This window comes from Streptomyces specialis (assembly GCF_001493375.1).
GTDB classification, from domain to species: Bacteria; Actinomycetota; Actinomycetes; order Streptomycetales; family Streptomycetaceae; genus Streptomyces; species Streptomyces specialis.
The window spans coordinates 312,416-397,798 of record NZ_LN929896.1 but is presented as its reverse complement, the minus strand read 5'-3'; the positions used below and the strand labels follow the sequence as shown (position 1 = coordinate 397,798).

The following is an 85,383-nucleotide window of genomic DNA, read 5'->3' as shown; positions in this document are numbered from 1 at the left end:
GTTGAGAATTGCACAGTGGACGCGAGCATCTGTGGCCAAGTTGTTAAGGGCGCACGGTGGATGCCTTGGCACCAGGAACCGATGAAGGACGTGGGAGGCCGCGATAGGCCCCGGGGAGCTGTCAACCGAGCTGTGATCCGGGGGTGTCCGAATGGGGAAACCCGGCAGTCGTTATGGGCTGTCACCCGCTGCTGAATATATAGGCGGTGTGGAGGGAACGCGGGGAAGTGAAACATCTCAGTACCCGCAGGAAGAGAAAACAACCGTGATTCCGGGAGTAGTGGTGAGCGAAACCGGATGAGGCTAAACCGTTTGTGTGTGATACCCGGCAGGGGTTGCGCAGGCGGGGTTGTGGGAGCGCACTTCAGTTGTCTGCCGGCGGCTGGGGGAGTCAGAAACCATTGCGGTAGTCGAAGGGCATGCGAAAGGCCTGGCGTAGAGGGTAAGACCCCCGTAGACGAAATCGTGGTGGCTTCCTTGTGTGTTTCCCAAGTAGCACAGGGCCCGAGAAATCCTGTGTGAATCTGGCGGGACCACCCGTTAAGCCTAAATATTCCCTGGTGACCGATAGCGGATAGTACCGTGAGGGAATGGTGAAAAGTACCGCGGGAGCGGAGTGAAATAGTACCTGAAACCGTGTGCCTACAAGCCGTGGGAGCGTCGCAGTGGGCACTTGTTGTCTGCTGTCGTGACTGCGTGCCTTTTGAAGAATGAGCCTGCGAGTTTGCGGTGTGTTGCGAGGTTAACCTGTTGGTGGGTAGCCGTAGCGAAAGCGAGTCCGAAGAGGGCGGTTGAGTAGCATGCCCAAGACCCGAAGCGGAGTGATCTAGCCATGGGCAGGGTGAAGCGTGGGTAAGACCGCGTGGAGGCCCGAACCCACCAGAGTTGAAAATCTGGGGGATGACCTGTGGTTAGGGGTGAAAGGCCAATCAAACTCCGTGATAGCTGGTTCTCCCCGAAATGCATTTAGGTGCAGCGTCGTGTGTTTCTTGCCGGAGGTAGAGCACTGGGTAGGTGATGGGCCTTACCGGGTTACTGACCTTAGCCAAACTCCGAATGCCGGTAAGTGTGAGCGCGGCAGTGAGACTGTGGGGGATAAGCTCCATGGTCGAGAGGGAAACAGCCCAGAGCATCGACTAAGGCCCCTAAGCGTGTGCTAAGTGGGAAAGGATGTGGAGTCGCAGAGACAGCCAGGAGGTTGGCTTAGAAGCAGCCACCCTTGAAAGAGTGCGTAATAGCTCACTGGTCGAGTGATTCTGCGCCGATAATGTAGCGGGGCTCAAGTACACCGCCGAAGTCGTGTCACCGCATCTTTTGGTGTGGTGGGTAGGGGAGCGTCGTGTGCTGGGTGAAGCAGCCGTGGGAACGTGTTGTGGACGGTTCACGAGTGAGAATGCAGGCATGAGTAGCGATTCACACGTGGGAAACGTGTGCGCCGATTGACTAAGGGTTCCTGGGTCAAGCTGATCTGCCCAGGGTAAGTCGGGGCCTAAGGCGAGGCCGACAGGCGTAGTCGATGGATAACCGGTTGATATTCCGGTACCCGCCGTGAAGCGCCAGCGCTGAATCTCTTGATGCTAAGCCCGTGAAGCCGCTGGTGATCCCTTCGGGGTGATCCAGAGTGGTGGAGCCGGTGGCCCGATGGGGTAGTAGGTGAGTGATGGGGTGACGCAGGAAGGTAGTCCATCCCGGGCGGTGGTTGTCCCGGGGTAAGGGTGTGGCCCGTCGTGCAGGTAAATCCGTGCGACATTAAGGGTGAGGCCTGATGCCGAGCCGATTGTGGTGAAGTGGATGATCCTATGCTGTCGAGAAAAGCCTCTAGCGATGTTTCATGGTGGCCCGTACCCTAAACCGACTCAGGTGGTCAGGTAGAGTATACCGAGGCGTTCGGGTGAACTATGGTTAAGGAACTCGGCAAATTGCCCCCGTAACTTCGGGAGAAGGGGGGCCGTTCCCGGTGAAGGCATTTTCTGCTGGAGCTGGGGGTGGCCGCAGAGACCAGCGAGAAGCGACTGTTTACTAAAAACACAGGTCCGTGCGAAGCTGTAAGGCGATGTATACGGACTGACGCCTGCCCGGTGCTGGAACGTTAAGGGGACCGGTTAGCCTTTCGGGGCGAGGCTGGGAACTTAAGCGCCAGTAAACGGCGGTGGTAACTATAACCATCCTAAGGTAGCGAAATTCCTTGTCGGGTAAGTTCCGACCTGCACGAATGGCGTAACGACTTCTCGGCTGTCTCAACCATAGGCCCGGTGAAATTGCAGTACGAGTAAAGATGCTCGTTTCGCGCAGCAGGACGGAAAGACCCCGGGACCTTTACTATAGCTTGATATTGGTGTTCGGTTCGGTTTGTGTAGGATAGGTGGGAGACTGTGAAGCGTCGGCGCCAGCCGGTGTGGAGTCGTTGTTGAAATACCACTCTGGTCGTGCTGGATGTCTAACCTGGGTCCGGGCTCCGGATCGGGGACCGTGTCTGGTGGGTAGTTTAACTGGGGCGGTTGCCTCCTAAAGGGGAACGGCGGCGCCCAAAGGTTCCCCCAGCCTGGTTGGTTATCAGGTGGTGAGTGTAAGTGCACAAGGGAGCTTGACTGTGAGACTGGCGGGTCGAGCAGGTGCGAAAGCAGGGACTAGTGATCCGGCGGTGGCTTGTGGGAGCGCCGTCGCTCAACGGATAAAAGGTACCCCGGGGATAACAGGCTGATCTTCCCCAAGAGTCCGTATCGACGGGATGGTTTGGCACCTCGATGTCGGCTCGTCGCATCCTGGGGCTGGAGTTGGTCCCAAGGGTTGGGCTGTTCGCCCATTAAAGCGGTACGCGAGCTGGGTTTAGAACGTCGTGAGACAGTTCGGTCCCTATCCGCTGTGCGCGTTGGAGTCTTGAGAAGGGCTGTCCCTAGTACGAGAGGACCGGGACGGACGAACCTCTGGTGTGCCAGTTGTTCTGCCAAGGGCATGGCTGGTTGGCTACGTTCGGGAGGGATAACCGCTGAAAGCATCTAAGCGGGAAGCCTGCTTCGAGATGAGGACTCCCACCCACTTTGATGGGGTAAGGCCCCCGTGAGACCAGCGGGTTGATAGGCCGGAGATGGAAGCCTTGTGAGGGGTGGAGTTGACCGGTACTAATAGGCCGAGGGCTTGTCCTCAGATGCTCGCGTCCACTGTGAATTCTTCAGCCGGGGAACTGTTGGAATTGCCTTCGTGGTGTTCCGGTGGTCATGGCGGAGGGGAAACGCCCGGTTACATTCCGAACCCGGAAGCTAAGCCCTCCAGCGCCGATGGTACTGCATGGGGGACCGTGTGGGAGAGTAGGACACCGCCGGACTTCCGCCCCAATAGCTCAGTCGGCAGAGCGTCTCCATGGTAAGGAGAAGGTCAACGGTTCGATTCCGTTTTGGGGCTCTCAGCAGGAATTCTTGTCAGTAATCGATTCAGGCCCTCGCCTTCCGGCGGGGGCCTTTTCGTTTTCATTCCCCGGCAAGCTCGGGCCGCCTCCGTTCCGCGCTATTCCGGGATGCGCAGCGTCAGGATCGCCATGTCGTCGGACGGGGCGTCGGAGGCGAAACGCTCCACGGCACGCAGCACGCGCGCGGCGACCGCGCCCGCCGTCAGCCCGGTGCAGTGGCTGAGCACGTCCGCCAGGCCGTCGTCCCCCAACATCCTTGTCCCCTCGCGGCGTTCGGTCACGCCGTCCGTGACGCACAGCAGCACGTCGCCCGGGTTCAGCGTCGCGCTCTGCTCGAACAGCTCCAGGTCGTCCATCACCCCGAGCAGCGGCTGCGGGTCGGCGGCCGGCGAGACCGTGCCGTCCGGGGTGAGGAGCAGCGGCAGCGGATGCCCCGCGCAGACCATCTTCAGCAGCGCGCCGCCCTGTGGCTGCGGCCACAACTCGCCGTACAGCAGCGTCAGGAACCGGGCCCGGGGGCCTTCCTCCAGGATCGCCGCGTTCAGCCGCTCCAGCACCGCCGGGCCGCCGAGGCCCTCCCGGGCGAGCAGCCGCAGCGCGTGCCGCGCCAGGCCCGTCACCGCCGCGGCCAGCGGGCCCGTGCCGCACACGTCGCCGATGGCGAAGCCGTACGCGCCCTCGCGGATGGGGAACACGTCGTAGAAGTCGCCGCCGACCTCGTTGCCCTCTCCGGCCGCGCGGTAGATGACCTCCACGTCCACGCCGTCGATGTCGGGCAGCTCCGGCGGCAGCAGGCTGCGCTGCAACGACTGGCTGATGGCGGTGCGTTCGCTGTACAGGCGCGCGTTGTCCAGAGCCAGGGCGGCCCGGCGCGACAGGTCCTCGGCCAGTTCGAGGATGTCCTGGCGGAAGCGCTCGCCCGAGGGCTTGCCCAGCACGAGCAGCCCGATGACACGGTTCCGCGCGACCAGCGGCAGAACGACCGTTTCTCCACCCACCGCCGACGCGGTCGCGGACCTGGACAAGGGCGGCAGGCCCAGCTCCAGGTTCCGCAGCGAGCTGCGCAGCGTCGTGTCGCTCGCCGCGTCGGCCGGCGCCGGCCAGGGGCGGACGCCGAGCGCGATGTCCGGGTCCGGCGGATCGAGCCGTTCCAGCAGGGCCTTGATCCCGTCGATACGGTCCTCGTCCTCGTGCAGGACGTACGACAGCACGGGCTCCGAGCCCGGGTCGTGGCCGGTGTAGACGGCACACCACGTCGCCAGCGTCGGCACGGTCATCTGCGCCATCAGCGCGAGCGTCTGGTTGCGGTCCAGCGTCCCTGCGAGCAGCTCCGACGCCTCGACAAGGAAGGCGAGCGAGCCGCGCCGGAGCCTTTCCAGCTCGGTCAGCCGGGCCGACTCCACGGCCAGGGCGATCCGGTCGGCGGCGAACTGGAGGCGCAGCGCCTCCTCGTTGCTGTACCGGCCGGGAGTCTCCGACGCGACGCCGAGCGAGCCGGTGAGCCGGCCCTCGACCTTCAGCGGCACGGTCACCACGGCGTGCATCCCGGTGCCGGACAGCAGGGGAACGGCGCCCGGCGAGGTGGCCAGGTCCTCGTGGACGGCCGGCATGCGGGCCGACCCGTACCGCCCGCTGCCCGTCTCGACGGGGACGCGGGCGAAGCGCTGCCGTGCCGACGGCAGCCCGGTCGTGGCACGGACCTCCAGCTCGGTCTCGTCGTCCGTCGCCAGCAGCAGGAAGGCGGCGTCGCCGTCGAGCATGTCGCGGGCCCGCTCGACGGTCCGCTGGAGCAGGCCGTCCAGGTCGTCCGGCGGGGGCGTCCCGATCAGCGCGTCCAGCGGGTCGCCACCCGCCCGGTCCAGACCGTCGCCGCCCGAGCCGTGGACGGGGCCTCGAGACGGGCTCTGGAGGATCGCGCGCTCCTGCTCGGGGACGATCAGGCAGACCGTGGAGGGCTCGCCATGGGCGTCGCGGACGCGCAGGTGGCAGGCGTACACCGGGACGGTGCGGCCCTCCGCGTCGCGCAGGCCGTAGCTCCCCTCCCAGCGGGACAGGGCGAGCGCCTCCGCGATGCCGGTCCCGGTGCCGGGGGTCTGCGGCCAGGCCGCCAGGTCGGCGAGCGGCTTGCCGATGACCTGCTCCGCCTTGTAGCCGAAGAGGTCTCTCGCGTCGTCGTTCCAGACGGTGATCGTGTCGGTCCGGTCCACCTGGACCACGGCGACCCGGGCGCGGGTCTCGCTGACCGGCAGCAGTTCGTCGGGCAGGACGGGCCCGGCTGACCGGGTGCCGACGGGCAGCACCTGCTGGTCGAGGCGGAACCAGACGCACTTCTCGCTGGCGGTGTAGTCCACGCCCCAGCGCGTGGCGAGCGCCGCGCACAGCAGCAGGCCGCGCCCGCCCTCGCTGTTCAGGTCGAGACGGCCGCGGGAGACCTCGGCCATGGGCAGCTCACGCTCCGGGTGCCGGTCGACGACCTCGACGCGGACGCCCTGCGCGTCGCGGAGGCAGCGGACCTCGGCGGCCGTGCCCGCGTGGACGACGGCGTTGGTGACCAGCTCGCTCGTGAGCACGACGGCGTCCTCGATGAGGTCGGCCAGGCCCCAGCCCTGAAGGGTGTCCCGGACGAAACCCCGCGCGGTGGCGACCGAGCGTCCAACCGGCTCGAAGGTGGCCGCAGCTCGCGCGGTGATCACGTCACTCCCCCAAAGGTCGTCTGGTCGCCGCCCCGCGTCGCCGTGGACGGCCGGATGCCAGGTTACTGACGTCGGCGGCTCCGGCGGGCCTCGCATCGGATGATTTCCCCCTGACCGGGAGATCAGTGGTATGCGATGCTGCCGAACTGTTATCGCCCGGTCGGTGGGGAGTGAAACACTGGGGGTGCTCGATGAACGCCTGGGCGGAATGGTCGATCCTGCGGGAGGGACACAGTGGTGTCTGAGGGAGCAGCGGCGCTCGCTGGTACGCGTGCGCGAACGAGGAGGTCTCGCGGCAGCGGCACCGTCGAGGTGGACGCCGCGGCGCTGAACCGTCTGCTCTCGGCCCTGGAATCCATGCGCGACGGCAATCTGCGCAAGCGGCTGACCGTCGCGGGCGACGGGCCGATGGCCGAGATCGCCGCCGTGTACAACGAGGTGGCCGACCGCAATCTGCACCTGACCGGGCAGATCGCGCGGGTGCGCCGGGTCGTGGGGCGCGAGGGGAAGCTCACCGAGCGCATGGAGACCGGGCTGTGCGAAGGTGCCTGGGCTAAGGCGATCGACGACGCCAACGAGCTGGTCGAGGACCTGGTGCGCCCGGTCGCCGAGGTCGGGCGGGTGCTCTCCGCGGTCGCCGAGGGCGACCTGCGGCAGCGGATGGACCACCGCGCGGACGGCGGGAGCGGCGCGGGCCGGCCGTTGCGCGGGGAGTTCCTGCGGGTGGGGCGGACGGTGAACGGGCTGGTCGACCAGCTCTCCGAGTTCACCGACGAGGTGACCCGGGTCGCCAGCGAGGTCGGCACCGAGGGCAAGCTCGGCGGCCAGGCCAAGGTGCGCGGCATGTCGGGCTCGTGGAAGGACCTGACGGACTCCGTCAACACGATGGCCGCGCGGCTGACGGCGCAGGTCCGGGACATCTCCGTGGTGACCGCGGCGGTCGCGGGCGGCGACCTGTCGCGGAAGGTCACGGTGCACGTGGCCGGGGAGATGCTGGAGCTGAAGAACACCGTCAACACGATGGTGGACCAGCTCTCGTCCTTCCAGTCGGAGGTCACCCGCGTCGCGCGGGAGGTCGGCACCGACGGTGTGCTCGGCGGCCAGGCGAAGGTGCCGGACGTGGCCGGCGTGTGGAAGGACCTGACCGACTCGGTCAACCTGATGGCCGGGAACCTGACCAAGCAGGTCCGGGAGATCGCGCAGGTCACGACGGCCGTGGCCAACGGTGACCTGTCGCAGAAGATCACGGTGAGCGCGCGGGGCGAGATCGCCAGGCTCGCCGACACGATCAACGCGATGACGGAGACGCTGTCCTCGTTCGCCAACGAGGTCACCAGGACGGCCACCGAGATCGGCACCGAGGGAACGCTCGGCGGGCAGGCGCGGGTGCAGGGCGTGGCCGGGGTCTGGAAGGAGCTGACGGACTCCGTCAACACGGCGTTCCGCAACCTCTCCGACCAGGTGCGGGACATCGCGCAGGTGACGACGGCCGTGGCGAACGGCGATCTGTCCCAGAAAGTCACCGTGGACGTCTCCGGCGAGATGCTGGAGCTGAAGAACACCGTCAACAGGACCGTCGATCAGTTGTCATCCTTTCAGTCGGAAGTGACGCGGGTCGCGCGGGAGATCGGCGACGAGGGCGCGCTGGGCGGTCAGGCGTCGGTGTTCGGGGTCGCCGGGGCCTGGAAGGACCTGACCGACTCGGTGAACACCGCCTTCCGGAACCTGACCGGCCAGGTGCGGAACATCGCGCAGGTGACGACGGCGGTCGCGAACGGCGATCTGTCCCAGAAGGTCACGGTCGACGTCTCCGGCGAGATGCTGGAACTGAAGAACACCGTCAACCGCATGGTCGACCAGCTCTCCTCCTTCGCGGACCAGGTGACCCGGGTCGCCACGGAGGTCGGCATCGAGGGGCGGCTGGGCGGCCAGGCACGGGTGGACGGCGTCAGCGGCACATGGAAGGCGCTGACCGACTCCGTGAACCGGATGGCGTTCAACCTGACGGATCAGGTGCGGAACATCGCGCAGGTCACGACGGCGGTGGCGCGCGGCGACCTGTCGCAGAAGATCGAGGTCGACGCCCGGGGCGAGATCCTGGAGCTCAAGAACACCGTGAACACCATGGTGGACCAGCTCTCGTCGTTCGCCGAGCAGGTGACCCGGGTGGCCCGCGAGGTGGGCACCGAGGGCAGGCTCGGCGGTCAGGCGCAGGTGTCGGACGTGGCCGGTGTCTGGCGGGACCTGACCGACTCCGTCAACGGCATGGCGTCCAACCTGACGGACCAGGTGCGGAACATCGCGCAGGTGGCGACCGCGGTGGCGCGCGGCGACCTGTCGCAGAAGATCACCGTGGACGCGCGCGGCGAGTTCCTGGAGCTGAAGGAAACCCTCAACACGATGGTGGACCAGCTCTCGTCGTTCGCCGAGCAGGTCACGCGGGTGGCGCGCGAGGTGGGTACGGAGGGCAGGCTCGGCGGTCAGGCCGAGGTCGAGGGGGTGGCGGGCACCTGGAAGGACCTCACCCAGTCCGTCAACGGGATGGCCAACAACCTCACCTCCCAGGTGCGCAACATCTCGGAGGTCACCACCGCGGTCGCCGAGGGCGACCTCACCAAGAAGATCACGGTGGACGCCCGGGGCGAGATCCTCCAGCTCATGACCACGGTGAACACCATGGTCGATCAGCTCTCCTCGTTCGCGGAGCAGGTGACGAGGGTCGCCCGCGAGGTCGGCACCGAGGGCCAGCTGGGCGGGCAGGCGGAGGTGCGCGGCGTGTCCGGCACCTGGAAGAACCTGACCGACAACGTCAACCTGATGGCCAGGAACCTGACCACGCAGGTGCGGAACATCTCCGAGGTCGCCACGGGCGTCGCCAACGGCGACCTGTCGCGCAAGGTGACCGTCGAAGCGAGCGGCGAGGTCGCCCAGCTCGCGGACACGGTGAACCGGATGGTCACCACGCTGTCGTCGTTCGCCGCCGAGGTGACGCGGGTGGCGCGCGAGGTGGGCACGGAGGGCAGGCTCGGCGGTCAGGCCAAGGTGCCGGGCGTCTCGGGGACGTGGAAGGACCTGACCGAGTCGGTGAACTCGATGGCGTCCAACCTGACCGGGCAGGTCCGCAACATCACCATGGTCACGACCGCCATCGCCAAGGGCGACCTGACCAAGAAGATGGACATCGACGCGCGCGGCGAGATCCAGGAGCTGAAGGAGACCCTCAACACGATGGTCGACCAGCTCTCGCTCTTCGCGGAGCAGGTCACCAAGGTGGCAAGGGAGGTGGGCACCGAGGGGCAGTTGGGCGGCCAGGCCCGGGTGCCGGGCGTCGCGGGCACCTGGAAGGACCTGACGGACTCCGTCAACGAGATGGCGGTCAACCTCACCCGCCACGTGCGCGACATCGCGCGCGTCGCCGCCTTCGTGACCCGCGGCGACCACAACGTGCGCATCGACACCGACGCCGCCGGCGAGATCCTGGTCGTGCAGGAGAACGTCAACGCGATGATCAGGAACCTGCGCGAGGCCACCCTGGCCAACAAGGAACAGGACTGGCTGAAGGGCAACCTGGCGCGGATCTCGGCGCTGATGCAGGGCAGGCGCGACCTGAAGGACGTCGCCGGCCTGATCATGAGCGAGCTGTGCCCGGCGGTCACCGCGCAGCACGGCGCGTTCTACCTGGCGGTACCCGCGGACGGGGACATCGACGTGGTCGCCGGGCCCGGCGAGGGCGACGACTACGAGCTGCGGATGCTCGCCTCGTACGGGTACGCGGCCGGCGCGCACGCCATGTCGTTCCGGCCGGGGGAGTCGCTGATCGGGACGGCGGCGGCCGAGCGGCGCACGCTGCTGTTCGGGCCGACGCCGGAGGGGTACCTGAAGATCTCCTCGGGGCTGGGCGAGGCTCCGCCGGTCACGGTGATCATCGTGCCGGTGCTGTTCGAGGAGCGGGTGCTCGGCGTGCTGGAGCTGGCGTCGTTCAAGCCGTTCACGCAGATCGAGCGGGACTTCCTGTCGCAGATGGCGGAGATGATCGCCACCAGCGTCAACACGATCAGTGTCAGCACCCGTACGGAGATGCTGCTCGCGCAGTCGCGGGCGCTCGCCGACGAGTTGCAGGACCGTTCGGGGGAGCTGGAGCGGCAGCAGCTCGCGCTCCAGGAGTCGAACGCGGAGCTGAAGGACAAGGCGGACCTGCTCGCCAAGACCAACCGGAACATCGAGGTCAAGAACTCGGAGATCGAGGAGGCCAGGCGCGGGCTCCAGGAGCGTGCCGAGCAGCTCGCGGTCTCGATGCGCTACAAGTCCGAGTTCCTGGCGAACATGTCGCACGAGCTGCGCACCCCGCTCAACTCGCTGCTGATCCTCGCCAAGCTGCTCGCCGACAACGCGGACGGCAATCTGTCGCCCAAGCAGGTCGAGTTCGCCGAGACGATCCACGGCGCGGGCACCGACCTGCTCCAGCTCATCAACGACATCCTCGACCTGTCCAAGGTCGAGGCGGGCAAGATGGAGATCAGCCCGGCCAGGATCGCGCTGGTGCAGCTCGTCGACTACATCGAGGCGTCGTTCCGCCCGCTGACGGCGGAGAAGAACCTGGAGTTCTCGGTGCGGGTCTCGCCCGAGCTGCCCGCCACGCTGCACACCGACGAGCAGCGGCTGTTGCAGGTGCTGCGGAACCTGCTGTCGAACGCGGTGAAGTTCACCGAGACCGGGTCGGTCGAGCTGGTGATCAGGCCGGCCGGTTCCGAGGTGCCGGACGACATCCGGGAACAGATGCTGGAGAGCGGCTCGATCCAGAGCGCCGACGCGCCGCTGGTGGCGTTCGCCGTCTCCGACACGGGCATCGGGATCGCGGCGAGCAAGATGCGGGTGATCTTCGAGGCGTTCAAGCAGGCGGACGGCACGACCAGCCGCAAGTACGGCGGCACCGGGCTCGGCCTGTCGATCAGCCGGGAGATCGCGCGGCTGCTGGGCGGGGAGATCCACGCGGCGAGCGAGCCGGGACGCGGCTCCACGTTCACGCTGTTCCTGCCGCTCCAGCCGACGGAGCTGCCGCCGCCCGGCTACACGCAGCTCGCCAACGGGACGCTGACCGGTGCCGAGGAGCGGGCCGCGCTGCCGCCGGCCGAGGGCGACGAGGAGCCGGCCGACGAGCAGGCCGGCGGCTCCGCGGACGCCGCGTCGCAGTCGGGGCCGCCCGCCCTGGCGGGGGGCCGCCAGGCGTCGATCGCGGCGGAGCGGGCGGCGGAGTCGCTGACGCGGCGTCACCGGGAGCGGTTCCTGGACAACGGCCAGGCGCGCGGCCGGCAGCCGGAGCGGGCCGGGGAGCAGTCCGCCGACGAGGCGGAGGCGGCGCGGCAGCGGCAGGTGTACCGGGACTTCAAGGGCCGGAAGGTGCTGATCGTCGACGACGACGTGCGCAACGTGTTCGCGCTCACCAGCGTGCTCGAACAGCACGGGCTGCGCGTCCTCTACGCCGAGAACGGGCGGGAGGGCATCGAGGTGCTGGAGTCCAACGAGGACGTGGCGCTGGTTCTGATGGACATCATGATGCCGGAGATGGACGGGTATTCGACCACCTCGGCGATCCGGCGCATGCCGCAGTTCTCGGGTCTGCCGATCATCGCGCTGACGGCGAAGGCGATGAAGGGCGACCGCGAGAAGAGCATCGAGTCCGGCGCTTCCGACTATGTGACCAAGCCGGTCGACACCGACCACCTGCTGAGCCTGATGACCCAGTGGATGGAGGGCGGGGCGGAGTGATCTGCGGCACGAGCCGCCCGGGGAACGGAACTTCCGGGCCGTCCAAGTCGTTCTCCCCGTGCGTACAACGTAGTTCGCCGGGGCCTGGGGTGCGTGGTATCGTGACGCAGCGCGATGCGATGATCACCGTTCGCGCCGCGCTGCCGACCGCTGGACGAGCGGGCGGAATGTTTTACGGCGTGGCGGGGGTCAGGCCGGAGAGTCTTCGGTTTCTCGCGATGAGGCGAGGGCCCGTCGGAGGCCATCGGGCACGGTCGCGTGAGCGGCCCGGGCTCGCTGGCCATGGTGCCGGGGTTGATGCCAACATGTCCGGCACAGGACCGGACGGCGTGCAGACGCCGTCCACGACGGCGGCGCCGAGCCGCGCCGCAGGGGCAAGGAGGACCGGCCATGGTGCAGAAGGCCAAGATCCTCCTGGTCGATGACCGGCCCGAGAATCTGCTGGCGCTCGAAGCGATTCTCTCGGCGCTCGATCAGACGCTGGTCCGGGCATCGTCAGGGGAGGAAGCGCTCAAGGCGCTGCTCACAGAAGACTTCGCGGTGATCCTGCTCGACGTCCAGATGCCGGGGATGGACGGCTTCGAGACGGCTGCCCACATCAAGCGGCGCGAGCGGACGCGGGACATTCCCATCATCTTCCTCACGGCCATCAACCACGGCCCGCACCACACTTTCCGGGGCTACGCGGCCGGGGCCGTGGACTACATCTCGAAGCCCTTCGACCCGTGGGTGCTGCGGGCCAAGGTCTCGGTGTTCGTCGAGTTGCACATGAAGAACATGCAACTGCGCGAGCAGGCCGCCCTGCTGCGCCGTGAGCTGGAGGGCGGCCAGGCCACCGCCGACTCCGAGCGGGGCGCCGGCGGGCTGCTGCCCGAGCTGTCCGCGCGGCTGGCCGCCGTCGAGGAGCAGGCCGAGGTTCTGACCAAGGAGCTGGCCGAGTCCGGTGGCGGACCCGCGGTCTCCACCGCCGCCCACCTGGAGCGGAAGCTGTCCGGGCTGCGCAGGGCGCTCGACGCGCTCCAGCCGGGCGCGGCCGAGCCCAAGTCCGTGGAGTCGCAGCCGGGCTGACGGCCGGACGCGAGGGGCGGGGGCATGGACGTGGGAGCCGTCGGACGGCACACGATCCGTGCCCGGGCCCAGCAGCACCGGTAACCTCACCTCATGGCCTCAGGTACGTCCGGCAAGGGTTCCCCGAGCGCGCGCGCCGGGGGCGGCGGGGGAGCACGGAAGGCGCCCGCCAAGAAGGCGCCCGCGAAGAAGGCCGCGGCCAGGAAGGCCCCGGCTCCGGCGAAGAAGCCCGCGCCGCCGCCCAACGTGGTGTTTCGCCTCGTCCGGGGCCTGTGGCTGGGCATCGCGCACCCGCTGGGGGCGCTGCTGCGGGGCATAGGGCGCGGTGCGAAGGGGCTCGACCCCGCGCACCGCAAGGACGGGCAGGCGCTGCTGCTGTTCGGCCTCGCCCTGGTGGCCGCCGCCGGCACCTGGTCCAACCTCCAGGGCCCGGTGGGGGAACTCGTCACCATGCTGGTCACCGGCGTCCTGGGCCGTCTCGACATCGTCTTCCCGCTGGTCATCGGCTTCATCGCGGTCCGGCTCGTCCGGCACCCGGAGCAGCAGGACGCCAACGGCCGCATCGTCATCGGGCTCAGCGCGCTGCTGGTGGGCGTGCTCGGGCTCGTCCACATCGCCACGGGCGCCCCGGGGCGCAGCGAGGGCGCGCAGGCGTTGCGCGACACCGGCGGGCTGCTGGGCTGGGCCGCTTCGCGCCCCCTGATCCTGTTGGTGGGGGAGCCGCTCGCCGTCGCCCTGCTGACGCTGCTGACCCTCTTCGGGTTCCTGGTCGTCACCGCCACCCCGGTGGCCAGCATTCCGCGCCGGCTGCGCCAGGGAGCCATCCGGCTCGGGCTGCTGGCCGGTGCCGAGCTGGGCGACGAGACCGAGCTGCTGCCCCGGCACCGCCACGACATGCCCCCGGACCACGGGGACCCGGACGGGTACGACGGCGGGGACGACGGGGCGTACGGACCGCCCCTGGCCCGCCCGGTCGAGCGTGCGGCCCCGGGCGCCCGCCGCCCCGCCCGCCGCACGTCCCGGCGCGGCGGGCCGCGTGGCGACGACCCGGTCGACGTGGCCGCCGCCGCGGCGGCGGCGCTGGCCGGCGCCGTGCTGCACGGCGTCGAGCCCTCGCCGCTGGTCGCCGACCTCACCAGCCGCGTGGTCACCGGCCGCGGCGCCGGCCCCCCACCGGTGCCCGAGCCGGACGACGAGCCGCCGGCGCCGGACGCCCCGGCCGCGGTGCCCGCGCCCGCCCCGGCCCGTCGCGGGACCGGGAGCGGTGTGCCGGACCTGACCAAGTCCGCTCCCGAGCCGGCCGATCCGCTGCCCCCGCGCGCCGAGCAGCTCCAGTTGTCCGGCGACATCACGTACGCGCTGCCCGGCCTCGACCTGCTGAACCGCGGCGGCCCCGGCCGTTCCCGCAGTCCCGCCAACGACGCGGTCGTCGAGTCGCTGACCAATGTGTTCTCCGAGTTCAAGGTGGACGCCCGGGTCACCGGCTTCACTCGCGGCCCGACCGTCACCCGGTACGAGGTGGAACTCGGCCCGGCCGTGAAGGTCGAGAAGATCACCGCTCTGGCCAAGAACATCGCCTACGCGGTGGCCAGCCCCGACATCCGCATCATCAGCCCCATCCCGGGGAAGTCCGCGGTCGGCATCGAGATCCCCAACAGCGACCGCGAGATGGTCAACCTCGGGGACGTGCTGCGCATGGCCGACGCGGTGGGCGACGACCATCCGCTGATGGTCGGCCTCGGCAAGGACGTCGAGGGCGGCTTCGTGATGGCCAACCTGGCGCGCATGCCGCACATGCTGGTGGCCGGAGCCACCGGGTCCGGCAAGTCGAGCTGCGTCAACTGCCTGATCACCTCGGTGATGATGCGCGCCACGCCGGAGGACGTCCGGCTGGTGCTCGTCGACCCCAAACGGGTGGAGCTGACGGCGTACGAGGGCATCCCGCACCTCATCACTCCCATCATCACCAACCCCAAGCGCGCGGCCGAGGCCCTCCAGTGGGTGGTGCGGGAGATGGATCTGCGGTACGACGATCTGGCGGCCTACGGGTACCGGCACATCGACGACTTCAACGCCGCCGTGCGGTCCGGCAAGGCCAGTCCGCCGCCGGGCAGCGAGCGGGAGCTGGTGCCCTACCCGTATCTGCTGGTGATCGTGGACGAGCTGGCCGACCTGATGATGGTCGCGCCGCGCGACGTCGAGGACGCCATCGTGCGCATCACCCAGTTGGCGCGGGCCGCGGGCATCCATCTGGTGCTCGCCACCCAGCGGCCGAGCGTGGACGTCGTCACCGGCCTGATCAAGGCGAACGTGCCCTCCCGTCTCGCCTTCGCCACCTCCTCCCTCGCCGACAGCCGGGTGATCCTCGATCAGCAGGGCGCCGAGAAGCTCATCGGCAAGGGCGACGGGCTGTTCCTCCCGATGGGCGCCAACAAGCCGGTCCGTATGCAGGGCGCGTTCGTCACCGAGGAGGAGGTGGCGGCCGTCGTGGAGCACTGCAAGGCACAGATGGCCCCCGTCTTCCGCGACGACGTCACCGTCTCGTCCGGGAAGAAGAAGGAGATCGACGAGGAGATCGGGGACGATCTCGATCTGCTGTGCCAGGCGGCGGAGCTGGTGGTGTCCACCCAGTTCGGCTCCACGTCCATGCTCCAGCGCAAACTGCGGGTCGGCTTCGCGAAGGCCGGACGGCTGATGGATCTGATGGAGTCGCGGGGCGTGGTCGGGCCGAGTGAGGGCTCCAAGGCGAGGGATGTGCTGGTCAAGCCCGACGAATTGGATGGAGTGCTGGCACTGATCCGGGGGGAGACTCTCCCGTAGGTCACCCGAAGGACGGCCATCCCGTTGGCGGACAAACGCCCTCGGCCCGGTTGCCCGTTCTCTTCGCCGCACCCCTAGACTTATAAGCACAGCACGCGGCTTCACGCTCGAAAGGCGCCCCCGTGTCCATCGGCAACTTCTCCGCCAAGGACCGGCCTTCCGTCGGTCGAATCCTCCAGCAGGCGCGCCTCGACGCAAAGCTCACCGTGGACGAGGTCAGTTCGTCCACGCGCGTGCGCGTTCCCATCGTCCATGCCATCGAGCAGGACGACTTCTCGCGCTGCGGCGGCGACGTGTACGCACGCGGGCATATTCGCACGCTTGCGCGAGCGGTGGGTGCGGACGCGAACGAGCTGATCGACATCTTCAACGCCCAGCAGGGCACCGAGCCGCCGCCCCTGTCGTCCGGGCCGCTCTTCGAGGCCGAGCGGATCCGGCCCGAGCCGCGCCGGCCGAACTGGACGGCGGCCATGGTGGCCGCGATCGTCGCCGTGATCGGCTTCGTCGGGTTCACCTTCTTCAGCGGTGGCGGCGGCGAGGGCGGCTCCGGCACGGTCGCCGAGGGCGGCCAGACGGACGAGCCCGCGCCGGAGCGCACGGGCAACGCCGACGAGCCCCGCGACGAGCCGACCTCCGAGCCGTCGGAGAGCGCGGTCGCCGCCGTCCCGGCCGACAAGGTGACCGTCAAGGTCACGGCCGGGGAGGGGTCGAGCTGGATCTCGGCCAAGGACAGCAACGGCCGGGTGCTCTTCGAGGATGTCCTCCAGGAGGGTGACTCCGAGACGTTCACCGACGACGAGCAGATCGATCTGGTGCTCGGCAACGCTGGGGCCGTCCAGCTCCACGTCAACGGCAGGCAGATCGAGGACGTCTTCGAGATGGGTCAGGTGCAGCGGCTGACCTACACCCCGGGCGACCCCGAGCAGGGCTGACGGAGGTTCCGGCCGCCCGCCCGCCGGGGCCCCTCCGGCCCGGGCGGGCGGGCCTCGCCGGACGAAGTAGGCTGAGGTCATGTCCGAACGCCGTACCGTTGCCCTGGTCACCCTTGGTTGCGCCCGTAATGAAGTGGACTCCGAGGAGCTCGCCGGGCGGCTGGCCGCGGACGGCTGGGAGCTGGTGGACGACGCCTCGGACGCCGAGGTGGCCGTCGTCAACACGTGCGGCTTCGTGGACGCCGCCAAGAAGGACTCGGTCGACGCCCTGCTGGAGGCCGGCGCGCTGAAGAGCGCGGCGGCCGGGAGCGACGGCGGGCGGACCCGCGCCGTGGTGGCCGTCGGCTGCATGGCGGAGCGGTACGGCAAGGAGCTGGCCGACGCGCTCCCCGAGGCGGACGCCGTCCTCGGCTTCGACGACTACGCGGACATCTCCACCCGGCTGCGGACCATCCTGTCCGGGGGCGTCCACGCCCCTCACATACCGCGCGACCGGCGCAAGCTGCTGCCCCTCAGCCCGGCCGACCGGCAGAACGCGGACGTCGCCCTGCCCGGCCACGGCACGATCACCGACCTGCCCGCCGGGGTGGCGCCCGCCTCCGGGCCGCGCGCCCCCCTGCGGCGACGGCTGGGCGGCGGACCGGTCGCCTCGGTCAAGCTGGCCTCCGGTTGCGACCGGCGGTGCACCTTCTGCGCCATCCCGTCCTTCCGGGGCTCGTTCGTCTCCCGGCGCCCGGCCGATGTCCTGGCGGAGGCGCGCTGGCTGGCCGGGGAGGGCGTCAAGGAGATCATGCTGGTCTCCGAGAACAACACCTCGTACGGCAAGGACCTCGGCGACATCCGCCTGCTGGAGACCCTCCTGCCCGAACTGGCCGCCGTGGACGGGCTGGAGCGGATCCGGGTGAGCTACCTCCAGCCGGCCGAGATGCGGCCCGGGCTGATCGACGTGCTCACCGGCACCGAGAAGGTCGCGCCCTACTTCGACCTGTCCTTCCAGCACTCCGCGCCGGCCGTGCTGCGCGCGATGCGGCGTTTCGGTGACACCGACCGGTTCCTGGACCTGCTCGCCACCATCCGCGGCAAGGCGCCGCTGGCCGGGGTCCGGTCGAACTTCATCGTCGGCTTCCCCGGCGAGACCGAGGCCGATCTCGCCGAGCTGGAGCGCTTCCTCACCGAGGCGCGGCTGGACGCCATCGGCGTCTTCGGCTACTCGGACGAGGAGGGCACCGAGGCCGCCGGGTACGGGGACAAGCACGACCCCGAGCTGATCGCGGAGCGGCTGGCCCGCGTCTCCGGGCTCGCCGAGGAGCTGATCACGCAGCGCGCCGAGGAGCGTGTGGGCGAGCACGCGCGGGTACTGATCGAATCGGTCGATCCGGACGAGGAAGCCGAGGGAGAGGTGCTCGCCGTGGGCCGTGGGCCGCACCAGGCGCCCGAGACGGACGGGCACGTCATCGTCGTCGAGCCCCCGGCCGGGCACGGCCGGGACGGCGGCGCGGAACCGCGGGTCGGGCAGTTCCTCGACGTGGAGATCATCGCCGCCCGGGGCGTGGACCTGGTCGCCGTGGTGCGGCCCCCTGCCGGCGGCGGGCCCGCGGCAGAGGCCGGAAGATGACGGACATGCCGGCTCGGGCCACCGGGAAGGGGCCGCTGGCCGGGAGGACAGCTCCCCGGGCGGCGGCCCCCGGCTTGTGGAACATCGCGAACATTCTCACGATGGTGCGGCTGCTCCTGGTGCCGGGCTTCGTGCTGCTGATGTTCGCGGACGGAGGGCACGATCCGGGCTGGCGTTCTCTGGCGTGGGCCGCGTTCACCGTCGCCATGATCACCGACCTGTTCGACGGGGAGCTGGCCCGGCGGCGCAATCTGGTCACGGATTTCGGCAAGATCGCCGACCCGATCGCCGACAAGGCGATCATGGGCGCCGCGCTGATCTGTCTGTCGGCGCTGTCGGACCTGCCGTGGTGGGTGGCCGTCGTGATCCTCGCCCGGGAGCTGGGGATCACGCTGATGCGGTTCTGGGTGATCCGGCACGGCGTGATTGCGGCCAGCCGCGGCGGGAAGATGAAGACGCTGACCCAGGGCATCGCCGTGGGCATGTACATCCTGTCGCTCACCGGGCCCCTGGCCACGCTGCGCTGGTGGGTGATGGCGGCGGCCGTGGTGCTCACGGTGGCGACGGGTCTCGACTACGTACGACAGGCCGTCGTGCTCCGCCGGGCCGGGCTGGCCAGGGAGCGGACGGCCGGGAGGGACACCCGATGAGTGGCAAGGGCGAACCGGACGAGCCGGCGCTGGCGGCGCAGGTGATGGAGCTGCTGGTGGCCCGCGGACAGTCGGTGGCCGTGGCGGAGTCGCTGACCGGCGGCCTGGTGGCGGCGGAGCTCACGGAGGCACCGGGCGCCTCCCGGATGTTCCGCGGCTCGGTCACCGCCTACGCGACGGAGATCAAACGGGACGTGCTGGGCGTGGACGGGGTCCTGCTCAAGGAGCGGGGAGCGGTGGACGCGGAGGTCGCCCGGCAGCTCGCCGTGGGCGTCCGTGACCTGCTGGGCGCCGACTGGGGAGCGGCCACGACGGGGGTCGCCGGGCCGGAGCCGCAGGACGGCAAAGAGCCCGGGACCGTGCACATCGCGGTTTCGGCGCCCGGAACCGGGAAAGTCGTGGCTCAACGGCTGATGCTTCGAGGTGACCGGGCTGCGATCCGGGCCGGCACCGTTCGGGCCGTGCTGGCCCTGCTGCGCGACGAGCTGATCCTCCCCCGAGTGGAGGACGCACCCTGAAGGCCGCGGCGGCGGGCAGGATACGGAACAGAACGGAGAGGATGGATGTTTGCAGCCCTGAGTGAACAAGACATCGCTCCCCGCCCGGTGGGAGTCCGAGGCGGTACGGTGGGGCATGAAGCAAGCGAGGCCAACGGTCCGAGGAGGGAGCCACCGATGATCCTGCTCCGTCGCCTGCTGGGTGACGTGCTGCGTCGGCAGCGCCAACGTCAGGGCCGCACCCTGCGCGAAGTGTCCTCCTCCGCCCGGGTCTCCCTCGGATACCTCTCCGAGGTCGAACGCGGGCAGAAGGAAGCCTCCTCCGAACTGCTGGCCGCCATCTGCGACGCACTCGATCTGCGGATGTCGGAGCTGCTGCGGGAGGTCAGCGACGAGCTGGCTCTCGCGGAGCTGGCCCAGTCCGCCGCGAGCGACACGGTGCCGTCCCTGGGCGTCCCGCCCGGCCGGACGCTGGGGGAGCGCCCCATCGAGCGTGCCATGCTGAATCCGGTGCGGGTGACGTCCGTCGCGCACCGTCCCGACGACCACGTGACGATCAAGGCTTCGGCCGAGGCCGTCGACGTCGTCGCCGCCTGATCCGTTCTCTTCCGTCCCGGCCTCCGGGCACCGCTGCCCGGCGGTCCGCTGTTTTCTCCGTCGTCCGTGTCGCTCCCCGCCCCGGTCAGGGGCGGAGCCGGAGCCCGCGCGGTGTCGCGTGGAATCCGGCGGCCTCCAGCAGCCCGCTCCAGAACGGGTCGGTGAGGACCGGGGCGCCGTTCACCCGTTCCACCGTCAGCGTGCCCAGCGCGCCGTCCCTGGCGGCCCGCGCCAGGGCCTCGGCGGCTGCCCGCAGGGCCGCGTCGGGCCGGGCGCCCTCCGCGGGGGCGTCGTCGGCGGGCCAGGCCAGAAGGGTTCGGCCGCCGCGCTCCAGGTAGAGCGTGAGGCGACCGTTCACCAAGGTGACCAGAGCGCCCGCCTTGCGGCCCGGCTTGTGGCCCGCGCCCCCCGTCTCCGCGGCCGGGGGGGCGTCCGGCCACGGCAGGGCGGCGCCGAACGCGTTGGCCGGGTCCGTGGCGGCGAGCACGAGGGCCTGCGGGCCGGTGCCCGCGCCGGGCCCGGCTCCGACGGCCCCGCGCTCCGCCGCCGTGCTGATCGCCCGCAGCCGGTCCACCGCGCCGTCCATCGCGAACTGGGCCGCGCCCAGCCCTTCCACCACATAGCCACGCCGTGCCTGGCCGCTCTCCTCGAAGGCCGACAGCACCCGGTACGCCGCGGCGAAACCGCCCTCGACGCCCTCCGCCGCCACGGCACCGCGCGTGACCACACCGTGCCGGTCCAGCAGCGTCCGGGCCAGCGCGTGCGCGCGCAGCGTGGGGTCCGCCTCCCGGTCCGGCAGCAGCGACCAGCGGCCGGCCACGGTCGGCGGCCCGCCCCGCGAGACGGCGGGCCGGGCGGTGGAGCCCGCCCACCGTCCACGCGGCGCCGTGCGCCGGGCCCGGTGGGCGGTGGCGCCCGCCGTGCGCCCGGAGCCGAGCAGGGCGCGCAGCGGGCCGAGTGTGTCGTTCGTCAGGCGCCCCGACCAGGCCAGGTCCCACACCGCCTCGGCGAGCGCGGCGTCGGCGACCTCGTGCCCGGCCGCCCTGACCTGCTCGGCGATCTGCCGGAAGAACAGCCCGTAGCCCCCGGAGAGCGCGTCCAGCACCGCGCGGTGCACCGGCGTCAGCTCCAGCGGGTGCGGCGGGGGCAGCAGCAGCGGCGCGGCGTCGGCCGGGTGGAGCGCGATCCAGCCGTCTTTGCCCGGCAGCGCTCCCGCGCCCGCCCAGACGACCTCGCCGGACGCCGTCAGCTCGTCCAGCATCGGCGGCGCGTACCCCGCGACGCGGGACGGCAGCACCAGCCGCTCCAGCGCCGAGGCGGGGACGGGCGCGCCCTGCAACTGCTCGACGGCCCGCATCAGCCCGTCCACGCCCCGCAGCCCGTCTCTTTTTCACATCTCCGCGACCAAGAGACAGGCAGAAATATTGTATGTCGGCTCTCCCTTGTAAAAAAAAAAATATTATTCCTAATAACGATAAGTAACCGCCCCCGGCCCGCCCCCCCCCCCCACCCCGCCCGGCCCGCCGCCCCCGCCGACGTGCTGCCGCTGCGGCGGGACCGCGGCCAGCGCGGCGGGCTGCCGGGCCTCACGCCCCTGCCGCAGCGCGGCCAGCGAGCGCCGCCGCAGCCGCCGCAGCACGGCCGGATCGCACCACTCGTGGCCGACGCCGCCCGGCCTGAACTCGCCCTGCACGAGCCGCCCCCCGGCGGCCAGCCGGTGCAGCGCGCCGTCCGCGACGGCGGTGCCGAGGCCGAAGTGGGCGGCGGCCTGTGCGGAGGTGAACGGGCCGTGGGTCCGCGCGAACCGGGCCAGCAGGTCGCCCAGCGGGTCCGCGACCGGCTCGGTGAACGCCTCGGGCACCCCGACCGGCAGGGCGGCGCCGAGTGCGTCGCGCAGCCGCCCGGCGTCCTCGATCGCGGCCCAGCGCTCCTCGCCCGCGACACGCACCCGGATGGCGCGCCGGGCCGCCGCCAGCTCGGCGGCCCCGCCGGGCTCCGCGCCGCGCTCGGCCAGCTCGGCGTCGGTGACGGGCCCGAGGACGCGCAGCAGGTCCGCCCCGCCCTCGGCGTCCTTCCCCCGGCGGTCCTCGCTCAGCCACCGCAGCTCCCGCTCCAGCTCGTCCAGGACGGCCGGGTCGAGCAGCTCCCGCAGCTCCGCGCGGCCGAGCAGCTCGGACAGCAGCCGCGAATCCAGCGACAGGGCGGCGGCGCGCCGTTCGGCCAGGGGCGAGTCGCCCTCGTACAGGAACTGGGCGACATAGCCGAAGAGAAGGGACCGGGCGAACGGCGAGGGCTCGCGGGTGGTGACCTCGATCAGCCGGACGCGCCTGGCCTCGATGTCGGCCATCAGCTCGGTGAGCCCGGGCACGTCGAAAACATCCCGCAGACACTCGCGGACGGCCTCAAGGACGATCGGGAACGATCAGAACTCGGCGGCCACCGAGAGCAGTTGATGCGCCCGCTGCCGCTGCTGCCACAGCGGGGTGCGCTTGCCGGGACTGCGCCGGGGCAGCAGCAGGGCCCGCGCGGCGCACTCCCGGAACCGGCTCGCGAACAGCGCCGAGCCGCCCACCTGATCGGTGACGAGCTGGTCGACCTCGCTCTTGTCGAACAGCACGTCGCTCGCGCCGACCGGCGCCCGGTCGTCGTCGAACGCCGCGTCGCCCGGTCCTGGGCCGAAGCCCGCCGCGCTCCCGCCGCCGTCCGACGGGTCCGTGCCGAAGTCCGTGCCGAAGTCGGTGCCGAGCAGATCGGCGTCGGGCAGCCGCAGCACGATGCCGTCGTCCGCGTGCAGCACCTGCGCGTCCATGCCGAAGCGCTCGCTGAGCCGGGCGCCCAGCGCCAGCGCCCAGGGGGCGTGCACCTGCGCGCCGAACGGCGAGTGCACCACGATCCGCCAGTCGCCCAGCTCGTCGCGGAACCGCTCGACCACGATCGTGCGGTCGTCCGGGACATGCCCGCACGCCTGGCGCTGCTCGTCCAGATACGCCAGCACGTTGTCGACGGCCCAGGCATCCAGGCCCGCCGCCGCCAGCCGCGCACGGGCCGCCGCCGGGTCGAGGCCGCCGACCTCGCGGAGGAACGCGCCCAGCGCCCGGCCGAGCTCCAGCGGGCGGCCGAGCTGGTCGCCCTTCCAGAACGGCAGCCGCGCCGGGACGCCGGGGGCGGGGGAGACCAGGACCCGGTCGCGGGTGATGTCCACGATCCGCCAGGACGTCGTGCCCAGCGTGAAGACGTCGCCGACCCGCGACTCGTACACCATCTCCTCGTCCAGCTCCCCGACCCGGCCGCCGCCCTTCTTCGGGTCGGCGCCGGCCAGGAAGACACCGAACAGGCCCCGGTCGGGGATGGTGCCGCCCGAGGTGACCGCCAGCCGCTGCGCGCCCGGCCGCCCGGTCACGGTGCCCGCGACCCGGTCCCAGACCAGCCGGGGCCGCAACTCGGCGAAGGCGTCGGACGGATAGCGCCCGGCGAGCATGTCGAGCACCGCGTGGTACGCCGACTCGGGCAGCGCGGCGAACGGCGCGGCGCCGCGCACCAGGGCCAGCAGCTCGTCCACGTCCCAGGTGTCCATCGCCGTCATGGCCACGATCTGCTGGGCGAGGACGTCCAGCGGGTTGGCCGGGACGCGCAGCGACTCGATGGCGCCGGCCCGCATCCGCTCGGTGACCACCGCGGACTGGACCAGATCCCCCCGGTACTTGGGGAAGATCACACCGGACGAGACCGCGCCCACCTGGTGGCCCGCTCGGCCGACCCGCTGGAGGCCGGAGGCGACCGAGGGCGGGGACTCGACCTGGATCACCAGATCCACCGCGCCCATGTCGATGCCCAGCTCCAGGCTGGAGGTGGCGACCACGGCGGGCAGCCGCCCGGCTTTGAGGTCCTCCTCGATGTGCGCCCGCTGCTCCTTGGAGACCGAGCCGTGATGGGCCCGCGCCAGGACCGGGGCGGCGCCCGCTGCCGCGCCGGAACCGCCCATGAGCTGCGCCGGGGCGTGCTCCTCCGGCAGCGGCTCGCCCGTGGCCCGCTCGTGCGCGATCTCGTTCATCCGGTTGCACAGCCGCTCGGCCAGGCGCCGCGAGTTGGCGAAGACGATCGTGGAGCGGTGCGCCTGCACCAGATCGACGACGCGCTCCTCCACCGAGGGCCAGATCGACGGCGTGCCGCCCGGGCCGGTGGCGGCGTCGCCGTCCTGAACCGGCGAGCCGCCCAGCTCGCCCATGTCCTCCACCGGCACCACCACCGACAGCGCGAACTCCTTGCCCGCGGGCGGCTGGACGATCGTCGTCCGGCGCCTCGGCGACAGGAAGCGGGCCACCTCGTCCACCGGGCGCACGGTCGCCGACAGGCCGATCCGGCGGGCGGGCCGGCTCAGCAGCGCGTCGAGGCGCTCCAGGGAGAGGGCGAGATGGGCGCCGCGCTTGGTGCCGGCCACCGCGTGCACCTCGTCGAGGATCACCGTCTCGATCCCGGCGAGCGCCTCCCTGGCCGCCGAGGTGAGCATCAGGAACAGCGACTCGGGGGTGGTGATCAGGATGTCCGGCGGTCGCCGGGCCAGCGACCGCCGGTCGGCGGGAGAGGTGTCCCCGGTCCTGATGCCGACCCTGATGTCGGGCTCGGGCAGGCCGAGCCGGACGGCCTCCTGCCGGATACCGGTGAGCGGGCTGCGCAGATTCCGCTCGACGTCCACGGCGAGGGCCTTGAGCGGCGACACGTACAGCACCCGGCACCGCCGCAGCGCGTCGGCGGGCGGGGCGGTGGCGGCCAGCCGGTCGAGCGAGGCGAGGAACGCGGCCAGGGTCTTCCCCGACCCGGTCGGCGCCACGACCAGCGCGTCGGACTCCTCGGCGATCGCCCGCCACGCCCCCTCCTGCGCGGCCGTGGGCGCGCGGAAGGCCCGGGAGAACCACGCCCGCGTGGCCGGGGAGAACCCGTCGAGTGCCGTGTGACCGTCCATGGGCCCATCGTGCACCCGACCACCGACAACGACGCACAATGAGCGGCATGGGACGGCCGGAGCGGGACGCCGGACAGGACGCGGGGCAGGACGGTGGGCACGACGCCGGACGTGACGGGGCGGAGGGGCCGCGGGAGCGGGCGCGGCTCTGGCGGCACCCCGAACTGCCCGATGTGGACCTGCTGCGGGCGCGGTACGTGCGGCGCACGTTCATCCGGCACACCCACCGGACGTTCGTGATCGCGGGTATCACGGAGGGCGTGGAGGCGTTCCACCACCGCGGCACCGTGGAACGCGTCGGGGCGGGCGGGCTGGCGCTGGTCAATCCGGACACCCCGCACACGGGGCAGGCGGCTGTCCCGGAGGGCTGGACCTACAGCGCGGTCTACCCGGAGCCGGGGCTGGTGGACGCCATCGCGGCCGAGACGCTGGCGGTGCGCGGGTCGGCCGCGTTCCGGACGCCGGTCCTGGACGATCCGGAGGCGGTGCGGATGGTCGCCCGGGCGGTGCGCGCGGCGGACGAGGGCGACACGCTCGCCGCCGACAGCCTGCTGCGGCTGGCCGTGGCCCGCCTGCTGCGCCGGGCGGGCGGCGCGCTCCCGGAGCGCTCGGTGCGCGGGGCGGGCGCGCGGGTCGCCGAACGCGCCCGCGAGGTGCTGGAGGCGCGGATGGCCGATCCGCCGACCCTGGAACGGCTCGCCGCCGGGCTGGGCGTGGGCCCGTTCGCGCTGCTGCGCGCCTTCCGGGCCAGGTACGGCATGCCGCCGCACGCCTGGCTCACCGACGCCCGGGTGCGCCGGGCCCGCGACCTGCTCGACGCCGGGGTCCGGCCGGCCGGGGCGGCGATGGCGGTGGGATTCACCGACCAGTCGCACCTGCACCGGCACTTCGTCCGCGCGGTCGGGGTCGCGCCCGGTGCGTACCAGCGGGAACGGGACGGCGGGCGCGCAAGAACGTACAAGACCCGTCGTGGACGGTCCTCGTAGCGTTCGAGAGTGACCGATGAAGCCATAGAAAACGATCAGTCCCGGGAGCCGACCGGACAGGAGCGGGCCCGTACGGTCCGCGACGCGTTCGGCGTCGGATGCGCCGTCGGGCTCTCCGGGTTCGCCTTCGGGGTGACCGCCGTCGCGAACGGCCTGAGCGTGCCGCAGACCTGCGCGCTCAGCCTCCTGGTCTTCACCGGCGCCTCGCAGTTCGCGCTGGTCGGTGCCCTGGCGGGCGGCGGCAATCCGTTCACGGCCGCGGCGGGCGCGTTCTTCCTCGGGGTGCGCAACTGCTTCTACGGGCTGCGCCTGTCCACGCTGCTGCGGCTGCCGGGCCGGGTGCGTCCGCTGGCCGCCCACTGGGTCATCGACGAGACCGCCGTGGTGGCGCTCGCCCAGCCCGGCCGCCGCCTGGCCCGCCTGGGCTTCGCGGTCACCGGGCTCACGCTCTACCTCGGCTGGAACCTGACCACCCTGCTCGGCGCGCTCGGCGCCGGTTCGCTGGGCGATCCCGGCGCCTGGGGGCTGGACGCCGCGGGCCCGGCCGTCTTCCTCGCCCTGCTCGCGCCCATGCTGCGCACCGGGACGGAACGGGCCACCGCCGCGCTGGCGGTGGTGCTGGCCCTCGGCTGCCTGCCGCTGCTGCCCTCGGGGGTGCCGGTGCTGGTCGCCGCGCTCGCCGCGCCCCTGGTGCTGGCGGTCCCCGCCGGGCGTCCCGCGGCCGGGGAGGCGGCGCGATGACGGTCTGGACCGCGATAGGCGTCACGGCGGCCGGCTGTTATCTGGTGAAGCTCCTGGGCCTGTCCGTGCCGGCCGCCGCCCTGGAGCGTCCGGTCGTCCGGCGGCTCGCGGCGCTGCTGCCGGTCGCCCTGCTGGCCGCCCTGACCGCGTTGCAGACGGTGGACGACGGCGGCACGCCGGTTCTGGACGCGCGGGCCGCCGGGGTCGGGGCGGCGGTGGCCGCGTTGGTGCTGCGGGCGCCGTTCCTGGTCGTGGTGGCCGTGGCGGTGGCCGTCACGGCGGGGGGCAGGGCCGTCGGCGGGTGACCGGGGCCCGGCGCGGGATACTGGGGGCATGCGGCTGACGGACTTCTGGGAGCGGATGACGGAGCGGTTCGGTGCCGTGTACGCGGACTCCTTCGCCCGGGACCACGTGATGGCGGAGCTCGGCGGAAGGACGGTGTACGAGGCGCTGGACGCCGGCTGGGACGCCAAGGACGTCTGGCGGGCGGTGTGCGCCGCGGTCGACGTGCCCCCGCACCTGCGCTGACCGCGCCGCTGTCCCGCCGTCCCCCTGACCCGCGCTTCTGACCTGGGCCTCTGACCTGGGCTTTTTCCGGCGTTCCACGAATGGCGGAAGGCGCTTGACACCAAAATCGAACAGGCATTCTCATGGGAACGCGGAACGGCGCTCCCGGCCCTGGGGGCCGATTGTCAGTGGCAGGCGCTAGCGTCCGTGCTTGTGAAGCGATCGAATCAGACGGACCGGGTGGCACCGATGGCAGGTACGGACCGCGAGAAGGCGCTCGACGCCGCTCTCGCGCAGATTGAGCGACAGTTCGGAAAGGGCGCGGTGATGCGCCTGGGGGAGCGGCCGAACGAGCCGATCGAGATCATCCCCACCGGCTCCACGGCTCTCGATGTGGCCCTGGGCGTCGGCGGGTTGCCGCGCGGGCGCGTGGTGGAGGTGTTCGGGCCCGAGTCCTCCGGCAAGACGACACTGACGCTGCACGCCGTGGCGAACGCTCAGCGGGCGGGCGGCACGGTCGCGTTCGTGGACGCGGAGCACGCGCTCGACCCCGAGTACGCCAAGAAGCTCGGTGTGGACGTGGACCAGCTCATCCTCTCCCAGCCGGACAACGGTGAGCAGGCTCTCGAAATCACGGACATGCTCATCCGCTCCGGCGCGCTCGACCTCATCGTCATCGACTCCGTGGCGGCGCTCGTGCCGCGCGCGGAGATCGAGGGCGAGATGGGCGACTCCCACGTCGGCCTCCAGGCCCGGCTGATGAGCCAGGCCCTGCGGAAGATCACCGGCGCGCTCAACCAGTCGAAGACCACGGCCATCTTCATCAACCAGCTCCGGGAGAAGGTCGGCGTGATGTTCGGCTCCCCGGAGACGACGACCGGCGGCCGGGCGCTGAAGTTCTACGCCTCGGTTCGGCTCGACATCCGCCGCATCGAGACCCTGAAGGACGGCACCGACGCGGTGGGCAACCGCACGCGCGTCAAGGTGGTCAAGAACAAGGTGGCCCCGCCCTTCAAGCAGGCCGAGTTCGACATCCTCTACGGCATCGGCATCAGCCGTGAGGGCGGCCTGATCGACATGGGCGTCGAGCACGGGTTCATCAGGAAGTCCGGCGCCTGGTACACGTACGAGGGCGACCAGCTCGGCCAGGGCAAGGAGAACGCGCGGAACTTCCTGCGGGACAACCCCGATCTGGCCAACGAGATCGAGAAGAAGATCAAGGAGAAGCTGGGGATCGGGCCGAAGCCCGCGGCGCCCGCAGCCGAGCCGGACAAGGACGCGGCGGTCAAGGACGCGGCGGTCAAGGACGCGGCGGCCAAGGAGCCGGTCAAGGACCCGGTGGGCGCGGCCCCGGCCGTGGCGGCGGTGACCGCTCCGGTCAAGGCGGCCAAGGCGGCCAAGCCCGTGGCGGCCAAGAGCTGACGGTGACCCGGCGCAGTGAGTGGCCGGAGCGCCCGGCGCGCGAAGACTGCGGTGGCCCCGCGCCGTCGAGGGCCGGTGAGGGGCCACCGCGTGACACCCCGAGGGACCCGGTGGAGCGGGCGCGGGCGATCTGCCTGCGCCTGCTCACCGGGACGCCCCGCACCCGGCGGCAGTTGACCGACGCCCTGCGCGAGCGGGACGTCCCCGAGCAGGCGATCACGGCGGTGCTGGACCGGTTCGAGGAGGTGGGACTGATCGACGACGCGGCCTTCGCGGACGCCTGGGTGGAGTCCCGGCACCACGGTCGCGGTCTGGCCCGGCGGGCGCTCGCCCGCGAGTTGCGCACCAAGGGGGTGGCGCCGTCCCTCATCGAGGAGGCGATCGGGCAGCTCGACCCGGAGCGGGAGGAGGCGACCGCGCGGGCGCTGGTCAAGCGCAGACTCAGGGCGACCCGGGGCGTCCCGCGCGAGAAGCGGCTGCGGCGGCTGGTCGGCATGCTGGCCCGCAAGGGCTATCCCGAGGAGCTGGCCCTGCGGGTGGTCCGGCGGGCCCTGGAGACGGAGGGCGTGGAGGACGACGCGGACGAGCCGTCCGGGGCGTTCTGACTCAGCGGCCGGTGGCCCGGCGCCGGGCCACCCGGGGGGCTTCCCGGTCCTCCGGGGCACCGGAGGCGTCGGTGTCGTCGGATTCTCCGGTCGCGCCGCGCAGCGTCTCCACGCACTCCCGCAGGGACTGGTGGTCCGTGCCCGTCAGGGCGGCGGCGAGATAACCGTCGGGACGGACGATCACCAGGGTGTGCGCCCCCGCCCCGGGATACTCCTCGGTGACCAGCACCTCGGCGGGCAGCGGCAGAGTGGCGGCCGTGGCGGCCAGTTCGGGCATGAGACCGGCCGAGAGCCAGTGCTTGGCGTCCCACACGCCCGCGCCCGGAGCGGTCAGCACCAGCAGCAGCGGACCGCCGAGCCGGTCCCGCAGCGGCCCCGCCGATCCGTCCAGGGCGATGACCGGGACGTCCGCGGCCGGCGCGCCGACCGGGGTGTCGGTGACCTGCGCGCCGCGGGGCACGCGGGTGATCGCGGAGGCGCCGTACCGCGCGGGCGCGCCCAGCGTGCCCCGGCCGAGGTGCCCGTCGGACAGCCACGCCAGCCGCCCCCGGCCCCGGCCGGTGAGGCGCGACGGCAGGCCGTCCCGGGCGCGCGCCAGCGGCAGCGCCTGGTCCACCGCGCGGAGCCGGACCCCGACGGCGGTGCGGCGTTCGTCCTGGTAGCTGTCGAGCAGGGTCTCGGCCCGGCCCTCGTGGCAGGCGACGGCCAGCTTCCAGGCGAGGTTCTCGGCGTCCCGCAGCCCCTCGGCGACCTGCTGGGTGCCGAGCGCGCCGAGCAGGTGAGCGGCGTCACCGGCGAGGAAGACCCGCCCGGCGCGCCAGCTCCGGGCCAGCCGCTGGTGGCAGATGTGGACGCCGGTGTCCAGCAGGTCGTAGGCCGGGAGGTCCCCGCCGTGCCAGGCGGCGAGGGTCGCGTGGATCCGTTCGAGGAGGGCCTCGGGGGTGACGAGGCCGTCGTCCGCGGGCAGCGGCCAGTCCAGCCGCCACCGGCCCCCGGTCAGCGGCCGGACGGTGACCTCGCCGACCGGCAGGCTGCGGTGCAGCCCGGCCTCGCCCGGCCAGGGCAGCTCGGCCCGCAGCGCCGCGACCGCGTAGCGGGCCACGCCGGTGCGTCCGTGGAAGGCTATGCCGAGCAGTTTCCGCACGGTGGAGCGGGCGCCGTCGCACCCCACGAGATGGCTGCCGCGCCACTGCCGGTTCTGCTCGCGCCGCCCGTCCGGGCCGTGGGAGACGGTGTGCGCGACCACCTCGGTGCCGCGCTGCTCGATGTCCGTCAGCCGGTGCCCCCGGGCCAGGCGCACCAGCTCCTGCCGGACCGCCGCGTCCCGCAGGGCGCGGTGCAGGACGTGCTGCGGCACGTGGCGCGGGCCCCGCTCCGGGTCGAGTTCCTCCCGCAGCACCGTCCGGCCCCGGAGCGTGGTCCGCCAGGCGTGCCACCGCGCCGCCTCCTCGGCGACGCCCGGCAGGGCGGCCCAGCGCGCGACGTCGTGCGGCAGCACGCAGGTGCGCGCGAGACGCGGAGGGGGCGGCCCGTCGGCGCCGTCCAGGACGACAGTGGGAACGCCGTGCCCGGCCAGGGCAAGCGCCAGCGCGAGCCCTACCGGGCCCGAGCCGGCGATGATCACGGGCAGCACAGCACGTATGGAACCGAGCGCGTGATCAGGCGTCAAGTCGGCCCCCGTTCGGGCCGATTGGCCTAGGTCCTGGTGTCCGGCCCCTTCCCGAGGCGAGGCGGTCCGGGCACGTCCCCGGCGACGTCCATCTCATCGGTGGTGGTGGTCGACAGTACCGCACCGGTTCCGCGCTTGCCGCGCCGGATCCGCCCTTCCAGCCAGCCCGCGAAGCTGGTCAGCAGGAAGTTGAGCACCACGTAGATGACGGTGATGAGGGTGAAGGCGGCGAGCAGGCTGACGAAGTTGTTGTCGATGTCGCCGATGGTGCTGCGCAGTTCCGTGTACTGGACGAGCTGCCCGCCCAGCGCGGTGTCCTTCACGATCACCACGAGCTGGCTGACGATCGCGGGCAGCATCGAGGTCACCGCCTGCGGCAGCAGCACATTGCTCATGATCTGGCCCTTGCGCATGCCGATCGCCCGCCCCGCGTCCGCCTGGCCGCGAGGCAGCGCGAGCACACCGGCGCGCACGACCTCGGCCAGCACCGAGGCGTTGTACATCACCAGGCCGGTCACCACCGCGTAGAGCGGTCGCAGGTCGGACGTCACGCTGGACCACTGGAAGTACGCCTCGTTGGCGAAGAGCATCAGCAGCAGCACCGGGATGGCGCGGAAGAACTCCACGACCGCGCCCGCCGGGACCCGGATCCACCGGTGGTCCGACAGCCGCCCGATGCCGAGCAGAGCGCCGAGCGGCAGCGCGATGGCCATGGACAGACCGGCCGCCACCAGCGTGTCCTTCAGGCCGGGCAGCACGAAGTTGGTCCATAGCCGGGAGTCCGTGAAGATCGGCTCCCACAGCCGCCACTCCAGCTCCCCCCGGTCGGTGAGCCTGCCGTAGATCCACCAGGCGGCCCCGGCCAAGACGGCCAGGAAGAGCACGGCGTACAGGGCGTTGCGCCGCCGGGCCCGCGGCCCCGGCGCGTCGTACAGGACGGACAGGTCGCTCATCGCTTCACCGCCAGCTTCCGGGCGAGCCGTCCGAGCAGCAGCCCCGAGGGCAGCGTCAGCAGGATGAAGCCGGCGGCGAAGAGCACGCCGATCTCCAGCGGCCTGGCTTCGTTCTCGATCATCTCGTTCATCAGGAACGCGGCCTCCGCGACTCCGATGGCCATGGCCACCGTGGTGTTCTTGGTGAGGGCGATGAGCACGTTGGCCAGCGGCGCCACCACGGACCGGTACGCCTGGGGCAGCACGACCAGCCGCAGCACCTGGGTGAAGTTCAGCCCCAGGGCGCGGGCCGCCTCGGCCTGGCCCACCGGCACGGTGTTGATGCCGGAGCGCAACGCCTCGCAGACGAAGGTCGAGGTGTAGGCGACCAGGCCCAGGACGGCCAGCCGGAAGTTCCTGTCGTCGATGTCGGGCCCGGCGCCCAGGGTGATCTCCAGCCGGAAGGCCAGCACCTGGGCGCAGGCCACGATGACGATGGTGAGGGGGATGTTCCGGACGATGTTGATGTACAGCGTGCCGAACGCGCGCATCACCGGGACGGGGCTGACCCGCATCGCGGCCAGCACCGTTCCCCAGATCAGCGAGCCGATCGCGGAGGCGACGGTGAGCTGCACTGTCATCCAGAACGCCCCGAAGAGGTCGTACTCGTCGAGGTCGAGGAAAGAGAAGTCCAACACGGAGCCTCACACGTCCCGGTCGAAGGTGTGGTCGAAGGGGAGCGGCGCCCCGGCCCGGCGGCGCGCCGCCGGGCCGGGGACGGGCTCACTCGGTCGTCGGCGCGGAACCGATCGCGGGCGCGGGCTCGGGCTCGTACCCGGAGGAGCCGAAGTTCTCCTCCACGAAGCGGTCCCAGGAACCGTCGTCCACCATCCGCGTGATGGCCTCGTTGACGGCGTCGACCCGGTCGGAGTCCAGGGGCAGCCCGACGCCGTAGTACTCGTCGCTCAGGTTCAGCCCCGCCAGCGTCAGCTCGCCGGCGTACTCGTCCTGCGCCGCGTACCCGGCGAGGATCGCGTCGTCGGTGGTGAGGGCGTCCAGCGAGCCGCCCACGATGCCGTCCAGGCACTCGGAGTAGGTCTGGAAGTTCTGCAGATTGGCGCCGTACTCGTCCTCCATCCGCTGGGCGGAGGTGGAGCCGCCGACGGAGCACAGGGTGAGGTCGCCGATGCTCTCCTCGGTCGGCGTCTCGGCGTCCGAGCTGATCAGCAGGTCCTGGTGGGCCAGGAAGTACGGGCCGGCGAAGGCGACCTGCTCGGCACGCTCGGGGGTGATCGAGTAGCTGGCGACGATCATGTCCACATCGCCACGGCGCAGCATGTTCTCCCGGTCGGCGCTGGGAGCCTCCTCCCAGGTGATCTGGCCGGGCTCGTAGCCGAGTTCCCCCGCGATGTAGGTGGCCACGTCCACGTCGAAGCCGCTGAACTCGCTGTTCGCGTCCCGCAGACCGATGCCCGGCTGGTCGAACTTGATGCCGATGGTGATGCCGTCGCCGTCCCCCTCGTCCCCGCCCCCGCCGCCACAGGCGGTCGCGGTCAGCGCGAGGGCGAGGAGGGGGGCGGCCAGAACGCTTGCCTTGCGGAGTCTCATCGTGGGAAATCCCTTGCCTGGAGGTCGGATCGGTGGATGCGGGGGGTGTGTCCGCGGTCAGTGCTGGAGGATCTTGGACAGGAAGTCCTTGGCCCGGTCGCTGCGCGGGTTGTCGAAGAACTGGTGGGGCTCGGCCTCCTCGACGATCCGGCCGTCGGCCATGAAGACCACGCGGTTCGCGGCGGAGCGGGCGAAGCCCATCTCGTGGGTGACCACGACCATGGTCATGCCCTCGCGGGCGAGCTGCCGCATGACCTCCAGCACTTCGTTGATCATCTCCGGGTCCAGCGCCGAGGTCGGCTCGTCGAAGAGCATCACCTTCGGCTCCATCGCCAGCGCGCGGGCGATCGCCACCCGCTGCTGCTGGCCGCCGGAGAGCTGCGCGGGGTACTTGTCCGCCTGGTTGCCCACGCCCACCCGGTCCAGCAGCGTCCGGGCCCGCGCCTCGACCTCGGCCTTGTTCTGGCGCCGCACCTTGAGCGGGCCAAGCGTCACGTTCTGGAGCACCGTCTTGTGCGCGAAGAGGTTGAAGGACTGGAAGACCATGCCGACATCGGACCGGAGCCGCGCCAGCTCCCGGCCCTCCGCCGGGAGGGGGGCGCCGTCGATCGTGATCGTTCCGGAGTCGATCGTCTCCAGGCGGTTGATCGCGCGGCACAGGGTGGACTTGCCCGAACCGGAGGGCCCGATCACGACGACGACTTCCCCGCGGGTGATCGTCAGGTTGATGTCCCGCAGCACGTGGAGGGCACCGAAGTGCTTGTTCACGCTGTCCAGGACGACAAGGGCGTCCGCCGGCGGCGGGTTCGCGGCGGAGTCCTTGGTCAGCGGCGCATCGCTCATCGTGGAGTTGCTCCATCCTCGTCGGTTGCAGGGACCCTAGCCAGCACGTCGACACAGCGTCAGCAGATCTGAGCGGAAATTGAGCATAACGATCCAGACGCTCGCCCGGGTGCGCCGCGTCACCACGGGTGACCCCGCGTGCGCGGCACGGCCCGGGGGGCGCCCGCCCTCGGCCCGGCTCTTGACGCCACCCGGCATCATCGGGGTGGACGCGTGGACGCGCACGAACGGAGGGTGCGAATGAGACTGCTCCTGGTCGAGGACGACGAGCACGTCGCCGCCGCCCTGGTGGCCGTGCTCGGCAAGCACGGATTCGACGTGGTCCGCGCGCGGGGCGGCGAGGAAGCGCTGAGCCTCCTGCACGACCGCTCGTCCCACCGCTCCGCCCCCGGTACCTTCCCCGGTTCGTTCCAGGTGATCCTTCTCGACCTCGGCCTTCCCGATCTGGACGGCTTCGAGGTCTGCGGGCGCATCCGGCGCGTCACCTCCGTGCCGGTGATCATGGTGACGGCCCGCTCCGACGTCCGCTCCCGCATCCACGGTCTGAACCTCGGCGCCGACGACTACATCGTCAAGCCCTACGACACCGGCGAGCTGCTGGCCCGCATCCACGCCGTCAGCCGCCGCACCCCCGGCCCCGAGGAGACCGCGGGCGCCGCCGGGGAGACGGCCGCGCCGGCCCTCGGCCCCCTCACGCTGGAACCGGCCACCCGCCAGGTCTCCGTGGACGGCCGGCGGGTGACGCTCACCCGCAAGGAGTTCGACCTGCTGGCGCTGCTCGCCCAGCGGCCCGGCGTCGTCTTCCGCCGGGAACAGATCATCAGCGACGTCTGGCAGACGAGCTGGGAGGGCACCGGACGCACCCTCGAAGTGCACGTCGCCTCGCTCCGCTCCAAGCTCCGCCGCCCCGAGCTGGTCGAGACGGTCCGCGGCGTCGGCTACCGGCTCGCGCTCCCGGCCGCCTGACCGGGACACCCGCCGACGACGATGCGCTCCCGCCTGCTCCCCCTTCTCATCGTGCTGCTGGCCGGCGTGCTGCTCGCGCTGGGTGTGCCGCTGGCCACCAGCCAGGCCCGCAGCGAGCAGCAGCAGGTCATCGTGGACCGCATCGACGACACGTCGCGCTTCGCCTCCCTCGCCCAGTACGTGGGCGACGCCGCGGCCGGCGCCGCCGGCGCCGAGGCGCGGGACACGCTCCGCGCCGACCTGACCCGGTACTACGAGGTGTACGGCATCAGGGCCGGTGTCTTCCTGCGCGACGCCGAGCCCATGGCCGTCGCCCCGGCCGACTGGGCGGCGCCCGGCGGGGCCACCGGCGAGGAGTTCGCGGAGGCCCTCGCCGGGCGCCGCAGCCAGGGCCCGGCACAGGTGTGGCCGTGGGACACCGACCGCCGGCTGATCGTCGCCTCGCCGGTGATCAGGGACGGTGACGTGGTCGCCGTCGTCCTCACCGACTCGCCCACCGGCCCGCTGCGTTCCCGCATCCTGCGTGGCTGGCTGGCCATCGCCGCCGGGGAGGCCGCGGCGATGCTGCTCGCGGTGGGCGCCGCGTTCCGGCTCGCGGGCTGGGTGCTGCGCCCGGTGCGCGTGCTGGACAAGGCCACGCACGAGATCGCCACCGGACGGCTCACCGCCCGCGTCGCCCCCGCCGGAGGCCCGCCGGAGCTGCGGCGGCTGGCCCGTTCCTTCAACGAGATGGCCGACAACGTCGAGGAGGTCCTGCGCCGGCAGCGCGCCTTCGTCGCCGACGCCTCCCACCAACTGCGCAACCCCCTGTCCGCGCTGCTGCTCCGCATCGACCTGCTCGGCCTCGAACTTCCCGAGGACAGCGAGGAGGTCGCCTCCGTCCGCGCCGAGGGCAAGCGTCTGGCCCGGGTCCTGGAGAGCCTCCTCGACCTCGCGGTCGCCGAGCACGCCACCGCCGACCTGCGGGTGACCGACGTGGCCGCGCTGGTCGCGGAACGGGTCTCCGCCTGGCGCCCGGTCGCCGACCGGCGCGGCGTCGCCCTCCGGCTGACCGGCCCCGCCGCCGCCACCGGCTGGGCCGACCCACTGGGGCTCTCCAGCGCCCTGGACGCGATCGTCGACAACGCCCTGAAGTTCACGCCGGGCGGCGGCGAGGTCCGCGTCGCCGTGTCCGCGGGCCGCGACGCCGTCACCGTCGAGACCGCCGACGACGGACCCGGCCTGGAGGACGCCGAACTCGAACGCATCGGCGACCGCTTCTGGCGCAGCGGCCGGCACCAGAACGTCTCCGGCTCGGGCCTCGGCCTGTCGATCGTCGCCGCCCTGCTGGCCGCCGGGGGCGCGGGCATCTCCTACGCCCGCAACGAGCCGCACGGCCTGCGCGTGACCGTCACCGTGCCCCGGGACGCCCCCGACGGCCCCGCGCTACCCCCGGCCCCGCCCGGTGACGGTCACGCGCAGGCCGTGCGGCTCGTTGCGGGCGTAGGAGATGCCCGCGCCCCCGGCGGAGCCTGAACGGTCCGGCGCGCGGGCGGTGAGGCGTCAGGTCTTCGCGGAACGGTAGTAGGCGGCGGCACCGGGATGGAGCGGGAGCGGCTCGGTGTAGATCGCGGTCCGCAGATCGACCCGCTGGGCCGCGTGCACCTCCTGCCCGATGCGGTCACGGCCGTTGATGACGGACTCGGTGATCTGCTCGGCGAGCGCGTCGTCCATGCCGTCCGTCGTCACCAGCAGGTTGGCCACGGCGATCGTGTCCACCGTGTCCGTGCCCGCTATGCCGGGGTAGGCGTCCGGCGGCATCGCCGCCGCCCGGTAGTGCGCGGCCTGCTCCCCCTGGGCGGCCAGCGCGGGCAGCAGGTCGCCCAGCGGCACCAGCCGGATCTCCATGCGGTCGGCCAGCCGCTCGACGGCGGCGGTGGGCAGCCCGCCGGACCAGAAGAACGCGTCGATGTCGCGCGCCTCCAGCATCGTCGGCATCGCGTTGATGCCTTCCCGGACCGCCTCGATGTCGGTGTCCATGTCGAGCCCGGCCGCCGTGAGCAGCGACCGCGTCACCAACTGCACGCCCGAGTCGTCCTGTCCCACGCCCACCCGCAGCCCCGCGAGGTCGGCGGTCCGCAGGACCGGGGAGTCCTCGCGGACGACGAGCTGCATGTAGTCGTCGTACAGCCGGGCGCACGCCCGCAGCCGGTCGGCGCCCTCGCCGCCGGCGGCCTGGTAGGCGGCGAGGGAGTCGGCGGTGGCGATGGCGAAGTCGGCCTCGCCGGACACCAGCCGCTCGATGTTCTGCACCGAACCGGCGCTGGGGCTCAGCGTGAGGTCGAGATCGGGGGCGTCCCGCGCCAACTGCCCGCTCAGAAGCTGCCCGTACCGGGCGTACACGCCACTGATGACGCCGGTGCTCATGGTCACCTCGCCCGCCGGGCTGCTGTCGCCCCCGGCCACGGGCCGCCACAGCAGCGCCGCCAGCACGGCCAGGACGGCGGCGAGGCCCAGCACCACCGGCCACGGGCGCCGCCGCGGGGTACGCACGGAGAGCACACGGGCAAGCTACCAGCGGACCGTAGACTTGGGGACCGGCCCTCACTGGTCACCGAGTCGGATGGGATCGAGTCCTCGCATGCCCGAAGTCGCGCGCACCTACCAAGTCAGGACGTTTGGCTGTCAGATGAACGTCCACGACTCGGAACGGATGGCCGGGCTGCTGGAGCGCGCCGGGTATGTCCCGGCGGATCCCGGCGCCGACGGCGCGGACGTCGTGGTCTTCAACACCTGCGCCGTCCGGGAGAACGCGGACAACCGGCTCTACGGCAACCTCGGCCAGCTCGCCCCCAGGAAGGCCGCCCGCCCCGGGATGCAGATCGCCGTCGGCGGCTGCCTCGCGCAGAAGGACCGCGACACGATCGTGCGCCGCGCGCCCTGGGTGGACGTCGTCTTCGGCACCCACAACGTGGGCAGCCTGCCGGTGCTGCTGGAGCGCGCCAGGATCGAGCGCGAGGCGCAGGTCGAGATCGCCGAGTCGCTGGAGGCGTTCCCCTCCACGCTGCCCACCCGCCGCGAGAGCGCCTACGCCGCGTGGGTCGCCATCTCCGTGGGCTGCAACAACACCTGCACCTTCTGCATCGTCCCGGCCCTGCGCGGCAAGGAGAAGGACCGCCGCCCCGGCGACATCCTCGCCGAGGTCGAGGCGCTGGTCGCCGAGGGCGTCAGCGAGATCACGCTGCTCGGCCAGAACGTCAACGCCTACGGCTCGGACATCGGCGACCGCCAGGCGTTCTCCAAGCTGCTGCGGGCCTGTGGCCGCGTCGAGGGGCTGGAGCGCGTCCGCTTCACCTCGCCGCACCCCCGCGACTTCACCGACGACGTCATCGAGGCGATGGCCGCGACGCCGAACGTGATGCCGCAGCTCCACATGCCGTTGCAGTCCGGCTCCTCCCGCGTGCTGCGCGCGATGCGCCGCTCCTACCGGCAGGACCGCTACCTCGGGATCATCGAGAAGGTGCGGGCCGCGATCCCGGACGCCGCGATCACCACCGACATCATCGTGGGCTTCCCCGGCGAGACCGAGGAGGACTTCGAGGAGACCCTGCACGTGGTCCGCGAGGCCCGCTTCGCCCAGGCGTTCACCTTCCAGTACTCCAAGCGCCCGGGCACCCCGGCCGCCGACATGCCGGGACAGGTGCCCAAGGAGACCGTCCAGGCGCGGTACGAGCGGCTGGTCGCGCTCCAGGAGGACATCTCCTGGGCGGAGAACAAGAAGCAGGTCGGCCGCACCCTGCCGGTGCTGGTCGCCGAGGGCGAGGGACGCAAGGACGACGCCACCCGGCGGCTGTCCGGCCGCGCCCCCGACAACCGGCTGGTCCACTTCACCCGCCCCGAGGGCCCCGCTCCGCGCCCGGGCGCCGTCGCGACCGCCCCGTGAGAGCGCCCGGGCCGCCGCCCGGTGGCACACTCGCCGACCCCAGCAGAGGCGCCGCAAGAAGGCCCCCCGCCCGTGGGGGACCCCGCCGCCCCTGGGCCTGGTGTCGACCGTCCGCGTCACCTACGCCGCCCCGCACCACCTGCTCGCGGAGGGCCCCGTCCAGGACATCCGCCGCACCCGGGCCGGTGACGCCTGGGCGCGGCGCCAGGCGGCCCCGGCCGACGGTCCGCGAGGCGTCATGCTCGGCCTGCCGGCGGTCGGCGCCCCGGCGCCCGCGGCGGAGCCGGCCGGAGGATGCGCGGTCTGCTGAGGCCGCGCGGTTAGGCTGCGGCCATGCTTGTCGCCGCCGCCGTGTGCCCCTGTCCGCCGCTGCTGGTGCCCGAGGTGGCCCGAGGCGCCTCGGCGGAGCTGGACGACGCCCGCACCGCCTGTTACGACGCCGTCGCCGTCCTCGCCGCCGCACGCGCCGACCGGCTGCTGGTGGTCGGCGGCGCCGAGCCGGACGGCCGGGGCGCGTTCCCGCCGGGCACCCGCGGGTCGCTGCGCGGCTTCGGCGTGGACGTCGAGGTCGGCCTCGGCAAGGGCGAGCCGGGCCGGCGCGGGCTGCCGCCGTCGCTCACCGTGGGGGCCTGGCTGCTGGAGCGCACCGGGTGGCGCAACGCCCCCGTCGAGGGGATCGGCATCGCGGAGTCGCTGGAGCCGGAGCGCTGTGACGCGCTCGGCCGGGAGCTGGCCGCCGGGCCGGACCGGCTGGCCCTGCTGGTGATGGGGGACGGCAGCGCCTGCCGTTCGCCCAAGGCTCCCGGCTACCACGACGAGCGCGCCGCCGCGTTCGACGCCGCCGCCGCGCGGGCGCTGGGGGAGGCCAACACCGCCGCGCTCGCCGCGCTCGACGCCGGGCTGGCGGAAACGCTGCGGGTCGCGGGACGCTCGGGCTGGCAGGTGCTGGCCGGGGCGGCCGACGGGGCCGGGCTCGCCGGACGGCTCCTGTACGACGCGGCGCCGTACGGCGTCGGCTACTTCGTGGCGTCCTGGTCCTGACCCGGCCTTCCGTGGCCGCCCTGCCCGGGGCCCGGCGGGGAAGGGCTCCCGGCGTCCTACTGGCGGGCCTCCTCCCCGGCCTCGCGGTCGGCGGCCTCGGCCGCGGTCTGCTTGGGAATCTCCACGCCGTCGCCCCCCGTGGCCTCGGCGCCCTCGGCTGCCGTCGCCTCCTCGGGCGCCGCCCCGGCCTCCCCGGCCGCCGCGCCGGACGGCTGCTCGGTGCCCTGCCCGCGACTCTTCAACCAGGCCAGAATGCCCATAGCCACTCCTGATATCACTTGTGTCGGTAATGTCCCGCCCGCGAACGACGGGCGGAACCTCTAAACGAGAAACGACGCGCGGGGTCCCGCGTCACGTCACTCGTTCGAGGGCGCAGGACCGGATCTGGAAGACTGCCCGCGTGAACAGCGCCGCCTCCGCCCCCCAGGTCGTCGCCGTGGTGGGACCGACCGCGGCCGGGAAGTCCGACCTCGGGATCGCGCTCGCCCACCGGCTGGGCGGCGAGGTGATCAACGCCGACTCCATGCAGCTCTACCGGGGCATGGACATCGGCACGGCCAAGCTCACCCCGGCCGAGCGGGGCGGCGTTCCCCACCACCTGCTCGACATCTGGGACGTCACCGAGACGGCCAGCGTCGCCGCGTACCAGCGGCTCGCCCGCGACCGCGTCGAGCGGCTGCTGGCCGCCGGCCGCGTCCCCGTCCTGGTCGGCGGCTCCGGGCTCTACGTGCGGGCCGCCGTCGACCGGCTCGACTTCCCCGGCACCGACCCGGAGGTCAGGGCCCGGCTGGAGGCCGACCTCGCCCGCCACGGCAGCGGCGCCCTGCACGCCCGGCTCGCCGCCGCCGACCCGCCCGCCGCCGAGGCCATCCTCCCCGGCAACGGCAGGCGGATCGTCCGCGCCCTGGAGGTCATCGAGATCACCGGCCGGCCGTTCACCGCCAACCTGCCGGGCCCCGCCGACGAGCGCGACGTCTACCGCACCCTCCAGATCGGCGTCGCCGTGGACCGCGCCGAACTCGCCGCCCGGATCGCCGCCCGGGTGGACCGGATGTGGGCCGCCGGCCTCGTCGACGAGGTCCGCGCCCTGGAACGGGCCGGGCTCCGCGAGGGCCTCACCGCCTCCCGCGCCCTCGGCTACCAGCAGGTCCTGGCCGCGCTGGCCGGTGAGCGCACCGAGGCGGAGGCGCGCGAGGAGACCGTCAGGGCCACCCGGCGATTCGCCCGGCGGCAGGAGAGCTGGTTCCGCCGCGACCCGCGTGTGCGCTGGCTGGACGGGTCGCGCGAGGCGTCGGGAGACCTCGCGGAGAGGGCGTGGGACCTGCTCGAACGGGCGGTCACATCCTGATCACGTGATGGCATCGGGACGCTCCAGGCACCTGGGAGCGGCCGGATCACGTGCCATCATCGAGCAATGCCGCAGCTTTGAAACCGTTGAGCAGGGAGGGCGCGTGGCGATGGAGGCCGGCCCTCGCGAGAGCAACGGCACGACGGAAGGCGTTCCGCCCCGGCGTCCCGGCGACGACCCGCGCGCACCCGACCCCGTCCGGACCGACGTGTTCGCGGGCGCCCTGCCCGCCGATCCCGTCACGGATCCGCTCGGCGAAGGGGCGGGCGAGGCGGTCGAGATCATCGACGACTTCCGCGGCGACGAGTCCTACGCCGACCTGCGGCCTCCCCGGCGGCTCGGACTGGCCCTCTTCGCGCCCATCGTGGCCCTCAGCCTCGTCGGCTCGCTGATGTTCGCCTTCCCGCTCGCCTTCGCCTTCGACGAGACCGGCTCGGTCGTCGCCATGCTCGGCCTGCTCATCGGCTGCAGCGCCGCCGGCTGGGGCATGATGGCCGCCCGCCGCGCCGGTTACACCTGGCCGGGACTCCCGCCCCGGGGCTCCGGCCGCCGCCCGGACTGGCGGCTGCTCGCGCTCTACGGTCTCGGCGTGCTGCTCCTCGCCGTGCTCGCGGTCCTCCGCGTGGCCGCCCTCCGCTGAGTGTCGTCACGATCCGTTACGATCGCCGGGTGGGCACCATAGAGCAGCCCGTGCCGTTCCTCAAGGGACACGGCACGGAGAACGACTTCGTGATCATCCCCGACCTCGACGGCCGTCTCGCGCTGGGCGCCGCGGCCGTGGCGCGGCTGTGCGACCGGCGGGCCGGCCGCGGGGGTGACGGGCTGCTGCGCGTCGTGCGCGCCGCCGCCGAGCCCGCCGCCGGGGAGTGGGCCGGCGAGGCGGAGTGGTTCATGGACTACCGCAACGCGGACGGCAGCATCGCCGAGATGTGCGGGAACGGGGTGCGGGTCTTCGCGCGGTATCTGCGCCGCGCCGGGCTCGCCGGGGCCGGGGACCTGGCCGTCGCCACCCGGGCCGGGGTGCGCCGGGTCCGTTTCGAGGAGGACGGCGGCGTCACCGTCGCCATGGGAGCGGCCCGCCTGCCCGCCGGGCCCGACCCCTCCGTCACGGTCACCGTGGGCGACCGCGTCTGGCCCGCGCGCCATGTCGACATGGGGAACCCCCACGCGGTCGCGTTCGTCGCCGACCTCGCCGAGGCGGGCCCGCTGCTCGACGCGCCGTCCGTCCATCCGGCCGACGCCTATCCGCGCGGCACCAACGTCGAGTTCGTCGTGGACCGTGGGCCGCGCCACGTCGCGCTGCGGGTGCACGAGCGCGGCTCGGGGGAGACTCGCTCCTGCGGCACCGGCGCCTGCGCCGTCATGGTCGCCGCCGCCCGCCGCGACGGCCTGGACCCGGCGGCCGGCGGGGACGCCGTCACCTACACCGTGGACGTGCCGGGCGGCCGGCTGGTGATCACCGAGCACCCGGACGGCGAGGTCACCATGACGGGTCCCGCGGTCATCGTCGCGGAGGGGACGATCGACCCCGGATGGCTCGCCGCCGCCTCCGCGTGACCCTGCCGATACCGGCCGGGGCGCCTGTGGATTTCGGCCACGTTTCGCGGCACAAAGTCACTGGAATGGGTGATCCCACGCGATCGGGGCGGCCTGTGGTCAGTGGGGCGTGATGGGCTCGGTAGCATCAAGCACCGGCGCCGCCGCGGGATCACGGGGATGCGGTCCGGTCACGGACACCGCGGGAGGTGCGCACCCCTATGAGCGCAGAGGCGACCACACCGAGTGGGGCGGCCGGTTCACGCCGCGGTGGCCGCGGGGACATGCTGCGACTCCGCCGGCTCGGCCGCGCCGCCGTCCTGCGGACCGCCCTGCGGGGCAGACTGCCCGACGCGATCGAGCATCTGGCCCAGGCGCACCGCCGCCACCATCCGCGCGCCGACCTCGGCATCCTGCGCCGGGCCTACCTGCTGGCCGAATCCGCGCACCGCGGCCAGTTCCGCAAGAGCGGCGAGCCGTACATCACCCATCCGCTGGCCGTGACGCTGATTCTCGCCGAACTGGGCGCGGAGACCACCACACTGACGGCCTCCCTGCTGCACGACACCGTCGAGGACACCGAGGTGACCCTCGATCAGGTCCGCGCGGAGTTCGGCGACGAGGTCGGCCATCTGGTGGACGGCGTCACCAAGCTGGAGAAGGTCGAGTACGGCGCCGCCGCCGAGTCCGAGACGTTCCGCAAGATGCTCGTGGCCACCGGCAGCGATGTGCGGGTGATGTCGATCAAACTGGCGGACCGCCTGCACAACATGCGCACCCTCGGCGTGATGCGCCCGGAGAAGCAGGCGCGGATCGCGCGCGTCACCGGGGACGTCCTGATCCCGCTGGCCGAGCGGCTGGGCGTGCAGACGGTGAAGACCGAGCTGGAGGATCTGGTCTTCGCCATCCTCCAGCCCGAGGAGCACGTCACCGCCCGGGAGTTGATCCGGCGGCACGCCGACCGGCCCGATCCCCTCGCGGAGGTCGCGGACGCCGTGCGGGGCGTCCTGCGCGAGGCCGGGATCGCCGCCGAGGTCGTGATCAGGCCGCGGCACGTGCTGTCCGTCCACCGGGTCAGGCTCAAACGCGGCGAGCTGGGCCCGTACGACTACGGCCGCCTGCTGATCCTGGTCGGGGAGAACGCCGACTGTTACGCGGTCCTCGGCGAGCTGCACACCTGCTTCACCCCGGTCGTCTCGGAGTTCAAGGACTTCGTCGCGGCCCCCAAGTTCAACCTCTACCAATCGCTCCACACCGCGATCGCCCTCGACGCCGGGCAGGTCGCGGAGGTCCTGGTCCGCACCCACACCATGCACCGCGTCGCGGAGACCGGGGTCATCGCGCTCGGCGACCCGCACCACGCGGCGGAGGGCGAGCCGGTCGGCGACGACGCCGAGCGCGGCGATCCCACCCGCCCCGGCTGGCTGTCCCGGCTGCTGGACTGGCAGCGGCAGGCCCCCGACCCCGACACCTTCTGGAGCGCGCTCCGCGACGAGCTGGCCCGGGACCGTGAGATCACCGTCTTCGTGGACGCCGCCGAGGAGGGCCCGCTCCAGCTCCCGGTCGGCGCGACCTGCGTGGACGCCGCCTACGCCCGGCACGGCCAGGGCGCGCACGCCTGCATCGGCGTGCGGGTCAACGGACGGCTGGCGACGCTGCGGACCGTCCTGCACGACGGCGACACCGTGCAGCTCCTCCTGGCGTCCGACGGCAGTTGGGGGCCCTCCCCGGAGTGGCTCGACTACGCCACGACCCCGGCCGCCCGCATCCCCATCCGGCGCTGGCTCGACGCGGTCGCCGTCACTTACAACCTCCTCTACGCTCACGTGGCCCTCAGCAATCGAGTGATTTCCTTTCTTTTAGTCCCCACTTACATAGTCAGCCAGCCCGCTATGATCTCGTGCGTCTCGGACCGCGGCGTGCTTCCAGCATCCGCATCCGCGGCGGCATCAGGGGGGGGCATGCGGCCGCGCCCAGCCTCCCGACCCGCCCCCGCCCGCCCCGCCGGGCGGGGAGTCCGCGGCCGTGGTCGCGGGCGCGCCCGGCGCGCCCGTGCGGCTGGCCCGCTGCTGTACGCCCGTGCCGCCCGACGCGGCCTCCGGCTTCGCCGTTCGCGGCGGCGCGGTCACCGTGCACCGGCGGGACTGTCCGGCCGCCGCCGACATGACCGCGGCGGGGCGGCGTCCGCTGCCGGTGACCTGGCGCTCCGGCTCCGTCGGCTGCCGCGTCACGCTGCACGCCGAGGCCCTCGGCCGGCCGGAGCTGCTGGCCGACCTGACCGAGGCCCTGGCCGCGCACGGCGCCGCGGTGCTGGCGGCCGAGGTCGAGCCGCCGCGCGAGCACCGCGTGCGGCACACGTACACGCTGCGGCTGCCCGACGCGTCCGGGCTGCCGAGGTTGATGAGGGCCATGCGGCGGGTACCCGGCGTCTACGACGTCACGCGGGCGGCCCGGCTCCAGTCCTGAGCGGGGGCTCCGGCGCGGCGCCCGCCAAATCGGGGTGACGCCCGGAAAGGGGCGTGCCACTATGGAAATCTGCTTCCGGGGGCGGCGGAATGTTCCGGACCGCCCGGGCGTTGCGGGAGAAGCAGTCCCTTTCATCCGACCTTAAGGACCGCATTGACCTTCTCTTCCCTTCCACAGGACACCAACCAGCGCGGCGCAGCCGGTCGCCGGGCCGACGCCCTGATGGATGAGGACGCAGCCCGGAGCACCTTCGACGAGGAGCGGGACGGCGAGCAGTTCGACCGCGACGAGCGGGCAGCGCTCCGTCGCGTCGTGGGGCTCTCGACCGAGCTCGAGGACGTCACCGAGGTCGAGTACCGCCAGTTGCGCCTGGAGCGCGTCGTGCTGGTGGGCGTCTGGACCTCCGGCACGGCCCGGGACGCGGAGAACTCCCTCGCGGAGCTCGCCGCGCTGGCCGAGACCGCCGGCGCCGTCGTCCTGGACGGAGTGATCCAGCGCCGCGACAAGGCCGATCCCGCCACGTACATCGGCTCCGGCAAAGCCAAGGAGCTGCGGGACATCGTGCTGGAGACCGGCGCCGACACCGTCGTGTGCGACGGTGAGCTCAGCCCCGGCCAGCTCATCCACCTGGAGGATGTCGTCAAGGTGAAGGTGGTCGACCGCACCGCCCTGATCCTCGACATCTTCGCCCAGCACGCCAAGTCCCGCGAGGGCAAGGCGCAGGTCTCCCTGGCGCAGATGCAGTACATGCTGCCGCGGCTGCGCGGCTGGGGTCAGTCGCTGTCGCGTCAGATGGGCGGCGGCGGATCCAGCGGAGGCGGCGGCATGGCGACCCGCGGCCCCGGTGAGACCAAGATCGAGACCGACCGGCGGCGGATCCGCGAGAAGATGGCGAAGATGCGCCGGGAGATCGCGGAGATGAAGACCGGCCGCGACCTCAAGCGGCAGGAGCGGCACCGCAACAAGGTGCCCTCGGTCGCCATCGCCGGGTACACCAACGCCGGCAAGTCCTCGCTGCTCAACCAGCTCACCGGCGCGGGCGTGCTGGTGGAGAACGCGCTGTTCGCCACCCTCGACCCGACCGTGCGCAGGTCCACGACCCCCAGCGGCCGGCTGTACACGCTGGCCGACACCGTCGGGTTCGTGCGGCATCTGCCGCACCACCTGGTCGAGGCGTTCCGCTCCACGATGGAGGAGGTCGGCGACGCCGACCTGATCCTGCACGTGGTGGACGGCTCGCACCCGGTGCCCGAGGAGCAGCTCGCGGCCGTCCGCGAGGTGATCAACGAGGTCGGGGCGAAGGACATCCCGGAGATCGTGGTGGTGAACAAGGCGGACGCCGCCGACGAGCTCACCCTCCAGCGCCTGCTGCGCGCCGAGAAGCGGGCGATCGCCATCTCGGCGCACACCGGGCAGGGCATCCCCGAGCTGCTGGCCTGGATCGACGCGGAGCTGCCGCACCCCGAGGTCGAGCTGGAGGCCCTGGTGCCGTACACCGAGGGGGCGCTGGTCTCCCGGGTGCACGCGGAGGGCGAGGTTCTGGTGGAGGAGCACACGGGAGAGGGCACGCTGCTCAAGGCCCGGGTGCACGCCGAGCTGGCCGCCGCGCTGGAGCCTTTCGTCCCGGCGGGTACCAGCGGGTAGTACGCGGTTTAGCATGGTCCGGACGGCGCGTATCCCGCCCGGGAACGCGACCCCAGAAAGAGCCGGGAGAGCTGCATCGTGTTGCGCACCATGTTCAAGTCGAAGATCCACCGTGCCACGGTGACCGAGGCCGACCTCCACTACGTCGGCTCGGTCACCGTGGACGCGGACCTCATGGAGGCCGCGGATCTGCTGCCGGGCGAGCTGGTCCACATCGTGGACATCACCAACGGAAGCCGCCTGGAGACCTATGTCATCGAGGGCGAACGCGGCTCGGGTGTCATCGGGATCAACGGCGCCGCCGCCCACCTCGTCAAGCCGGGCGATCTGGTCATACTGATCAGTTACGCGCAGGTGGAGGACGCCGAGGCCCGCCGGATGAAGCCCGCCGTCGTGCACGTGGACGCCGCGAACCGCGTGGTGCGGCTCGGCGAGGACCCGTCCGAGCCGGTGCCGGGATCGGACACGACGCGCAGCCCGCTGGCCGTGGCCCGCGCGTAGCGCCGTCACAGCGAGCCGACGCCGAGGGGCCCGGCACCCACCGCGGGGTGGGTGCCGGGCCCCTCGTGTGTTCCGGGGACGGTCAGCCGCCGTTGACCTCGGAACTCACGTAGTCCAGGACGTCCTGCGCCTCCACGTCGAGCCGCGGCCCCGCGAGCCAGGTGCTCTCCATCGGGCCGATGGAGTTGACCGAGACCAGCTCCGGGTCGCCGTTCTCGTTGGTGCGCAGCCAGGGGCCGCCCGAGGAGCCACCGGTCATGGTGCAGCCGGCCCAGTACATGACGGGCATCGTCGCGTCGAGCGACAGACGGCCCGGGTAGTCGACGCAGCTGTACATCAGGGCGCCGTCGTACGGGTCGCCCGCCGGGAAGCCGTACAGCGTCACCGCGCCGAGGCCGGAGACCGCGGGGGCGTCGAAGTTGACGTCGAGGGCGGCGCCGACGGTTTCCTCCAGGGAGAGGCCGCTGCCGTTCTCCGGCTCGACCGACATGACCGCGAAGTCGCCGTGCGCGCCGCCGCCGCCCATCGCGCTGCCGTTGTCGATCCAGTACTGGGTGGTCGAGACGTAGTTCGCCCACCAGACGCCGTAGGGCGCGACGTCCTCGTAGGCCGCGGAGTTGACCTCTTCCGGGGTCAGGCCGTTGTTGTTGTAGGCCGGGACGAAGCTCAGGTTGCGGTACCAGCCGCCGCCCGCGCCGGCGTGCACGCAGTGGCCGGCGGTGGCGACCAGGTTCGACTGGCCGGGCGCGTTCGGGTCCTTGATGACGGTGCCGGAGCAGACCATCGGGCCCTCGGGGCTGTCGAAGAACACCTTGCCGATCGGGGCGCCGTTCTCGGTGTAGGGCGTCGGTACCTGCTCGGCCCCGACGGGCGCGGGCTCGGGGTCGGTGATGCCCCGGTCGGCCATCGGGTCGTCGGCCTCGGGCGCGTTCTGGTCCTCGTCGATCTGGTCGTCCTCGATCGACTGCCCCGGGTCCTCGGCCTCCTCCATCCGGTCCTGGTCCCACAGACCGTCGATGATCGGGTTGACGAAGTCACCGATCTCGCGGAGCCAGGTCTCCTCGTCCCACTCCGCCCAGGCGCCGTCCATCCAGGCCTCGACGTCGAACTCGAACGGCAGATTGTCGATCAGGTCCTGGAGCTGCTCGTCGCCGGTGCTCGCCTCCTCGGTGGGCTGCGCCGAGGCGTCCGAGTCGTCGTCCCCGTTGCACGCGGTGGCGGTCAGCGCGAGAGCGGCGGCCATCGCCGTGGCCGCGAGGGCGGCGCGGCGCCGTGGCCGCTGCCTGGGTATCGATGACATGGGTGTTTTCCCCCTGAGAATGCTTAACGAATCCGGTGGTGACACGCTCTCCGGCGTGGCCGAAGTGCCCCCCAACTATGCCGGTGTTGCTCTGGACGGCGGCAGCCGGGTCCGCGGTTCCGTTCCGGTCGTGGGGGCGCGTCGAAGGAGTTTGCCACATGCCCGTGATCACCGGCGCCCGCCGTCGTTACCACGGATGGGGGAACGCCCCTGACCTCGGTGAACAGCGACGAAGGAGGAGGCGCGGAGGGCCGGTTCCGGTACGGATCGGTCGCGCGCCGCACACGGATGAACGCACGTTACCGGCCAGATCCGGACACCGGGCGGGAACGGCAGCCGGTCCTCGGCCGTCTCGCCCGGATCCTCGACCCCACGGTGCCCCGCCAGCGACGCGGCGGCACGGCGCAGGACGGCCCGGTGGGAAAGTGCGGCGGACTCGCCGGTGCCGACCCGCTGGAGCACGCCGACCCCGGCCGGGCCGCCGACGCCGCCTGTGTGGAGAACCTGCTGCGCTGCTGGGTGCGCGAGACGGACGCCGCCCGGCCCGCCGGCGGCGAACTGCGGCTCCCGCTGCCCGCGTCCGGCGCCGCGCTGCGGATCCCCGTACGGCACTGGTCGGCCACCGGCTGGCACCGGTTCGGCGCGCCCGCGCTGGTGGGGGCGCCCGCCGGGGCCGGGCCGGTGGACGCCGTCACGCTCGCCGCGCTGCTGGCCCGCGAGGGCGGCGCGGACCGCGGCCCGGACGGGGACGCGGAGGCCACCGCCCTGGTGGGCAGGGTCGCGGACTCCGCCCTGCGGACCGCCGCGTTCCTGGCCGCGCGCCGGGCCCGGCCCGGCCCGGCGGCGCACGGGCACGCGTTCCTCGACGCGGAGCAGTCGCTGCTGTTCGGGCACCCGTTCCACCCGGCGGCCAAGAGCCGGGAGGGGCTGGCCGGGGAGGAGGCGGGCCGCTGGTCGCCGGAGCTGCGCGGCGCGTTCCGGCTGCGCGGGCTGGCGGTGGACCGTTCCGTGCTCGCCCCCGGCTCGGCCTGGCCCGAGGCGGGCACGCCCGTGCCCGCCGAGGCGCTGGCCGCCCGGCCCGCCGGGGGCGGGCTGGCGCTGCCCGCCGGGACCGCGCCGCTGCCGCTGCATCCGTGGCCGGCGCGCGACGTGGTGCGCCGGCCGGCGGTCGCCGCGCTGCTGGACGCGGGGCTGCTGCACGACCTCGGCGAGCACGGGGAGTTCTGGCACCCCACGTCCTCGGTGCGCACGGTCCACCGGCCCGGGGCGCCGGCCATGCTCAAGTTGTCGCTGGGGCTGCGGATCACCAACTCCCGCCGCGAGAACCTCCGCAAGGAGTCGCACCGAGGCGTCGAGGCACACCGTCTGCTGGCGGGCGGGCTCGGCGCCGAGTGGCGTGCGGCGTTCCCCGAGGGCCCCGGGTTCGACATCGTCCGCGACCCGGCCTGGCTCGGCGTCGACGACACCGCGGGGCGGCCCGTTCCCGGCCTGGACACCGTCCTGCGGCACAGCCCGTTCGGGCCGGACGACGACGCGCTCTGCCTGGCCGCGCTGACCGCGCTCCGCCCGTGGCCCGGCCGGCCGGAGCGGGAGCTGCGGTCGCGGCTCGGCGTCCTCGTCGGGGCGCTGGCGGAGCGCACCGGGCGCGCCGTCCCGGCCGTCGCCGCCGAGTGGCTGCTGCGCTATCTCCGGGCGGTGGTCCGGCCGTTGCTCTGGCTCGACGGGCGGGCGGGCATCGCGCTGGAGGCCCACCAGCAGAACACCGTCGTGCTGCTGGACGCGGCCGGGTGGCCGGCCGGCGGCCGGTTCCGCGACAACCAGGGGTACTACTTCCGCGCCTCGCACCGCGACGCGCTCCGGCGGCGGCTGCCGGGCGTCGGCGAGGACTCGGACACCTTCGTGGCCGACGAGGTCGCCGACGAGCGCTTCGCCTACTACCTCGGCGTCAACAACGTGTTCGGGCTGATCGGCGCGTTCGGCTCCCAGGGCCTGGCCGACGAGGAGGTGCTGCTCGCGGCGTTCCGCGGTTTCCTGGCGGGGGAGGCGCGCGGCGCGGGCGACGGGCCCGTCTCGCCGCTGGTCGCCCACCTGCTCGGGGCCAGGACCCTGCGCTGCAAGGCCAACCTCCTCACCCGGCTGCGCGGTCTGGACGAGCTGGTCGGCCCGGTCGACGGCCAGTCCGTGTACGTCACCGTCGCCAACCCGCTCGTCACGTCCTGACACACACCCGGCGGATCCCGGAGCGGATCCCGAAGCGCGAAGGAGGCGCCGTGCCCGTCCCCGGCACCGACGACGGCGAGGACACCGCGGACCTCGAACTGCCGCCCGACCTGACCGGCGCACCCGCCGGGTACGGCGACGGCGAGCGACCGGCGGCGGACCGGCCCGACCTGCTGGACAACGTCGGCGACTGGGGCCCCATCGCCACCGCCGTCGGCGTCTTCCAGCTCATCCCCGTCCACCTCGCCCGCGACCTGTCGCTCATCGCCACCTGGATGAACGACCCGGAGGTGCACGCCTTCTGGCGGCTGGCGGGCCCGGACGAGGACACGGCCGCGCACATCGCGCGGCAGCTCGACGGCGACGGCCGCAGCCGGCCCTGCCTCGGCGTCCTGGACGGCTTGCCGATGAGCTACTGGGAGATCTACCGCGCCGATCTGGACCCGCTCGCCCGGTACTACCCGTCGCGGCTCCACGACACCGGGGTGCACGTCCTGATCGGCAGCGCCGAGGACCGGGGCCGGGGGCTGGGCACCGCGCTGCTGCGCGGCGTCGTGGACCTCGTGCTGCGCAACCGGCCGCGCTGCGCCCGCGTCGTCGCCGAGCCCGACGTGCGCAACGCCGCCTCGCTGGCGGCCTTCCGCGCCGCGGGCTTCCGCAGGGTGACCGACGCCGAGCTGCCGGGCAAGTGTGCGGCGCTGATGATCAGGGACCGCTGAGCGGCCCGTGCCCGGTCACTCGTCCGTGCGGAAACCGCCCGGCGGCGGCGGTGGTTGGCCGGGCCGGGGGACCGTGCGCGGGGCTGTCCCGATTCCGTCGCGCGCTCCCGGGCGCGGGCCACGGTTGTCGGAGCCGCCGCGTAAGGTGACTGCCCTATGACTGTCACATCCGGGGAGCCCTCCGCGCCCATCGAGTTGTCCGAGTCCGAGGAGCCGCGAGAGGGCGGGGAGTCGGGGGAGTCCGCCGGGCCCGCCCTCACCGACCTGCTGCGCGCCGCCGTCGCCGCCGTGGGCGGCGCGGAGCGGCCGGGCCAGGTCGCCATGGCGGAGGCGGTGGCCGCGGCCATCGAGGACGGCACGCATCTGCTGGTCCAGGCGGGCACGGGGACCGGTAAGTCGCTGGGGTATCTGGTGCCGGCGGTGGCGCGGGGCGACCGCGTCGTCGTCGCCACCGCGACGCTGGCGCTCCAGCGGCAGCTTGTCGAGCGGGACCTGCCGCGCACGGTCGACGCGTTGCGCCCGCTGCTGCGCCGCCGTCCCGAGTTCGCCACGCTCAAGGGCCGGTCGAACTATCTGTGTCTGCACCGCCTGCACGAGGGCGTGCCGCAGGAGGACGAGGACGGGCTGTTCGACCCCTTCGAGGCCGCTCAGCAGGCGGTCGGGGGGCCGACCAGCAGGCTGGGCAAGGACCTGCTGCGGCTGCGCGACTGGGCCGACGAGACCGAGACCGGGGACCGCGACGACCTGACGCCCGGCGTTTCGGACCGGGCCTGGTCGCAGGTGTCGGTCGCGTCGCGGGAGTGCCTGGGGGCCAGCCGGTGCGCGTACGGGGCGGAGTGCTTCGCCGAGGCCGCCCGGGAGCGGGCGAAGCTGGCGGAGGTCATCGTCACCAACCACGCGCTGCTGGCCATCGACGCCATCGAGGGCGCTCCGGTGCTGCCCGGGCACGACGTGCTGATCGTCGACGAGGCGCACGAGCTGGTGTCCCGGGTGACCGGCGTCGCCACCGGCGAGCTGACCCCCGGATCGGTCAACCGCGCGGTGCGGCGGGCGGCCCGGCTCATCGACGAGAAGATCGCGGACCAGTTGCAGACGGCGTCCGAGACCTTTGAGCGGCTGATGGAGCTGGCGCTGCCGGGGCGGCTGGAGGAGCTTCCGGAGGAGCTGGGGTACGCGCTGGCCGCGCTGCGGGACGCGTCCCGCGCGGTGATCACCGCGCTGGGGAACACGCGGGACGCGTCGGTGGCCGACGAGGACGCGGTGCGCAAGCAGGCGCTGGCCTCGATCGAGACGATCCAGGACGTGGCGGACCGGATCACCCAGGGCTCCGAGTACGACGTGGTCTGGTTCGAGCGGCACGACCGGTATGGCGCGTCCCTGCGGGTGGCGCCGCTGTCCGTCTCGGGGCTGCTGCGGGAGAAGCTGTTCGCGGAGCGCTCGGTGGTGCTCACCTCGGCGACGCTCAAGCTGGGCGGCGACTTCAACGGCGTCGGCGCCTCCCTGGGCCTGGCCCCGGAGGGGCGGCACGGCGAGGAGTTCCCGGAGTGGAAGGGCCTGGACGTGGGCTCGCCGTTCGACTACCGGAAGCAGGGCATTCTCTACGTCGCGCAGCACCTGTCGCCGCCCGGCCGGGAGGGCAGCCGCGCCGACATGCTGGACGAGCTGGCCGAGCTGGTGGAGGCGGCGGGCGGGCGGACGCTCGGGCTGTTCTCCTCGATGCGGGGCGCGCAGGCGGCGGCCGAGGAGCTACGGGGGCGGCTGGACATGCCGATCCTGCTCCAGGGAGAGGAGACGCTGGGGGAGCTGATCCGGACGTTCGCCGACGATCCGCGCACCTGCCTGTTCGGCACGCTCTCGCTCTGGCAGGGCGTGGATGTGCCGGGGCCGAGCTGTCAGCTCGTGGTGATGGACCGCGTCCCGTTCCCCCGCCCGGACGACCCGCTCGTCAGCGCCCGGCAGAAGGCGGTCGAGGAAGCGGGGGGCAATGGGTTCATGGCGGGCGCCGCGACGCACGCCGCGCTGCTGATGGCGCAAGGGGCGGGGCGGCTGATCCGGGCCACGGGGGATCGCGGCGTCGTTGCCGTGCTGGACCCCCGGCTGGCGAAGGCGCGGTACGGAGCGTTCCTCCGCGCCTCCATGCCCGACTTCTGGTACACGCCCGACCGCAATCAGGCGCGCCGGTCGCTCGCCGCGATCGACGCGGCGGCACGGGCCGCCGCACCATGAGGAGCAGGGGGCGGTCGGCGCGGCGCGTCAGATCCGGCGCATGACGGCGACGACCTTGCCGAGGATGGTCGCCTCGTCGCCGGGGATCGGCTGGTACGCGGCGTTGTGCGGCAGCAGCCAGATCTGGCCGTCCTCCCGCTTGAAGCGCTTCACGGTGGCCTCGCCGTCCAGCATGGCGGCCACGATGTCGCCGTTCTCCGCGACGGGCTGGCGGCGGACCGTGACCCAGTCGCCGTCGCAGATGGCGGCCTCGATCATCGAGTCCCCGACGACCTTCAGCACGAACAGCTCGCCGTCCCCGACGAGCTGGCGGGGCAGGGGGAAGACGTCCTCGACGGACTCCTCCGCGAGGATCGGGCCGCCGGCCGCGATCCGGCCGACCAGCGGGACATAGGAGGCGGCGGGCTTGCCGGCCGTGTCCGCGGCCTGGGGGGTGGGCGTGTCGGAGCCGCGCACCTCGTAGGCCCGGGGGCGGTGCGGGTCGCGGCGGAGGAAGCCCTTGCGCTCCAGCGCCATGAGCTGGTGGGCCACGGACGAGGTGCTGGAGAGCCCCACGGCCTGGCCGATCTCCCGCATCGACGGAGGGTATCCCCGGCGCTGGACGGAGTCGCGGATGACCTCGATGACCCGGCGCTGACGGTCGGTGAGGCCGGAGCTGTCGGCCCTGATACCCGGTGGCCGGCCGGGCAGCGAGCGGGCGGGCGTGGCGCCGGGGGGCCCCAGCCGGTCCTGGCGGCGCTCAGCGGCGGTGATGGCGTCGTCTGCTGCGGTGGTCATGTCGGCCCCTTCTCGGTGGTACGCGCTAGTCAGACAACGGTAGTTGCTATCGAAAGGTTGCGCCAAACACACGTTCGAGTGAAATATCGCAGATCGCCTGACGGGAGCCCAAAACCGGGTGTATGACACCGCCGTTCCCGGCGGGTCGGCCGCGAACGGTAACCGCCTGTGCGATAGCCTCCCATGCGGCTCCCGCTCGTCCGACCCCGGGTCCCGGTTTGTCGCGGCGCGACACCCGGTCCGGCGATGGTCCGACGATATTGACAGCCGACCCCTAGATGTAGTGGTTTGCTGACTGGTGGCTCCCTACAAATTGTGTCCCGGGTCATCACGTGTGGCCGTTATCGCCTATGCTGGGGATCGCCCCGGCGGGTTGTTCGAACAGCCCGGCGAGGCTGCGGCGTCGTGCCCGCGCATCCCGCGTCGGCACGCTGCGTCACCAAGCGGTCGGAGCGGCCTCCGGCATGGCCGCCGGAGCGGTCCCAGTGGTCGGGAAAGGGAGAGAACCATGCACTGCCCCTTCTGCCGGCACCCCGACAGCCGCGTCGTCGACAGCCGTACCGCCGACGACGGCACCATGATCCGCCGCCGCCGCCAGTGTCCGAACTGCTCCCGGCGGTTCACCACGGTGGAGACCGCCTCGCTCATGGTGATCAAGCGCAGCGGCGTCACGGAGCCGTTCAGCCGGAACAAGGTGATCGCCGGGGTGCGCAAGGCGTGCCAGGGCCGCCCCGTGACCGAGGACGCCCTCGCCCAGCTCGGCCAGCGCGTCGAGGAGGCGGTGCGCGCGACCGGCAGCGCCGAGCTGTCCACGCACGACGTCGGCCTGGCCATACTCGGGCCGCTCCGCGAGCTGGACCTGGTGGCCTATCTGCGCTTCGCGTCCGTCTACCGGGCCTTCGACTCGCTGGAGGACTTCGAGGCCGCCATCGCCGAACTGCGCGAGGGATTCCCCGCGGACGGCGAACGGCCGGGGCCCCCGCCCGCGCGGACCGGCGCCGACAAGAGCTGACCGGGGCGCATCGCGGCGCTCCGGCCGATGGAAAGACACCACGTGACCCCGCCCCCGGGCCGGGTCGCACCAGGGCGTTATGCCCGATCAGGGAGGCGGAATGACTGAGACGACGAGCGGCCCGGCACGAGGCTCCCGTGCCAGGGGTGGCAAGGGCGGCAAGGGTCTGCGGATCGAGCGCGTCCACACCACCCCCGGCGTGCACCCTTACGACGAGGTGGTGTGGGAGCGCCGTGACGTCGTCATGACCAACTGGCGCGACGGCTCGATCAACTTCGAGCAGCGCGGCGTCGAGTTCCCCGACTTCTGGTCGGTGAACGCGGTCAACATCGTCACGAGCAAGTATTTCCGCGGCGCGGTCGGCACCCCGCAGCGCGAGACCGGCCTCAAGCAGCTCATCGACCGTGTGGTGCGGACGTACCGCCGCGCCGGTGAGGACTTCGGGTACTTCGCCTCCCCGGAGGACGCCGAGGTCTTCGAGCACGAGCTGGCGTACGCGCTGCTGCACCAGATCTTCAGCTTCAACTCGCCGGTGTGGTTCAACGTCGGCACCAAGCAGCCGCAGCAGGTCAGCGCCTGTTTCATCCTCTCCGTCGACGACTCCATGGAGTCGATCCTCGACTGGTACAAGGAGGAGGGGATGATCTTCAAGGGCGGTTCGGGCGCGGGCCTGAACCTGTCGCGCATCCGTTCCTCCAAGGAACTGCTCTCCTCCGGCGGCAACGCCTCGGGTCCCGTCTCCTTCATGCGCGGCGCGGACGCGTCGGCCGGGACGATCAAGTCGGGCGGCGCGACGCGCCGGGCGGCCAAGATGGTCGTGCTGGACGTGGACCACCCGGACGTGGAGGCCTTCATCGAGACCAAGGTGAAGGAGGAGGAGAAGATCCGCGCGCTGCGGGACGCGGGCTTCGACATGGATCTGGGCGGCGACGACATCACGTCGGTGCAGTACCAGAACGCGAACAACTCGGTGCGCGTCACCGACGAGTTCATGCGGGCCGTGGAGGCCGGTGACCGGTTCGGCCTGCGGGCGAGGACCAGCGGCGAGATCATCGAGGAGGTCGACGCGCGCGGCCTGTTCCGCAAGATGGCCGAGGCCGCCCACGCCTGCGCCGACCCGGGCATCCAGTACGACGACACGATCAACCACTGGCACACCTCGCCCGAGTCCGGCCGGATCACCGCGTCGAACCCGTGCAGCGAGTACATGCACCTGGACAACTCGAGCTGCAACCTGGCGTCGTTGAACCTGATGAAGTTCCTCGCCGACGACGGCGAGGGCCACCAGTCGTTCGACGCGGTCCGGTTCGCCAAGGTCGTCGAACTGGTCATCACCGCGATGGACATCTCCATCTGCTTCGCGGACTTCCCGACCCGGAAGATCGGCGAGACCACGCGCGCCTTCCGCCAGCTCGGCATCGGCTACGCCAACCTCGGCGCGCTGCTGATGGCGACCGGCCACGCGTACGACTCGGACGGCGGCCGGGCCCTGGCCGGCGCCATCACCTCGCTGATGACCGGTACCTCCTACCGTCGCTCGGCCGAACTGGCCGCGGTCGTCGGCGCGTACGACGGGTACGCCCGTAACGCGGACGCCCACAACCGGGTCATGCGCCAGCACGCCGACGCCAACGACGCCGCGAAGCGGATGGACGACCTGGACACCCCGGTCTGGGCGGCGGCCACCGAGGCGTGGCGGGACGTGCTGCGTCTGGGCAGGAAGCACGGGTTCCGCAACGCCCAGGCGTCCGTGCTGGCCCCGACCGGCACCATCGGCCTGATGATGGACTGCGACACCACGGGCATCGAGCCCGACCTGGCGCTGGTGAAGTTCAAGAAGCTGGTCGGCGGCGGCTCGATGCAGATCGTGAACAACACGGTGCCCAAGGCACTCAAGCGTCTGGGATACCAGCCGGAGCAGGTCGAGGCGATCGTCGCGCACATCGCCGAGCACGGCAATGTCGTGGACGCCCCGGGGTTGCGGGCGGAGCACTACGAGGTCTTCGACTGCGCGATGGGCGAGCGGTCGATCGCGCCGATGGGCCATGTGCGGATGATGGCGGCGACCCAGCCGTTCCTCAGCGGCGCCATCTCCAAGACGGTCAACATGCCGAGTACCAGCACCGCCGACGACGTCGCGGAGATCTACCTCCAGGGGTGGAAGCTCGGCGTCAAGGCGCTCGCGGTGTACGTGGAGAACAGCAAGGTCGGCCAGCCGCTCTCCGCGAAGAAGAAGGAAGGGGAGGGCGAGCGGGCCACCGGTTCCGCGGTGGCGCCCGAGCCGGAGAAGGTCGTGGAGTACCGGCCCGTCCGCAAGCGGCTGCCGAAGGGCCGGCCCGGGATCACCACCTCGTTCACGGTGGGCGGCGCCGAGGGCTACATGACGGCGAACTCCTACCCGGACGACGGGCTGGGCGAGGTCTTCCTGAAGATGTCCAAGCAGGGCTCCACCCTCGCGGGCATGATGGACGCCTTCTCGATCGCCGTCTCGGTGGGCCTCCAGTACGGCGTGCCGCTGGAGACGTACGTCTCGAAGTTCACCAACATGCGCTTCGAGCCGGCCGGCATGACCGACGACCAGGACGTCCGGATGGCGCAGTCCATCGTGGACTACATCTTCCGCCGGCTGGCGCTGGACTTCCTGCCCTTCGAGACGCGGTCGGCCCTGGGCATCCACACGGCGGGCGAGCGGCAGCGGCATCTGGAGACCGGCTCCTACGAGCCGTCCGACGAGGACATGGACGTCGAGGGGCTCTCGCAGTCCGCTCCTCTCCAGGCGCAGTCGGCCCCCCCGGCCGGTGGCGCGGCGTCCGGCCCGCCCGCGGTGGCGGCCCCGGAGGAGGAGCGGCCCGCGCCGAAGGAGGCGCACAGCTCCACCGAGCTGCTGGAGATCCAGCACGGTCTGAACGCGGACGCGCCGCTGTGCCTGTCCTGCGGCACCAAGATGCGCCGCGCCGGAAGCTGCTACCTGTGCGAGGGCTGCGGCTCCACCAGCGGTTGTAGCTGACGGTCCCCGGTGCCCCCCGCCGTGCCGCGCGCGGTGGGGGGCACGGTGGTGCCCGGGCGCGGCTGCGCGTTCCGGCCGGTTCCGTGAGGATGGAGGCGGCGGAAGGCGACAACCCATGGGGCGATCGTGAACAGCGTGATTCTGGTGACCGGCGGTACGGGGACGCTCGGCCGTGAGGTCGTGCGCCGGCTGCTGGAGGACGAGCACGAGGTGCGGGTGCTCAGCCGCCGGGGGCGGGACGAGGGGGGGGGGGGGGGGGCCGCGCGGGCGGGCTCTTATACACATCTGACATCTGTTGGACGCGCTCTACTGCCGGTGCCGACGAAGAGGGTGTCGCTCACGACCAGCCTAGCTCGCCTTCGCGCTGGTCTTGTTCGTGATGGGCGGCCCGCCAGTTCCTCCACTAGCCCCTTCGCCGGCAGGGTCGGATGTGGATAAGAGCCGGGGTGCGGGGCGACCTGGGGAGTGGCGACGGGCTCGGGGCGGCGCTGGCCGGGACCGATGCCGTGGTGCACTGCGCGACGGCGGCCGGGCCGCGCGATGTGGCGATGACGCGGCGGCTGACGGACGCGGCGCGGGACGCGGGGGTGGCCCATCTGGTGTACGTCTCGATCGTCGGTGTCGACCGGGCGCCGGGCTTCCCCTATTACCGGGCCAAGGCGGAGTGCGAGCGGATCGTCGCGGAGTCCGGGCTGCCCTGGACGGTGCTGCGGGCCACCCAGTTCCACGAACTGATCACCCGGGTGGTGGCGGCGCAGCGGTGGCTGCCGGTGGTGTTCACGCTGGGCGGCGGGGTGCGGTTGCAGCCGGTGTCGGCGCGCGAGGTGGGCGAGCGGCTGGCGCGGCTCGCCGTCGGGGAGCCCGGGGGACGGGTCGCGGATATGGCGGGGCCGGAGATCCGTACGGCGCGTGAGCTGACGCGGGCCGCGGCGCGGGCGACCGGGCGGGTGGCGGGGCTCCGGCCGGTGGTGCCGCTGCGGCTGCCGGGCCGGACGTTCCGCGCGGTGCGGGAGGGCGCGCTGCTGGCGCCGGACCGCGCGGTGGGCCGGGTCGCGTTCGGGGACTTCCTGGCGGCGCGGTGAGCTTGGGTGGGGCGTGCGTGCCGGGGTGGCCGCGTGATCTCCGATGTCGTGCGCCCCTGGCGTGAGTTGGCCGTACGATGGCGCGGTGCTGGTCAAGTGGATGCGGTGCGCTGTGGTCGACCGAGTCGGCTTCGAGCGCGGGCAGCGGAAGTGGGCGGGGCTGCTCGGCGAGCCGGGGTTCCGGGCCCAGGGCGGCGGTTGGAGCCGGACCCGGCCGGGTGTCGCGCATCTCTTCGGTTTCTGGGAGAGCCGCGCGTTCTACGACTCGTTCATGGCCCGCTCCCACGACCGGCTCGCGGCGGCGCAGAACGGCACCTTCCAGGACATGCGGGTGCGGCTCTTCCAGTACCGCTTCGACGTCAAGATGGGATTCGAGCCGCGCTTCACCGAAGCCGATCTGCTGCGGGTGGCGCACTGCCGGGTCCGCCGGGAGCGGGCCGAGCACTTCGCGCTGATGCAGGAGAAGGTGTGGAACCCGGCGATGGCCGGCTCGCCCGGCATGCTGCGGGGGGTGTTCGCCGAGGCCGAGCCGGACTGCGAGTTCCTGGTGCTGTCCATGTGGGACTCGGCGGCGGAACGCGCCAAGTACCGCACCGAGCGGGTGGAACGGCTGGCGCTGCGCGCCCAGACCGGTGCCGATGTCACGGCGATCGCCGGCGACGTGATCGACATGGAACCGTCCTGGACGGTCTGACGGGTGCCAGCGGAGCGACCGGCTCCGCCCGCGCCGCCGAACTAGGCTGACTCCATGGCACAGCCCCGGCGCATCGTCCTCCTGCGGCACGGAGAGTCCCAGGGGAACTATGACGACTCCGTCTACGAACACGTTCCCGATCACGCGCTGGCGCTGACGGAGAAGGGCAGGCGACAGGCCGAGGCCGCCGGGCAGCGGCTGCGCGCGGTCTTCGGGCGGGAGCGGGTGTCCGCGTATGTCTCCCCGTACCGCCGGACGCACGAGACGTTCCACGCCCTGGGCCTCGACCCCTCCCTGGTGCGGGTGCGCGAGGAGCCTCGGCTGCGCGAACAGGACTGGGGCAACTGGCAGGACCGCGAGGACGTGCTCCGGCAGAAACGGTCCCGCGACGCGTACGGGCACTTCTTCTACCGCTTCGCCCAAGGGGAGTCGGGTGCCGATGTCTACGACCGGGTCGGTGCCTTCCTGGAGAGCCTCTGGCGCAGCTTCGAGGAGCCGGACCATCCGCCCAACGTGCTGCTGGTGACCCACGGGCTGACGATGCGCCTGTTCTGCATGCGCTGGCTGCACTGGTCGGTCGCGGAGTTCGAGTCGCTGTCCAACCCGGGCAACGGGGAGACCCGGGAACTGCTGCTCGGGCGCGACGGCCGCTACCACCTCGACCGGCCCTTCGAGCACTGGTACACCCCCGAGAGGCCCTTCGAGGGCTGGTGCACATAGGCTGGCCCGCGTCATGCCGTACGAGCCTCCCACGCACCGCGTCGAGCGGTCCCTGCGCGCCACCACCGGTGCCCGGCTGGTCGCCGGTGTCGACGAGGTCGGTCGCGGGGCCTGGGCCGGACCGGTCACCGTCTGCGCCGCCGTCACCGGGCTGCGCCGCCCGCCGGACGGGCTCACCGACTCCAAGCTGCTGACACCGCAGCGCAGGATCGCGCTGGCGGCCGTGCTCACCGACTGGGTCACGGCCCACGCCCTCGGCCACGCCTCGCCCGGCGAGATCGACCGCCTCGGCATGACGGCCGCGCTGCGGCTGGCGGCCGTCCGGGCGCTGGAGGCCCTCCCGGAGCGACCGGACGCCGTGATCCTGGACGGCAAGCACGACTACCTGGGCGAGCCCTGGCGCGTGCGGACGGTCATCAAGGGAGACCAGTCCTGCGTGGCGGTGGCCGCCGCCTCGGTCATCGCCAAGGTGCGACGCGACGCCATGCTCGCCGAACTGGCCCCGGAGCACCCCGAGTTCGGCTTCGACAGCAATGCCGGCTACCCGTCGCCCACGCACCGGGCCGCGCTGGAGGAGCTGGGCCCGACCCCGCACCACCGCAGAACATGGGCCTATCTCGACGCGTTGCCCCGCTGGCGCCACCTCAAGCTGCCCTCGCACCGTGGCTCCCCGGCGGCGGAGTCCCTGGAGAGCACCGGCCAGCTCGGCATGTTCTGACTCAGGTCCCCGGCCCGCGCCGTCAGCCCTGCACGGCCAGCACCAGCGGCAGCACCTCCCCGGCGCCCGAGGTGCGCAGCAGCCGCGCCGCGAGGGCCAGCGTCCAGCCCGAGTCGGTGAAGTCGTCGACGAGCAGCAGGGAACCACCCGCGGCCCGCACCGCCTCCGCCGACTCCGGCGGCAGCCGCAGCGAGCCGTTCAACGCCCGCACCCGCTGCGCGCTGTTGCCCCGGCCCGCCGACGCGGCGCCCGGCTCCCGCTCCACCGTGCCCAGCAGCGGTATCCGGCCCACGGCGGCGATCCGCTCGCCGAGCGAACGCACCAGGCGGGGCCGCGACGCCGAGCCGACGGTGACGACGCCGACCGGCCGCCCCGGCGCCCCGGGGGCGCCGGACGCCCAGCCGTCGGGAGCCCGCGCCCAGTCGGCGAGCACGGCGACGACCGCGTCCACCACGTCATCCGGCACGGGGGCGTCCGGGGCGCCGGGGGCGAGCAGCGGACGCAGCCGGTTCCCCCAGCCGATGTCGGAGAGCCGTCCCAGCGCACGGCCCGGCGCGGCCTGCTCGCCGGCCGGGATGCGCCCCTTGAGATCGACACCGGCCGCGGGCAGCCCGGACGGCCACATGCGGCGCGGCTCGACCGGCGTCCCCGGCCGGGCCAGCTCGCCCCGGGCGGCGTCCAGGGCGGCGGGCTCCACCTCGGGCCCGAACGGGCTTCCCGCGCAGACGTCGCACCGGCCGCAGGGCGCCGCCTCCTCGTCGTCGAGCTGGCGGCGCAGGAACTCCATGCGGCAGCCGGGCGACGCCGCGTAAGCCCGCATCGCCTGCCGCTCCGCCTCGCGCTGCGCCGCCACCCGCTCGTACCGGGCGGCGTCGTACTCCCACGGGACGCCGGTCGCGGTCCAGCCGCCCCGCTCCCGGCGCACCGCGCCGTCGACGTCCAGGACCTTGAGCATCATCTCCAGCCGCGAGCGCCGCAGGTCCACCAGCGGCTCCAGCGCGGGCAGCGACAGGGGCCGGCCGGCCTCCGCGAGGACCTGGAGAGTGCGGCGGACCTGATCCTCCGGCGGGAAGGCGAGCGACGAGAAATACCGCCAGATCGCCTCGTCCTCAGGACCGGGCAGCAACAGCGCCTCCGCGTGCGCCACTCCGCGCCCGGCGCGGCCCACCTGCTGGTAGTACGCGATGGGGGAGGAGGGGGAGCCGAGGTGGACCACGAAGCCCAGGTCGGGCTTGTCGAATCCCATGCCCAGCGCCGAGGTGGCCACCAGGGCCTTCACCCGGTTCCCCAGCAGGTCGTCCTCCGCGGCCTGGCGGTCCGCGTGCTCCGTGCGGCCGGTGTAGGCGGAGACCCGGTGCCCGCGCCCGGTGAGATGGGCGGCCACCTCCTCGGCGGCGGCGACGGTCAGCGTGTAGATGATGCCGGAGCCGGGAAGCCGGCTCAGGGCGCCGTCGAGCCAGGCGAGCCGGTGCGCCGCGTCCGGCAGCCGCAGGACGGACAGCCGCAGGCTCTCCCGGTCCAGCGGCCCGCGCAGCACCAGGGCCTCGGCCGTGTCGGCGCCGGTGCCCAACTGCTCGGCGATGTCCGCCGACACCCGCGCGTTGGCCGTCGCCGTGGTGGCCAGCACCGGCACCCCCGGCGGCAGACCGGCGAGCAGGGTGCGCAACCGGCGGTAGTCCGGCCGGAAGTCATGGCCCCAGTCGGAGATGCAGTGCGCCTCGTCGACCACGAGCAGGCCGGTCGTCGCGGCCAGCCGGGGCAGGACCTGATCCCGGAAGTCCGGATTGTTCAACCGCTCGGGGGAGACGAGGAGCACGTCGACGGAGCCGGCCTCCACCTCGGCCCGCACCGCGTCCCACTCCTCGATGTTCGCCGAGGTGATCGAGCGGGCCCGGACCCCGGCCCGGGCGGCGGCCCCGATCTGGTTCCGCATGAGGGCCAGCAGCGGGGACACGATCACCGTGGGGCCGCTGCCGCGCTCCCTGAGCAGCGCAGTGGCCACGAAGTACACCGCGGACTTGCCCCAGCCGGTGCGCTGCACCACCAGCGCCCGCCGCCGCTCGACGACGAGCGCCTCGATGGCGCGCCACTGATCGGTGCGGAGCCGGGCCCCGGGGTCACCGACGAGGCGGGCGAGCGTGGCGTCCGCCGCCGCGCGCAGATCCCCGGTCACCGGGTCGGAAGGCGGGGTCCGGCCCGCCGATGGCTGTCGCATGCCCCCATGCAAGCCGATGAGCGGGCCTTCCCGCCAACCGCCCTGTGGAAAACCCATTCATTCTTATGACTCGTATGACGGACGGACGGTGCTGTGGACGGCCGACGACGCCGAAGGGCCCCGAAACGGCATCCTCCCGCCATGACCCGACACAGCGGATCCGCTCCCGAACTGTCCCTGTCCGACTGCCGCGTCAAGCTGCGCGGCCCCGCCGAGCTGGCCGACGCCCTGCCCTACCTGCTGGGTTACCACCCGGACGACTCGATCGTCCTCATCGGCCTGCACGGGCCGCGCGGTCGCCTCGGCGGCCGGATCCGCACCGCCATCCCCGGGAATCCCGAGGAGTGGAACGCGACCGCCGACGAGCTCGCCGCCTGCCTCGTGGAGAACAGCGAGGCCCGGGGCGACCGCCCCGAGGCGGCGGTCGTCTACCTCTGCCAGGCGCCACCGGGCCAGGGCCGGGCCCAGGACACCATGGAGCGGCTCCGGCCGCTGGCCCAGCGGCTGCGCACCACGTGCGGCGCCCTCGAAGTTCCCGTCTGCGAGGCGCTCTACGTGACCCGCGACCGCTACTGGTCGTACTGCTGCGTGGAGCCGGGCTGTTGCACCGGCGAGGGGAACGAGCTGCCCCGGGCGGGCACTTCGGCGATGGCCGTGGCCGCGGCCTACGCGGGGATCGAGGTCCGCGGCTCGCTCACCGAGCTGAGACGGCGGTTCGCGCCGCTCGACGGGCCCGCGGGAGCCCGGCAGCTCAGGGCGCTGGACGCGGCGGCGGCCGTGCTCACACCGAGAATGCTCGCCGGCCCCCCGGCGGCGGCCTCGGTCCGCGCGGAGACCACGGAGCTGGCCGAGCGGCTGATGGGCCGCTTCCGCCGCGCCCCCGCCCCGGCCGACCCCGGCGACGCGGCGGCCGACGCGACCGACGACGCCCTGCTCACCTCCGACGACGCCGCGCTGCTCATCCTCGGCCTGCAGGACCGGGTCAGCCGCGACCGGGCCGCCGAGTGGATGGAGGGCGCCGACGCCGAGGTCGCGCTCCGCTTGTGGCGTGCCCTCTCCCGGCGTTGTGTCGCGGCCTACCGCGGGCACGCGGCGGCTCCGCTCACCCTCGCCGGCTGGGTCGCCTGGTCCTCGGGCGACGAGCCCGGGGCCCAGGTGGCGCTCGGTCTGGCCCTGGAGACCGACCCGGAGTACGTCTTCGCCAGGCTGCTGCATCAAGCCTGCAACGACGGTCTCGACCCCGAGCCACTGCGCCGCTGCATGCGCCAGCAGCGGGCCGCCCGCAGGCTCTGACTCCCGTCGTGGGTCCCCCTATGATCACGGCATGCCCTACGACCCGTCGGACTTCCCGCCGTTCGCCGTCACCGTCGATCTGGTCGTGCTCACCGTCCGGCGGCATGCGCTGTGCGCCCTCACCGTGCGCCGGGCCGAGGAACCGCACCGGGGCCGGTGGGCGCTCCCCGGCGGGTTCGTGCGGGTCGACGAGGACCTGGCCTCGGCCGCCGCGCGGGAGCTGGCCGAGGAAACGGGGCTGCGGGCGCAGGACTCGGAGAGCCGGCACGCGGGTGCCCATCTCGAACAGCTCGCGACCTACGGCGATCCGCACCGCGATCCGCGGATGCGCGTGGTCAGCGTGGCTCATCTGGTGCTCGCTCCGGATCTGCCCGCCCCCACCGCGGGAGGTGACGCGGGCAGCGCCCAGTGGACGCCCGTGGCGCGGCTGCTGGGCTCCACCGACGGCGGTCCCGTCGACCGGCTCGCGTTCGACCACGCGCGCATCCTCGCAGACGGGGTCGAACGCGCCCGGTCCAAGATCGAGTACTCCTCGCTCGCCGCCGCGTTCTGCCCGGCGGAGTTCACGGTCGGCGAGCTGCGCAGGGTGTACGAAGCGGTGTGGGGAGTCGCCCTCGATCCGCGCAACTTCCACCGGAAGGTGACCGGGACGCCCGGTTTCCTGGTGCCGGTCGGCGGCACGACGACCCGTCAGGGCGGCCGTCCCGCGCAGTTGTTCAGAGCGGGTGGCGCGACGCTGCTCAACCCGCCGATGCTGCGCCCCGAGGTGTAGGCCGCGACGCCTGCGCGTTGCGCGGAAAATCCGATATGTCCCGTTATCGTGCGAGGGTGCATGCTCAACGGGAGAATCGATGATCCAGGCCATCGGACTCACCAGCGCCGCCCGGCGCGGCCGGCCCCCGACCGTTGACGATCTCACCTTCGAGGCGCGCCCGGGAAGCGTGACCGCGCTCCTCGGCCCGCCCGGGGCGGGCAAGTCCACCGCCCTGCGGCTGATGCTCCAACTCTGCCCCGGGCGCGGAGTCGCGCTGTTCCGCGGCCGGCCGCTGGCCCGAGTCCCGCACCCGGCGCGGGAGATCGGGGTTCTCCTCGGTGACGTGCCCGGCCGCCCGCGCCGCACCGCCGTCGGGCATCTGCGGATGCTCGCCGCGGCGGCCGGGGTCCCGGCGGGCCGGGCCGAGGACGTCCTCGACGTGGTGGGGCTCAGCGGGCTCGCCGACCAGCGGCTCGGCCGGTTCTCCCTGGGCATGGACCGGCGACTGGGACTGGCGGTCGCGCTGCTCGGCGACCCGCACACCCTCGTCCTGGACGAGCCCGCCCACGGCCTGTCCCCCCGCGAGGCCGCGTGGTTGCGCGCCCTGCTGCGCGGCTACGCGGACCAGGGCGGCGCGGTGCTCGTCACCACGCGGAGCGCGGCGGAGGCGGTGCGGTTCGCCGACCGTGTGGTCACCCTGAACGCCGGGCGGCTGGTGGCGGATCAGGTGGTCGACGACTTCGCGCGTGCGAGGCTGCGGCCTCGGGTGGCCGTGCGCACGCCGCACGCGGACCGGCTCGCGGCGGCGCTCACCCGGGAGTTCCGCGCCGAGGCGGCCCCGGCGGGGACCGGCCCGGTGGAGGTGGTGCGGGAGTCGGGCAGCAGGCTGTCGGTCTTCGGCAGCGACTGCGCGGTGGTGGGGGAGATCGCCTACCGCAACCGTGTCCTGGTGCATCAACTGGCCGACGAGATCGGGGACTCCGGGGACCGGTCACCGGCCGGGCCGTTGCGCCGCGCCGACGGCAGGGCGGCGGGCGCGGACCGGCGCGCGCGACGCCGGGCGCCCCGTCCCGGGGCCGGCGCGGCGGCGCTGCCGCCCCGGCTCCCCGCCGTCCCGCCGCCGGGGCCGAGCTGGCCGGTGCGCTACGAGCTGCGCCGGTGGGCCGGCGTGGGCACCGGGTGGTGGCTGATGGCCGCCACCCTGCTGGCCTCCCTGGTGACCGGACTCGTCCTGTCCTCCGCCGGTGACCGCTCCGCCGGGCGCGTGCTCACCGGCTGGGCCCAGCCGCTGCCCCTGCCGCCGGTCGCCATCGTGGCGGGCGCGCTCCGGGCCCTTTCCTTCGGCCAGGAGTTCCGCTATCCCGCGCTCAGCCCGGCCCGCGTCCCCGTGCCGCGCAGGCTTTCCCTGCTCGCCGGCAAGCTCGTCGTCTCCTCGGGCGCGGCGATCCTGCTGAGCTGCGCCGGAGTCGTCCTCAACTCCCTGACCCTGACGCTCCTGTTCGGCCAGGACATCCCCATCGACGGCCCCTGGCAGCGGGTTCTCCTCACCACGGCCGCGCTCTCCGCCGCCTGCGCCTGGGCGGGCCTGCTCGCGGCCGGCGTCTTCCGTTCCACGGCCGTCGGGCTGGCCGCCGTCGCCGCCGTGCCCCTGGGACTGGTCCCCGCGCTGCGGGCCCTGCCGACGAGCCCGGCCGGCCGGTCGCTGGACGGACTGCCGGACCGGCTGCAGGCGTTGTCGGCCCTTCCGTTTCCGTCCGGGATCGACCGCTGGCTGTCCGCGACTGTGCGCCTGGCGTCCCAGCCGATCGGCTGGGCGCTCGGACTGTCGCTCACGGTGCTGTTGTGCGGATACGCCCTCGTCAGCCTGCGCAACAACCCGCGCTGAAACGGCCCGTGGCCCGCCAGGCCGCGACGGCCTCCGGCGGCGGGGCGCCCCAACGCCCGTGCCGGGTGTCCGCCTTGGACGAGCGGGGTCCATTTCCTTCCGGTTAGGCGTCAATTATGCGGGAGTCGCCGATCACCCTTTCGTGTGCTTTTCACCAAAGACCTCAAGGTGCCAACGGGCGCCGCCGACAAAGGAGGCGTGACTACCCTTGCGCACTCCATGATGACCGCCACTCGCTCCACCGACCCCGGCCGCTCCGGCCCGAGCGAGATCGACCGCTACTCCTACGCCGAATCCACCGGCGCCGCCCGCACCACCAACGCCCCCGCCTGGGACGGCGGCGACCCGGACCTCGGCCGCGTCGGCCGCCGGGCCGCGGGCACCCGCGGCCGGGGGCTGCACGGTCAACTCGTGCAGCAGCTCGGCCAGATGATCGTCTCCGGCGACCTGGGCGCCGACCGCCCGCTCGTCCCCGAGGAGATCGGCCAGCGCTTCGAGGTCTCCCGGACCGTGGTCCGCGAGTCCCTGCGCGTGCTGGAGGCCAAGGGCCTCGTCAGCGCCCGCCCCAACGTCGGCACCCGGGTCCGGCCCGTCGGCGACTGGAACCTGCTCGACCCCGACATCATCGAATGGCGGGCCTTCGGCCCGCAGCGCGAGGACCAGCGCCGCGAGCTGAGCGAGCTGCGCCTCACCATCGAGCCGCTCGCGGCCCGCCTCGCCGCGGTCGACGCCCCCGACGAGATCCGCCAGCGCATCGGCGACATGGTCGACATCATGACCCACGCCCTGGGCCAGGGAGACAGCCTCACGTTCTCGCGTGCGGACGCCGAGTTCCACGGCCTGCTGCTCCAGGCCGGGGGCAACCGGATGCTGGAGCACCTCTCCGGCATCGTCGCCTCCGCCCTCCAGGTCTCCGGCGGAGCCTCCTCCGGGTGCGAGCACCCCACCGAGGGATCCATCGCCCTGCACCAGCGCATCGTCGACGCGATCGCGTCCGGCGAACCCCCGGCCGCCGAGACCGCGATGCGGCACCTCCTCAGCTTTTCCCACGACACCGCGATCCCGGCGGCCGGTCCGGCCCCGGCGGGCTCCGACCATGTGGTTCCGGCTCCGCGCGAGCACTGACACGGCGCTCACCGACGCGTCGCCGGGCCCCGTCCGGGCAGGGCTCCGGCGACGCTTCCGCCCCGGCCCGCTACAGTCGAGCGTGCGGTGTGACTCGGGACACGCGAAAGCTGCGTAACACTTCGGGGAACAGCGCGATGATTGGAGAGGTGGCCGCAGCGGCCGGACAGTGATCCGCCGCCGCTCCACCGCAGCCGTCGGCTCCCCCCGCCGCCGGTCACGGTCCCGCTCGCACCGGGCGGGTCTCAAGCCGTTCCCAGAGTTTCCGAGAGGTTGTTCGTGTCGGCCAGCACTTCCCGTACTCTCCCTGCCGAGATCGCCGAGTCCGATTCTGTGATGGCGCTCATCGAACGGGGAAAGGCCGAGGGGCAGATCGCCGGCGATGACGTGCGCCGGGCCTTCGAGGCCGACCAGATCCCGTCAACCCAGTGGAAGAACGTTCTGCGCAGCCTCAACCAGATCCTCGACGAGGAGGGCGTGACGCTGATGGTGAGTGCCGCCGAGGCGCCCAAGCGCACCCGGAAGAGTGTCGCCGCGAAGACGACGGCCAAGCGGACGGCGACCAAGACCGTCGCGGCCAAGACCACGCCCGCCAAGGCCACGGCCACGGCTCACCCCGAGGACCCGGCCCCCGGGGGCGAGGACGACATCACCGCCGGCGGCCCGCTGAGCGACGCCGACGCCGACGCCGCGGGGTCCGCGGCGAAGAAGCAGGCGGCGGCCAAGAAGGCGCCCGCCAAGAAGGCCGCGGCGAAGAAGGCTCCCGCCAAGAAGGCCGCCGCGGCGAAGAAGACCGCCGCCCCCGGCAAGAAGACGGACTCGAAGAAGGAGATCGTCGACGAGTTCCTGGAGGGCGAGGAGGAGGGGCTGGAGGAGCCCACCGAGCGGGCCGTCCGGGGCGCCACCCCGGGCGAGGGCCCCGACGGCAAGCCGGAGAACGAGGGCTTCATCCTCTCCGACGAGGACGAGGACGACGCTCCCGCCCAGCAGGTCGCCGCGGCCGGCGCCACCGCCGACCCGGTCAAGGACTACCTCAAGCAGATCGGCAAGGTCCCCCTGCTCAACGCCGAGCAGGAGGTCGAGCTCGCCAAGCGCATCGAGGCGGGGCTCTTCGCCGAGGACAAGCTCGCCAGCTCCGACAAGATCGCCCCGAAGCTCAGGCGCGAGCTGGAGATCATCTCCGAGGACGGCCGCCGCGCGAAGAACCACCTGCTGGAGGCCAACCTCCGCCTCGTGGTCTCGCTCGCCAAGCGGTACACCGGCCGCGGCATGCTCTTCCTGGACCTGATCCAGGAGGGCAACCTGGGTCTGATCCGCGCCGTCGAGAAGTTCGACTACACCAAGGGCTACAAGTTCTCCACGTACGCCACCTGGTGGATCCGGCAGGCCATCACCCGCGCCATGGCCGACCAGGCGCGCACCATCCGTATCCCGGTGCACATGGTCGAGGTGATCAACAAGCTCGCCCGCGTCCAGCGGCAGATGCTCCAGGACCTGGGCCGCGAGCCCACCCCGGAGGAGCTGGCCAAGGAACTCGACATGACCCCGGAGAAGGTCGTCGAGGTCCAGAAGTACGGCCGCGAGCCGATCTCCCTCCACACCCCACTCGGCGAGGACGGCGACAGCGAGTTCGGCGACCTCATCGAGGACTCCGAGGCCGTGGTCCCGGCGGACGCCGTCAGCTTCACCCTGTTGCAGGAGCAGCTCCACTCGGTGCTGGATACCCTCAGCGAGCGCGAGGCGGGCGTGGTCTCGATGCGGTTCGGCCTCACCGACGGCCAGCCCAAGACGCTGGACGAGATCGGCAAGGTCTACGGCGTGACGCGTGAGCGCATCCGCCAGATCGAGTCCAAGACCATGTCCAAGCTCCGTCACCCCTCCCGCTCCCAGGTGCTGAGGGACTACCTGGACTGAGCCACCGGGGCGGGCAGGTCTCACTGCCGGCGATACGACGGCCGCGGGCGCGTTCAGGATGCGCCGCGCGGCCGTCGCCGTGACGCTGGGTGGTTACAGGATTCCGTACGGTTCCAGGAGCCCGCATGCGTCATCCGTATCCGTCCCGGCCGTCGCGCACCGCTCTGCTGCCCGTTCTCACCGCCGCGCTGCTGCTCTGGCCCGCGCTGCCCGGCCCGGCGTCGCCGTCCACGGCCGCCGCGGCCGGTGTCTCGGTGGTGGGCGGCCGGCCCGCTCCCGTGGCCCGCAGTCCGTGGGTGGTGGCGCTGGGCAGCCGGGAGCTGTTCGGGGACGCCCGTTCGGGGCAGTTCTGCGGCGGCGCGGTCGTCGGCCCCCGGACGGTGGTGACCGCCGCCCACTGCCTGACCCGGCCGCTCCCCGGCAGCGGGCCCGGGGACCTGCGCGACCTGGCGGTGATCGCCGGGCGTGACGACCTGAACACGGGGAACGGGCGCGAGGTGTCGGTGGCGGACATGTGGATCAACCCCGCCTACGACGAGCGGACGCACGCCGGTGACGTCGCCGTGCTCACCCTCGTCGAGCCTCTTCCGGCGCATACCGCCATCGCGGTGGCCGACCGGGGCGACCCCGCCTACACGCCGGGTACGCCCGCCGACGTCCTGGGCTGGGGGGACACCTCGGGGAACGGCGGCTACGCCGAGCGGCTCCATTCGGCGGGGGTCCGGATCCTGGACGACGCGGCGTGCGCGGACGCGTACGAGGCGGAGCTGCCGGAAGCGGCCGGTGCCGGGGCTCCCGGCGGGGCCGTGGGCGCCGCGGGCAGCCGCCTCGACCCGGAGTCGATGGGGGGCGCCGCGTCACCGGGCGGGGGCCGGGACGCCTGCCAGGGCGACAGCGGCGGTCCTCTGGTGGCCGGCGGGCGGCTGGTCGGCCTCGTCTCCTGGGGAGCGGGCTGCGGCGAGCCCGGCCTCCCCGGGGTCTACACGCGCGGCGCGGCGGTCGCCGAGCTGCTGCGCGCGGCCGAGGCCGTGGAAGGGCAAAGGGCGGCCACCCCGGAGGAATCTGGGGTGACCGCCCACGGTCCGGCTCAGGCGCCGGAACGAGCCCGTCGGTGATGGATGACGAGAGACGCCCGGATCAGCGTTCGTCGTTGTGTGCGGACGCAGGAGTCGCCGTGAGCTTCTCCGTCTCGTCCTGTATCTCCGCGGCGATCTTCTTGAGCTCCGGCTCGAACTTGCGCCCGTGGTGGGCGCAGAACAGGAGCTCACCGCCGTTGGCGAGGACCACGCGGAGATACGCCTGGGCACCACAGCGGTCGCAGCGGTCCCCGGCCGTCAGCGGGGTCGCGGGGGTCAGAACAGTAGTCACGTCGCCTCTTCTCTAGCTCGACGAGCTGTCGTACCAGGGACAACATCCAACCAGGCCGAGAACGTTCCCGCTCGCGGCTTTCTCGCTGAAAAAGTCTCTGCCGAGATGGCCGAACGCTGCCGGTTGGCGGCGAATGAGCCGATTACGGGTGGATCGTAGGTGTAAGCGCTTGTCTTGGTCTTTTTGTTCCGGCTACCTCGGTGTACCCGGGGTCGGTCCTCCCGTTCAGAAGGACGTGCCCGGAGCCTAAATGGTTCATGCCTCGAAGGGAACGTGACGTGCGCGTCACCCATGCGAGTCATCGAACACGTGAACGACTCTGGGCTACCCTGGCATTCCCCGGGTAGCTGCACAACCGCTCTACAGAGCCTCGGTACCCTCTGAGCGGCACTACGCCACAGATCTGGATTCAGCGAGGAGCGAACTGCGTGACCGCCGACACGTCCGTGCCATCTGCCGCACTGCTGACCGGATCCGACCCGGGGGGCAACTACACCGCCCGGCACCTGCTGGTTCTGGAGGGTCTGGAGGCGGTGCGCAAGCGCCCCGGGATGTACATCGGGTCGACGGACAGCCGGGGCCTGATGCACTGCCTGTGGGAGATCATCGACAACGCCGTCGACGAGGCGCTCGGCGGCCACTGCGACCACATCGAGGTGCTGCTCGGCGAGGACGGCTCGGTGGAGGTGCGGGACAACGGGCGGGGCATCCCCGTCGACATCGAGCCCAAGACGGGCCTGTCCGGCGTCGAGGTCGTGATGACCAAGCTCCACGCGGGCGGCAAGTTCGGCGGCGGCTCCTACGCGGCCTCCGGCGGCCTGCACGGTGTCGGCGCCTCCGTGGTCAACGCGCTGTCCTCCCGGCTCGACGTCGAGGTGGACCGCGGCGGCCGGACCCACGTGATCAGCTTCCGGCGCGGCACGCCCGGCATCTTCACCGAGTCCGGCCCCGACGCCCCGTTCGACCCGGCCGGGGGCCTGCGCGACACCAGGAAGATCCCCAGGAACCGCACCGGCACCCGGGTCCGGTACTGGGCGGACCGGCAGATCTTCCTCCGGGACGCGAAGCTCTCCCTGGAGACCCTGTACGCCCGCGCCCGCCAGACGGCCTTCCTGGTCCCCGGGCTGACCATCGTCGTGCGCGACGGGCGGGGGCTGGACGGCGCCGAGCCGACCGAGGAGGTCTTCCGGTACGACGGCGGCATCAGCGAGTTCTGCGAGTACCTGGCGCCCGACAAGCCCGTCTCCGACGTGCTCCGGTTCCAGGGGGAGGGCAGCTTCAAGGAGACCGTCCCCGTCCTGGACGACCGGGGCCACATGATCCCCACCGAGGTCAGGCGCGATCTCCACGTGGACGTGGCCCTGCGCTGGGGCACCGGGTACGACACCACCCTGAAGTCCTTCGTCAACATCATCGCCACCCCCAAGGGCGGCACCCACGTCGCGGGCTTCGAGCGCGCGGTCCGGACGACCGTCAACGAGGTGCTGCGCGCCACCAAGCTGCTGCGGGTGGCCGAGGAGGACGTCTCCAAGGACGACGCCCTGGAGGGGCTGACGGCCGTGGTGACGGTCCGGCTGGCCGAGCCGCAGTTCGAGGGGCAGACCAAGGAGGTGCTCGGCACCTCGGCCGCCTCCCGGATCGTGGCCGCCGTGGTGGCCAAGGAGCTGAAGGGCTTCCTGACCTCCACCAAGCGCGACGCCAAGCAGCAGGCCCGCGCGGTCCTGGAGAAGATCGTGGCGGCGGCCAGGACCCGGATCGCCGCCCGGCAGCACAAGGAGGCCCAGCGGCGCAAGACGGCCCTGGAGTCCTCCGCGCTGCCGGCGAAGCTCGCCGACTGCCGCAGCGACGAGGTGGAGCGCAGCGAGCTGTTCATCGTGGAGGGCGACAGCGCCCTGGGCACGGCCAAGCTCGCGCGGAACTCGGAGTTCCAGGCGCTGCTGCCGATCCGCGGCAAGATCCTCAACGTCCAGAAGTCGTCGGTCGCCGACATGCTGAAGAACGCCGAGTGCGGCGCCATCATCCAGGTGATAGGAGCCGGGTCCGGGCGGACCTTCGACATCGACCAGGCGCGTTACGGCCGGGTGATCTTCCTGGCCGACGCCGACGTGGACGGCGCGCACATCCGCTGCCTGCTGCTGACGCTCTTCCAGCGGTACATGCGGCCCATGGTCGAGCAGGGCCGGGTCTTCTCGGCCGTCCCGCCGCTGCACCGCATCGAGCTGAGCAACCCGCGCAAGGGCCAGGACAAGTACCTGTACACCTACTCGGACAATGAGCTGCGGGAGACGTTGCAGGACCTGGACCGCCGGGGCGTCCGGTACAAGGACTCGATCCAGCGGTACAAGGGCCTGGGCGAGATGGACGCCGACCAGCTCGCGGAGACCACGATGGACCCGCGCAAGCGCACGCTCCGCCGGATCAACATCAGCGACCTGGACGCGGCGGAGGAGGCGTTCAGCCTCCTGATGGGGAACGAGGTCGCGCCGCGCCGCGAGTTCATCGCCAACGCGGCGGCCACGCTGGACCGTTCCCGCATCGACACCTGACGCGGCGTCCGGCCGGCCGCGTTCGGCCGGTGAACGTCTCAGCGGGCGGGGCCCGGCACCGGGACGACGGGGCCGGCCACGAACGCGGGCTGGGGCGCGGGCTCGGCGCCGCAGCTCGCCGGAGCCGGTCCGCCCGTCGTCTCCTCGGTGACCTCCACCCGCCAGCGGCGGCCGTCCCGGTGCCGGACGCCGACCGTCCGGGCCGCGCCGCGCGGCGGGCCGGTCTCCACGGTCAGGGCGTCGGCGGCGCCCTCCCCGGTCAGCTCCCGGACCGCCAGCTCGGCGGCCTGTCCCGGCCGGTCCCAGGTGGACCGGCCCCGGCAGTTCTCCGTCACCACCCGGCCGTCCCGCAGGGCGGCGAGCACGCCCTTGACGGCGGGCGCGGACATCCGGCCGTAGGCGTACCCGTGCGGGAACGTCAGCAGGGTGGGGGAGAAGCGGTGGCCGCCGATGTGGGTGATCTCCCAGACCTCGCAGTCGCCGGCCGCGGCCAGTTCGGTGGCCAGCGGGCGGCCGAGGGAGGCGCAGCAGCGGTCCCGGCGGCCGTTGGTGCACACCAGCGTGAGCGGGCCGCCCCGGTGGGGCGTCCACAGGCCGTCGTGGTGGCCCGCGCCGAGGCGGGCGAAGTCCAGACGGAGCAGGTCGCGGGCGGCGCTCTCGCCGGTGACCCCGGTGGTCCTGATCCAGGCGGCGCCCGGTCCGGTGTGCGCCAGCCAGACCCGCCGGGTCCCGTCCCGGTCGTGGCCGCGGCCGGGACGGCGGATCAGCGCGACGCGGACCCCGGTGCCCGCCTCCTCGGTGGCGGCCTCCAGCGCCCGGCCGAGGCCGGGGTCGAGCCGGCTCCCGGTGAGCGCCTTCGCCCCCCACGGGCCGGGCTGCTCGATCAGCAGCCAGGTCCGGGCGGTGGCGGCCGTGCCGGCGAGGGGCTCGGCCCGGTCCCGCGAGAGAATCGCACATTCGCTCACACAGGCAAGGCTAACCTCAACCGCCCCAGCCGTCCCGGTGACGGTCCGCGCGCACCGGCCGGCGGGCATGCCCTAGGCTCGGGCGCCGTGCGGAACTTCGTCAGCGGCCGGGTCCCGGTCATCGTGCTCGCCGGATTCCTGGGAGCGGGTAAGACGACGCTGCTCAACCACCTCCTGCGCAACCGCGAGGGCATCCGGATCGGTGCCGTCGTCAACGACTTCGGCAGCATCCCGGTCGACGCCATGCTGATCGCCGGACAGGTGGACGCCATGGCGTCGTTCGGCAACGGCTGCCTGTGCTGCGCCGTCGACACCGAGGACCTGGACGCGGCCCTGGAGCGGCTGGCGCGGCCGGAGGCGGGGATCGACCTCATCGTCGTGGAGGCCAGCGGTCTGGCCGAGCCGCCCGCGCTGGTCAGGATGATCCTCGCCGCCGACACCCCGCACATCGTCTACGGCGGCCTGGTCCAGGTCGTGGACGCGGCCGAGCCGGACCGGAGCCGGCACCTCGGGGTCGCCGACCTGCTGGTGCTCAACAAGACCGACCGCGTCGACGCCGCGCGGCGTGCCGCCCTGCTGGCCGAACTGCGGGAACGGGCCGGCGGCACACCCGTGGTGGAGGCCGTGCACGGCCGGGTCGATCCCGGGCTGTTCTTCGACCGGGCGGACGCGGCGGAGCGGGAGACCGGGGCGCGGCAGCTCTCGTTCGCCGACCTCGTCGCCGCGGAGGACGACCCGGGCGCGCACGTCCACACCGCCTACGACAGCGTGTCGTTCACCGCGGACCGGCCGCTCGTGCCGCGCCGCCTGACGCGGTTCCTGGAGACCCGGCCCGCCGGGCTGTACCGGATCAAGGGCTTCGTCGCCCTGGGCGCCGAGCGGTTCACCCTGCACGCGGTGGGCCGCTTCCTGCGGTTCTACCCGGCGCCCGAGGGCGGCCCCGGCACGGAACTCGTCCTGATCGGGGCCGGCCTGGACGCCGGGGCGCTGCGCGCCGAGCTGGCCGCGTGCGTCGCCGGGGAGGGCGAGCCCGCCGACGACGGCATGGCGGGGGTCCTGCGCTTCCTCGACGACCCCGACGACACCGGTGCCGAGGCCGGTGCCGAGGCCGGGGTCGAGGAGCCGGACGACCTCCGCTGAGCCGTCACACCGGGCCGGCGACGACCGCGACGACCTTGGTCAGCGGCGTTCCGGAGCCGTCGCGGCGGGGGTCGGGCTCCGGCAGGTCCACCGGGGTCCCGTTGGCCGTCGCCGCCCGCGCGGGCGCGGCCCCGGCCCAGGCGAACGTCAGCCGGTCCTCGCCCTTGAGGAACCGCTGGCACCGCACGCCGCCCGTGGCCCGCCCCTTGCGCGGATACTGGTCGAACGGCGTGAGCTTGGCCGACCCCAGCGAGTCGTCCAGCGTGCCGCTGCCGCCCGCCACCGTGAACACCACGGCGTCCCCAGCCGGATCGACGGCGGTGAACGAGATGACCCGCGCGCCCTCGGCGAGCTTCACGCCCGCCATGCCGCCCGCCGGCCGGCCCTGGGGCCGCACCTGCGACGCCTGGTACCGCAGCAACTGCCCGTCGCTGGTGATGAAGACGAGGTCCTCCTCGCCGGTGTGCAGCTCGGCGGCGCCCACGATCCGGTCACCCTCCTTGAGGGAGATGACCTCCAGCTCCTCCTTGTTCGCCGGGTAGTCCGGCACGACCCGTTTGACGACGCCCTGCTCGGTGCCGATGGCCAGACCGGGCGAGGACTCGTCCAGCGTGGTCAGGCAGACCACCCGCTCGTCCGCCCCCAGCGACAGGAACTCCGCGATCTGCGCGCCGCCCGCCAGGTTCGGCGCGGAGGCGCTGTGCGGCACCTGCGGCAGGTCCACCACGGCCAGGCGCAGCAGCCGGCCCGCCGACGTCACCGCGCCGACCTCGCCCCGCGTGGTGGAGGGCACCGCGGAGACGATCACGTCGTGCTTGCCGCGCCTGCCCCCGCCGCCGGACGCCATGTCGCCGTCCGCGGTCCGCGCCAGCAGCCCGGTGGAGGACAGCAGCACCCGGCAGGGGTCGTCGGACACCTCAAGCGGCACCGCCTCCGTCCGGTCGCCCTCGGCCTCCAGGAGCACCGTGCGGCGCGGCGTCCCGTACTTCTTGGCGACCTCGGCCAGCTCGGAGGAGACCAGCTTCCGCAGCTCGGCGTCCGAGTCGAGGATCCGGGTCAGCTCCTCGATCTCCCCGGTCAGCCGGTCGCGCTCCGTCTCCAGCTCCAGCCGGTCGAACCGCGTCAGCCGCCGCAGCGGCGTGTCCAGGATGTACTGGGTCTGCGTCTCGGAGAGCCCGAAGCGGGCGATCAGGGCCTCCTTGGCGTCCGCCGCGTTGTCGCTGGAGCGGATGATCCGGATGACCTCGTCGATGTCCATGAGCGCGACGAGCAGGCCCTCGACCAGGTGCAGCCGGTCCCGCCGCTTGCCGCGCCGGAACTCGCTGCGCCGGCGCACCACTTCGAAGCGGTGGTCGACGTAGACCTCCAGCAGCTCCCGCAGACCCATCGTCAGCGGCTGGCCGTCCACCAGCGCCACGTTGTTGATCCCGAAGGTCTCCTCCATCGGCGTCAGCTTGTAGAGCTGCGCCAGCACCGCCTCCGGGTTGAAGCCGTTCTTCACCTCGATGACCAGGCGCAGTCCGTGCGACCGGTCGGTCAGGTCCTTGACGTCCGCGATGCCCTGGAGCCGCTTGGCGTTGACCAGGTCCTTGATCTTGGCGACGACCTTCTCCGGGCCGACCGTGAACGGCAGCTCGGTGACGACCAGTCCGTGCCGCCGGGCGGTGACCTTCTCCACCGACACGGTGGCGCGCATCCGGAACGTGCCCCGGCCCGTCTCGTACGCGTCCCTGATCCCGTCGAGGCCCACGACCTGGCCGCCGGTGGGCAGGTCGGGGCCGGGCACGAACCGCATCAGCGCGGCGAGGTCGGCGTTCGGATGGCGGATCAGATGCCGGGCGGCGGCGATGACTTCGGACAGGTTGTGCGGCGGCATGTTCGTCGCCATGCCGACGGCGATGCCGCTCGCCCCGTTCACCAGCAGGTTCGGGTACGCGGCGGGCAGCGCCACCGGCTCCCGTTCGCTGCCGTCGTAGTTGGGCGCGAAGTCGACGGTGTCCTCGTCGATCGACTCCACCATCAGCCCGGCGGCCGGAGCGGATCTGCACTCGGTGTACCGCATCGCGGCGGGCGGGTCGTCGTTCCCCAGCGAACCGAAGTTCCCATGGCCGTCGACCAGGGGCAGCCGCATCGAGAACGGCTGGGCCATCCGCACCAGCGCGTCGTAGATGGCGGTGTCCCCGTGCGGGTGGAGCTTGCCCATCACCTCGCCGACCACGCGGGCGCACTTCACGTAGCCGCGCTCGGGCCGCAGCCCCATGTCGTGCATCTGATAGAGGATCCGGCGGTGCACCGGCTTCATCCCGTCCCGGGCGTCCGGCAGGGCGCGGGAGTAGATCACCGAGTAGGCGTACTCGAGGAAGGAGCCCTGCATCTCGTCGACGACGTCGATGTCGAGGATGCGCTCCTCGAATTCCTCCGGAGGCGGGGACTTCGTGCTGCGGCGGGCCATCGCGGCAGGCTCCTTCGTCAGGGTGGCGGGGTTGCCGGCGACCATTGTGGACCGCGCCGCCGACAACCGGGAACTTCGCACACCCCGGCTCACCTTGCATAAGGTGACGTAGACCTCGACCGTCCGAGCGAAGGGACCTCATGCCCATGGGCCACACGGCCATCCCGCAGGACACCGCCGGCGCGCTCACCGCCACCGAGCACAGACTGGCCAACGGGCTCCGCGTGGTGCTCTCCGAGGACCACCTCACACCGGTCGCCGCGGTCTGCCTCTGGTACGACGTCGGCTCCCGCCACGAGGTCCAGGGCCGTACCGGACTGGCGCACCTCTTCGAGCACCTGATGTTCCAGGGCTCGGCCCAAGTGAAGGGCAACGGCCACTTCGAGCTCATCCAGGGAGCCGGCGGTTCGCTGAACGGGACCACCAGCTTCGAGCGCACCAACTACTTCGAGACCATGCCCGCCCACCAGCTCGAACTCGCCCTGTGGCTGGAGGCGGACCGCATGGGCACGCTGCTGACCGCGCTGGACGACGAGTCCATGGAGAACCAGCGGGACGTCGTCAAGAACGAGCGCCGTCAGCGGTACGACAACGTGCCCTACGGCACCGCCTTCGAGCGGCTGACCGCGATGGTCTACCCGGCGGGACACCCGTACCACCACACGCCGATCGGCTCGATGGCCGACCTGGACGCCGCGTCCCTGGAGGACGCGCGGGAGTTCTTCCGGACCTACTACGCGCCCAACAACGCCGTCCTGGCGGTCGTCGGCGACATCGACCCGGAGCAGGTCCTCGCGTGGGCCGACAAGTACTTCGGCTCGATCCCCTCCCACGACGGCAAGCGCCCGCCGCGCGACGGCACTCTGCCGCTGACCATCGGTGAGGAACTGCGCGAGGTCATCCGCGAGGACGTCCCGGCGCGGGCGCTGATGGCGGCCTACCGGCTCCCGCACGACGGGACCCGGGAGGCCGACGCCGCCGACCTGGCCCTGACCGCGCTCGGCGGCGGCGAGTCGTCCCGGCTGCACAACCGGCTGGTGCGGCGCGACCGTACGGCCGTCTCGGCCGGCTTCGGCCTGCTGCGTCTGGCCGGCGCGCCCTCGATGGGCTGGCTCGACGTGAAGACCTCGGGCGACGCGGAGGTCGCGGACATCGAGCGGGCGCTGGACGAGGAGCTGGCGCGGTTCGCCGAGGAGGGCCCGACGCCGGAGGAGATGGAGCGCGCGCAGGCCCAGTTGGAGCGTGAGTGGCTCGACCGGCTGGCCACGGTCGGCGGCCGGGCCGACGAACTGTGCCGGTACGCCGTGCTCTTCGGCGACCCGACGCTCGCCTTCACCGCCGTGCGGCGCGTCCTGGAGGTCACCGCCGAGGAGGTGCGGGCGGTGGCCGCCGCCCAGCTCCGCCCGGACAACCGCGCCGTGCTCGTCTACGAGCCCACCGGTCCCGCGGAGGGCGCCGAGGAGACCACCGAGTCGACCGACTCCGAGACCGAAGGGGCGGACCAGTGACGGACGCCGACACCATGCGACTCCACCCCCGGCCGGCGGGCGGCGAGCCCAGGCCGTGGGCGTTCCCCGCGCCGGAGCGCGGCGGGCTGCCCAACGGGCTGACGGTGCTGCGCAGTCACCGGCCCGGCCAGCGGGTCATCGCGGTGGAGCTGAACCTGACCGCGCCGCTGGAGACGGAGCCGCAGGGGCAGGAGGGCGTGGCGACCATCATGGCCCGCGCCCTCAACGAGGGTACCGACAAGCACTCGGCCGAGGAGTTCGCCGCCGAACTCGAACGCTGCGGTGCCACGCTCGACGCCCACGCCGACCACGCGGGGCTGCGCGTCTCCCTGGAGGTCCCCGCCTCCCGGCTGACCAAGGCCCTGGGCCTGCTGGCGGACGCCCTGCGCGCGCCCGCCTTCGCCGAGAGCGAGATCGAGCGTCTCGTCCGCAACCGCCTGGACGAGATCCCGCACGAGCTGGCCGACCCCGGGCGGCGCGCGGCGATGGCGCTGTACGCGGCGCTCTTCCCGGCCGAGTCCCGCATGTCCCGGCCCCGTTCGGGGACGGCGGAGACGGTCGGGCGGATCGACGCCAAGGCGGTGCGCGCCTTCTACGACGCGCACATCGGGCCCGCCGCGGCCCCCGCCGTCGTCGTCGGCGACCTGCCCGGGATCGACCTGGACGCGGCGCTGAAGGAGACCCTGGGCACCTGGACCGGCTCCGCCGCCGAGCCGCCCGTGTGGTCGCCCGCCGACGTGAACGACACCCCCCGCGTGATCGTCGTGGACCGTCCCGGCGCGGTGCAGACCCAGCTCCTCATCGGGCGGACCGGCGGGGACCGGCACGACCCGCTCTACCCGGCGCGGCGGCTCGGCATCTACTGCCTGGGCGGCACGATCACCTCCCGTCTGGACCGGGTGCTGCGCGAGGAGAAGGGCTACACCTACGGCATCCGCGCGTTCAGCCAGGTGCTGCGCTCCAGCGCCGACGGCACGGGCCTGGCCCTGCTGGGCATCCGGGGCTCGGTGGCCACGGACGTCACCGGCCCCGCGCTGGCCGATCTGTGGCAGGTGCTGCGGACCCTGGCCGCCGAGGGACTGACGGACGAGGAGCGGGACGCCGCCGTTCAGTATCTGGTGGGCGTGGCGCCGCTCAGCTTCGAGACGGCGGCGGCCGTCGCGGGGACGCTGGCCAACCAGGTCGAGGAGGAGCTGCCGGACGACTTCCAGGCGCGGCTGTACGCGCGGCTGGCCGAAACCGGCACCGTCGAGGCGTCGGCGGCCGTGGTCCGGGCGCTGCCCGCGGACGGGCTGGTGACCGTGCTCGTCGGGGACGCCGAGAAGATCGCCGGACCCGTCCGTGACCTGGGGATCGGCGAGGTCACGGTGGTCGCGGGCTGATCCGCGGCCGGACGACTCACGCGAGCCCCGGGCGGCCTGCGCCCGGGGCTCGCGGACGTCCGAATTCATGGCCCGGCGTCCCGGAGAGCTTCCGTGTTTACGGCCGAAAACCGGCGGGTTTTCGGGGGGCGCTATCGGCATACCGGCGTTTTTGCCATACAGTTCGGGTCAGTGACCCGGTAGTAATGCAACAGGGCTGACGCCGGCTATGTCAGTGGGGGTTTGTTCATGCGTATCTCCGCGCACACGGTATGCACGGCAATCCGTGACGACATTGTCGGCGGGGTCCTGCCGCCCGGTGCGCGGCTGGCCGAGGAGCAGCTCGCCCAGCGGTACGGGGTGTCCCGGGTGCCGGTGCGCGAGGCGCTGCGCACGCTGGAGTCGGAGGGCTTCGTGGTCTCCCGGCGCCACGCCGGGGCCTGTGTGGCGCAGCTCGGCGATCGCGAGGCGGCCGATCTGCTGGACATAAGGGCGCTGCTGGAGCCGCTGGGCGCGGCCCGCGCGGCGCAGCGGCGCACGGAGGCGCACCTGAAGGTTCTGCGCGGGCTCGTGCGGCTCGGGCGCCAGCGCGCAGGCCAGGGGCAGGAGGCCGACCTGCGGTCGCTGGGGGACTGGTTCCACGAGACGGTCGCCCAGGCGACGTGCAGCCCCGGGCTGACGGCCCTGCTGGTGCAGTTGCGGCGCAAGATCACCTGGCTGTACGCCGCGGAGCCCGTCTCCCGGGCCGTGGTGGTCTGGCAGGAGCGGGGCGCCCTGGTGGACGCCATCGCGCGCGGCGACGCGGAGCGGGCGCGGGCCCTGGCCGCGGCCCAGCTCGAACGGTCCACGCCCGCGCGCCGCCAGTTCCGGTCGGTCGCTGTGAGAAGCCAGAAACCTGCCGTAAACACGCTTCGCGGCCAGATTTAACAGCGACCGTATACACCTGGGAAAAGGGCTGCGAATTCCGCTGCGGGAATCGGGGCCCGGAATTCTGCTGCCCGGAATTCCTGGGTGGTGCGAACAATTTTTTCACACTGTTTCCGGAAGCTCCTCAAGCCCTTCGGAAACGAGCTTCGCCAGCCGGTCGAGCGCCGCTTCGGCAGCCGCCTCGTCCTCGGCCGGGGAGGCCAGCAGGATTTCCTCGCCGCCCTCGGCGCCGAGGCTCAGCACGGCCAGCATGGAGGCGGCGTTCACGGGCGTGCCGTCCTTCCTGGCGATGGTCACCGGCACTCCGGTGGCGGTGGCGGCGCGGACGAAGATCGAGGCGGGGCGGGCGTGCAGCCCTTCGGCCCAGCCGATGGAGACGCGGCGCTCGGCCATGGTGTTGCCCTCCGGGGTGGTTCCGTCGCTTCTGCGGCGTCACGGGCGGTGCGCCGAGGCTCCCGTCCGGACATCGTCAACCGTACGCTGAAGCCATGCGGACGCCCGCCCAGCCTCACTACCCGGCCCACTGGGAGGCCGACGTGGTGCTCCGTGACGGCGGCACCGCGCACATCAGGCCCATCACCCCGGCCGACGCCGAGCGGCTGGTGAGCTTCTACGAGCGGGTGTCCGACGAGTCGAAGTTCTACCGGTTCTTCGCGCCCCACCCCCACCTGTCCGCCCGCGACGTGCACCGGTTCACCCACCACGACTACGTCGACCGGGTCGGGCTGGCCGCCACGGTCGGCGACGAGTTCATCGCCACCGTCCGGTACGACCGCGTTGACGAGGAGGGCCGGGCCGCCTCCGGCGGCGCCGACCGCGCGGAGGTCGCGTTCCTCGTCCAGGACGCCCACCAGGGCCGGGGCCTGGCCTCCGCCCTTCTCGAACACATCGCGGCCGTCGCCAGGGAGCGCGGCATCCGGCGCTTCGAGGCCGAGGTGCTGCCGGCCAACAACAAGATGATCAAGGTGTTCACGGACGCCGGCTACTCCCAGCGCCGCAGCTTCGCCGACGGCACCGTGCATCTCACCCTCGACCTGGAGCCCACCGCCGAGTCCGTCGCCGTCATGCGCGCCCGCGAGCAGCGCGCCGAGGCCAGGTCCGTGCAGCGGCTGCTGGCCCCCGGCAGCGTCGCCGTCATCGGCGCGGGCCGCCGCCCCGGCGGCGCCGGCCGCACCGTCCTCGCCGGGCTGCTCGGCGGCGGTTTCACCGGCGAGGTGTACGCGGTCAACGCCGCCCTCGCGCCGGACGCGACCGTGCTGGAGGGCGTGCCCGCCTTCCGTTCCGTGCGCGAGATCGCCGCGCCCGTCGATCTGGCGGTGCTCGCCGTCCCGGCCGGCCGGGTCGCCGAGGTGGTCGCCGAGTGCGGTGAGCACGGAGTGCAGGGCGTGGTCGTGCTGGCCGCCGGGCACAGCCGGGAGGAGCAGCGCGACCTGGTGCACCTGGCCCGCTCGTACGGGATGCGGATCATCGGACCGAACGCGTTCGGCGTCATCAACACCGCGCCCGCCGTCCGGCTCAACGCCAGCCCCGCCCCCCGCCTGCCCAGCGCCGGACGCATCGGCCTGTTCACCCAGTCGGCCGCCATCGGCATCGCCGTGCTGGACGAGCTGGAACGGCGCGGCGCCGGCCTGTCCACGTTCCTCTCCGCGGGCAACCGGGCGGACCTCTCCGGCAACGACGCCCTCCAGTACTGGTACGAGGACCCGGCCACCGACGT

The 85,383-nt window shown here is 72.6% G+C and carries 57 protein-coding genes, 1 tRNA gene, 2 rRNA genes and 6 pseudogenes (1 of these 66 running past the window's edge); 49 read left to right on the top strand and 17 right to left on the bottom strand.

Annotation, left to right across the window (positions count from 1 at the left end):
• Nucleotides 1-33 precede the first annotated feature (33 nt).
• The 3 genes from BN2279_RS19955 (at nucleotide 34) to BN2279_RS19945 (ending at nucleotide 3,399) form a co-directional block, all read left to right on the top strand.
• Nucleotides 34-3,143 (top strand): 23S ribosomal RNA (locus tag BN2279_RS19955).
• Nucleotides 3,144-3,205: 62 nt separating this feature from the next.
• Nucleotides 3,206-3,322, top strand: a 5S ribosomal RNA gene (gene rrf / locus BN2279_RS19950).
• A gap of 4 nt (nucleotides 3,323-3,326) precedes the next feature.
• Nucleotides 3,327-3,399, top strand: a tRNA-Thr gene (locus BN2279_RS19945).
• Nucleotides 3,400-3,501: 102 nt separating this feature from the next.
• Here the strand turns inward: BN2279_RS19945 and BN2279_RS19940 are convergent.
• Nucleotides 3,502-6,096: a SpoIIE family protein phosphatase gene (locus BN2279_RS19940; protein WP_059011556.1), complete on the bottom strand. Its 2,595-nt coding sequence runs from the start codon at nucleotides 6,094-6,096 to the stop codon at nucleotides 3,502-3,504.
• A 237-nt stretch (nucleotides 6,097-6,333) separates the two neighbouring features.
• On the opposite strand from BN2279_RS19940, the gene BN2279_RS19935 reads away from it, so the two are divergent.
• From BN2279_RS19935 to BN2279_RS19900, 8 genes are all read left to right on the top strand, one after another.
• On the top strand, nucleotides 6,334-11,862 hold the full coding sequence (locus BN2279_RS19935; protein WP_104531092.1) for a HAMP domain-containing protein: 5,529 nt from the start codon (nucleotides 6,334-6,336) through the stop codon (nucleotides 11,860-11,862).
• 390 nt (nucleotides 11,863-12,252) lie between these two features.
• Nucleotides 12,253-12,930, top strand: a complete 678-nt coding sequence (locus BN2279_RS19930; protein WP_059011552.1) for a response regulator — start codon at nucleotides 12,253-12,255, stop codon at nucleotides 12,928-12,930.
• Between the two features lie 93 nt (nucleotides 12,931-13,023).
• Nucleotides 13,024-15,750 carry a DNA translocase FtsK gene (locus BN2279_RS19925; RefSeq protein ID WP_059011550.1) on the top strand — a complete coding sequence of 909 codons (2,727 nt, stop codon included), beginning with the start codon at nucleotides 13,024-13,026 and terminating at the stop codon, nucleotides 15,748-15,750.
• A gap of 122 nt (nucleotides 15,751-15,872) precedes the next feature.
• On the top strand, nucleotides 15,873-16,682 hold the full coding sequence (locus BN2279_RS19920) for a helix-turn-helix domain-containing protein (protein WP_059011548.1): 810 nt from the start codon (nucleotides 15,873-15,875) through the stop codon (nucleotides 16,680-16,682).
• A 79-nt stretch (nucleotides 16,683-16,761) separates the two neighbouring features.
• On the top strand, nucleotides 16,762-18,297 hold the full coding sequence (rimO, locus tag BN2279_RS19915) for a 30S ribosomal protein S12 methylthiotransferase RimO (protein ID WP_059011546.1): 1,536 nt from the start codon (nucleotides 16,762-16,764) through the stop codon (nucleotides 18,295-18,297).
• Nucleotides 18,294-18,947 carry a CDP-diacylglycerol--glycerol-3-phosphate 3-phosphatidyltransferase gene (gene pgsA / locus BN2279_RS19910; protein WP_059011544.1) on the top strand — a complete coding sequence of 218 codons (654 nt, stop codon included), beginning with the start codon at nucleotides 18,294-18,296 and terminating at the stop codon, nucleotides 18,945-18,947. Before rimO ends, pgsA begins: the two co-directional genes overlap by 4 nt.
• On the top strand, nucleotides 18,944-19,465 hold the full coding sequence (locus BN2279_RS19905) for a CinA family protein (protein ID WP_059011542.1): 522 nt from the start codon (nucleotides 18,944-18,946) through the stop codon (nucleotides 19,463-19,465). The genes pgsA and BN2279_RS19905 overlap by 4 nt, the downstream gene beginning before the upstream one ends.
• Nucleotides 19,466-19,621: 156 nt before the next feature.
• Complete coding sequence (locus BN2279_RS19900; RefSeq protein WP_059011540.1) at nucleotides 19,622-20,041, top strand: helix-turn-helix domain-containing protein; 420 nt, start codon at nucleotides 19,622-19,624, stop codon at nucleotides 20,039-20,041.
• An 85-nt stretch (nucleotides 20,042-20,126) separates the two neighbouring features.
• On the opposite strand, the pseudogene BN2279_RS31550 reads toward BN2279_RS19900, so the two are convergent.
• Both BN2279_RS31550 and BN2279_RS19895 read right to left on the bottom strand, forming a co-directional pair.
• A pseudogene (locus BN2279_RS31550) lies at nucleotides 20,127-21,422 on the bottom strand (Lhr family helicase); the annotation flags it as partial.
• A gap of 150 nt (nucleotides 21,423-21,572) precedes the next feature.
• Nucleotides 21,573-25,001, bottom strand: a pseudogene (locus tag BN2279_RS19895) (DEAD/DEAH box helicase); the annotation flags it as partial.
• 47 nt (nucleotides 25,002-25,048) lie between these two features.
• Here BN2279_RS19895 and BN2279_RS19890 point away from each other — a divergent pair.
• The 6 genes and pseudogenes from BN2279_RS19890 to recX form a co-directional block, all read left to right on the top strand.
• Nucleotides 25,049-25,987, top strand: coding sequence for an AraC family transcriptional regulator (locus BN2279_RS19890; RefSeq protein ID WP_079032330.1), 939 nt, complete (start codon nucleotides 25,049-25,051; stop codon nucleotides 25,985-25,987).
• Between the two features lie 24 nt (nucleotides 25,988-26,011).
• Complete coding sequence (locus tag BN2279_RS19885) at nucleotides 26,012-26,728, top strand: AzlC family ABC transporter permease (RefSeq protein ID WP_059012591.1); 717 nt, start codon at nucleotides 26,012-26,014, stop codon at nucleotides 26,726-26,728.
• Complete coding sequence (locus BN2279_RS19880) at nucleotides 26,725-27,033, top strand: AzlD domain-containing protein (protein ID WP_059011539.1); 309 nt, start codon at nucleotides 26,725-26,727, stop codon at nucleotides 27,031-27,033. The genes BN2279_RS19885 and BN2279_RS19880 overlap by 4 nt, the downstream gene beginning before the upstream one ends.
• A 28-nt stretch (nucleotides 27,034-27,061) precedes the next feature.
• On the top strand, nucleotides 27,062-27,256 hold the full coding sequence (locus tag BN2279_RS19875; protein ID WP_059011537.1) for a DUF3046 domain-containing protein: 195 nt from the start codon (nucleotides 27,062-27,064) through the stop codon (nucleotides 27,254-27,256).
• Nucleotides 27,257-27,484: 228 nt separating this feature from the next.
• The gene (gene recA, locus BN2279_RS19870) at nucleotides 27,485-28,657 is read left to right on the top strand and encodes a recombinase RecA (RefSeq protein WP_059011535.1); all 1,173 of its coding nucleotides are present in this window, start codon (nucleotides 27,485-27,487) and stop codon (nucleotides 28,655-28,657) included.
• A pseudogene (gene recX / locus BN2279_RS19865) lies at nucleotides 28,561-29,262 on the top strand (recombination regulator RecX); the annotation flags it as partial. The gene recA and the pseudogene recX, both read left to right, overlap by 97 nt.
• 1 nt (nucleotide 29,263) lies before the next feature.
• On the opposite strand, the gene BN2279_RS19860 reads toward recX, so the two are convergent.
• The 5 genes from BN2279_RS19860 to BN2279_RS19840 all read right to left on the bottom strand — a co-directional run bounded on the left by BN2279_RS19860 (nucleotide 29,264) and on the right by BN2279_RS19840 (nucleotide 34,314).
• Nucleotides 29,264-30,895: an FAD-dependent monooxygenase gene (locus BN2279_RS19860; RefSeq protein ID WP_059011532.1), complete on the bottom strand. Its 1,632-nt coding sequence runs from the start codon at nucleotides 30,893-30,895 to the stop codon at nucleotides 29,264-29,266.
• A 62-nt stretch (nucleotides 30,896-30,957) separates the two neighbouring features.
• Complete coding sequence (locus tag BN2279_RS19855) at nucleotides 30,958-31,884, bottom strand: amino acid ABC transporter permease (RefSeq protein WP_059011530.1); 927 nt, start codon at nucleotides 31,882-31,884, stop codon at nucleotides 30,958-30,960.
• Nucleotides 31,881-32,504, bottom strand: coding sequence for an amino acid ABC transporter permease (locus BN2279_RS19850; protein ID WP_059012589.1), 624 nt, complete (start codon nucleotides 32,502-32,504; stop codon nucleotides 31,881-31,883). Before BN2279_RS19850 ends, BN2279_RS19855 begins: the two co-directional genes overlap by 4 nt.
• A gap of 142 nt (nucleotides 32,505-32,646) precedes the next feature.
• The gene (locus BN2279_RS19845) at nucleotides 32,647-33,471 is read right to left on the bottom strand and encodes a glutamate ABC transporter substrate-binding protein (protein ID WP_059011528.1); all 825 of its coding nucleotides are present in this window, start codon (nucleotides 33,469-33,471) and stop codon (nucleotides 32,647-32,649) included.
• Nucleotides 33,472-33,528: 57 nt separating this feature from the next.
• Nucleotides 33,529-34,314 (bottom strand): amino acid ABC transporter ATP-binding protein, encoded by a 786-nt coding sequence (locus BN2279_RS19840; protein WP_059011526.1) that lies wholly within the window; start codon nucleotides 34,312-34,314, stop codon nucleotides 33,529-33,531.
• Between the two features lie 240 nt (nucleotides 34,315-34,554).
• Between BN2279_RS19840 and BN2279_RS19835 the strand changes: the two genes are divergently transcribed.
• On the top strand, nucleotides 34,555-35,280 hold the full coding sequence (locus BN2279_RS19835) for a response regulator transcription factor (RefSeq protein WP_059011524.1): 726 nt from the start codon (nucleotides 34,555-34,557) through the stop codon (nucleotides 35,278-35,280).
• Nucleotides 35,281-35,301: 21 nt separating this feature from the next.
• A complete protein-coding gene (locus tag BN2279_RS19830) occupies nucleotides 35,302-36,795 on the top strand; it encodes a sensor histidine kinase (protein WP_079032328.1) in 1,494 nt (497 codons plus the stop codon).
• Between the two features lie 27 nt (nucleotides 36,796-36,822).
• Here BN2279_RS19830 and BN2279_RS19825 read toward each other — a convergent pair whose 3' ends face one another.
• Nucleotides 36,823-37,821: a TAXI family TRAP transporter solute-binding subunit gene (locus BN2279_RS19825; protein WP_059011523.1), complete on the bottom strand. Its 999-nt coding sequence runs from the start codon at nucleotides 37,819-37,821 to the stop codon at nucleotides 36,823-36,825.
• A 79-nt stretch (nucleotides 37,822-37,900) separates the two neighbouring features.
• On the opposite strand from BN2279_RS19825, the pseudogene miaB reads away from it, so the two are divergent.
• A pseudogene (gene miaB / locus BN2279_RS19820) lies at nucleotides 37,901-39,512 on the top strand (tRNA (N6-isopentenyl adenosine(37)-C2)-methylthiotransferase MiaB).
• Between the two features lie 23 nt (nucleotides 39,513-39,535).
• A complete protein-coding gene (locus BN2279_RS19810; RefSeq protein WP_059011520.1) occupies nucleotides 39,536-40,243 on the top strand; it encodes a class III extradiol ring-cleavage dioxygenase family protein in 708 nt (235 codons plus the stop codon).
• A gap of 56 nt (nucleotides 40,244-40,299) precedes the next feature.
• On the opposite strand, the gene BN2279_RS19805 is transcribed toward BN2279_RS19810, so the two are convergent.
• The gene (locus tag BN2279_RS19805) at nucleotides 40,300-40,485 is read right to left on the bottom strand and encodes a gliding motility protein (protein ID WP_234348015.1); all 186 of its coding nucleotides are present in this window, start codon (nucleotides 40,483-40,485) and stop codon (nucleotides 40,300-40,302) included.
• Nucleotides 40,486-40,643: 158 nt separating this feature from the next.
• Between BN2279_RS19805 and miaA the strand changes: the two genes are divergently transcribed.
• The 6 genes and pseudogenes from miaA to panD all read left to right on the top strand — a co-directional run bounded on the left by miaA (nucleotide 40,644) and on the right by panD (nucleotide 47,738).
• Complete coding sequence (gene miaA, locus BN2279_RS19800; RefSeq protein WP_059011516.1) at nucleotides 40,644-41,591, top strand: tRNA (adenosine(37)-N6)-dimethylallyltransferase MiaA; 948 nt, start codon at nucleotides 40,644-40,646, stop codon at nucleotides 41,589-41,591.
• Nucleotides 41,592-41,700: 109 nt separating this feature from the next.
• Nucleotides 41,701-42,231, top strand: coding sequence for a hypothetical protein (locus BN2279_RS19795; RefSeq protein ID WP_059011513.1), 531 nt, complete (start codon nucleotides 41,701-41,703; stop codon nucleotides 42,229-42,231).
• 29 nt (nucleotides 42,232-42,260) lie between these two features.
• Nucleotides 42,261-43,148, top strand: a complete 888-nt coding sequence (dapF, locus tag BN2279_RS19790; RefSeq protein WP_059011511.1) for a diaminopimelate epimerase — start codon at nucleotides 42,261-42,263, stop codon at nucleotides 43,146-43,148.
• Nucleotides 43,149-43,348: 200 nt separating this feature from the next.
• A pseudogene (locus BN2279_RS19785) lies at nucleotides 43,349-45,593 on the top strand (RelA/SpoT family protein).
• Nucleotides 45,594-45,746: 153 nt separating this feature from the next.
• On the top strand, nucleotides 45,747-47,237 hold the full coding sequence (hflX, locus tag BN2279_RS19780) for a GTPase HflX (RefSeq protein ID WP_059011509.1): 1,491 nt from the start codon (nucleotides 45,747-45,749) through the stop codon (nucleotides 47,235-47,237).
• A gap of 78 nt (nucleotides 47,238-47,315) precedes the next feature.
• On the top strand, nucleotides 47,316-47,738 hold the full coding sequence (gene panD / locus BN2279_RS19775; RefSeq protein ID WP_059011506.1) for an aspartate 1-decarboxylase: 423 nt from the start codon (nucleotides 47,316-47,318) through the stop codon (nucleotides 47,736-47,738).
• Between the two features lie 82 nt (nucleotides 47,739-47,820).
• Here the strand turns inward: panD and BN2279_RS19770 are convergent, their stop codons facing one another.
• Nucleotides 47,821-49,038: a trypsin-like serine peptidase gene (locus BN2279_RS19770; protein ID WP_059011504.1), complete on the bottom strand. Its 1,218-nt coding sequence runs from the start codon at nucleotides 49,036-49,038 to the stop codon at nucleotides 47,821-47,823.
• 288 nt (nucleotides 49,039-49,326) lie between these two features.
• On the opposite strand from BN2279_RS19770, the gene BN2279_RS19765 reads away from it, so the two are divergent.
• From BN2279_RS19765 to BN2279_RS19755, 3 genes are all read left to right on the top strand, one after another.
• Nucleotides 49,327-51,258 carry an IucA/IucC family protein gene (locus BN2279_RS19765; RefSeq protein ID WP_059012588.1) on the top strand — a complete coding sequence of 644 codons (1,932 nt, stop codon included), beginning with the start codon at nucleotides 49,327-49,329 and terminating at the stop codon, nucleotides 51,256-51,258.
• A gap of 14 nt (nucleotides 51,259-51,272) precedes the next feature.
• Complete coding sequence (locus tag BN2279_RS30770; RefSeq protein WP_407702288.1) at nucleotides 51,273-51,977, top strand: GNAT family N-acetyltransferase; 705 nt, start codon at nucleotides 51,273-51,275, stop codon at nucleotides 51,975-51,977.
• Nucleotides 51,978-52,133: 156 nt separating this feature from the next.
• Nucleotides 52,134-54,203, top strand: coding sequence for an ATP-dependent DNA helicase (locus tag BN2279_RS19755; protein WP_079032326.1), 2,070 nt, complete (start codon nucleotides 52,134-52,136; stop codon nucleotides 54,201-54,203).
• A gap of 27 nt (nucleotides 54,204-54,230) precedes the next feature.
• On the opposite strand, the gene lexA is transcribed toward BN2279_RS19755, so the two are convergent.
• On the bottom strand, nucleotides 54,231-54,980 hold the full coding sequence (lexA, locus tag BN2279_RS19750; protein WP_059011500.1) for a transcriptional repressor LexA: 750 nt from the start codon (nucleotides 54,978-54,980) through the stop codon (nucleotides 54,231-54,233).
• Nucleotides 54,981-55,488: 508 nt separating this feature from the next.
• Here lexA and nrdR point away from each other — a divergent pair.
• The 7 genes from nrdR to BN2279_RS19720 all read left to right on the top strand — a co-directional run bounded on the left by nrdR (nucleotide 55,489) and on the right by BN2279_RS19720 (nucleotide 62,213).
• A complete protein-coding gene (nrdR, locus tag BN2279_RS19745; protein WP_059011498.1) occupies nucleotides 55,489-55,992 on the top strand; it encodes a transcriptional regulator NrdR in 504 nt (167 codons plus the stop codon).
• 100 nt (nucleotides 55,993-56,092) lie between these two features.
• Nucleotides 56,093-58,999: a vitamin B12-dependent ribonucleotide reductase gene (locus tag BN2279_RS19740; protein WP_059011496.1), complete on the top strand. Its 2,907-nt coding sequence runs from the start codon at nucleotides 56,093-56,095 to the stop codon at nucleotides 58,997-58,999.
• A 126-nt stretch (nucleotides 59,000-59,125) separates the two neighbouring features.
• Nucleotides 59,126-59,437, top strand: coding sequence for an NAD-dependent epimerase/dehydratase family protein (locus tag BN2279_RS31545; RefSeq protein ID WP_079032325.1), 312 nt, complete (start codon nucleotides 59,126-59,128; stop codon nucleotides 59,435-59,437).
• Complete coding sequence (locus tag BN2279_RS19735; protein WP_079032324.1) at nucleotides 59,428-60,081, top strand: SDR family oxidoreductase; 654 nt, start codon at nucleotides 59,428-59,430, stop codon at nucleotides 60,079-60,081. Before BN2279_RS31545 ends, BN2279_RS19735 begins: the two co-directional genes overlap by 10 nt.
• An 85-nt stretch (nucleotides 60,082-60,166) precedes the next feature.
• Nucleotides 60,167-60,775, top strand: coding sequence for a YdbC family protein (locus tag BN2279_RS19730; RefSeq protein ID WP_059011492.1), 609 nt, complete (start codon nucleotides 60,167-60,169; stop codon nucleotides 60,773-60,775).
• A 54-nt stretch (nucleotides 60,776-60,829) separates the two neighbouring features.
• Complete coding sequence (locus BN2279_RS19725) at nucleotides 60,830-61,495, top strand: histidine phosphatase family protein (protein WP_059011490.1); 666 nt, start codon at nucleotides 60,830-60,832, stop codon at nucleotides 61,493-61,495.
• Between the two features lie 13 nt (nucleotides 61,496-61,508).
• Entirely contained in the window at nucleotides 61,509-62,213 is a 705-nt protein-coding gene (locus BN2279_RS19720) for a ribonuclease HII (RefSeq protein WP_059011489.1), read from the top strand.
• A gap of 22 nt (nucleotides 62,214-62,235) precedes the next feature.
• Here the strand turns inward: BN2279_RS19720 and BN2279_RS19715 are convergent, their stop codons facing one another.
• Nucleotides 62,236-64,428, bottom strand: coding sequence for a DEAD/DEAH box helicase (locus BN2279_RS19715; RefSeq protein WP_059011487.1), 2,193 nt, complete (start codon nucleotides 64,426-64,428; stop codon nucleotides 62,236-62,238).
• 141 nt (nucleotides 64,429-64,569) lie between these two features.
• On the opposite strand from BN2279_RS19715, the gene BN2279_RS19710 reads away from it, so the two are divergent.
• The 6 genes from BN2279_RS19710 (at nucleotide 64,570) to BN2279_RS19685 (ending at nucleotide 72,514) form a co-directional block, all read left to right on the top strand.
• Nucleotides 64,570-65,721, top strand: coding sequence for a DUF4192 domain-containing protein (locus BN2279_RS19710; RefSeq protein WP_059011485.1), 1,152 nt, complete (start codon nucleotides 64,570-64,572; stop codon nucleotides 65,719-65,721).
• 31 nt (nucleotides 65,722-65,752) lie between these two features.
• The gene (locus BN2279_RS19705) at nucleotides 65,753-66,493 is read left to right on the top strand and encodes an NUDIX hydrolase (RefSeq protein WP_059011484.1); all 741 of its coding nucleotides are present in this window, start codon (nucleotides 65,753-65,755) and stop codon (nucleotides 66,491-66,493) included.
• A 79-nt stretch (nucleotides 66,494-66,572) separates the two neighbouring features.
• The gene (locus tag BN2279_RS19700) at nucleotides 66,573-68,360 is read left to right on the top strand and encodes an ABC transporter ATP-binding protein (RefSeq protein WP_059011482.1); all 1,788 of its coding nucleotides are present in this window, start codon (nucleotides 66,573-66,575) and stop codon (nucleotides 68,358-68,360) included.
• A 144-nt stretch (nucleotides 68,361-68,504) separates the two neighbouring features.
• The gene (locus BN2279_RS19695) at nucleotides 68,505-69,485 is read left to right on the top strand and encodes a FadR/GntR family transcriptional regulator (RefSeq protein ID WP_079032323.1); all 981 of its coding nucleotides are present in this window, start codon (nucleotides 68,505-68,507) and stop codon (nucleotides 69,483-69,485) included.
• A gap of 273 nt (nucleotides 69,486-69,758) precedes the next feature.
• Entirely contained in the window at nucleotides 69,759-71,399 is a 1,641-nt protein-coding gene (locus BN2279_RS19690) for an RNA polymerase sigma factor (protein WP_079032322.1), read from the top strand.
• A gap of 125 nt (nucleotides 71,400-71,524) precedes the next feature.
• Nucleotides 71,525-72,514, top strand: coding sequence for a S1 family peptidase (locus tag BN2279_RS19685; protein ID WP_079032321.1), 990 nt, complete (start codon nucleotides 71,525-71,527; stop codon nucleotides 72,512-72,514).
• Nucleotides 72,515-72,536: 22 nt separating this feature from the next.
• Here BN2279_RS19685 and BN2279_RS19680 read toward each other — a convergent pair whose 3' ends face one another.
• Nucleotides 72,537-72,767 carry a DUF7455 domain-containing protein gene (locus tag BN2279_RS19680; RefSeq protein WP_059011476.1) on the bottom strand — a complete coding sequence of 77 codons (231 nt, stop codon included), beginning with the start codon at nucleotides 72,765-72,767 and terminating at the stop codon, nucleotides 72,537-72,539.
• Between the two features lie 428 nt (nucleotides 72,768-73,195).
• On the opposite strand from BN2279_RS19680, the gene BN2279_RS19675 reads away from it, so the two are divergent.
• Entirely contained in the window at nucleotides 73,196-75,313 is a 2,118-nt protein-coding gene (locus BN2279_RS19675; RefSeq protein WP_059011474.1) for a DNA gyrase/topoisomerase IV subunit B, read from the top strand.
• Nucleotides 75,314-75,351: 38 nt separating this feature from the next.
• On the opposite strand, the gene BN2279_RS19670 is transcribed toward BN2279_RS19675, so the two are convergent.
• Complete coding sequence (locus BN2279_RS19670) at nucleotides 75,352-76,278, bottom strand: sucrase ferredoxin (RefSeq protein ID WP_059011472.1); 927 nt, start codon at nucleotides 76,276-76,278, stop codon at nucleotides 75,352-75,354.
• Nucleotides 76,279-76,365: 87 nt separating this feature from the next.
• Between BN2279_RS19670 and BN2279_RS19665 the strand changes: the two genes are divergently transcribed.
• A complete protein-coding gene (locus tag BN2279_RS19665) occupies nucleotides 76,366-77,418 on the top strand; it encodes a CobW family GTP-binding protein (RefSeq protein WP_059011470.1) in 1,053 nt (350 codons plus the stop codon).
• A gap of 4 nt (nucleotides 77,419-77,422) precedes the next feature.
• Here BN2279_RS19665 and BN2279_RS19660 read toward each other — a convergent pair whose 3' ends face one another.
• Nucleotides 77,423-79,870 carry a DNA gyrase/topoisomerase IV subunit A gene (locus tag BN2279_RS19660; RefSeq protein WP_059011468.1) on the bottom strand — a complete coding sequence of 816 codons (2,448 nt, stop codon included), beginning with the start codon at nucleotides 79,868-79,870 and terminating at the stop codon, nucleotides 77,423-77,425.
• A 140-nt stretch (nucleotides 79,871-80,010) separates the two neighbouring features.
• Between BN2279_RS19660 and BN2279_RS19655 the strand changes: the two genes are divergently transcribed.
• From BN2279_RS19655 to BN2279_RS19645, 3 genes are all read left to right on the top strand, one after another.
• Nucleotides 80,011-81,378: a M16 family metallopeptidase gene (locus BN2279_RS19655; RefSeq protein ID WP_199827763.1), complete on the top strand. Its 1,368-nt coding sequence runs from the start codon at nucleotides 80,011-80,013 to the stop codon at nucleotides 81,376-81,378.
• 14 nt (nucleotides 81,379-81,392) lie between these two features.
• On the top strand, nucleotides 81,393-82,760 hold the full coding sequence (locus BN2279_RS19650; RefSeq protein WP_059012585.1) for a M16 family metallopeptidase: 1,368 nt from the start codon (nucleotides 81,393-81,395) through the stop codon (nucleotides 82,758-82,760).
• Between the two features lie 228 nt (nucleotides 82,761-82,988).
• Complete coding sequence (locus BN2279_RS19645) at nucleotides 82,989-83,666, top strand: GntR family transcriptional regulator (protein WP_059011464.1); 678 nt, start codon at nucleotides 82,989-82,991, stop codon at nucleotides 83,664-83,666.
• Nucleotides 83,667-83,768: 102 nt separating this feature from the next.
• Here the strand turns inward: BN2279_RS19645 and BN2279_RS19640 are convergent, their stop codons facing one another.
• Complete coding sequence (locus BN2279_RS19640) at nucleotides 83,769-84,059, bottom strand: HPr family phosphocarrier protein (protein ID WP_059011462.1); 291 nt, start codon at nucleotides 84,057-84,059, stop codon at nucleotides 83,769-83,771.
• 95 nt (nucleotides 84,060-84,154) lie between these two features.
• Between BN2279_RS19640 and BN2279_RS19635 the strand changes: the two are divergent.
• Nucleotides 84,155-85,383: pseudogene (locus tag BN2279_RS19635) on the top strand (bifunctional acetate--CoA ligase family protein/GNAT family N-acetyltransferase) (it continues 1,663 nt past the right edge of the window).

What these genes read in the sequence shown, in the direction of transcription:
- lexA (WP_059011500.1), bottom strand. Translation starts at nt 54,980, where the DNA reads ATGACCACCGCAGCAGACGACGCCATCACCGCCGCTGAGCGCCGCCAG.
- BN2279_RS19735 (WP_079032324.1), top strand. Translation starts at nt 59,428, where the DNA reads ATGTGGATAAGAGCCGGGGTGCGGGGCGACCTGGGGAGTGGCGACGGG.
- BN2279_RS19755 (WP_079032326.1), top strand. Translation starts at nt 52,134, where the DNA reads ATGACTGTCACATCCGGGGAGCCCTCCGCGCCCATCGAGTTGTCCGAG.
- BN2279_RS19845 (WP_059011528.1), bottom strand. Translation starts at nt 33,471, where the DNA reads ATGAGACTCCGCAAGGCAAGCGTTCTGGCCGCCCCCCTCCTCGCCCTC.
- BN2279_RS19650 (WP_059012585.1), top strand. Translation starts at nt 81,393, where the DNA reads ATGCGACTCCACCCCCGGCCGGCGGGCGGCGAGCCCAGGCCGTGGGCG.
- BN2279_RS19725 (WP_059011490.1), top strand. Translation starts at nt 60,830, where the DNA reads ATGGCACAGCCCCGGCGCATCGTCCTCCTGCGGCACGGAGAGTCCCAG.
- BN2279_RS19850 (WP_059012589.1), bottom strand. Translation starts at nt 32,504, where the DNA reads ATGACAGTGCAGCTCACCGTCGCCTCCGCGATCGGCTCGCTGATCTGG.
- BN2279_RS19855 (WP_059011530.1), bottom strand. Translation starts at nt 31,884, where the DNA reads ATGAGCGACCTGTCCGTCCTGTACGACGCGCCGGGGCCGCGGGCCCGG.
- BN2279_RS19795 (WP_059011513.1), top strand. Translation starts at nt 41,701, where the DNA reads ATGGAGGCCGGCCCTCGCGAGAGCAACGGCACGACGGAAGGCGTTCCG.
- BN2279_RS19660 (WP_059011468.1), bottom strand. Translation starts at nt 79,870, where the DNA reads ATGGCCCGCCGCAGCACGAAGTCCCCGCCTCCGGAGGAATTCGAGGAG.
- BN2279_RS19900 (WP_059011540.1), top strand. Translation starts at nt 19,622, where the DNA reads ATGATCCTGCTCCGTCGCCTGCTGGGTGACGTGCTGCGTCGGCAGCGC.
- BN2279_RS19770 (WP_059011504.1), bottom strand. Translation starts at nt 49,038, where the DNA reads ATGTCATCGATACCCAGGCAGCGGCCACGGCGCCGCGCCGCCCTCGCG.
- BN2279_RS19705 (WP_059011484.1), top strand. Translation starts at nt 65,753, where the DNA reads ATGCCCTACGACCCGTCGGACTTCCCGCCGTTCGCCGTCACCGTCGAT.
- pgsA (WP_059011544.1), top strand. Translation starts at nt 18,294, where the DNA reads ATGACGGACATGCCGGCTCGGGCCACCGGGAAGGGGCCGCTGGCCGGG.
- BN2279_RS19840 (WP_059011526.1), bottom strand. Translation starts at nt 34,314, where the DNA reads ATGAGCGATGCGCCGCTGACCAAGGACTCCGCCGCGAACCCGCCGCCG.
- BN2279_RS19830 (WP_079032328.1), top strand. Translation starts at nt 35,302, where the DNA reads ATGCGCTCCCGCCTGCTCCCCCTTCTCATCGTGCTGCTGGCCGGCGTG.
- BN2279_RS19835 (WP_059011524.1), top strand. Translation starts at nt 34,555, where the DNA reads ATGAGACTGCTCCTGGTCGAGGACGACGAGCACGTCGCCGCCGCCCTG.
- BN2279_RS19925 (WP_059011550.1), top strand. Translation starts at nt 13,024, where the DNA reads ATGGCCTCAGGTACGTCCGGCAAGGGTTCCCCGAGCGCGCGCGCCGGG.
- BN2279_RS19890 (WP_079032330.1), top strand. Translation starts at nt 25,049, where the DNA reads ATGGGACGGCCGGAGCGGGACGCCGGACAGGACGCGGGGCAGGACGGT.
- recA (WP_059011535.1), top strand. Translation starts at nt 27,485, where the DNA reads ATGGCAGGTACGGACCGCGAGAAGGCGCTCGACGCCGCTCTCGCGCAG.
- BN2279_RS19740 (WP_059011496.1), top strand. Translation starts at nt 56,093, where the DNA reads ATGACTGAGACGACGAGCGGCCCGGCACGAGGCTCCCGTGCCAGGGGT.
- BN2279_RS19875 (WP_059011537.1), top strand. Translation starts at nt 27,062, where the DNA reads ATGCGGCTGACGGACTTCTGGGAGCGGATGACGGAGCGGTTCGGTGCC.
- rimO (WP_059011546.1), top strand. Translation starts at nt 16,762, where the DNA reads ATGTCCGAACGCCGTACCGTTGCCCTGGTCACCCTTGGTTGCGCCCGT.
- BN2279_RS19720 (WP_059011489.1), top strand. Translation starts at nt 61,509, where the DNA reads ATGCCGTACGAGCCTCCCACGCACCGCGTCGAGCGGTCCCTGCGCGCC.
- BN2279_RS19685 (WP_079032321.1), top strand. Translation starts at nt 71,525, where the DNA reads ATGCGTCATCCGTATCCGTCCCGGCCGTCGCGCACCGCTCTGCTGCCC.
- BN2279_RS19810 (WP_059011520.1), top strand. Translation starts at nt 39,536, where the DNA reads ATGCTTGTCGCCGCCGCCGTGTGCCCCTGTCCGCCGCTGCTGGTGCCC.
- nrdR (WP_059011498.1), top strand. Translation starts at nt 55,489, where the DNA reads ATGCACTGCCCCTTCTGCCGGCACCCCGACAGCCGCGTCGTCGACAGC.
- BN2279_RS19700 (WP_059011482.1), top strand. Translation starts at nt 66,573, where the DNA reads ATGATCCAGGCCATCGGACTCACCAGCGCCGCCCGGCGCGGCCGGCCC.
- BN2279_RS19765 (WP_059012588.1), top strand. Translation starts at nt 49,327, where the DNA reads ATGAACGCACGTTACCGGCCAGATCCGGACACCGGGCGGGAACGGCAG.
- BN2279_RS19655 (WP_199827763.1), top strand. Translation starts at nt 80,011, where the DNA reads ATGCCCATGGGCCACACGGCCATCCCGCAGGACACCGCCGGCGCGCTC.
- BN2279_RS19645 (WP_059011464.1), top strand. Translation starts at nt 82,989, where the DNA reads ATGCGTATCTCCGCGCACACGGTATGCACGGCAATCCGTGACGACATT.
- BN2279_RS19930 (WP_059011552.1), top strand. Translation starts at nt 12,253, where the DNA reads ATGGTGCAGAAGGCCAAGATCCTCCTGGTCGATGACCGGCCCGAGAAT.
- BN2279_RS19880 (WP_059011539.1), top strand. Translation starts at nt 26,725, where the DNA reads ATGACGGTCTGGACCGCGATAGGCGTCACGGCGGCCGGCTGTTATCTG.
- BN2279_RS19640 (WP_059011462.1), bottom strand. Translation starts at nt 84,059, where the DNA reads ATGGCCGAGCGCCGCGTCTCCATCGGCTGGGCCGAAGGGCTGCACGCC.
- BN2279_RS19715 (WP_059011487.1), bottom strand. Translation starts at nt 64,428, where the DNA reads ATGCGACAGCCATCGGCGGGCCGGACCCCGCCTTCCGACCCGGTGACC.
- BN2279_RS19710 (WP_059011485.1), top strand. Translation starts at nt 64,570, where the DNA reads ATGACCCGACACAGCGGATCCGCTCCCGAACTGTCCCTGTCCGACTGC.
- BN2279_RS19905 (WP_059011542.1), top strand. Translation starts at nt 18,944, where the DNA reads ATGAGTGGCAAGGGCGAACCGGACGAGCCGGCGCTGGCGGCGCAGGTG.